Origin of the sequence: Streptococcus cristatus, from assembly GCF_003943465.1 — a bacterium.
Classification (GTDB): Bacteria; Bacillota; Bacilli; order Lactobacillales; family Streptococcaceae; genus Streptococcus; species Streptococcus cristatus_C.
Genome location: NZ_RJPR01000002.1, coordinates 230,686 through 346,028 on the forward strand (window position 1 = coordinate 230,686; position 115,343 = coordinate 346,028).

Here is a 115,343-nt window from a genome sequence, read left to right on the forward strand (position 1 = left end):
GGCTGACCTCCACACCTCTAAGAATCTGGTCAATAATCCGCTGAACCATAACATAGGTCTTACCAGAGCCAGCCGAAGCCGAAACAAGAATATTCTGACCAGAAGAGTAGATGGCTTGGATCTGCTCTGGTGTACGCTTTTGTGGCTTGTCAGAGGCAGCTTCCTCAGCCTGCTTGACTAGGATATCCTGCTCTTTTAAAAAGGGAATCCGTCTCATTTATCCAACTCCTCCTTGATTTTTTCTAGCCAGGCTTGACGCAGCTTCTCGCCTGTTGGCCGTTTTTCGTACTGCTCTAGATTTAACTTGGTCAGCTGTCTAGCCTGCCCCAGATGGAGATTGGCTTCAAAGCCTGTAATGGCCTTAAACTGGTCCACGTAAGGGGCAATACTGCGGCCATTTTCTGTATAAGGATTGATGGCAAATCGACCGGCTAAAATGCCTTCTGCTGCTTGCTGATAGAGATAGGCATTGTAGGCCAAAATCACTTCTAATTCTTCCTTGGTCAACAGATTAACCTTGCTTTTCTCATAGTTAGTGCCCAAGTCCTTGGCTTGGTCAGCCAGAAAGAGGCCTTTGTAAACCTGACTTTTCATGACCTGTTTCACAGCCTCGTCCAGTGCCTTGGTGTCCTTGAGGCTGGCTAGGGGCTCCGTCATCTGTAGGTACATGGCACCGAAAATTCCCTTGTCTTCCTGGTATTCTGGCATTTCTCGGATAGCTGCTAGGTAGGTCGGCAACTGAGAATTAAGCCTATTAAAGAACTTTTCAAAGCTAAATTTGGTATCGCCCGACTTGTAATCCACAACTCCCAGACTCCCCGTCTCCGTCAAACGATCAATCCGGTCCACCTTGCCGCTCACCTGAAGAGCTCTGCCATTGTCCAAAAGTAAGAAAGGTCGATCATCCCGACCAAAGTCAGTCTCCTCACCAATGACCTCCAGCCCATCCGACTGAGCCAAGATACGGCCAGTAGCCCGAGCCGTGTCCAATAACAATCGACGGGCAAACTGGGTCTCGCCATTTTCTCCATAGACCGTTTCAAACTCAGCCTCCCAGCTAGTCTCCTCCATAGCCCGCTGCAAGCGAGTGTCGAAATCCTGCTCCAAGTGCTCCTGCATAACCTTTTCAAAGATTCGGTGGAGGAAAATCCCGTGACTGCGCGCATCCGGCTGAATGGTCCACTCCTCCTGTAGTCGCAGGACATACTTAAGGAAATAGGCATACTGGTTTTTAAAATATTCATTGAGAGCGGAGGCTGATAGTCTCAAAGGCTGCTCTGAAGGATACAGAGCCTGAAGGGTTTCCGACTTGAGAGGCTCCGTTTTCAACTCCTTGCTGATCTGGGGAATAGAAATCCCTTCAGCTGCCAACTTCTTACGCAAGACTCGAATGGCCACTGCCCAAAAGGTCTGCTCCTCCAGTGTCCATTCGCGGTCGATATCCTCCTGATAGAGGTCAATCACGCGCGCCAACAGAGCCCGATAAGTCCCAATATCGTCGCTACTAGCCTGTGGTAGCTTGCTGATGATGGGTAGAGAAATAGGCGCTATTTCCAGCTCCGTCAAATAGGAAGACATGGCATCTTCTACTTCGTTGATTAAGACAGGGGCAGACAGGACCAAATCTTCTGTCGCTGAATTGAGTAAAGATAGGGCGGCAAAGCGGTTTTTCTTGAGATTTTCACTGCTAGCTATCTGCAACTCGGCCTCGTCCCCCGTTGCTTGGTTTAAGGCCTGACGTTCCTCATCACTAAGCAGACTTTTATTTTGCGCTAACTTGGGCAAGCGCTCCTGCGTCAATCCGATAGCATAGACATAAGGCGCAGCCATGGGCTCAATCAAATCGTAGGATTGAACTGTCACCACGTCCACTGTTGCTGGTACAACTCGGTACTTGGCCAGGAGCATGCCAGACAGAATCAGAGCCAGAAAATCATCGATCTTGAGCTTGCTACCATCAAACACCTGAGCAAGTTGCTCTAGAACATGGCAAAAGGTCTTCCAGACTTCCTCCTGCCGCTCCACTTCCTGCTGGCTTGCATCTTCCAACAGACCAGTCAGATTGGTATCCAAGCGAACTTCTTTGATAAAGTTGGTAAATTTAGCCAAGAGACCAGTCGCTGTCTGACTGCGAGATTTGAAAAAGTCTAATAGAGGCGTGATAAGACTCCGACGCATGACATTGAGCCGCTTCAGGTCAAATTTCTCCTGACGGTTGATGGTGAAATCTCTCCCCAGCTTGGCTGCTCCTTTAATTTCCGCAAAGCGAAGGTACTGTTCAAAACTATCCAGCTCCTCCTGACGCAAGCCGCCATACAGGCCGGTTTTTAAAAGATTGAGTAAATCTTCTGTCTGAAAATTATAGCGTTTCAGCCGTTCCAGTGACTCTAAAAATTGGACCAAAGGATGTTGAGCCATAGACTCAGACCGCCCCAAATAAAAGGGAATCTGATATTGGTCAAAGATGGTCTTCAGCTGGAGCTGGTAGGCCTCCACATCACCCAAAAGCAGTCGGATATCCTTGTAGCGAGCGCCATCATGGAGCCGCTGACGAATGGACTTGGCCACATACTCTAGTTCTTCTTTTTGATTACGAACTGACCAAATTTCTAAGTGAGAGCGGTCATCTTCGGTCAATTCCACATGGGTTTCAGAAAAATCATAGCGACTCTCTAAAATCTTAGAAATCTTGCCAAAGGCATCATCAGACTGAGTCGAATCTCCCGCTAGATACTCTGGCTTGACCTCATAAGTTTGAGCCAGCTTGAGCAGAAAATCCACACTAGCCTGATAAAGATTACCCTCGCGAAAGGCTGTCCGGTAGGCTTTTTGGCTAGCATAAACGCCAATGACAATCTCCACTCCCTTGCGATGTAGCAAATCTACTAGATATTCCTCTTCTGCTGAGAAGCGGGTAAAGCCGTCGATAACCAGTGCAAGATTAGCCAATTCCCCATCCAAATCTCCAGCTAGAATATGCTGGGCAAAAATTGTGAGTTTAGAGGTCGCATCATAATTTCCCGCCTGAAGAGCAGCAGAAAAGGCTGTGAAAATCTTGAGTAAATCCTCGCGCTTCTCTGGCTCTTCTAGATAATTCAAATCCGCAAAAGTCATCTGAGCTGTCTGAAGCTCATGATAAAGGTCTAGCAGTTGCTGGATAAATTGTGCATCTTTCTTGATCCGCCCATAAACCTTTAGTTCTCGATCATCCATTTCCGATAAAATCCGATAAAATAGCATACCTAGACCAATGTCGTCCAAGGGCTGTCCATCTTGAACATCATTAAGGACAAAATAACGAGCCATCTGAGCAAAACGTGTCACCGTAATAGCAAAGGAAGCGTGATTTTCTAATGCCTCCAAAACTGCTCGCTCCTTTTCAAAAGAAAGCGAGTTGGGTGCTATATAAAAGACCCGCTTGCCGGCCGCTGCTAAGTCCTGAGCTTGCTTAGCCAAATGCGCCGTCAAAGGACTGCGGATATCCGTATAAAGTAATTTCATACCGTCTCTTTTCAACAACAAAATATAGAATTATTATATCATGTTTGCGAGAAAAAGGCTTTCTCTAAAAGAAAAAGCCCCGCCGAAGCGAGACTTTTCGTGTCTGATTTTATAATTGTTATCTGGGAACGAAATCGAATTAAGCTTCGATTTCAGTAACCATACCTGAACCAACAGTACGTCCACCTTCACGGATAGAGAAAGTAGTACCTTGTTCAACGGCGATTGGGTGGATCAACTCAACGTCGATAGTTACGTTATCACCAGGCATTACCATTTCAGTACCTGCTGGAAGTTCGATTGAACCTGTAACGTCAGTTGTACGGAAGTAGAACTGTGGACGGTAGTTGTTGAAGAATGGAGTGTGACGTCCACCTTCTTCTTTAGTAAGGATGTAAACTTCACCCTTGAATTTAGTATGTGGGTTGATTGAACCTGGTTTAGCGATAACTTGACCACGTTCGATCTCATCACGTTGGATACCACGAAGAAGTACACCTACGTTGTCCCCTGCAAGACCTTCGTCAAGCTGTTTACGGAACATTTCAACACCAGTAACAACTGCTTTTTGGATTTCTTCTTTGATACCAACGATTTCGATTTCATCGTTGACACGAACAGTACCACGGTCGATACGTCCTGAAGCAACTGTACCACGACCAGTGATTGAGAATACGTCTTCGACTGGAAGAAGAAGAGGCTTGTCAGTATCACGTTCTGGTTCTGGGATGTACTCATCAACAGTGTTCATCAATTCCATGATGATGTCTTCGTACTTAGTATCACCTTCAAGAGCTTTAAGAGCTGAACCTTGGATAACTGGAAGATCGTCACCTGGGAAGTCGTATTCTGACAAGAGGTCACGGATTTCCATTTCAACCAATTCAAGCAATTCTTCGTCATCAACCAAGTCGATCTTGTTCATGAAGACGATAAGGTGTTTAACACCAACCTGACGTGAAAGAAGGATGTGCTCACGAGTTTGTGGCATTGGTCCATCAGTTGAAGCTACTACAAGGATAGCTCCGTCCATTTGAGCGGCACCAGTGATCATGTTTTTAACGTAGTCCGCGTGTCCTGGAGCGTCGATGTGAGCGTAGTGACGTTTTTCAGTTTCGTACTCAACGTGCGCAGTGTTGATAGTGATACCGCGTTCGCGTTCTTCTGGAGCAGCATCGATAGACGCATAGTCTTTTGGTTGGTTAACTGATGAAGGCAAGCGACGTGCCAATACAGTTGTGATAGCTGCTGTCAAAGTAGTTTTACCGTGGTCAACGTGTCCGATAGTACCAATGTTAACGTGTGGTTTACTACGATCGTATTTTTCTTTTGCCATTTGAGTAAAAGCCTCCAATAAAATATATTTTATAGATAGACAGTAGGCAATACAGTCTAACTTTCCTTACTATTTTATCAAATTTTACTGAAAATGCAAGCCTTTTACACATTTTTTGTCAATTATTCCTTATCGAGCTTATAGTAAGGCTGATTGGGAACGGAAGCACCGATACTCGAAGCATAAATCCACTCTTTTCCTTCTAATTGAGTGAAATTTTCAGCTTTTCCTGTCAAGATGACACCGGAGAAAGTTAATTGATCCCGATTTTCTGCTTCACGAATATCTAGCTGACTAAATTTATTGAGATAGGACTGCACATCATTGTACGTGTTGTACCCACTAACACTTGGGAAAAGATTTTTATCGGCCTTTTTCAGATAATCCAAGAAAGTCTGCTGCTCTTTCTTAGCCTCTTTTGCCTTCTTTCTAACATCTGAATCATAAGTAAAGAGAAGACTAGCGTTAGCTCCGTAAGTCGTCTTAGGATCAGTGCGCAATGCCCCAGTATTGTCAACATCTTCTGACTGACTGCCAATCCAGTACCAGTTGATTTTGAGATTGTTCGGTATCATCTGCTGGATTTCCTTATAGGTATAAGCTTTATCAAAAGTCAAAGCTACTTCCACCAATTGATTCGGCATTTCTTTGACAGAAGCAAGTTCTTGAGGGATTCGTTTTGTATCTATTGTTCCTTTAGCATTAATATTGTAGAAGACCGGATATTTTTGACGCAGGGTTCGCGTATAGGTTCCTGAGAGAGACAAATAAGTCCCTTCCGCAGTCGGATCTCTAAAAGCACCTATGAGTGAATAGTTTCCCTCATAGGAAGGATAAGCTACCTTCACTCCATCTAAATCCTTGAAACGATCAGAATGTAAGGTTCCTGAAAACAAAGAATTTTGAGTGTAGTAAAGACTGTCATAGTCAACATTAGGATAGGCGATTTCCGACATAACTTCGTACTCTTTCTGCAAATTTCGACCATTACTCGAGGCTAATTCTATCAATCCCTTTCCTAGTAAAAGCAATAAAGCTAAGGAGACAAGACTACTGATGGCAACTGTCTTCCAAAGTCGTTTCCTTTTACTTTTCTTTGCTAAAATTTCAAATGTTTCCATTTTTATATCCTTTCTTTTCCAATTTATGGCGGAGCTTGATTCGGCTACGCATGAGTTGTACTTTCACTTTACTTACAGAATACGACATAATATGAGCGATTTCCTTTACTGTGAAATTTTGAAAATAATAAAGATCTAAAAGCATTGCTTCCTTGGTAGGGAGCTCTTCTATCGTCATCCTTAACAGCTCATAATAGTCGTTTTCAAATGGTTGAATCACATCTTGTTTAAAAAATTCCTTTTGCAAAATTTCTAGATAATGCTGATCGCGCCTATAGCGATCGATATAGCGGCGGATAGAAACCCGATACATCCAAGCACGCATCTTCTCTGCTGGGATGACCAGATCAGTCTCTAACATTTTGACAAAAACATCCTGTACCACATCTTCTGCCTCAGCCTTAGAAGCTCCTGACTTTTGCAAGTAGAAAACAATCTCTCGGGCAAAGCCAATCAAGATGTTTTCATATTCATCCAGTTTGATAATCTCACCTCCCCACATCTTCTCTTAAAATCTCTCATTATTTGCACTTCTTTAAAAAGAATAACAAAAAAGCCTTTCTATCCCAAATCTCACAGCTGCTACTTCTCATTTGAAACTGCTTTTCTCTATGCAATACTTTTCTATTCTTCCCCCTTTCTACTAGTATAACGAATAGGAAATCATTTTGGTTACAAAAGTTTAAAAGACGACAAAAAACCCCAGATAGATTGAAACTATCTAGGGTCGATATCTTATAGAATTTATTGAGAGATTGACTCTGAGTTGTTGATTTGTTCAGAAGCAGTTCCCAGAGCCTGTTCTGCAGTTTCAGCTTGAGACTGATGAGCTTCTACTGAATGAACTGATTCAGCTGGTTCTGAAACTGATGCTGAGAATGCTGATTGAGTTGACTCTTGAGTTTGGGCTTGGCTAGCAGCAAACGGTTGAGTTGGCTGGTTTACTTGATTTTGCCCAAAAGGTTGCTGTGGCTGACCAAATTCTGGATTCTGAACGGGTGCTTGTTGCTGAGCAAATGGTTGCTCTTGGCTAGCAGGCTGACTAAACTGTTGGTTTTGAGCTGGCTGTTGAACTTGACCAAATTGTTGGTTTTGTGTCGGCTGTTGTTGTCCTTGGAATCCAGGCTGAACAAACTGTTGGTTTTGAACTGGTTGTTGAGCTTGACCAAATTGCTGACCTTGGAATCCTTGTTGACCATAAGGAGCCCCTTTAACTGGCTGAGCTGGTTTGCTAGCTTGGCAAAGCAAGACAATCAGAGCAATACCACATGGCAGAGAAACCAAAGCAGCTAAAATATTCAAAACTGGAATGAGAGAAGCTATTGATGGCCCTACTCCCAGAAAAATAAATGCCCAGTGGAAGCCAGCGTCGCGAAGACGACGAACTGTGATAGCAAGATGGGGAACGATCGTTGCAAGTCCATAGATGGCAAGCAAGAACATGATGAACACAGCTAAACCAGCGCCAGCCATCGCTCCAGATAGATCAGGTTCATAATCGTACAATCCCGCATAATAAATTTCACTAAAAAGTGGAATAAGGAAGCCGAAAAGGGCAATCAACGAAAATGGTAGAGTAATCAAAAAATTACATAGGACAACCCACCAGTAATCCGAACGGCTTGAACGACCACTAAAGTCTGCATAACGAGTCCAAAATTTTTTATAAGCAGAAAACATAGAAATCTCCTTTAAATTTTTATTAACAGGGTTCATTGTATCATAATTTTAGCTCGAAATCAAGGTAAGTTAATCTTGGCTCACTCTCAGAGCAAGGAAACAGGGGTTACTTTACCGTTTCGATTTCCCATGAACCCCAGCCGCTGAAGCGAATAGCTCCTTGTTCATCTGTCCGAAAAATCTGTGTCTGAATGTTCTTAAATCTGTCCAGAGTTTCCTGATGAGGATGCTTGTAGCGGTTATTCTTACCTGCAGAGATGAGGGCAATTTTGGGCTGAAGCTGATGTAAAAATTCTGGGCTAGAGGATCCTTTAGAACCGTGGTGTCCTGCTTTTAAGACATCCACCTTGAGTTGCGGAAAACGCCGCATCAAGGTAGCTTCGCCTTTCTCCTCTAAGTCTCCCGTAAACAAAAAGCTGGTTCCAAAAAATTGCCCATACAAGACGACAGAATCATCATTGCTACCGTCACCCGTCTCCTCAGGATAGAGAACTTGCAAAGCTCCATCAAAAATTGGAAGGCTATCTCCTACTTCTACCGCATGAACTCCCGTCTGCATCCGCTCCAATTTCTCCACAAAATCCGACTGGGTCAAACTTCCCTTAGATACGTAAATTTCCTTTATAGAAAAATGCTTGGCCACCTCCAGCATATCACCCATATGATCCGTATCGGTATGTGTACTTAAATTGATACAAAGTCATACCNTCGAAAAATTAAGTATTTATCAGTACAGAGAATCCCTAATAATTTCCATATATTCAGTAGGATTTAGTTTGTTACTTATAAATTGTCTCCTTGGGTTAAAGTCAATATTGGGTTGTTTAAAATAAAAGTTGTCTAATTTCGATAAATCAATATTCATTGAATTAAAAAATTTATTATATTCAATATAAGTTTTATGCTCTTTTGAGGGAACACTCTTATTTTTGTACACATCATTATACTCAGGTTTTAAATAATTTATTAGTTTAGCCTCAACCAAGTTTATTAATGATGCATCTGAGATTTTTAATTTAAATTCCTTACTCTTGGGCTCATATATATCCTCAATCTTAGCATTTGATGTCTCTGGTGTTGTCAGAGTAGTCCACATAACATTTTCACCAATTGAAAAACTCACGACCCTTACATCTACATCTTTTTTATAATCATGGCAATCAGCTAAAATTCTTTGAAGAGTCTTGTGGCTCGCTAAACGCTTCCCTGTATTACGAGATTCAGTCCTACCTTTAGCTTGCCCTATATAAAGAATTTCAGAGACAATCTGATTACCATTTTTGATAATAGAATCTAATATTAAATCCAGAATTTGATATGTAACGCCATTAATTATCACACATCTATTATCTAGACTTTTATCAAAACTTACTATATTTTCTTCATCTTCCCAAATTAACTCAAGTGCTTCATCAGCAGTTTTTACCTTGACTATTAATTCATTTTCTTTGGTTTCATTTTTTGTAACAGAGTCAACATAAAATTTTTCAAATCCAAAAATCATATACAGATGATGACTTTCAGGGATATTATCATCATATAAATCACTACTTTGAAGTAGCAATAAGTCCTTAATTTCTACACTTGAAAACACACCTAAATAGTTACCTAAATCCAAATCCATTTGAATTCCTCTTTATCTATCAAATTACACTAATTATACCAAAAAAGAGGTTACAATCTCAATGAACTGTAACCTCACCATTTTTAAAGATAAATTCAATATTTCTATTTTCCTTAATAATGATCCTCTCTACCGCAGTTTCCCAAAGTAAATCATCAAACTCTGTAACTAAACACTCTTGAGATTTCAGTGTTTTTAGAAAAGCCTGAAGTTCTTTATTGCGTTTAGCCTTATCAAGATGTTCCTTTTCTACCGACTCAAGTTCAACAATCAAAGCATCATACCTATCAACCAAGTTCCTATACTTTTCTTGATAGACATCTTGGTTTTGTGGCATCACAGCATTATCCGTGACTAATTTAGAAATCATCTGGCTGACAACCTCAACTTCAGTCTCCAATTCTTTCATTCGTTGCTCTAAATCAGCTGTTCCACTAATTTCAAGCAACGTTTCAAGATTACTGATAATTTCATCCTTATTACTGATAACCTTATTGATTGCTGAAACGAACCAATCCTTAATTTCATCTTCAGTAACATGAGGAGTAGTACACTTCTTTTCGCCCTTGTACTTCTCATTACATTGGTAGATAACCCTTCGATATTTTGATGTGGAGTGCCAGACCTTGCTACCGAAGTAATGCCCACAATCCCCACATACCAGCTTTGAACTAAATAGTGTAGTACTCCCCTTACCCTTTTCTTTCCTATCTAGTGATGCTTGAACTGCATCAAACGTTTCTTTATCTACAATGGCTTCATGGTTATTTTCTACATAATACTGTGGTAACTCTCCCTTGTTAATGTTCTTCTTTTTGGATAGAAAATCAATTGTGTAGGTTTTCTGAAGGAGGGCATCACCCTTGTACTTCTCATTCCTTAACATCCGTTTGATGGTCACAGAACTCCAATGATTCTTACCACTAGGTGAGAGGATACCTTGTTGTGTCAAGTCTTTTGCAATGCTATAGGGAGTTTTACCAAGCAATGCCTGTTGGAAAATGTAGCGGACAGTCTTAGCTTCTTCCTGATTAACAACAATCTCACCATTCTCGCCCTTTTCAAAGCCCATGACGTTGGTATAGGGAAAATGTACCTTTCCTTCCGCAAACTGTTTCCTCAAGCCCCAAGTGACGTTCTCTGAGATGCTACGGCTTTCTTCTTGGGCCAAGCTAGACATGATGGTAATCAACAGCTCACCCTTTGAATCTAGAGTCCAGATATTCTCTTTCTCAAAGTAGATTTCAACTCCGACTTCCTTCAACTTACGAACTGTTGTCAATGAATCAACTGTATTTCTTGCAAACCGACTAACTGACTTGGTAATAATGAGGTCAATTTTGCCAGCCAAGGCATCCTCAATCATGCTCTTAAAACCCACTCGCAGTTTAGTATTAGTGCCACTAATACCTTCATCCGAGTACATTTTAACAAACTCCCAATCGCTTCGAGTTGAAATGTATTCTGCATAATACCTCATCTGAGATTCATAGCTGGTTGTTTGGTCTTCATGATCAGTTGATACCCTCGCATAACCTGCTACACGACGTTTCTTAGGTAGCGAAATGCTAGCTAACTCTGAGTTCCTAGGCGCATTTGCTTCAATAGTTATGACGTTTTTCATAAGAAGTGCTCCTTTCTAACCTTCAGTTCATATTTTCTACCTTTTATAGGAAAGACGGTAATTAAACCTACTGATGAGTCATAAATAACCTTCTTGATATTTTCGGTAACCCAATTTTTATCTGGTTTAAATCCAATTTTATCTTCAAATGTAGCTAATATCCGTTTTTCAGATAGAGTCTTACTAGGACAAGAGGATGTTCCGAACCTGTCTCTAGTGCGGCAACAGTATCTGATGGTTCGGTGTACCTTTTTGGAGTCTACTCTAGTAATCATTATTTTTCCACAATGGCTACACTCGATTAACTCTCTAAAAGTACCTTTGTGCATATGGCTTTCCTGATACATTACCTTGTACCGACGTTCTTTTTCTTGTAGTACCACATCAAAATAAGACTTTGAAACAATGGCTTCATGAGCATCCTCTACAATATACTTATTCTTTTGCCCATTATTTCGTTTAGGATTTCGTGAAAAAGGTTCTCGGTAAGTCTTCTGTAATACCAAACGTCCAAAGTATGCTTCCTGCTTAAAGAACTCTCGGACACTAGAGACTGTGAAGGGATTTCCCAGTCGTGTCAAGACTCCTTGCTCATTTAACTTTTTAGTAATCATTGGGGCATTATCTCCGTCCAAGAACCATTGAAACACCTGTCGTACAACCTTTGCTTCATCAGGCTCAATGACATAATTCTCACCATTCCAACGGTAGCCATAGATATCTTGAGGTGTATGAGGTTGACCCTGTTCAAACTTTTTCTTAATCTGCCATCTTAAGTTTTCACTGATGTTATGCGATTCTTCTTGAGCGACAGAAGCTAGGAGAGTTAACATCAACTCGCCTTCGGAACTTAGGCTATCTATCCCTTCTTTTTCAAAGGTAATTCCTATGTTCTTTTGTCTAAGTACACGCACTGTAGACAATAGGTCAACGGTGTTTCTACCGAACCTTGCAATGGATTTAGTTAAAATTCTATCAATTTTTCCATCATCACATGCCTTTAACAAATCTTGTAACCCTTGACGGTTACTTTGTTCTTTACCGCTGATGCCTTCATCATAATAAACGCCAACCAATTCCCAGTCTGGATGAGACTGAATTAATCTACTATAATAGCTGACTTGAGTGGATAACGAATGATGTAGGCGACTATCAGATACCCTCGCATATGCTGCTACACGCAACTTAGGTTTTTGCGGTGTCATCATCGGTTGAATTCGTCTAACTATTCTCAATTTGATACACTCCTTTCGCTACTATATATCACTCTAAAGGCCTCATTTATCAAGTCTTTAGGTCGATAATCTACTAATAAATGGTTGATATTTTTCAAGCATCTTTTCCTTAAATTGCTGATGAACTTCCTCACTAATAATCCTAGATTTTAGGAGTCTATCAGCCTGTATAATGGTCAGTTGGTAAGTCATCTCATCTTGTAATTTGTCATTAGTCATAATAGCCCTCCTACCTTACTAAGTAAGGCTGAGGGCATTTTTTCCGCTTTTTAGGCAAAAAAATAAGCCTGACAGAAAATACATTCCACCAGGCTTACCATAAGTTACTGTTTAATAGCCTTTTCCAAGGCTTGCACTGAAGCAACTAATTTCTCATCGTCAAACTTTTGTGACTCTAAGAATCGGTTGAAATCATCATCATCTAAGGTCAAATGTGCTGCACCAGCTGATTGCAACTGAACAACTGTATCAATGTGACCAATCCCAAAGACAGCACCATTGACCACTGCCACATAACCTTGTTTCCCACTTTTTGATCGTACGACAAAATTTTTCATATCCTCATCCTCCGAAGTTTCTACTTTCTTTGTGCTAGTTGCTACCTCATAAGGCAGTCTAAACCAGCCAACCATATAACCAACCAATCCACCACTATGGCGATCCACTAATCGCCCATCAGAATACCACTTTCGTGACACACGTCGAGTGTAGCCACCACCGCCAACTTCCAGTTGATCGTTGATCCCATTACGGTTACTATCCAAATAACCATCGACATTTTGTTCCACACCTTCAAGTCCAGTACCATCAGAATCCGCTAAACAAACACCGATGTGACCAAAACTGTGACTCGGTACACGAATCACGTAAATGTCACCCGCCTGTGGGTTAACCCCTACGGCATCATAGGTGACCTGAAAACCATTGGCTTTTGCCTTATCAAGGCAGTCAATAGCATTGGTGTAAGCCATATTCTTCCCTGTTTCCTCCTGAACGATTTTGTCAATTAGAGCCACACATTGCCCACCATAAGGATTGGTAGGCACCGTTACTTTGGTATTGACTTTCGAGAGGGCATTGGCAACAACCTTTTCTTTACTTGTCATTCTCATCCTCCTTATCTTCGTTTAACTGACGTAAGACTTGTTTAATACGATTAGGCACTGGCAATCCAATACGAGTCGCATTTTCCAAGATGGACAGTCCTTCATTACTGAAGTAGAAAAAGATAACAGCTGTTCGAACTGCCCCACCTTGTTTTAAGACATGTTGGTCAATCATGTGGGCAACAGCCACCAAACAGATAATCATGGCTTTTTTGAAAATCCCTTTTTTACCGATAGAACTGGAGAGGTTCTTCTCAACAATGGCTGCCATAATCCCTGTCACATAGTCAATCAACATAAAAATCAAAAGGCCATAAAGAAAGCCATCGATTTCTCCAAAAATAGAACCGATGACCCCACCGATTCCTGAAAACACTAACTTATTTGTTGAAACTGCTAGATGCATATTGTCTCCTTTAAGCGGTACGTCGCCACCGATAAACTGTAATATAGGGTTGTAAATTGTTATGAGCCTGTCCACCACCAGAATTGCCTGTATTATTCCCTTGAGGATATAATGAGGCACCGCCGTCTGAAGAGTAATCTCGACGTATAGCCTGGTTTCCTGAATTGGCAGAAACATATTGTGGGTGCGAGTGCACTGGCATTTCATTGATTGTTAAAGTATGGGTTTTGCTGCCACCTGTTTTTGAAACAGTATTAAATTCGCTTTCTGTCTCAGATACACCAACCAAAACATGCCCATTCCCAAATCGCTCCCACTTCCCTCCCATAAAGGTGGAAGGATTGGCATAACTTGTTGATTCATAAATCGTTCCAACAGGATAAAAGATATCAATTAGCTTTTTATTTCGCATGATGATGTCTCCATCAAAATAAGAAGGCTGACTACCATCCACATCAAGAACCCCTCGTGTCCATGCTTTTCCTATCCCCATCCCTGTCGGAGATAAGCCATAAACCACCTTTTCAGGACCAACCGTAAACTCAAAATCCGTTTCATAGAATAAATCTCGCAAATGACCAATGATGGTATAAGATTTGGTTTGGTCATAAGAGCCATTTAGTGTAGCTTGAAAATTCTCTTTGGTATGTTCCGTTGTCGTACTCCAGTTAGCGGCTCCACCTACATTCGTTGTCTTCGTACCAGTTGATAAATCAAGAATATCCCACGTCATAGTGGCTCGATTCTTCTGACTATTGCCTACAATGAGTGGTGCAATTTTTACTTTTCGAATCACATTTAATTGATTCATGGCAGTTCCGACTCGAACTGAAGTAAAGGATAGAATGGGTTTAAAATATTCAAGTAGAGAAATCTCGACTTCCTTTCTCGGACTTTGTCTTCCTCTTGAATCCGTCACAAAAGCAGAGATTTTGGCACGACCAACATGGTTAATACCTCCTACTCCGCCATTTTGTGCAGTAGCTACATTCTGGAGTTGTATCCAGCTATTTCCTTCAAATTTAAACACTTCCGCTCGATAACCACTAGCTGGAATAGTTGATCCATAAATTCCTGTAGCACCATTAAAGGTAACCTTGGGATTTGACTCCAATGAAACAAAGGTATTGCCTGTAATGGCATTTTGAGCAATCGTATTTAAATCCGATAAACTGATAGAGGATAGACTGGGAACCACCGAGCTCGGAAGTTGAAGAGTCACTTGAATCCGAGACTCACCGATGACCTTTCCTCCATAAATGGTTTGTACTAAAATTGTGCCAATACCAGAGGTCGCATTGGGGATTTGAGGAGCTAATTTTGCAACTTCTGGTGTCCAACTACAAGAAGTGGTTGCACCAGTTGCGACCACTCCACTCAAACTACCAAATTGCCAAGTAACCTTGTGTGTAAAATCCCCACTTGCTCTCGTAATAGAAATGGTAATTGGAGAACCCATCATATTCCCAGAAACACTAGCTGTTGAGGACCGTGGAATATCTCGTAATCGTAACGATTGATAACCGGTATTAAGAGTTCCTGGTGACCATCCACCACTTCCTGAAAAGGTCGCAGAAAAACCAATGGTCTTTTGACCATTGGAATTGTGAGCGATGGTGATGGTTTTATCAATGAGATGAAGAGAAGAGTTCATGCTGTACATATCTGGTCTACCACTCCAAGAAAGAGTTTGACCATCTATGGAAACACTGGCACTACAGTTATACATCCCAAAGGTTGTTTGGCCATTTCGTAGCCACAATTGAACACGTACAGTTGAGGTATTATTGGCGGTGCTAGTTCCTGTTTCTTCTACCCTAAGTAGAAGATTGTACCCTCGGTCATTATTACTGCCATAATCTGCCATAGTCTTTCCTTTCTAAGTCTTGCTGTCGATGAAGCGACAAACTAAATGTTTGGGGTTATGCCTTGCAGCTTCTAAACGATAATATCCAACTTGTAGCGTTTCAACAAAAACCCCATGGTGGATTTTAATCACACCAGAAGTAACGGTCATGACCGCATTCCCTGCTGATTTAATCATCATTCCTTGTGGGGTTAATTCGATAAACTCAGAATTATCTTTCTTACCAATGATGACACCATTATCACCTGCTCGCAGATAAGTGTTCACAAATTGTAAAAGCAAGGCATTACTTTTCAAATCAGCTTCAATAGCTGCGATGCGCTGTGTGTTTGCGACAAAATCCTGATTGAATTTGGTGAGTGTTTCCTTGTTACTCTTTTCAAATTCCTTATAGGTCTTGAGCCAATCAGAAACTTCACTGGCAAGTGCCCTCGCTTCCATATCCACTCGAATCGACTCCGTCTTCTCCGTTAGGATATCCAATTGTTGCTTCATAAAACTTTGATCTGCTTTCCCATCAATTTGCTTCATCAAATCTGCTAAGGATGGACCTGGAGTGGTTGCCACATTGCCATCTTCAAGTTGGACATTTCGTAGCCAAACCACATCACCTTGTACCCATGTTCCAGATGATAAAGTAAAGACAAAAGAATAAGCTACGTTACTTGAAACCTTCCAACTTGAAACCACTCGTTCCCAATTGGTGGTAAGTTGAATCGATTTTGTTCCACCTAATTCAGAGCCAATCATCATGGACACCGCTCTTGAAGTTTTCATATCAACCGCAAAGGTCATGGTCTGTCCAATGCATGTCCGCAAGTCAAAAAAGTCTCGCTTGAATCCACCACTTCCAGACTTGGTACAAGTCATTTTAATCGAGATGTCACTGACAGATGTACTATCTTCTACGATTTCTTTTCGCCATTCTGACTGAAGATTAGTGAAACTTGTTTCTCGCATGGCATAGTCATCAATGTAATTTCGCCCACCTAAAACAGTCCCCTCAAAGAAAGAAGACCAAGTATAATCACTCGGGTTCGTTGAAGGTGTAGCAGTTGGTCGATTAACTGCCAAACCCAAATAGCGTTTCCCCTTAGGTGAAGAGGAAATCCCCTCGCCTTTATCACTATCCGCATACATCTTCCATGTATACAAGGTTTGACCGATATCTCCCTTATTTCCATAAACACCAATAACGACTGGTGTCGTCAACGTTTCATTTCCGTCAGTGAAAACAGTTCGTTTGTAATTCCAAAGATATTTACTGGTATCCGTTAAAACAGGAATGGTTTTTGACCAACCACTCGTTGATGTGAGGACTCCTGTTTTTTGATTACTCACCAAATAGTATTCTTCGATTTGGGAAATGCTGATGCCTCTGTCTCCTTTTGGACCTGGAGTGAGTGACAGTTTAGAAAGTTGACTCTTGGTAGCTAGTTCTTCGCCTCTCACTTTTAAGAGTGGTGTATCAATTGAAATATTCCCATTGGAGTCCAATGAAAATACTGGCTTGTGACTTCCAGGAATAACAACCTTGTTGGCATTGACTTCTATCGCATTTAAATACTCAGTCAACACCTGATGAGAAACCAAACGACGCATCCAAGCAGAATTAGACACGGTTAGTTCATCTATCTTTGCTTTTTGAATAGCCGCAAAGCGAATTTCTGCCGCCTCTGAGGATAAATAGTCAACTGCTGCTTGATTACCACTTCGAACAGCTTCAGCTTTTGCTCGCTCAATCCCATCTTCTACATCCTTGCTTACTCGACTCATATTGGAATCAAGTACAAGACTGAGATTGGCTCGCTCCCTTTCAATCTGACGTTGAACCTTTCCATCATTGAGAGTTAAAAGCTCATTTGCGACAGATGAAATGGGATTCCCTGACACCCCTTGTCCACCAAACGAGACCGTATCGTCAAATGAGATGGATATGATTTTCTCTGTTAAAGCATTAAAGCGATAAGCAACTACTTTTTTGACCACATCAACTTGGTGAAGTCTACTTTTTAGAGTCACCTCGTCCCCCAACTGCACCTCTTGTCCATCCAGTTCAAAGGCTTCAATCTCAATCACTTCTGAAACCTGATCTAAATGGTCATTGCTAAATTTTGCCATCGCCCATTGTCTCAATTCTTCCTCGGTATGGAGATTATTGTTCTCATACTCCGCCTCATGCACATAAGGATATTGATGAATGAGAGGACTCTCCACCATAACCGAAAGAGTTTTCTCTTCCTTTTCACCTTCTGGCTTAAAAGTTGAGGACGCATAAATGCGAGTGACAATAGACTGACTAGAACGAGTACGATCAAACTTTTCTAAGTTATGATGCGTTGAAATGGCCACCCCACGATTCTTTCCTCGATGTTCTTTGATGGTGAATAAAAAGTTATCGCGAACCAACTCTCCCTCCCAAGTTCCTACAATGGAATGTTTCCCATCCATCAACACTTTGTAAAGTGTAGCTGTCTCTGTCGTATTAAACGACCTTTTCTTTGTAATATCACTATCAAAAGAAAAGCGAGCTATATCTCTTTTAGCTTTTGAAATCAATTGTCCAAGGGCACTTTGGCAGGTCACATTTTGATTCGAAACTGGTAGAATAGAGCGACGCATGATATCATCCGTAATATGTTGGCAAGTCACACGAACCCTATCGTTTTCTTCAATTGGTTTCTTAATCCGAAAGAGTTGTTTATTGGCATAGGGAACTGGACATAGTATCAATTTATCTGTCACTAACTCTTTATAAATGCCTGAATCCGTAATCGGATAATCAAATTGAAGCGTAAAATCACCATTCAACGTTTCTTCAACTTCCGCGCTCAAGGTTTCATGAAGGGGAAGTCCGTTCCATTTTGGAGTTTTAGTTTGTCCATCTAATAAGAATAACATCAAGCCCACCCCCATAATATTTCAATGTGAAGACTGGTAATTCCAGTACCAAGCACCACACCAACTTTCTTGTCTTTTTGATTGGCATCGAGTGTGATAAAATCTCCTGACCAATGAACCAACTCTCCACTTTCTGTCAAAAAACTTGGATGATGTGGGTCATTATCCATAACCAAAGTTTTGTTTAGTTGCTCCAAACCAATAACTTGTTCACCGATGGTGAAACTTGTCTCTCCAGTCGATTTACCTGAAACAGTAATCTTAGGATAAGACAGAGCTGAACCAAGCAAGGGAATTGTCCCATTCTTCGTTAAGGTATACTCACTAACATCATTAAAATATCGAGTAGGATGACAAAGGAAAGTGACCTCTAGGGTGAATACTCCTAAATTATCTTGAACAATATCAAAGCTATCTACCTTATAACACCAGTACCTTGTGGTTTTCATGCGCTCACTTTCAAGCCAAAACCCTTCACGAGTTAAAAGAGCAGAAAATTCATTAATCTGTTCTTCAGTTGCAGCAATAAGGTGAATACGATAAGCTTTCTCAATCACTTTTCGGTGCTTATTGGTCAAAACCAATCCACCACTCAAACCGTCATGTTCTTGCAGTTGGCTTTTAGAAGTCGGAATATGAAAACTTGGTCTATCTTCCACGAGTATCTTGTAAGGGAATGAGGCAGTTGATAAACCATCTATGATTAATGCATTATGTTGGATCACAACCTCACCCCTCTCAATGATTGTATTCGAGTTAACTCGTCATGAATTCTTTCTGCTACTTGATTGGCTAGTCGTTTGATATCGGCTTCTTCTCTTATCACTACATCTGTAATGGAAACATTGATGACATTGCCACCAGTTCCCATGGTTGATGCGATTTCTTCACCGATTGCCGCAAGATTCTGTTTGGTTAAAGGCAAGACAGCCTCTTTCCCAGCTTCACCACCAACCATCAATTGATTTCCATTCATGCCAAAGGCTGTCGGTTTCGTTAGAATCCCACCCTTGGCATACCAAGCAATCGAAATCTTAGGCAAACCGCCCTTTAACCAATCAAGTGGATTGGCAGAACCACTCACAGAAAAGTGAGGTAACGGAATATGTGGCCATGAAATCTTAAAGTTAAACAGATTCTTGATGGCATTAATGGCAGAAGATACAACATTTTTTGCACCATTGATGGCATTTGAGATAGAATTCTTGATACCATTCCAGACACTTGAAACAGTGGAGCTAATACCACTGAGAATACTAGAAATGGTCTGTTGAATGCCAGACCAGCCACTGGATACAAAAGAAACAATTGAAGAAATCACTGACGTGATGACGGATTTTATCGTGTTCCAAATAGAAGACACGATTCCAGAAATAGCGGTTAAAACATTACTAATGGTGTCTTTAATTCCATTCCAGGTATTGGAAATAAACTGACCTATGGCAGACAATATCGTCGTCACAATTTGTTGAATAGCTTGCCAAACTCTCTGAAGAACTCCCTTGATCGTCTCCCATGCGCCAGACCAGTCACCAGTTATGACCTGCATAATAGCTTTGATGATTCCTAAAACAACATTGATAGCTGTTTCGACAACTGTTTTGATGATGTCCCAAGCCGTGGTGATGATTAACTGAATATTTGCCCAAGCAGCTTCAAGATAGGGGCCAATCAAAGACATGACCGTCTGAATAACTGTAGAAATGGCATTCCAGACCGTTTCAACTGCTACTTGTATAAGGGCTTGATTTTCTGTCCACCAAGTGGTAAGAGTTCCCCAGATCGTCATGATAAAGGTACTAATCTCTTGAAGAATAACTGAAATAAAAGCATAGATGGCATTCCAGATTTCAATGACTGCTGTCCGAAAGCCTTCATTGTTTTGCCACAGTTCTTGAATCCCAACGACTAATAGGGCAATCACTGCTATGATGCCTAGAACTGTTCCAACAATCGGAGCTGCTGCAACGACCAATCCGCCAATGGTCGTTCCCATGGCGACTGCTGCCGCTTGAAGGGCTAAGAGTCCAGGTAACAACAGACCGACAACTGTAATTAAACCACCCATAATGACAATAAAGGTCTGAATGGGACTAGGTAAGTTGCTGAACCAATTGGCGACAGCTTGTAGTAATTGAGCCAATAATTCTAAGACTGGTGCTAGAGCTTCAGCTAAAACACCACCAACCTCTGCCATGGCAGCTTTAGCAGTATTTTGTGCAATCGTAAATTTATCAATCGGATCAAGTGTTGCTTCATAAGTTGACGTCACAACTCCTAAAGCATTCTTAGCAGTCCCTGATAAATCATTAAATGAAAAAGCACCACGCTTAATGGCATCGACCATTCGTGGCGCAGCTTTTGAACCAAAAACTTCTGAAGCGAGTGTCAGACTCTCTGTCTCATTTGTTGAATTCTTAATTTGTTCAACAGTTTTTGCCAGACCATCTTGTAAGGTTAAGCCATCCTTGGCATAATTAACAGCCGCTTTAGATAAAGTAGAAAGTGCAGCACTTGAATCGACACCAGCTTTTTCAAAGCGTCCCATTAAGGCGACACCCTCGTCAAAGGATAACCCAAGTGACTTAATTTGAGGAGCACCAGATACGACCTTACTCATTAGATCCTGAACACCAACCCCAGTTTGTTGGGAAGTAAAAGTGACCGTATCAAGTACCATGGCGAGGTCTTTAGACTCAAGACCATAGGCTTCAATGGCCTGTTTGGCAGAAATAGCCGATTGCGTCACATCCGAACCATTGATTTCAGAATACTTAATCAGTAATGCTGAAGCCTGTGATAAAGCATCTCCTGTTAAGCCAAACTGAGTATTTAATTCCCCAACCGCACTACCTGCTGTCGCAAAGTCTGTAGGAATGGAAGTGGCGAGTTCAGTCGCAATATCTTGCATCCCTTCAAGTGCCTTTCCACTAGCACCAGTCTTGGTGATGATGATATCCATTCCTTCATCAACTTCACGAAAAGCTTCAAGAGATTGTTGCCCAAATTCGATTAACTTTTGAGAGAGTTCACCCAATCGGTCTCCAAACTCCATAAGGATATCTGCTTTTAATAAACCATTGGTTTGTTCAAGGCTTGCTGCAGATTGTTGGGAGGCATTGGAAAGCCCCTCCATTTCCTGTTGGAGATTGTTATAGGCTGTCTTAGTATCGTTGAGTGTTTTCTCAAGCCGATTGGCTTCGACAGAATTCTCGCCATATTCTGATTTGGTTAGTTCTAACTGACGTTCTAAATTCGCAATTTGACGCTCAACGAGTTCAGACTGACTAGCAATTCTTCTTTGTGCTAAGGCTAATTTTTCAGACTCTGAAGCATTTGAACCAAGCTGACTCTCTTGCAAACGAAAGGTGGAATTGAGTTTCTCACTCTCTGATGCTAATTGGGCCTGTTCAGCTTCTAAACTGTTTAATTTCGACCGGTTGCTTTCAACTGTGTTTCCGTGAGAATCAAGCGCTCGATTAACTCCTTCAAGTTTTGTTTCATAGCTTTTTAGGACATTTTGTGTTGTCTCAACTTCACGTTGGAATGCTCGATATTGTTCTGCACCAATATCCCCACGTTGGAATTGCGCTTCAACTTGACTTTGTGCCTGACGTAAGGTTTCTAATTTTTCTTTCGTGGTCGCAATCTGTTTTGAAAGCACCTCTTGCTTTTGAGTAAGGAGAGTGACATTGCCAGTATCAAATTTCAGTGCTTTATCAATTTGTTTCAGCTCTTTAGTGGATTCCGCTGATTCTTTATTTATTCCCTTCAAGGCTCGTTGTAAAGGTTGGGTGTCACCACCAATCTCAATCGTAATGCCTTTGATGTTACCAGCCATAGTTCTCCCTCCTTTCTCTAAAAGTTATCAAAATCAGCTTGGGTTGCTCGTCTAGTTTGTGGTTTGTCAGAACGCAAGGCGACATAATCCGTCTGATAATCCAGTGCCATCCCAATAGAGATGTGTTTTAAATCATCCATAGATAGTCCAGTTTCCTTGCAACAGGACAAGTAGCTTTCTACCGTGAAGATTTCTTCACTCGCTTCATCGGTTTCATCGACTTTTTTCGAGTCGACATTCCTTGATTTAACATCTCCATCAAGACTGGACCAATCTCCTGAATCGGTAACTCCTCCATCTCCATAAAGAAAACATCAAATGCTTTCACCCGTGGATTGGCTGATTTGGCAAATACCCAAAATAGTCGATGAAAGAAGGTCATATCGAAATCAGAAAGAATGGAGACATCCATATTTTGTGCGGTTAGCTCCTCTCCTTCTTCTAACTGATTAAGTTGGTCTAAAATAGACTTGGCATTAATCATTTGAAAGAGGTCTTGAAAGTAATCTTTACCGAATTGTTCTTTATAGGCAATCGGCGTGTAAGCATTACTTGCTAGTGGGTAAACTTTCCCACAAATCGTCACCTGTTTTCTCATGTACGACTACCTCCACTTGCGACAGTTGGCTCATATACAGACTTAAACCAATTTTTCTTCACTGTTTCGGGGGTCTCTTCTGTTGTCCGACGACGAACCACCTGATCAAGTGGACGTGGACTGGCTGTGAATTTCAATTCCACTTCATTGATATCACTACCATTCTTGGTTTTTGAGCCTACTGTTGGTCGAGAGGCATAACAGTAATAGAGGACATGAAGTGTCTCCTTCTTATCCCCTTCAAAACGGAACATTAATGCGAAGTTTTTCCGAGTTGCATTGGATGATTCCGTAATCACCTTATTGGTATCATCTAGTGTTTCTCCTAACACTCGAGTTAAGAACTCTTGTGTTAAAAGGGCAACCTTCAAAGTTCCACTATAACCATCATTAGACTCAGTCGTATAAAAGTTGATATTATCCGCTTTGTAGGAACCTGAATCTCCTGTTGCTTCAAGGGTCAACTCTGCAGCACCTCTTAATCGTTCAACATTCCCATAGGTTAAGGCTCCGTCACTCCCTTCCGTTGTGACTTCTGCCCAGTGGACATCTTGTAGACCAAACGTGACTTTATTTTTTTCAGCCATATGTTCTCCTTCTTAAAATGCAAAATGAAAAGCAACCTGATAAAGTTGCTCGGTATCAATATAAGTTTCAACCTTGTCAAAAAACAAATGTTGTTCCGTCAGAAAAGTTTCAATCTTCCCTTCAACGTCGAGGTCTTTCTTCCTTGTGTAAAGTTCAAGAATGAATTGCGCGCCCTTATGGTAAACCTGATTGTCTGCCCCAAAGTTTTCTGATTGCGGACTATAATAAACCATAAAAGGCGGACTTGGACTGTGACCTTCTTCGAAGTGATGATAAGCAATCGGAAGATGTAAGGCTTTTAGCTGTTTAAAAAACTCCTTTTCACTCATAAGTTACCTCGAATCTTCTTCTCCAAAGCTTGAACTGCTTTTTGTTCAACGGGGCCAATATGAGGACGCCCGGAAACTCGACCACCATTTTGTTTGGCATAGCCATTCTCAAGTAGATGAGTTAGGCCTGGTGTCCGATTATGAATCGTTTTCGTTTTACCAGTGGACGTGCTACTCGTTTCCTTTGAAGTCCACCCTCTCACATAGCGACCACTCCGCTTGGGCGATGTAGATTTTAGAGTCGCAATCGCCTCGTCCGTTACATCATCGACTGCTTCAACTACCGTCTCTGTTGTTTGATGCAAGTATTCCTCTAGCTCCTTTTCAATAGCCCTACTCAGTTCATCAGCTCTCATGGCTCTTCCTCCACTCGACATTTGACCATTTTCTTTTCAAAAAAGACATGGTCAATTGAAAGAATATTAAACGATTTCCCTTGAAAGATGAGTTGTGTATTGGTGGTATCAAGTGAGGCGACTTCTGAATCATATCTAAGAGTGACTATCAGCTGAAGTTTTCGTTTCGTTTGACCCACTTCAAATATCTCATCACTATTTGCTTGATTCACACTAGCCCATCGTGAAAATAAATTAGTAAACTGACTTGTTTCGTTACCAATATCATCTTGAGTAATCACACGTTTCTTGAAAAGAACTCGCTGGTTTAAAGGTGCAATTTTCATTTAAAACACCTCTTTTCGCAAACCACCTAACAGATGATAGAGCGTCTCTTTCAAATCATGATGGTTAGCCTCTTCTCGATGCTCGAAAAGATAAGCTACCGCATAGAGCATTGCGGAGCGAATAAGCGGTGTATCCACCAACTCATCCACTCGCAATACGTCTTTGCAGAGTTCTTCACTAGTTGCAATCAAGACTTTTATCAAATTATCTTCCCCAGAAGTATCAACTCGTAGATAGATTTTAGCTTCTAAAAGCGTAAGCATATCTTACCCTTTCATGGTGAGCACTTTGACAGCTTCAGGAAGAACCAATTTCCCATCCACACGTTGGCTACCCAAGAATCCAACTTGACCACTAGTCGCATACAACTCGTTCAGACGTTTGAAGGAACGCCCTTGACGGTCACTAATCCAATAGTGGGAGAAATCCCCAAAAGCAAGAACTTTTTGCCCAGAAGCAATTTCTGGGGCATAGCTTGACGTATAGTATGGTCGATTCAAAATCATATCTGGTACTCCTGCTTGAACAGATGGTTGCCAGATGTAATTTCCGTTGTTGTCCTTCAACTTACGCAGAGCCTTGATAGTAGAATCATTGAGAATCCAAACGGAATTCTTACGGTAAGGTGACTTGAGAGAATGATAAAGGTCCATCACATCATCAAAGGTGATGTTGGCACCTGTTGAAGTAACCCCTTCAGTAACTGTGGTAAAGACACCAGTTGGTTTACCAGAACCATCACCAATCAAGAAGGCTTCTTCTTCCTTAGACCCAATGCGTCGAGCAAACTCTTCTGCCATATAGGATTCAAGGTCAAAGACAGAGTCATGAATCAACTCCTCTGAAATCTTGATAGCTGTCCCAACCTTGTAAGCACCAAGAGTCACTTGGCCAAAGGTTTCTTCACTCTCTGGGTAAGTACCATTTTCATCCATCCACGCAGCCGTACCATGACCTGTCACCACTGGAATCTTGCGCTCACCATTTGAGGTCTTGATAATGGTTGCCAAACGACGGAAGAAGTTCTCCTCTTCAAGAGCCTTAATCAAGCGGTTCTCGTATTCATCAGGTACCAAGTAACCACCTTGACCATCATTCCCAATGTTCAAGGTATTATTAACGTCAAAGAAATTCTTTTGACGCACATTTTTCCAGAATGATTGGTTGTAAACAGTTGAAGCCGTACCTGTCTTCTCATCACCACCAGCATCAGTTCGTGGTTGAGAGACAATAGCCGCGCTAGTTGCTTGTGACAGTTCACGCTCAATACGTTCTTGGCGTTCCAAACGGTCAATCTCTTTTCCAAGGTCAACCACTTCTTGTTCCAACTTATCGTAGTGTTCACTATCTTCCTGTGAAATCATGCCCTTTTCATCACGACATGAATCTAAGAAGTTCTTGGCTTTATCCCAAACCTTGGCACGTTTTTCTCGTAGTTCTAAAATTTTGTCCATAGTATAAATGTCCTCCTAGGGTTTTAATAACTGTAGTCGTTTTTCCAAGGTGCTTACTGCAACCTTGGGTTTATCTATCAACTGTTCACACTTGGCGACCACTTGATTGGTTACTGTCTGCATTGAAAATGCATAGGCATCTTGTGACTCATCATTGTCATGAGTGCCATCGAAGATAATCTGATCCGCAAAACCTAACTCAACTGCTTTCTTTGCATTGAGCCAAGTCTCTCCATCCATGAGGTTTGAGAGTTTCTGACGACTTAGAGATGTCTTAATCTCATAAGCGTTGATAATCGACTCCTTCACTTCATTTAGAAGCTGAATAGCTTTTTCCATCTCACGTTTGTCACCACTCGCAAAAGTGGCCGGATTATGAATCATCATCATAGAGACTGGACTCATGTTTACAATTGTTCCAGCCATGGCAATGACAGATGCTGCACTAGCCGCAATGCCATCAATGTTTACGGTGACTGCTCCTTTATAATCCATTAACATGTTATAAATCTGAGCCGCCGCAAAGACATCTCCACCCGGGCTATTAATCCAAAGTGTGATATCTCCTTGTTCTGAAAGCAGTTCATCTTTAAAGAGTTGAGGAGTTACCTCATCCCCAAACCAAGATTCACTGGCAATCACACCATTTAAAAAGAGGGTTCGTTCCCCCTCATTTTTGGCCCAATTCCAAAATTTATGCATCTTTGATAAAACCTCCTGCGTCTTCTAACTTGGTCATGTTGCCATTGACCAAGTAAAGGTCACCACCTTCTTCTTTTGAAAGTGGGTTCATGTCCTCTAAGCGTCTAATATCATTTGTTGACAACCAACCATTTTGACGGCCTATGGCATAGCCATTCATCCGACTCTGGTAGTCCCCTCTTAACAAACCGTCCACATTGAACTTGATAAAGTAGGTCTTCTTCTCATCAGGTAAAAGCAGAGCTTTTTGAAAGGCTTGTTCAAATCGAACTACCCAAGGATCTAGCGTGTACTTCACAAACTCCAAGGACTGTTGTTCTATATTTGAAAAGGAAGATTTCTCCAAGTCACCGACCATATGAGGTGGTATCCGATAGAGTCTTGCAATTTCATTGATTTGAAACTTACGTGTCTCTAAGAACTGGGCTTCATTGGGTGGAATCCCAATAGTCTTATAGATCATGCCTTCTTCAAGGACAGCAACCTTATGGCTATTGTTTGTGCCTTGATAGACTTGATTCCACGACTCTCTAACCTTACTGGGGTCTTTGAGAATACCGGGATGTTCCAAAACACCTCCGGGATTCGCACCGTTCGCAAAGAATGATGCACCATACTCTTCAGTCGCCAAGGTCATACCAACGGCATTTTTTGCCATAGCAATCGGTGAGTAGCCAATTAAACCATCAAAGCCAAGGCCAGGAACATGTAAAACCTCACTTTTTTTGAGAATGATATTTCCTTTATCTTTGAAGTTCGGGTTGTCCTCTTCACTACGTTGATAAACATAGTAGAGTTCACCCTTATCATCACGCTTGACGGTCATCCTATCTGGCAACAAGGGATACAAGGCTAAGACCTGCCCTCTTCCATCACGAATAATCTGGGCATAAGCATTGCCCCAAATCAATAGATGACTCATGAGTGTCTCACGAAAGACAAAGGATGTCATGTCTGGATTTGGTTCATCATGAAGTAGGTAATAGAGCTGATGATTAACATCTTGTTCCTTGCCTTCATCCGTATGCTTGTAAACATGAATGGGGAGACTGGCAATCGCCTCAGCTAAAATTCGCACACAGGCATAGACTGCAGTGGTTTGAAGAGCTGTCATTTCATTGACATTCTTCCCTGATGTGGTTCGTCCAAAGAGGTACGAAAAATCCGACCCCTCATACGAGTTGGTCGGTTTGTCTCTTGCCCTCTTTAAGCCTATCAATTCTAAGATTCCCATAGAGCCTCCTTCTAAAAACTCAAAATTCCTCGCTGGTCGTAAATACTACCATCATCACCTTTATGACGGATACAACGGTCTAGTCCCATAATGAGAGCTACAATCCCATCAATCTTATCGACTGACTTCTCTTTGTCTGGCTTGATGTTACCAGCTGGATCTTGCCTCATGACCACATTTTGAGCCATCCATTTCAAAACTGGATGACCAGCGTGTGTGACCCTGCCCTCCATCATGAGTTTGTATAATTCCTTAGATGGTGGTGACATATCTTTATATCCCTGACCAAATGGCACTACAGTTAAGCCCATATCCTCCAAGTTTTGAACCATCTGTGTCGCATTCCAACGGTCGTAAGCAATTTCTTTGATGTTAAACTTAGTAGATAAGTCTTCGATAAAACGCTCAATAAAGCCATAATGTACCACATTCCCTTCGGTTGTTTTGAGATAGCCTTGACGTTCCCAAACATCATAAAGAACATGGTCACGTCGACATCTCAAAGGTAGCGTGTCTTCTGGCAACCAAAAGTAGGGCAACACAATGTAAGATTCATCCTCAGTCCGTGGTGGAAACACTAAAACAAAGGCAGTAATGTCAGACGTACTTGATAAGTCAAGCCCTGCATAACACTCTCGACCAAGCAGACTACTTTCAACTATCGGTCTATTTCCTTTGTCATAGACATGTTCCGCAATCCACGTCACCGTGGAACTTGTCCACATATTCAAACGGAGTTGCTTAAAAACATTTTCTTCAGCTGGATTGTCGATGGCATTTCGATAGGCTTCACGCACACGGTCAATCTGAATGGTGTGACCCAATGATGGATTTGCCTTATACCAATTTTCTTCATCCTGCCAATCCTCATCATTAGCTAGGCCATAAACAACTGGGTAGAACGTTTCATCTTTCTTTCGTCCAGACAAGATATCTAGTGCCTTCGTATGAAGTTCATAACAGATAGAGTTCTTATCTGTACCTGCGGTAGTGATGATAAAAAATAGTGGTTGTTCACGCGCATCACCAGAACCTTTGGTAAGAACATCATAGAGATGGCGGTTGGGTTGAGCATGGATTTCATCAAAGACAAGACCTGACACATTAAGTCCGTGCTTTGTCCCAGTCTCCGCAGATAGCACTTGATAAAAACCTGCATTATTGTAATTAACAATGCGTTTGGTTGCTCCCATGATTTTGGATCGCTTGTTTAATGGGTTTGACATCCCTACCATTTGCTTGGCCACATCAAATACAATGGAGGCTTGGTTTCTATCACAAGCAGCACCGTAAACTTCAGCACTTGCTTCACCATCCGCATATAACAGATAGAGGGCAATGGCAGCCGCAAGCTCACTCTTACCATTTTTCTTTGGAATCTCTACATAAGCGGAGAGAAACTGTCTGTTTCCATCCTCTTTCACAATTCCAAATAAGTCACGAATAATCTGTTCCTGCCATGGTAAAAGTAAAAAGTGCTTACCTGCCCACTTCCCTTTGGTGTGTTTAAGATTTTGGATAAAGGCTACCGCCCTATCCGCTTTCTTCTCATCGTAGTGTGAGGTAGGCAACATAAAAGGACTTGGTTTATAGTGATAAGTCATCCTATACCTCCCTCAATAGACTTTCCATTTCATCTTGTTCTCCATCACTACTATCAGCCTGTATTCGACTTCTTGCAGAAGGGGTTAGACCAAACTGCTCGGAGAACTTGAGCATGATTTTCATGTTGGTTTGAGCAATGGAAACTTGTGGAACCTGCTGGAGGTAGCCGTTCGGTGTTTTGATAATAGAGCCATGTTTCGTTAGGAACTCTTCTGCCTCTTTCCATCTAGCGTACGCTTGACAGTATCCTGCAAAAGCCGTCATATCCATATCTGTCAAAAGACCCATGGACTCGAGCACCTTGCTCATGCGTTTCCATTCTTTCTTGGCATCCTCTTCTAACCACGATGGGCATCGAGGAGCTTTCTTAGTTGGTTTAGGTTCTTTATGGTTGAGAGGACGCTTACCTAAGTTACCTTCAAGAACTTTTAAACCAGTTGGTTTTGGTTTACGTCCACGCTGTGCCAGGTCGCTCACCTCCTATCTTCCATTTTTCTGACACGCAAAAAGGCCTCTTGCGAGACCCTTTCGGTTTATTGTAATTGTTCAAAAGCCCATTTTACTGCATGCCCAAATCTTGAAATGTTTCTTCAGCTTCAATGATTCTGTCAAACTTTCTTTCAAAGTTATCAAAGTCTTCTAGGCTATCTATGGTTTCATAGATATGAAGTCCAACCCCTTTGTATCCATTGAAAGCTACAATCACCCAATCTATGTAAGGGATGATACTTGAGGTTGTTCCATAGTTTGAAACATTTTTTCAAGTGTTGTGGATGTTGACATTTTTTGTTCTCCTCTTCTTTTGTTGTGAACATATTACCTCTAAAGGAGTTTAATAGCCAGTTATAAGCTCACTATTATCAATTATAATCTGCTATTATTTCTTTAAAAACTTCCCTATCCAAAGCATTCATTGCATCTAATGAGACCCCACGATGGTAAGCATACACAAGATGACCGTCACGTTTCAAGGTCAAATGAGCAATCTATTCACCATTGATATAACTTGGGTCAGTTGAAGATTCTCTGAGCAAATCGCAGACATAATGTCTCTCACCTCTATCAATGACTACCAACTCCCACATAGCCTTATTCCACCTTTACTATCCTATCAACTCCATAGACGACACTCAGCCCACTACCATTATCCCAATGAACTAAAACTGAAGCTAAGTCGTCATGTCCATAGACAGTACCTAGCGTTCCAATAGGTGGTGGAAATGGATCATCCATTTCAAGTAGTTTAACTCGACAGCCTACAGGGTATAAACATTCAACTCTTTCTTTTGCACCGTTATTCATTGTGAAGCCTCCTTCTTTTTGGTAGCTGTATATTACCATTAGTACCAAACACTATCCAGTAATCATCTAAGATTTAAGCAAGAAAGAATAGCCTTTCCAATCGCATAAACAACGGTAACTGTTACACCATTACCTGCTTGTTTGTAGAGTTGGGCATCAGAGTTTACGGCTTGAGCTTTCTCAAAGAGGTCATCCGTGAAACCTTGAAGTCTAAAACACTCACGAGGTGTTAATCGTCTGATTTTAACCATTCGACCATTCCAGACCACCACACCCATTTGACCACTGCAAGAGAGGTTATGAGCAATGCCCTTACCTACTCTTGCTCGTTTCGTTGGAGATGCTGGATAAGATAAATCAACAGAGTCACCAAGTTCTGCCACTTGATACCCTTGCTTTGTACCGTTCCTTACTTTAATTCCTTCTACAACTCCGTGTCTGTCTTGAGAAGTTAAGGTAAACATAGGCTCACCTTTCTCTTTTAATCGACGACCATTTTGACGTTTGTTCACTCGGTCTGGAGTTAGAATAGGTTGTACTTCCATCACACCAGAGTTCATGGCTGTCCTCTTGGTAGAACCTGCTGTGTAACGAGCAGTGATGCACCGTGCTTGGTCTGTTACCTTTGGTTTGGTTGTAGATTGGTCAATCAAGTAAAGCCCTGTCTTTGCCCCAACACCGCCACCAGTGCCAACTAAAGTTGTAGAAATACCGTCCGTATCATAGACACGATAGGACTGCATACCTCCTACAAGTTGCTTAAGATTGCCACTGCTTTCTGGCTGGAGAGGTAATACTTGTCGTCTACCTCTGCTTCTAAGATGTCCGATAGTGTAGACACGTTCTCGGTTTTGGGGAACTCCGTAATCTTTGGAATTGAACACTTGCCATTCAAGGTCGTACCCTGCTTCGTCCAGTTCAAGGAGATAGTCGAGGAAATCGACTCCTCTGCGACTTGATAAAAGTCCCTTAACATTCTCAAGGATGAGCCACTCGGGCTTATCTTCTTCACTTTGGCTCTTGAGGAGGTCAACGAGTGTAAAAAAGAGTCCACTTCTTTCAGCTCGTAGTCCAGCTCGCTTTCCTGCGATAGACACATTTTGGCAAGGACTTCCCGCAGTCCATATATCTGCTTTTGGAATGTCATTTGGCTTAAGTTTTGTAATATCATCTGAATACCATTCTCCTTCCGTATCATACATGGCTTGGTAACTTCTAACCGCAAATTTATCCTTTTCACAATAACCAATGCAGGTCATCCCAGCCAGCTCAAGTCCACGTCTAAAACCACCAATACCTGCGAAGAAATCAATGAAGGTTAACTGATTCATACTGACACCTCAACTAAATCCGCATACTTGATTTCTTTCCCATCTCGCATAACCTTGATTGATTGGTCACCAGTCGCTTCAAAGTAACGTTTCACAATCACGTCCACAAACTTCTCATCCAATTCAATACCATAACAAATCCGACCTGTTTCTTCACAAGCGATCAAGGTTGACCCACTTCCAAGGAATGGATCAAGGACGACTGTTCCACGCATGGATGAGTTTTGAATGGGATAGGCCATCAATTGAATTGGTTTCATGGTTGGGTGCTCTTTGCTTAACTTAGGACGGTCGTATTCCCAAATGGTAGTTTGTTTGCGGTCAGAAAACCATTGGTGTTTCCCTTTGTTCTTCCAACCAAAGAGACAAGGCTCATGTTGCCACTGATAAGGGCTGCGACCAAGAACAAGTGAGTTCTTTTTCCAGATGCAGCATCCACTCAAGTAAAAGCCTGCATCTTTGAACGCTTTACGGAAGTTATACCCTTCCGTATCAGCATGAAAAACATAGATAGAGGCATCGGACTCCATGTTCTGTTCAACATTAACGAACATAGCAAATAAGAACTTATAGAAGTCAGAGTCACTCATATTGTCGTTCTTAATTTTACCTGCTGTCTCTTCCACATTGACGTTATAAGGTGGGTCTGTCAAAACTAAGTTAGCTTTCTTATCCCCCATCAATGTGATGTAAGTTTCTGGCAAGGTAGAGTCGCCACAAATGACTTGATGTTTTCCTAAGTACCAAATGTCACCTTGTTTAGCAACAGTTGGTTTCTTGAGTTCTTCATCCACATCAAAGTCATCCTCATTGACTTCCTTGTTATGGACCTTAGAAAAAAGCTGGTCAATTTCTGGGAATTCAAAACCAGTTAGGTCTGTATCAAAGTCAGCTTCTTGTAAGTCCAACATCAAATCCGCAAGCAACTCTTCATTCCAGCTACCAGTGATTTTATTTAGGGCAACGTTCAGTGCCTTAACCTTATTCTCATCTTCAATATGGACTTGAACGCACTGTACTTCTTTAAAGCCCAAGTCCTTCAAGACCGTCAGTCGTTGATGACCACCAATGATAGTCATATCATAGTTGACAATAATAGGTTCGACATAACCAAACTCTTGAATCGACCGTTTGATTTTTTCGTATTCCTTGTCGCCCTTTTTGAGAGCCTTCCTTGGGTTATAACTAGCTGAATTAAGTTGGTCAACTGTTAATGTTAACCATGTCATACTTTCTTTCGTCATCATGTCCTCCGTGGTGTTCTTGCGCAGGTTCTGCTACAAAATTTTCTTCTAGGGCTACCATAAGCTGTGAAGGTCTTACCGCACAGTTCACAAACATGGCTATCCGCTTTTTCAGGATGTTGCGTCACCCAATTCTTACGACGGCAACTGTCTGAGCAGAATTGTTTCGTTCTCCCTTTACGAGGTTGCTCAATGGGTTTCAAACATTCTTTGCACAATTGTCCATTTCTTTGTCCGTCAGAAATCATAGCCACTACTGCCTGACCATAACCCTTTAGATGAGGGTTAGTACTGCAGTAGCGTTTGACTGCCGTCAGACTGAGGTCAAGCAAGTTTGCGATTTTGCGATAGCCCAGACCCTCGTTTCTCATTTTCCACACTTGTTTTGCTTTAAAATCGTTCATTTTAACCTCTTTTAGTTAGCTTTTATCCCAGTTTTTGGGTAAAAATAAACGACAAGATTTAATGAAAAACCTTGTCGTAGATAATGTTTGGGGTCAGTAAAAATCTATTTTTGTGTACCCCCTTTTGAATTTTGCGATTTTTCACGTTTGAGGGGGCGTCGGTCTTAGTCTCCCAAGGGTTTAGAGATTTCATCCCCCCTCCCCCAAAGGGTTAAAAATTAGATACTTTTGTAACGAAACTCCAAGACTAAAATCGATACGTATACTCCACATATCGGTCAGTCGTCTTGGTCTTCCTATCATGACAAGACTTACAAAGTGCTTGCCAGTTGGTTTGATTCCAAAAGAGGTCTTGGTCACCTCGGTGGGGTGTGATATGGTCAACCACTGTTGCCTTGGTCAATCGACCTTTGACTTTGCATTGAACACAAAGTGGTTGAACTTTTAAGTAACGAAGTCGTGCTTTATTCCATTGGGCATTGTATCCTTTGGCTTTGGTTGACTTGGTATCCAGTTGGTAGTTTGCTTTATAGTTGTCACAATACTTGTGACCATAAGGTACTAGGTTAGGACAACCATTTTGTTTACAAGGTGTGCTTGGTCTTCTTGGCATCTTACTTCTCCCAAGGAAGATAGGCTTTTGTGAAATGCCCAAAGCAAGATGTTTTGGTGTAGTCTACATTCAAGAGATGAAGTTCCTTAATGATACCTTGTGGGGTCAAGTCGTAGCGTTCACGAATCATTCCTTCCAGTTGTGTTGAGGTGTAGCGACTGGTTCCAAAGGTTTCTACATATACCGACACAGGTTCTGCAACTCCAATGGCATAGGCTAATTGTACTTCACATCGTTTCGCATACCCTTCTCGAACAATATCCTTAGCAATCTTTCGTGCCATGTATGCTGCTGAGCGGTCAACCTTGCTTGGGTCTTTTCCAGAGAAAGCACCGCCACCATGATGTGCAAAACCACCATAGGTATCGGCCACAATTTTTCGACCAGTAACTCCTGCATCCGCAAACGAACCACCAAGAACAAAACGTCCGGTCGGATTGACTAGAACTTTGAAATCTAGATTCTGACGGTAACGAAGTGCTACTGACATCATAGCTTCAGTCACAATTCGTTTCACTTTGGCAAGGTTGGCTATTTCAGTATGTTGGATGGAAACTAAAAAGGTATCAATCCGTTTCTTCTCATAGTCGTAGGATACCTGTGCTTTCGCATCCTTTCCAAGTAAGGGGTGACCAAGCGACATCAGTTTCTCAAGGACTCGGGTTGCTAGAACATAAGGAAGTGGCAGGTACTCAGGTGTTTCGTCTGTCGCATAACCAAACATCATTCCTTGATCACCAGCACCTCCATTATCTACTCCTTGTGCAATATCTGAGCTTTGGAGTCCAAGTAGGTTAGTTACCCGAACATTTTTCATACCAAGTGGCTCGACAACCTGACGAACAATGTTCTCGAGATTAAAGTAATGTCTAGTTGAAATTTCACCAGCTACCACAACTTGGTTATCCTTGATTAAAGTCTCAACTGCCACTCGACTTGATTTGTCATACTTTAGACACTCCGTCAAAATGGCATCTGAAATCTGATCACAGATTTTATCTGGGTGTCCAACTGAAACTTGTTCACTAGAAATAATCATAATTCCTCCACGCAAAAAGCCCAACCTTTATGAGGCTAGGCTTTACTTTATTTTACTGATTTTTGGCCTGCTTCGTAGGCTCTCTCCAATGCTCTTTTGATACCCCATACCGAAACATCGTAGAAGTCAAGATTGTCGCTCCAACGTTTTTCCAAGGTTTCTACAAAAAGTTCTTCTTTTGCAATTTCTGTTAAAAGGGCATTGAGTTTTTCTTGTTGACGCTTTGTCATGGTATTGTTCTCCTCTTCTTTTGTTGTGTACATATTAACTCTAAAAAGGAGATATATCCAGTCATTTCTGCATAAATTTAAAGATATTTTAAACAGTTAAAACCATCAAAACCGCCTCAAGAATGGCTTCACGTTCTTCTGTTTCAGGATAGAGTTCCCATCCTCTGTCGTAAGAAACGATTGTTTCTTCAGCTACTTCAATATCTAATTTGAAAATACATCCAAGGTCAATTCCAACTTCTGAAGGTTGGGGACTAACCTTGGCAATGTAATCCACTTTTTGTCCCTGATAATCAATCCGTCCGTCAGTCCACATGGTTATTCTCCTTTGGTTTTTCTAGGTTTATATTACCCTATCAGCCAAAGAATATCCAGTCATTTGAGGGAGATTTTTATCTTTTTTGACATCTTAAGTATATCACATGTCTAGGTTGAAAATCAGTACTAAACCAGTACAAATTTAGTGCTAATTTAGTACCAATTTAGTGCACTCAACCATCACTAGATAGGGATGTGATAATCTTCCACCTTAAGTTCAAGACTTTTTGAAGTCCAACGATAACACTTGCGTAATTGTTTTAGAATCTTACGCCTACGATAAGCAAGTGTTGAATGACTGATTTCATAAATCTCTTCTAGTTCAGTCCAACTCTTGCCTAAGTAAATTAAATCCTTGGATAATGGCTTCAAATCCTCAGGTATTAGCTCCATAACGAACTCAAAGTAGTAAAGATCCATTTTTAAGCAGTAGTAGGTATTAAGCAAACTACTGAGGTACTCTTGATTTTCTTGTTCTTGTTTTTCTCTAAAACTAAGAGAAATCAGCTCACTACGACCATGGTTTTTACTTTTCTTGACCTTTTCATGCTCTGACTTCTCAAATACCAGTGACTGAATCACACTATTCTCTGAGATAGGTCGATAGTTGAGCAATTTCTCCTGAACTAAATGTAACTTCATTTTCATGTCACGATAGTTTTTAGCTATATATTCCACCTTATCCATCTGTTCCTCCTACTTGTGCTTTAACAGCTTCAATCAGCCGTTCTTGTTGTGCATCTTTGTTTCCTAGTGCCTTGAGGATTTCCTCATCAATCGTTCCTTCAGTCACAATGTGTTGAATAACAACTGTCTCAGCCTCCTGGCCTTGACGCCAAAGTCGTGCATTGGTTTGTTGGTATAATTCCAAAGACCACGTTAATCCAAACCAGACCAAGTGGTGACCACCTTTTTGGAGGTTCAACCCATGACCTGCTCCAGCTGGATGAATTAAGCCAACTGGTACATTGCCCTTATTCCATTCACGAATATCTTCTTCTGTTTTCAACACCCGACTCGTTACCTTGAGTTTTTCTAAACGACCCGTAATCCGAGCCAAGTCATGTTTGAACCAATAGGCAACTAAGACAGGTTCTCCATTTGCGGATTCGAGGATATCTTCAAGGGCATCTAGTTTTTGTTCATGAAGTGGCACAACCGTATGATCATCAGAATATACAGCTCCATTGGATAACTGAACTAACTTGTTCATTAGGCTTGCAGCATTTGCGGCAGTTACTTCTAATCCGTCTAACTCTGACAAGACATACTCTTTCTTAAACTGAATGTATTTTTCTTTTTCCTTTTCTGACATACGCACCAGTTTCTTAGTTGAAATTAATTCGGGCATATCCAGATAATCTAGGGCTTTCATAGAAATGGTAATATCACTAATCTTGTCTTGAATTTGACACTCCGCATAATCCATGGGGATGTATTCATAGACAATGTTTCCATTGCGACGACCTTCTTCAAAGTAGCGACTACGAAACTCACCGATGAAGCGACCAAGACGTTCTCCTCCGTCAATGACTTTAAACTCTGCGAACAAGTCCATCAGTCCATTCGAGCTTGGTGTTCCTGTTAGTCCAACCACTCGCTTCATGTAAGGTCGCATAGTCATGAAGGCTTTGAAACGCTTGGACTGCCATGACTTGAAAGAACTCAATTCATCAATTACAACCATGTCCCACTTGAAATACGGACTGCATTGTTCCACCAGCCAAGGTAGGTTTTCACGATTTACGATATAGATATCCGCATCTTTCTGAAGGGCTACTTTTCGTTGCTTGGGAGTACCAACTATTTTCGAATACCGTAAGTTACGCAACTCAGACCATTGCTCAATCTCGTCACTCCAGACAGTATTTGCGACTCGCAGTGGGGCAATAACCAAAACCTTAGTAACCTCAAATCGGTCAAACATCAGCTCATTTACTGCAGACAAGGTTGTAGCCGTCTTCCCCATCCCCATGTCTAGGATGACTGCTGCATAAGGGTGACCTATGATGAAGTCCTTAGCGACTACCTGATAGTTATGTAATGTCAATTTCATCTAACACTTCTCCAATCATCTCAATGCGGTCAATGACATAAACCTTAAAGCCTAACCGCTCGAACAGTTTATGTCTTGACACTTGTAACTTCCTTGGCTTCTGGTCGGGAGCCTTTACTTCCACCAAGCCAAACTTGCCCTTGGGTAAAAACACCAAACGATCTGGAACACCAGAAAAAGAGGGCGATACCCATTTAGGACAAATACCTCCTCGAGCTTTCACAGACTTCACCAAAGCTTGCTCAACGTACTTTTCTCTCATCGTTCTAAATCCTTTCGTCAAATTGAAGTGTGTAGGTCTAGTGCAGTCATTTCCAAAACTCCTCTTATAGGCTTTTTTTATAGTAATTTTTGCTTATAGGATAGTTTTAGAAAAGACCATAATAGACCTACACAAAATCAAAAAATGTCACTCATGCTGGTCGTTTTAATCATCTATCTGAAACCTCATTCAAAATAAGTTCCAACCTTTCAGTCAACGACTTACACACCTAAAATAATCAAATACCTCTATTGTGGAGATCTGTTGACTAAAAATGCTGGTCATTAATCTAAGAAATCATAACCATCCTCTACCAATTTCAAACCAAGAATGTGGTTCCCTTTACTTGTCCGTTTTCGTTTAAACCCTGCCTGCTCAAGTGCAGAATAAAAATCGGTTGTACTGCGTGTATACTCCATGTTTTTGGCGCAATAGGCACGATACTGACTGTATAGTTCTCCTGATTTTTCTGACAACTGGTCGCCAACTTGACAACAGTCACCAAGGAAGTGTCCTAACCAATCATTTGCTTCACGATAGGCTTTGACGGAAGATGAAACGGCAGTTGGTACATTTGTTTTGAAGTTCGCTTTGATGGCTTTTTCTGCACCTTCGATAATCCAAGACATGATGGCTGGTGCTGCATTGTCATACAAATGGTCCGCAAAGTTTTTGATGTCAGAGCGACCAGTTATTTTGGCATTAAAGGGAATAACAACCAAACGTCGCCAAGTTCCATCATCGTTCGCCCCTACTTTAGGCAGATGGTTGGTGTAAAGAACTAGCGTGTGTGAGGGCACGAAGTGGAATGGATCCTTGTACTTCTTCTCTGCTTGAATCTCATCAGTTGAAGTAATCTGCTTCACAACGGCTGTATTGAGTCGCATACCCTCAGCCATCTCAGAAGCAATGACCAGTCGTTTCCCTTTAAGCTCAGCAAGCTCAGGACTGACATTTCGCTTGTTTGACATAGTTAAGGCATCCGCAGATAATTTACCTGAATAGCTACCTAGCACACGAGCAATGGTATTCCAAAAAGTAGACTTGCCGTTCGCTCCGCCTCCGTAGGCAATAATCATGTGTTCCTGATAGACCTTACCGATAGCTGCCATACCAATAATTTCTTGAACATAATCAATTAATTCTTGGTCATTACAGAAAAAGGTAGCTAAAGTTTCCTGCCATAATCCCATTCCCTGATCACTAGGGGAGACTGCGGTAATTTTTGTTATGTAATCTTCAGGATTGTGTTCTTGTTGCCCATTTATTCCCTTTCGTAAATCATAGGTAGCCTCTGGGGTATTGAGTAATAAGTCATCACTATCTAATTCTGACAATTCTACTGAAAGAATTGGTTTAGCTGTATTATAGACAGCCATCAAATTCTTATAGTCACGATGTTTCATAACAAATTTATGAAACTCTTTAGCTGCAAGATAAGCTTTTAAATATTTCAATTGAAGTGGAGTTTCGACTGCATTTTCTAGACGCTTTCCTCCAGCCTTTATGGTTAATTCATCAATACCTGAAGACTGAAGTTGCTTATCCGCAGATTCCAAGAGTGCAATCGCTTCAGCAAGTTGCTCATCAGTAAAGTGTACAACTGCACCTAGTGCCAACTGCTTATTCTCACGCCAGTGAGTTCCGTCATAGTAAAGATAGTCAGTTGCGTTGGTGTAGGCCAGCTTATTAGCATATTCTCTAGCAAGCACACCAGCCTCGCCTACATCTGAGTAATCATCTGGTTTTAAAGTTTCTCGATTGAAAGCATCGGGAGCCACATAACTTTTTGATGTTTTTATAGTTCTGTTGTAGAATCGGACCGCGCTCCCCCAAATGGTATCTAACTCAGCTTTGTCAAGTGGCGGTACACATTTCTGTGCCTGCTCATCAAAACCATCCCTAGCTTCTTGGGTCACGCCTAACCGTTTGAGAATTTTCGCAGCAAAAACTGACATCGTTGAATTACGACTCCCTTGCTGGATTGGTCCACTTGGAGGAGTATAGAAGTCTGCATCGAAATCTTCCTCATCTTCAATAGAAACAACTTGAAACAAATCTTCATCAATAGTTAGCCATGAATCATGCCATATAACCTGTGCATTTGGATTTCCAAAGAAGAATCGTGCCGCATCCTTGGCATGATCATCAAAAAACTTGTATTGATTACAGAGTTCTTCCTTCATTGCTACATAGATGTCTTTATCTGTTACCTCATTAATTTGGAAGTAGATATGAAACTTGGGTCTAGGTGCTTTTCCTGCCTTAGTCTGCATGTGACTACGGCTCGTCACCAAAGCGAAGTTATAATCCGCAAAGACGTCTTTAAGGAATTCTTCGGTAAGCCATTCATCAGGATTTTCTGTGTGATCATTATCAATATCCATGACTAACACATCTGACTTGATAAAGTTGGCATTGGAGCGAGTATTTTGGACAAAAAGACCTGCCACATGGTCGAATTGAGCTACGTTTTGTAAGATAGCTTTATCAGTGATAGTTACCATATTTGGATAGACCGTAGTTGTTTGTATTCCTGTCTGTCCAGAATGAGATAGGGTAAATTTCATTTGATATGCCTCCGTCTTTAGTTTTTAAATTAGGAAACTTGCTTCCTACCTTACTAAGTAAGAAACAGAGATGATTTTCCGCACTTCCGAAATTTTTTTAGAAAAGTAAAAGTTTCCTATTAAATGCACAGGAAACTTTTTTATGTTCAAAAAATTATAGTGAGAAGCGGAAAAACACCTCTTAGATCTACTTAGTAAGATGTAAGGGATAAAAATATTCCTTACAAAACGGAAAAATCATTCGAAACCTTACTTAGTAAGATAGGAGGACCAAATATGGTAAACGAACCATACATCGAACCTGATGATGATGTAGCAGATACTCTCATCGCCATCAGCGTCATCTCAAAACTACTCGCTAGAAAAATTATGGAGGAAGAAAACAATGAGCAAAATGAAAGAACTGAATAGACTGATTCATGATATGGAAGAAACCGCAAAGTACTACCTTCGCTTGGTGGATGAGTTCAAGAAACTCCTCACTACTGAGGATGAAACAGCACCTAAATCAAATCCACCAAAAAATGAACCACAAAAGGAAATTCAATTGGAGGATGTCCGTGCTGTACTTGCCACGAAAGCAAAAGATGGCTATAAGGAAGACGTCCGTGCTCTTCTAAATGCTTACGGTGCTTCTTCACTCTCAGTACTTGACCCAAAACACTTTGCGGCAGTACTTGAAGAAGCTGGAGGAATTGGTAATGACTAACCACGCCATTCTATCCGCATCTGCATCACATCGTTGGTTGAATTGCCCACCGTCTGCTCGTCTCACCGAAGATCTGCCAGACACAACATCTGATTTTGCTATCGAAGGTTCGGATGCTCACGAGTTGTGTGCTTATCTAGTCGAGAAAGCCTTGGGTAGGAATGCGCGTGATCCAACTGAAGATTTAACATTCTACAACGATGAGATGCAGGAATGTGCAGAAGAATATCGCAACTATGTCATGGAACAAGTCGAGAAAGCTAGAGGTTACTCTCGTGACCCTACAGTTCTTATAGAACAACGACTGGATTTTTCTAAGTGGGTACCTGAAGGCTTTGGAACTGGAGATTGCATCATCGTGGCAGACGGACGTCTTCAGGTTATTGATTATAAACATGGACTTGGTGTTCAGGTTGATGCAGACCACAACCCTCAAATGATGTGTTATGCACTTGGAGCACTTGAGATGTTTGATGGACTTTATAATTTCGATAACGTTACCATGACAATCTTTCAACCACGAAAACATAACATTTCTACCTTTAAGATAGAAAAGACTGAGCTGCTTGAATGGGCTGAAAATGTACTCACTCCAAAAGCTGAACTTGCATTCAAGGGTGAGGGGGAGATGCAATCTGGTAAACACTGCCAATTCTGTAAACTCAAGAATGTCTGTCGCAAACGTGCTGAGGATAATTTGGCACTAGCCAAGATGGAGTTTGCGGATCCAGCTTCCCTTGACAACGAGGACATTGCAGAGATTTTGCCTAAACTAGACCTGTTGATTTCATGGGCAAACGACATCAAAGCTTATGCTTTAAATCAAGCAACAGATGGACATCCTATCCCAGGATACAAACTGGTTGAAGGTCGCTCTGTTCGTAAATTCTCAGATGAGTCAGCCGTTAGCCAAGCAGTGATTGAAGCAGGCTATGACCCTTATGAGAAGAAACTGCTCACTATCACTGCCATGACTAAGTTACTTGGCAAGAAAACTTTTAATGACCTGCTTGGTGGTCTTATCATAAAACCAAGTGGAAAACCGACACTCGTTCCTATTGACGATAGCCGTCAAGAGATGAACCTAGCAAAAAATGAATTTAAAGAGGAATAACTATATGACAACCAAAGTAATAACAGGACCAAACACTCGCTTCAGCTACTTAAATGCCAACGAGCCAAAATCTATAAATGGTAGCACTCCCAAGTACAGTGCCTCACTCATCATCCCAAAAGAGGATACTGCCACCATTAACAAAATCAAGGCTGCTATTGAGCAAGCATATAAAGAAGGTGAGTCAAAGCTCAAAGGCAATGGCAAATCAGTACCTGCATTATCTACTCTGAAAACTCCCCTACGAGATGGTGACCTTGAACGCCCTGATGATGAAGCATACAAAAATGCCTACTTCGTAAATGCCAACTCGCCACACAAACCTGGTGTGGTTGATGGCAACCGCCAAGAAATTATCGATACGTCTGAGCTATACTCAGGTATCTATGGTCGTGCTTCTATCACCTTCTACGCATTTAATTCCAATGGCAATAAAGGGATTGCTTGCGGTTTGAATAACTTGCAAAAATTGCGTGATGGTGAACCCCTCGGAGGACGCACTCGTGCCGAAGATGATTTTGCGACAGAAGACGATGATGACTTTTTGAACTAGAAATGGAGAATTTGGTAGATGATGTATACGATTTTAACTTGTACAATTATGGGTCTCTGGGTGCTTATCGGTCTATACTTCGGGTATATGACCATTAGAGATGACATTCGAAATGAAGTGGAACGAAAGGCAAAGCAAAACAAAGAAAAACTTAGCCAAACACCACTCAGTCGAAAAAACAAATAGAACTTTAGGTGGCAGTACTTCTGTCACCTTTTTCAGAAAGGACAAACTATGCCGATTAAAGAACTTAGCATCGACATTGAAACCTATTGCGAAATTGACCTACGAAAATCTGGTGTCTATCGCTATGCGGAAGATGACAGTTTTGAACTCCTTTTAATTGCAGTTTCTGTCGATAATGGACCAGTGACTGTTTACGACTTTAATAAAGAGAAGTTACCACAAGATATTCTTGAAGCTTTAGTAGAAGATAGAGTCATCAAATGGGCATTCAACGCTTCATTTGAGCGAATTTGCCTATCCAACTGGCTCAAGAAACATCATCCTGAATTCTTATCAGATGGATTTCTCTCCCCAGTTTCGTGGCGATGTAGCATGATTTGGTCCGCCTATTTAGGACTTCCACTCTCCCTTGAAGGAGTTGGAACAGTTCTCAAACTCAAAGACCAAAAGATGAGAGAGGGGGCTGACCTTATTCGCTACTTCTGCTTGCCTTGTAAGCCAACCAAAGTCAATGGGGGACGAATTCGTAACTTTCCTCATCACGCACCTAACAAGTGGTCTACATTTATCGACTACAACAGACGTGATGTTGAGGTCGAATTGGCCATCAAGGAACGGGTGAAAAACTTCCCAGTACCTAGCTTTGTTTGGAATGAGTACCACCAGGATCAGATTATCAACGACCGCGGTATTGGCATAGATGTTGACTTTGTAAAAGCTGCTTTAAAAATAGACGGAGAGAGCAAAGCCAAAATTCAAGCAGAGTTAAAAACATTAACGGGTCTTGAAAAACCCAACTCTGTTCTGCAGATGATTAGTTGGTTGCGAGAACACGGAGTAGCAACAGATTCTCTAGACAAAAAAGCTGTGAAAGAATTACTCAAAACGGTTGATGAAACAACTGCTCAAGTTCTCAAACTTCGTCAGCAAGCTGCCAAATCAAGTGTCTCCAAATACCAGGCTATGATGAACTGTGTTTGTAAAGACGGTCGAGCAAGAGGAATGTTTCAATTTTTCGGGGCTAATCGTACAGGTCGTTGGGCTGGTCGCTTGGTACAACTTCAGAATTTACCACAGAACCATCTTCCTGACCTAAAGGAAGCTAGAGAACTTTTCAGAACAGGTGACTTAGAATCTACTGAGCTACTCTACGACACACAAGATACCTTATCTCAACTTATCCGAACAGCCTTTGTCCCTAGTAAAGGAAAGAAATTCATTGTTTGCGACTTTTCAGCTATCGAAGCTCGTGTACTCTCCCACCTGGCAGGAGAGAGATGGCGCAGTAAAGTATTTGAACAAGGGAAAGACATCTACTGTATGTCCGCTTCTCAGATGTTTGGAGTACCAGTTGAAAAACATGGACAAAATTCTGAACTCAGGCAAAAAGGAAAAATTGCAGAGCTTGCTTGCGGCTATGGTGGTTCAGTCGGTGCATTGAAAGCCATGGGAGCACTTGATATGGGACTATCAGAGGAAGAACTCCAACCACTTGTTAACTCATGGCGACAAGCAAATCCGAATATCGTTCTCTATTGGTGGGATGTCGATAATGCTGTAAAGACTGCTGTAAAGGAACTACTTCCAACATCTACTCAAAATATTCAATTTGAAGTCAAAAGTGGTATATTGTTCATCACCCTTCCTTCTGGTCGCAAACTAGCGTATATCAAACCAAGAATTGGCGAGAACCAGTTCGGTGGAGAGTCCGTCACTTACGAAGGAACTGGAACTGCCAAACGTTGGGAGAGGTTAGAAAGCTACGGTCCAAAATTTGTAGAGAACATTGTTCAAGCTATCAGTAGAGACATACTTGCGTTCTCTATGAAGCAACTAAATGATTTCAAGATTGTAGGCCATGTCCACGATGAAGTAATAATCGAATGTCCAATTGAACAAAAACTTGATGAAGTTGCATCATTAATGGGGATAGCACCTGACTGGTTGTCTGATATTAATCTTAGGGCTGATGGATATGAATGCTTTTTCTATCAAAAAGACTAGCAAAAAATCGCCACCTCGTAATTGAGATGGCGATTCTGTTATTTATTAAATTTGTTGTAAAGCTCTAACCCTTCTTTCTGAGTATTTTTTACTTTCTTATATCCAGCAGATTTCTGTACTCCTAGTTTTTCAAAGATTTCCTTATTCTCGTAACCATCAAATAACATTTCCAAAATATCTGGTGCTTGAAAATTTGATTCTGCAAGTTTTGCTTTCAAAAACTCAAACTGATCCATGAATAGATAAAGCTCAATGTCATCATCTATCATTGGTAAATCTTGTTTCTCTGTGAATGCTTCCCAAGATGAAATCTTAGGAGCATTTTTACTTGGCTTACGATAATCTTTAAGATAATCATTAACTGAGTTATTGTACCACCAGACCATCTGTTCATAGTCCTCTTCTGCGACTGGAACAAAGGCAGTTAGTATTGGAATACCCATAATACGACATTGACGAAACGTACCACGTAGCAAACCTGAATGGCGTGAATCCATGTAATAATCCTGCACGAACATGGGTGCTAGTACTTCACTTTCAGTTGGTTGTACTCCAGTTGATGAAGATTGAGTTTGGCAGTAGTTGAAAAAGTTGACATTGATTGTCATGATAAATTGGCTTCCCAGTTAATACCGAAAGCACACATGACAAATCAAGGCATGCAAAAAATATTCTTGACCGCATAGTTACTTTCCTCTATGTTATCGGTCAGCCAATTTCACAAGCTGAAAAAAGTAATCAATACCAAAACATCTGAAATTATGGTCGTCGTCACGACTCCGTTTTTGTAATGATAATCGTTTAGAGATATCTCATCTCTTAGTTAAATTGTAATAGAAAATAATCCGTAATTGAAGTTCACGATTAAAACGATTACTATTTAATATCGTTATTGTTTTTTTGTCTATTTTAGGTTAAAATTACATTATTATAATCCGGAAAGTAATCTATATATGGAAAGTAAATTTACATTCAAAAATAAGATTGAAAAGTATTCATTAACAGACACTTTTGATCCGAACTCTGGTCAGGAGATTCTTACATTATATTGCTCACACATGCCTAAACCTGATTATGCAAAGTATAATTTTGATAGCTTAACGGGTCTTGTTACAAGTAATGTAGACTCAAAAAAAAATAATCCGTTTGGTGAGTTCTTGTCCATTAACAAAAGTACCTTTATAGATTATTTAAATAAATATGGATTTTTATTTGATTGGGAAAGTAGTGAAAATTATGATAGCATTGAGTTTAATTACATTCTTGAATTTCAAAGCAGACTTAAACTTCTTTTATCAATTTTTAACAATATCGCCAAATCGATTGAATACAAAGAATTATTATTAAGTACATTCTTATTAATTGGTAAGCCACAGTTAGAGCTAAATCTTGGAAAAAGTAAATTCATATTCCCCTCTTTGTTTCCATTTCATGTGCTTCGCAATTCAATACCAGAAAAAAACTTAAGTGATATGACAACCAGGCATACCTCTTCAACTGGTAAAATAACGACGTACATAAAGGTAGAGAATAAATTTTCCGAAAACGGATACACATGTGATTTAGATTTTTTATATTATCAAGACATAATTGAAAATTTACAATACGATGATTTTATAAAAGATATTTTTTATCTGTATGTAAACAAGCCTGCAAATCTTGAACCTATAACAGCACACATTATTGACTTCATATATTTGTTTTTCAGTAAAGTTGGTATTTGCGACATTTCAAATACGAATTTAAAATTTGAAGATGAAGACTTATCAAATTTTATGAAATCAAGTGAATTGAAAAATGCACTATTAATCTTGTCAAAGGAAATACTTGCACTGGAAATTAATAGAGGATTAGCTAAAGTCCAACCTAAAATAAATTTAGATACTTTACTACCTGATTGGAATTTACCAGATTTAATTTCAGCATTTTACTTCACTTTATTTTACTCAAATCCTAAAATTGCCATGTATAAAATTTGCGAGAATATAGGATGTAACACCCCATTTTATGTCCAAAGGTCAAATACAATAAAAAAATATTGCTCTGAAAGTTGTAAGAACGCTTCTTCTCAGAGAAGATATAGAAATAAACAAAAAGACTTTCAGTGAAAATTATCACTGAAAGTCTTATTACATATTTGCTAATTTTTCATCAACCTTCTCGGAGATTAAATCGGATAATTCTTGGATATACTGAGTCCGATTTCTAGCAGAATTATGTACCAAAGTTTTTACATCGACTAAAATACCTTGAACTCGCTCATAAGTTTTATCCTGACCCTTCCACTCACCAAGAGCTTCTCCGATATACTGATACATTCCATCTGTTTGAAAAATTTCGTGACTCTTTGAAAATGGCATTAAGAATGCATTATAAACTTTTGAATTCTGTCCATGTAATTTTTTAAGCAAATCTTGATTTGCCACATACTCACCATATGTAATTTGCTTATTAATACTTGTAGAAGGAGGCAAATCTTTCATTAAGTTAGTTTGACCAAACTTGTAATATTTTGCATCTAATACAAAAACATTGTCATTATGAACCATAATAGTATCCGGTTCTAATGCATACCCTTTTGAAGTTTTTGTCTCAAAAACTAAATCCCATTTTGTTCTAGGAAAATATGAAGTTTTATTGGCAATTCCATATGTATAATCTATAAGATTTTCCCAGATATATTGGAAATTATTAGTTCCAAAATAAAACTTATCAGGTTCCTCTTGCCTATCCTTATAATTAAGTATGTCAATCATACTTTGGAAAAGTCTTCTCTCCATATCATTAAAAGTTGTAGCCATCTTTTTTTTGATTATAGACTCAAACTGAGATCTATTATAATTAATACGAGCTTTTTCAGGTTGAGGAAGCTGATACAGCCATCCCATATTTAGAAAAGCTTCATATACACAGAATTTGTTTATTTCCGTTAAAAGAGTAATATCAGTATCACTTTGCTTCTTAGATTCCATTTTCAAAAATTTAAATCCATTTCCTTGAACAACTGGTTGAACACGTTTTATAGTTCTCGCCCAATTAATTCGGCCACCCAAAGTTTGAATATAGTACTCTTCAGTCTCCTTGTAATATGTACCACGATTAATAAAATCATGTATAACAAATGTATAAGCCTCCATAGGAAAGTTTAACGTTTTTAGAGCTTGATTCACGTTTACAGTTCTTAGGCGAGACTCTTCATCATTATGAGCTTGTAAGACGGAAACAAGGGCAATTATGTCTCTTCTTGCTGTTTCTACATCTTTTGCAATCTCAAACCCTAATGGAAAATTTACAGTAACTTCTTGTACACCTTCTATTATCTCAGCTTTAATACCAACAAACGTATCACCTTCCATATTTGTTGCAACACGACACATATCCAGTAAGGATTTATTCGGTACTGTCAACATCTTCTTCTCCTGTGTCGTTGTTATTATCTATTAAAGTTGCTTCCTTAAGATTTTCTAACTCCTCTTTGATATCTTTGGCGAAAACATCAAAACGCCCATTTTCAGGATTATCATTATCCGTGAATCGCTTAATAATTGCCTCTAAACTTGGATACAAAGCAACATCAAAGATATCTTCACGATTAAACTTGAAGGCATCATCCCAAAGATATTTCAAAACTTTTTCTGCAAAGCGTTTATTTTTTTTATTGAATTCATTACCGGAATCACCTGCTGGTACTTGATGTATCCGTTCAATATTCAATACATTACCAGAAATAAAATATGCTCCCATTCGCTTATCTTCTGAAGTTAGAGTCTGGCTACTAGTCTCAAGAATTTTTTTATTGATAACTTTGTTGAATACTTTCCAAGAATATTGTGTATCAGCAATAAAATAATTCCCATATTCCGATAAATCAACATCATTTTCAATCATTTCCATTGTCCATCGACGTTGAAATGCTGTATCAAGAGTGAATACATTTTGGTCTGCGGTATTCATTGTTGCAAGTAACGATAAGTTAGAAGGGATTTTAATTTGATGAGACTTATCACCATAAATTTCCGTAGCAAGTATTGAATTGTTAATACCGTAGACGCTTTCACCGCTAGCACTTCTATCCAATAATTGAAAGATTTCTCCAAATATTCCGGGAGCATTGCCTCGATTTAACTCCTCAATTACAAGATAATAGTGTTCACTAGGGTTATCAATTGCCTTTTTCACAATTCTTGTAAAAGGTCCAGGTGAAAAAAGATAGGTAATATCTCCATTTTCTTTTACAGTAGGCATTATTTGTCCGACAAAGTCAGTATTCATATAGTCCGGATGAAAGACTAATCGCTCCATTCTATTTTCATCATTGCAATATTCGGTAGCAATTTTAAAACTTTTTCCAGACCCAGGAACCCCATAGAGAAGAATATTATCACCCACAAGGTTCGTATTGTCATAATTGGTAGTAACTACACTTCGGCTGTCCATTTCAACAAGTTCAAAGTACTTATTTACATCACTTAAATCAAAATCTGCATCAACGAGATACTTTACAATTATTGCTACATGTTCAGAAGAAGCATTAATTAACTTTAATAAAGCTAAAATTGGTGATATAAAACTATCCCCCCTGTGGATTTCCTTCCCGCCATGCCACCAATGATAATCGGTAACAAATTTCTTTAGAAATAACGTATCAGTTTCAGTAAGATCTACTGAGATAGTATCAAATAAATTTTCATCTAATTCACCATTTCTAGCTGTTTGGCAAAATTCTTTAAAATCATCGCCCGATAGTGTGTCCAACAGGATTGATTTATATTTAAGGAATTCTTTATAATATGGCGCTGCAATAAAAGCAAGATAAAACCACTGATTCGGAATTATAATAAACTTACTATTAGTGTGATATTTTGAATTATACTGTTCAAAATAAATTTCATCACCTAACATATCAATATGTTTTTTATAATTCTCTTTAAATTCAGTAGAGAGAATTACCTCAGTGTCATTTTTTGATAGAAATTCCGATGCTATTCTGCTTTGCTCATCAAAAATAACTCCTAAATCCTTTAGCATAATTAGGCCTCCTAAATTGACTAATATCATAAAATGTGTTAAAGTGTCAATTATAGGACAATTTGACCTTTGATAGACACATTTTAGAAAGTAATAGAAAATTGACTACTACCAATATTTTATCAAAAAAAACTACAATTGCAGAAAATCTTTCGGGAAATGATATAAAATATCTACGAAAAAAATATAATCTCACTCAAAAAGAATTAGCAGATGCACTCGGTCTTCAAAAATTTGGAGATAGAACCATTAGACGTTGGGAAGCAGAAGAAACGCATCCTTCAAAACTTGAACAGTCCAGTATTCAGTCTTTTTTTAATTCTCTAAAGAATCCGCCTTTTATTATTAGTGAAAATCTTCCGTTCAAAATGATCGATCTTTTTGCTGGAATAGGTGGAACTAGATTAGGTTTCCAATTAACAAATGAAGTAGAAACTGTATTTACAAGTGAATGGGATAAATTTGCTCAAAAAACATACATTACTAATTTTGGAGACACTCCAGAAGGTGACATCACTCAGATTGATGAAAATACTATACCAGATCATGATATACTCGTTGCTGGTTTTCCTTGTCAAGCTTTCTCCCAAGCAGGTAAACGTCTAGGATTTGAAGATACTCGTGGAACTTTATTTTTTGACGTTGCTAGAATAATAAAAGCTAAACGTCCAAAAGCTTTTTTACTTGAAAATGTCAAAAACCTAAAGACACATGATAAAGGTAAGACATACAAGATAATCATTTCAACTCTTGAGAATTTAGGATATAGTACATCAACTGTACTTTTTAAGGCCAGAGATTTTGGTGTACCACAAAATAGAGAAAGGATTTATATAGTTGGATTTGATAAGACTTGTGTAAATAATTTTAGTGAATTCCGTTTCCCTGAACCGTTTCATTTAGAAACTAAACTAGGAAATATTCTACAAACTGATGTTGATGAAAAGTATACTATCTCCGATAAACTCTGGGAAGGACACCAAAGAAGGAAAGCTGAACATAAAACAAAAGGAAATGGATTCGGCTACTCACTATTTAATGCTGATAGTCCATATACAAATACACTTTCTGCTCGATACTACAAAGATGGAAGTGAAATATTAATAGAACAAAAAGGTAAAAACCCACGTAAAATTACTCCACGAGAAGCTGCTAGACTCCAAGGTTTCCCTGAAGAGTTTATAATTCCGGTTTCTGATACACAAGCCTACAAACAATTTGGAAATTCTGTCTGTGTACCAACAATTCATGAAATTGCTAAACAAATACTAGCCGTCCTAAAAAAATAGTTAATATATAAAGTCTATCAATTGAATTGATAGACTTTTTTAATTCTAGTTGCAAAATATAAATATTCTGATATAATTTTGTTGAGTTATAACTAGACAAAAAGGAGGGGAACATGTTTTCTCACGGAAGATTAAAACAACGAAGACTTGAAATAAAGTTATCACAGACTGCAATCGCTAATCAATTAAATGTTCATCGTTCCGCTTACCATAATTGGGAAAACGGAAGAAACACACCTAATCAAAAAAACCTCACCGCTCTCGCTGCTATTCTTGATGTACCAGTCACTTATTTTGAATCTGAATACAATATCGTAAATAACTATCTTCAGTTATCTCCCGATAACCAGCTAAAGGCAGAGGAGTATGTTGAGGAACTTCTTCTTTCCCAACAAACTTCAAACGTCATTCCTCTCTTCTCAGTCCAAGTGCTATCAGATATCCAACTCTCAGCTGGTCTTGGAGAAGGATTCTTTGACGAGTTTGAAACTGAAACAATCTACTCTGATGAGGAACAATACGGTTACGACATTGCTGCTTGGATTGAGGGAGATTCTATGGAGCCTGTATATAAGAGTGGAGAAGTCGCACTAATTCGTTCAAACGGTTTCGACTATGATGGTGCAGTCTATGCATTATCATGGAATGACTCAGTCTATATCAAAAAACTCTACCGTGATGAGGATGGATTTAGAATGGTATCCTTGAATAAGGACTATCCAGAGAAGTTCATCCCTTACGAGGATGAACCTAGAATTGTTGGTCTAGTTGTAGGTCACTTTATGCCTGTCGAGGGAGTATAGTCATGAAGCTAAAGGATATTTTAGAACTTGGGACGTATGGTTTCAATCCGAACTGTAAAGTTGAAATATTCTGTATGGACAACTTTGAAGAGCGGCTAGAGAATGAAGGATTCGATGAAATTCTTATTCCTCAAAATGATGATGCAAAAATCTATCCTTACGCTTTTTTGATAGAGGATTCTATTTTGATTGCTATGACCGAGGTGGATGACGATATCAATGAATGTTAAAGAAATGATTTACATCAAAGACGAACGTATTATCTTCACCCCTGACAAATTTGAATACGACATCACTGACTACATCGGAGAACTTATCGAAGAGCTAGAGAAACTAAAAAGGAGATAATCCTATGGGCTATATCGACTATTCTATTGAACCTCAAAGTGACATAGCCTTCCTCGATATGAAGTCCTTCTACGCTTCTGTAGAATGTGTGGATAGAGGTTTACATCCACTCTACACATCACTGTGCGTCATGAGCCGTGCAGACAACTCGGCAGGATTGATTCTCGCTTCTTCTCCAATGTTTAAAAAAGTATTCGGTAAAGCAAATGTAGGTCGTTCCTACGACTTGCCATTTGATATAAACACTCGAAAATTCAGCTATCAGAATGCGTGGAAACAAGGTCTTGAGGTAACACCGAAGTATAAATCTTTCATCGAACACTGGGCAAAGCGTACACTCATCGTTCCTCCGCGAATGGACAGATATATTGAGAAGAATCTAGAGATTCAGCATATATTTCAAGACTATGCTGCTCCAGATGACATTCTCCCCTATTCAATCGATGAAGGCTTTATTGACCTTACTAGCTCACTTTCTTACTTTATTTCTGATAAGTCAATGTCAAGGAAAGATAAGTTAGATAATGTTTCGGCTATGATTCAGAGAGATATTTACAGTAAAACAGGTATTATCTCAACTGTTGGAATGAGTAATTCCAATCCTCTTCTAGCTAAACTAGCTCTAGATAATGAAGCTAAAAAAACTGCTACAATGAGAGCGAACTGGTCATACGAAGATGTAGAAACCAAGGTATGGGCCATTCCAAAACTAACAGACTTTTGGGGGATTGGTAGTAAAACCGAGATTCATTTACAAAAACTTGGTATTCATTCAATCAAAGAACTAGCCAACTTCAATCCTGATATTCTCAAAAAAGAATTCGGCAAAGTTGGTGTTCAGCTATGGTTTCACGCAAACGGTGTTGATGAGAGCAACGTCCATGAACCCTATAAACCAAAATCACGAGGATTGGGTAACTCACAAGTACTTCCTAGAGATTACAGAACCCAAAGAGAAATTGAAATCGTATTAGCTGAAATGGCTGACCAGGTTGCTAACCGTCTTCGCTCGGCACATAAAAAAGCTACTGTCGTTTCTATTCATATTGGCTATTCTAGAACTGAGATGAAAAAATCAATTAATGCTCAGAAAAAAATTGACCCAGCAAATCTTCCAAAAACAATGGTTGGTCATGTACTTGAATTATTCCGAAAGAAATACACCTCTGGTGCAGTGAGGCAAATCGGTGTGTCTTATGGTGGCTTTGTAGATGAAAACTTTACTCTACTGTCACTTTTTGATGATGTAGAACAAATTGAAAAAGAAAATAGACTTCAGACAGCAATTGATGTTGTCAGAGAACAGTTTGGCTTTTTAGCTATTCAAAAAGGAACCGTCCTAACCGAAGGTTCCAGAAATATTGAACGTAGTAAACTTATCGGCGGTCATTCCGCTGGTGGATTGGAGGGATTAAAATGATTGATCGTTCATACTTGCCATTTCAGTCAGCAAGAGAGTACCAGGATACTAAGATGCAAAAATGGATGGGCTTTTTCCTATCTGAGCATACATCAGCACTCACTGACGATGCAAACAAAGTAACGTATATGTCAGATTTGTCACTGGAGAAGAAATTATTACTCCTCAGTCAGGTGTATGCTGGGCAACTGAACACGCGCATTCATGTTGTTAAAAAAAACAATCAAGTTTCCTATACTGGAACAATACCAAGTCTGACCAAAGATTTCATTTTGATAAAAACTACAACAGGTCACATTAATTTGAAATTGAAAGACATTGTTAGTATTGAACTTGTAGAGGAGGTGCTCTATGAATCAGCTTGAATTTCAGCGTAATCACCTGCAAATGGACTATTACAGCGAGAGCTACCAAGATTTTGAACGTGACTTCTACCGCTACTCCAACATGAATATTCCATTGACCTTCCTGACCGATGATATCCTCAAAACAATGGCGACTTCACGTAAGAATTACTTTGTCCTCAATAAGGAAAAGTCCAGAGATAACCGCGATCACTTCTTCATATTTGAAGTAAGAACCTTAGAAGAGAATCCACTAATCTATCATTATACATATAAGAAAACTACAACATATTTAGCAGAAAAATAGGAGCAGTTCGATTTACTGTTCCTATTTTTAATCTTCATAAAATCTCAAGTCTTTATACTCTTTAACAATGGAGTCGCCAGCCAGAACAGACTATACTGACCAGCGACTACCTAAAATTTAATGTTTCAGCTTAATTTTCTTATCTCTAATTTCATAAACTACATCAGCTACATTTTCGAGTAATCGTTTATCGTGGGTGATAAACACGATAGTTCCGGTGTACTCCTTCATTAGTATTTCCAAAGCCTCTAAACTTGGTATGTCAAGGAAGTTACTGGGTTCATCCATTATTAGGATGTTATATCTACCCATGAGCATTTTAGCAAGCAACAATTTTATAATTTCTCCACCGCTTAAAACAGATAAGCTTTTTCCAATATCGTTCTGTTTGAACCCCATAGATGCTAGCACAGAACGAATTTCTGATATATTGTAATCACAATCCTTCTGCATAAACTCCATAACATTCTGATTACTGTTGTACTTGTAACCATTCTGTGCAAAGTAACCTATTTTTGCCTTAGGTGAAATAGAAATTCCTTCTTCATGGTTTAAGATCATTTGGATTAAAGTTGTTTTTCCGGTTCCATTACCACCCGTTAATGCCACTTTTGCTCCTAGCGGAATTTGAAAAGATGCATTTTCAAACAGTGCCTTATCCCCAAATACTTTATTAATTTCCGCACCGACTATAGGGTATGGATTATGGAGCTCCAATGCTTTACTTTGCCTGAAACGAATTCTGCGAATGCCTTCCGGAGCTTCTACTTTTCCTAATGCCGCAATCCTGTTCTCTAGGGATTTAGCGGCATTATGCATCTTTTTTTCCTTACTTCCTATTGATTTTTGATGAGCTAAACGCCCTCCGCCTTCAGTACTTTTTTTCTTTGAAGAACCTTTTGCCTTCTGTTCTATTTTACGAGCCTGTTTTCGCTTTTCCTCCGCAGCCCTTTCCAATCGAGCACGTTCCGCAATAAATTGTTCGTATTCTGCAGCTTGTCTCTTACGTTCTTCCTCTTTCTGACGAAGATAATCAGAATAGTTTCCCCAATACTCAGTGATTTTGCCATCTTTCAGTTCCCATATTTTATCTACTATTTCATCAAGAAAATAGCGGTCATGGCTAATAACTAACAGTGCACCTGTAAAATATTTTAGCTGTCCTATTAGAAAATCAATTCCTTCACGGTCTAAATGGCTCGTAGGTTCATCCGCTAAAATACCATGAACCTGTGCCGATAAGGCCTGTGCTATTTTAAGCCTTGTTTCTTCACCACCGCTCATGGTCTGTATATTTAATTGCTCAACACCTAGCTTGCCTACAAGCGCAAAATCTTTTTCCTCCTGCAGAGTTACTTCGTCCAACTGGGGAATATAGGCAAGTTCACCCAGATGATTCATTTTACATCCTGGGGGAATTAATTCTCCTAAAAGTACCTTGAATAAAGTGCTTTTTCCTGCACCATTTGCTCCTACTAAACCAATACGGTCATAATCATATACTTCTAATTCATTTATATCTAAAACATCGTGTCCTTTGAATTCCACACTAATGTCTTTTGCTTTTAATATTAATTCCATAACATTTCCTCCTGTCTATAATCGCATGCTTTCATTTGCTTGTACGCAGGAAAAACCCTGCGATTTTAGCAGGAAGAATTACATGAAAATAAGATACATAAATATCCCTCCAATATTGTTTATTTTAAATCTAATTTTCTAATCTCATTTATCATTGGGCAAACTATTGCAATGCAAATAATTAAAGTACCTGATAGTAAAAACCAATGATTTACACCGATTCTATCAGCAAAGAGTGCAGAAAGAATTAATCCAATTGGCATAGCAAGAGACATGATACTTCCAGTTAAAGAAAATACACGTCCTAAATATTCAGGCTTAATTTTCTCCTGAAAAAGAGCTGTTTGCACACCGCTGTAAAACGGAACAGAAAGCCCCATTATTGCACAGCAGACTACAAAAATGAAAAATCCACTTTGGGGAAGTAATCCTGAAATGGTTAAGCTTATCCCCATCATAAAAATGGATGCCGTTATTAATAAGATTCGCTTTTGGTAATTCCCAAATAACCCTAATAATAGACCCCCTATCAACATTCCAGATGCAAAGGAAATTTCCGTAATAGAAATATGCACAGGTGTTCCATTAAAGTAATCCATGCTAATTAAAGGGAATAGTGCATTAATTGGCATATAAACAAACATATATAATGTTCCAACGAGTAATAAAGCAAATAATCCTTTATTTTGCCGTAGTACAGCCATTCCTTCTTTCATTTCTCTTATGAAATTTGGGTCCAAACTTTGCACGCGATCACCCAGCTTAGGAATACGTACAATTGCTACCGTAATAGATGCAATCACAGCACCCAATACATCGATGGCAATAATAGCATTTAGTTCCCAAACGGAGTATAAGAGTGCTGCAACCGCCGGACTAACAATATAGCTTATAGACTGCAAAGACTGACTATAGCCTGCACATTTCGTAAGCTGTTCTTCTGGTACTAAAAATGGCGTAACCGCATTGAGAGCCGGGGTGTGAAAAGCTGTTCCAATGCTACGGATAAACAATACTATCATAACCATCCAGACAGGTAGCTCCATATAGAATGCAACAATAGTAAGCACCGAACCAGCTGCTGCGATAATTAAATCAGCACCAATCATTATCTTCTTCCTATCATGACGATCCACTAGCACACCAATTGCAGGTCCAAAGACCGCATAGGGTAAAAAACCTAATAGTGAAGCCATAGACAAGACCATCGCGGATCCAGTTTTTTCTGTAAGGTAAAAAATAATCGCCATTTGCAAGATGGCACTAGTGATTAATGATACTGCTTGCCCTGCCCATATTGTATAAAACTTAAGTTTCCAATTGTTGTATTTTTCCATTTATATTATCTCCTGCATATTATTTTGCTTAAATTTCTATTTTGAATAGCATTATAGGCAATAAAAAAATGCAGGCCTAAATCCACAATGTGGCTTTTGGTCTGCATACATACAATTTGGAAACATTCATATTAAAGACATAGTTAAATAAAGGTATAGTTAAATAAAGGTATAGTTAAATAACCAATATCCTCACCGTAACTAATGAATGCTCAATATCGTATAAATAAGCACAACAAAAAAGCCTATCATCGGGTATAGATTCTGCTTTTCTTATTGCCAGCTTATCTTAAACGCATTGAGGCTGTCATAGTTTCGGTTCCTCCTAAATTCTTATTTGGATTATCATATATTTTAACATAATAAGTCATTTTAAGCAACTTATAAATTAAAAAAATCCATTAAAAACCGCCAAAGGGGGTTAGCCCTTAAATTGCGGTTAATATTCTATATCTCTTCGTCAATCTCAATCCCTGACTTGAATTCAACGGTGAGCTTATCTTCATATAATTTTTTTACTAGCATTTAGAATTCGGTTGATTGTACGATCGCTATAGTCCTCATTAGCTGCTGAGGGATTCATACATATAGCCACGAGTGGATTCGTTCCTAAGCATCCCAGTAGGAATCTACGGTAGGCATTATATTTTTCAGGAATACATAGATTAGGTCTTCTCCCAAAGGATAGGCTAGTCTGACTTTTGTAACTTTATCGTTCATAGAGTTACCTCCTACAGTATATTTTAACATGAACCCCCTTGCAAGGATATGAAAATGGCAGGAATACAATAGTTGTACTCCTACCAATAATTTTTATCTTCGTTCCTTACTATCTATTGTCGTTTTTACGAAAATCAGATAGTTCATCAAAGTCCTTCAATTCAAAAACAAAAGCTTTATCTTCAGGAATGTGAATCCCCTCTACTCTATAACGCTTATCAGATTTCCATTCACTCATGATTGTTAAGAGTGTTTCTTTTAAAGTTTTATGACCTACCTGAACAATACCTTTTTGCTCCCCAACAGGTTTTGAAAAAGAAAATACTCCCCTAGTTTTTGCACGACAAACTTGTATACCCATTACCTTTGTATCCTTATTAAAGGCAACCAGTACATGTGCTGGGTATTCTAAAGCTTGGACAATTCCTTTACTAAATGTAACAAAGTTCTTGTTCACCGTCATGCTATAATCTGATGAGTAACGTTCAACATTAACAACTTCAAGATTAAAATCTTTAAAACGCATAATTTACCTCTTTCTTATTTAAAAACTTCGTGAATGTCTTCCGATTTCCAACTAGGATCAAGTACAACAAAATCCCTCAACTTACCAGATTTGAGTTTCTTGATGTAGAGTTTAGGTACAAATATCTCAGAAGTAGATTTCGATTTTCTTCTAGGTTGCTTGAGTAATTCTTGTACTAAATCCCATCTTGATTCTGGTATGATAGAGGGAATTCCATTTTTTAATCGATATTTTGGCTTTTCACCATTATTTTTCCGTGTTTTATGACTAAAACAATCAACAGTATATGTCTTCTGCATGATGATTTCGCCTTTATATTTCTCGTTTCTGAGAATATTATAAACAGCTAAACTTGTCCAACGCTCCAAACCAGTAACTGTTGGTATATGATTGGTCATTAAAGTAGAGGCAATCTCACTTGCAGTCATACCTTCGATGTACGAATCATATATTAGGCGAACAATTTTTGCTTCTGTCTCATCTATCACTACTCGACCATACTGGTCTTTCGTATACCCAAGAAGGTTATGGGTAGGAATCATTGGTATCCCTCTTTTAAAGCGTTCAATGACAGACCATGTAATTGACGCACTTTTTTGTTCACTCTCACCTTGAGCTACTATGGCCATAATACCAAGAATGAATTCACTATTCGTATCAAGTGTATTCAAATTTATATCTTCGATATATATTCCAACTGGAGGGGATAGTGCCTTCAACTCTCGGTAAATACTAATGAAATCTAGCTGATTACGAGCAAACCTGCTAACACTCTTAACGATTATCAAGTCAATCTTCCCACATCTACAATCATGAAGCATCTGTTGGAATTGTTCACGTCGTTTGATTGATGTTCCTGATGCACCTTGGTCAGCATAGATTCCAGCCATTATCCAATCAGGATTACTATTGATTCTTTCAGTATAGGTTTGTTTTTGAAGTTCAAAACTACCTGACTGAGATTCGTCAAAAGTACTTACTCGACAATATGCAGCAACACGTAACTTCTTAGTTTTAACATCAGTGAACTCTCGCTTTGCAGGAATAATTTCAACAGTTCTCTCAGATACAAATGCATCTCGAATTTTCTTCTGTTGACGGGTAATTTTAGAATTCCGTCTTACCATTGGTTTTACCTCCTTTCTAGAAATCTACATAATAATTATATATATTAACTACGTTTTTCTAAATTAGAAGATAAAAAATGACCTAACCAAAAATCAGGCCATTTATACTTATAAATAGATTTTGAATTTTATGCCAAACTGGTACGAAAGAATGATTCCGCCCATCTAGAGTCTATGTAATATGTGTTAGTTTCTAGGTCTTCAACATCAGCAAGGTAGTACTCATATTGTTCTTGAGAAAAGTCGAGAGATGCTACTGCAATCTGGTTATTAATAAACATAAATTGATAGTTTTCATGTCCAACCTTGGTGAAAACCATATGTTCATAGTTAAACTGAATATCACCATCCTCAAGAGGACTATTCATATACTTCATAAGCTCAATTGCTCTATCATCATACCCTACTGAAACAATCTGTACCTTCTCAACGAAAGACTCTATATCCGAAACTACTCGAATTCTATACTCACTGAGATTGACACCCTCTGAAATCAAAGAGCATATTTGCATTGAAAGTACATCAACATTACCATCTGCACAATACTGAATAATTGTTTTTTGTTCTTCATCTACTACGACTGTTGGGTAATCAATTAGCACCTTGTGGTTACAGTTATGGCAAGTAAACTTAAAGAAATCCCAGTCTAAAATAGCAGAAATAATCTCAGGAGTCTTCGCCGCATAAACCCTATCAAATCTTTCAAATGTACTTTGTTTTCCACAATTGCTGCAGCTTGTTCTTGTTAAAAAAATTGTTGTCATTCTAATTTTCCTCTTCATCATTATTAAGTAAGCAACTTGCTCTCACTTATTATATTCGCAATGCAAAATAAATTTTGGAATTTTTTTCAAAAAAAAGTTAAATTGTATTGTATCAATTTCAGAACTCACACTTCCGTGTGGGTCAAAACCAGCACATCCAAGCGGCTCACTCCCCGACTTTTCAGATAGGGAATCAAGGTCTTTTCTGCATTTGTCGAAGAAACCCGCTTCTGCCATGCTTCTTTCTTGCCAATTTCAACCCGACCACCCACATCAATCAGAACAGATTTCCCCCGCCAATCACGTAAGAAAATGCTATCTCCCTGCCCAATATCAATAACTGTAATTTCATTTTGAAAGGGATGCTTAGTGAGGAAAAATAGCAGAGCAAGAACCAAGCTAAGTAAGGTCACAACTTTCTTCTGTCTGCGAAAATCATAGAGCATGCCTAGAGTGACAAGCAGACCTAGCATCATCCAGATAGATGGCTGACCAAAAACCACTGGCCGTGAGGAAATAGACGCCGTCCAACGGATTAGCCCTTCCAACAGTTCAAATAAGACATTGACCTGAGTGATTTTCAAAAGAGGTGATAGGGCAAAAATAAAGGTCAGGGCTGGAAGCATAAAAAGATCAAAAACAACTGAGAATAGAAAGGTCAGCAGAATAGACCAAGGCTGAAACTCTGAAAAATAGAAAATCAGAATCGGTAGAATTCCCAGTGAAATGGTCAGACTTTCTGCCAGCACCTTTCTTATAGGAGGTAAATGCTCAAAATCCATGATAGAGATGACAAAAGCATAGGCGCAGGAAAGAACGCCACCCGTCGTCAAGAGAAAATTTGGCATGAAAATGGCTAAGAGCATGATTGTCAAAGCAAAGTTGTCTAGCTTAGTCACACCAAACTGCGAGAGCAGCTTTTGTACTAAACTCCTCACGACTGACACTGAAAAGCCCGTCAAACCCGCATAAATGAAGGAAAAAGGGAGCTGTATCCAATCAACAATTTCTCTTTTCAAACCAGATTTGAGGAGAATCCTGCGAAAACCATCCATGAAATAGCCGACCTGCATCCCAGATAGGGCAAAGAGATGGATAATCCCCAGACTGGAATAAAGTTCATTCATCTCAGCAAAATCTGTGTCCAAATCGCCAAACAAGAGTCCAGTCATATAATGGTTCATGGGACTAGGAAAGTTTTCTTTGATGTAAACTAAGGCTTTTCTCCGCCAAACCGACAGCCAGTCCCAAGGATTAAGACTGCTAAATTGCTGAGTAGACTTGATTTGATTGATTTTCAAAATCCTGTAAATCCCCTGCGTTTTCAGATAAGCTCGATAGTCAAAACCTGAAAAATTGCGCTGGTCTTCTGCTAAACTGAGTTCTCCATCAATCTTCACAAGGAGTTGATCGCTCAGCTTTTGAAAAGCTTGTTTTTCCTTTTCTGACTGGATTTTATAAAAAGCCTGATAGGTTCGACCATTGGAATAACCACGAAAAGAAATCGAATCGCCATTGACTTTAATTGTATCTGGCTTGATCACAATGGCAGATATGGTTTTCGGTTCATCTTGAAAGGCTTGATTAGCCATTTCTCTCCGAAATAGGAAGAATCCTGCAAAGAGACTCAAGAACACCAAAACAAGTAGACTATTCTTCATCGGATAAAGCCAAAAGAGTCGAACAAGGAGAACTGCTAAACCTAGATAGGCTGGTAGACTACTAGTGTAAATCGCAAAGTAGGTCAGCACCAGCAAAAGACAAAAATAGATGGGTTTGATGGGAAATTTATTTATCCACTGTGACATAGTCTTTTAACTTTTCTAAGGTTTTTGCACCGATTCCTGAAACATTTTTCAGCTCATCTACTGACTTAAACTTGCCATTGGCTTCCCGATAAGAGATGATATCTTGCGCTTTCTTTTGACCGATTCCTGAAACTGTCTGAAGTTCAGCTTCGGTCGCCGTATTAAGATTGACCAAGCCAGACTTCCCTTTCTCTGTTCCCCCATTTCCAGCTGGCGTCTGACTAGTTTGCGTCACATCTGCTCCTTCCTCACCGACTTTAGCTACATAGACAACTGCCTCATCTGTTAATTTTTGAGCCTGGTTGATGGATTTTGACTCAGCATCCGGCAGTAAACCACCTGCTTTTTGTAGAGCATCGTGCACACGCGCTCCTGCCTGCAACTGATAAACTCCTGGATTTTTGACAGCTCCTTTGACATCAACGGTTACTTCTTTCTCAGATTCCTCTGAATCCATATCTTTTTCTGAATCGATTTTTTCTTGATTCGCACTTCTTTTTTCTGCATTGGTTTCAGATGAAGCTGATGTAACCACTCCCTGAGCCAGTGCACTGACTTGATTCTGTGGCTGAGCATTGCCCTTCAGCAAGAAAAAGCCAGCCAAGACGACTCCTATCAAAGAAATCCCAACAAAAATCTTGTATTCCTTTAATTTTTCAACTATTTCTTCAAACATAATTTTTCTCCTTTATCTTTATATTCGTAAAAGAAAAGGGAAAATATAAAAATCTGAAACAAAGTTCCAAATATAAATAAGAAAAAACTAAAACAGCCTTTAGATAAAAATCTAAAAGCAGTTAGCATTATTTTCTATGCTTATCTGGATCCCAGACAAAGCTTGCAAGGAAACTAAAAATGAAGGTCAGAATACCAATCAAAGCGGCTGGAATAAAGGCCAGTGCTCTTAAAATCCGCCAGAAGATATTTGGTTTTTTACCTGTCTGATAAGGCGCCACTTCTGCATCCAAGCGGTCAAACTCCGCCTGAATCCGACGAGCCACTTCTTCCACTCCTTCATCGTTCATCTTTTTGATATCAGAAATATCAATTGGATTGCCGAAGTTCATGTCCACGCGCTCCCCAGCTGCCAAGCCTTTGAGGCTCATGGGACCAGCATAGACAACTGGCATGATCCGAACCTTAGCCATCTTAGCAATCACTGCTACTCCTCCCTTGACATCCGTAGAATGGCGGCTGCCGCTTGGGAACATAATCAGGGAACGATTGCTCTTTTTCAGCATATTGACAGGGTACTTGATCGCTGACGGACCAGGATTTTCCCGGTCGATAGGAAAGGCACCACACATGCGAATCCACCAGCCGAACACCCGATTTTCAAAGAGCTGTTTCTTGGCCATGAAAATGAACTGCTTGGGCTTGGTCGCAAAAGCCATGTAAACAGGATCCCACCAGGTCCGGTGAGGGGCAACCAAGATATAATTTTCATCTTTTGAAGGAATCTTCTCTTTATTATGGTAATGGGCATTGCCATTCAAAGCCCAGAGGATAAAAATTACCAATCCTCGCAAATAGGTATAAAACATAAACTCTCCTTATTTCAAACTGTGATTGTACTTGAAATTTATTACATCCTTTCCCATTATACCTTATACCCTTATAGTCTGCAATATTTTTCCAAACTTTGGCTGTAACAGCTGATTCTGATAGCCATTTCCTTAAAAAAATGGTATTATTAATCTCATGAACAAGAAAGAATTAATCGGTTTAAACCAAACCCAAGTAGATGAAAAGATTTCGCAGGGCTTGACCAACGATTTTACAAGTGACACCAGCACCAGTAACTGGCAAATCGTTAAGCGGAATGTTTTCACCCTTTTTAATGCCCTTAACTTTGTTATTGCTCTAGCCTTGGTCTCTGTCCAAGCCTGGAGCAATCTGGTCTTCTTCGCAGTCATCAGCTTTAACGCCGTCACTGGTATTATTACGGAGCTGCGGGCCAAACACATGATTGACAAGCTCAATCTGGTCAGCCGAGAGCTGGTCACAGTCATCCGTGACGGCCAGGAAGTCAAAATTCAGCCAGAAGAAATTGTGCTGGGCGACCTGATTAAGCTGTCAGCCGGCGAGCAAATTCCCAGTGATGCTCGTGTAGTAGAGGGTGTTGCAGAGGCCAATGAAGCTATGCTGACAGGTGAGAGTGATTTGGTTCTCAAGGAAAAAGGCGCTGAGCTGCTGTCTGGTAGCTTTCTGGCTAGTGGGCAGATCTATGCTGAGGTGCATCATGTCGGTGCAGACAACTATGCTAACAAGCTCATGACTGAAGCTAAAACCCTCAAACCTATCAACTCGCGCATTCTATACAATCTTGCGAAAATTTCCCGCTTTACCGGAAAAATCATCATTCCTTTCGGATTGGCTCTCTTCTTTGAAGCCCTAATGATAAAGGGATTGCCTGTCAAAAACTCTGTCATTACCAGCTCGACAGCTCTTTTGGGTATGCTGCCTAAGGGAATCGCCCTGCTGACAGTCACTTCACTCCTGACAGCTGTCATCAAGCTCGGCATGCGCAAGGTGCTTGTTCAGGAAATGTATTCTGTTGAGACCTTAGCTCGGGTGGATACTCTCTGCCTGGACAAGACCGGGACAATTACCCAAGGTAAGATGACTGTTGAAGCCTTGCATAGTCTGTCAGATAAGTTTTCTGATGAGACCGTCGGTCAAATCTTAGCAGCCTACATCCAAACCAGCGAGGATAATAACCCAACAGCCCAGGCTATCCGCAAGGGCTACGGCCACCTGGAACACACCTATACTAGCGACAATGTCATCCCATTTTCTAGTGACCGAAAATGGGGCGCTATGCATTTATCCAGTGTCGGAACCATTTTTCTGGGAGCGCCCGAAATGCTGCTGGACAGCAATCCTGCAGCGGTTGGAGAGGCCCAAAAACGCGGATCGCGGGTTTTGGTGCTAGCTCACAGCGACCAAGTGCTAGACAAACACAGTATCCAACTGCCTGAAGATATGATCGCTTTAGCTGTTCTGGAAATCACTGACCCTATTCGGGAGGGAGCGGCTGAGACCTTGGACTACCTACGCTCTCAGGATGTTGATCTAAAAATCATCTCTGGTGACAATCCTGTGACCGTTTCCCATATCGCGAGCCAGGCTGGATTTGCCAACTACGACAGCTACATCGACTGCTCTAAAATCAGCGATCAAGAACTGGTTGAGCAAGCAGAAGAAACAGCCATCTTCGGCCGAGTTTCTCCTCATCAGAAGAAGCTGCTCATCCAAACTCTTAAGGCCGCTGGTCGAACAACAGCTATGACGGGAGATGGTGTTAATGATATCTTAGCCTTGCGTGAAGCAGACTGCTCCATCGTCATGGCAGAGGGCGACCCCGCAACTCGGCAAATTGCTAACTTGGTTCTTCTGAACTCCGACTTTAATGATGTCCCTGAGATTCTTTTTGAAGGCCGCCGGGTCGTTAACAATATCGGCCGGATTGCTCCGATTTTCTTCATCAAGACCATTTATTCCTTTATACTGGCTATTATCTGTATCGCCAGTATTCTGCTAGGCAAGCCAGAATATCTATTGATTTTCCCATTCATCCCGATTCAAATCACCTTGATTGACCAGTTTGTCGAAGGTTTCCCACCCTTTGTCCTCACCTTTGAACGCAATATTAAGCCGGTTGAAAAGCACTTCCTCAAACGCTCCCTGCAGCTAGCTCTGCCAAGTTCCCTCATGATTATCTTCAGCGTGCTATTTGTCCGTATCTGGGGCAGCAGCCATGGCTGGAGCGACATTGAAATGGCAACACTGACCTACTACTTACTAGGCAGCATCAGCTTCCTGTCCGTCATCCGGGCCTGCCTACCACTCAACCTCTGGCGCGCTCTTCTGATCATTTTTTCAGTCGCAGGCTTCTATCTATCCGCCTTTGTTCTGCAACACCTTTTGGAAATTGCAACGCTGACAGCCGCAACCTTGCCAGTCTATCTGATTCTCATGGTTTTCTTTATCGGAATTTTCATCGCTTGTACTATCAAGCAAAAATATGAATTCAACTAAAATTCGCACCTGACTGTTTCTGTCAGGTGTTTTTTCCTATAAAATTTCTCTTTCTTCTTTGGAATAGCACCTAATCATGCTATAATGTTGGTATGACAGAAACAAAATTAAAAGACGGAGAAAGAGTCAACCAACTCTTTTCCACTGATATAAAAATCATTCAAAATAGCGAGGTTTTTAGCTATTCAGTCGATAGTGTCCTGCTTTCTCGCTTTCCAAAATTACCCAAACGAGGGCTCATCGTCGATCTCTGCGCTGGAAACGGGGCTGTTGGTCTCTTTGCTAGCACACGGACTCAGGCCCAGATTCTAGCGGTGGAAATTCAGGAACGTTTGGCAGATATGGCCCAGCGTTCCATTGAATTAAATCACCTTACTCAACAGATGCAGGTCATCCATGACGACTTGAAAAATCTAGGCGCCCATATATCTGGCAGTAAGGTTGACATCATTCTCTGCAATCCTCCCTATTTCAAGGTAGATGAACATTCCAATCTTAACGGCAGTGAGCATTATCTGCTAGCGCGTCACGAAGTTGCTACCAATTTAGAAGAAATTTGCACGATTGCCCAGCGAGTCCTCAAGTCTAACGGTCGTCTAGCTATGGTTCATCGGCCAGATCGCTTTTTAGATATTTTAGAAACCATGAAAAACCATAATCTAGCGCCCAAGCGCATCCAGTTTGTCTATCCCAAGCAGGGGAGAGAAGCCAATATGCTCTTAATTGAAGCTATTAAAGATGGTTCACCGGACGGCCTGAAAATCCTCCCGCCCCTCTTTATCCACGAGCAAGATGGCAGCTATACACCAGAAATTCAAGAGATTTACTATGGAAAATAAAGCCTATATGTACGTCCTTGAATGCGGAGATGGCTCCCTCTACACAGGCTATACAACTGATGTAGAAGCTCGTCTCAAAACACATCAGGCTGGAAAAGGAGCCAAGTACACCCGCGCCCGATTGCCCGTCACGCTTATCTATCAAGAAGAATACCCCGACAAATCTGCAGCCATGTCGGCTGAAGCCCTCTTCAAAAAAAAGAAACGAGCTGAAAAACTAGCTTATATAGAAGAAAAACGTAGTAAGTCCTAAAAATTACTACGTTTTTTGAATTCTAAAATCAAGATTAGAGGCGTTCCTTCCAAGAAGTCGCAGTCTGTTGAAGAACCTTGTTGAGCTCATCAATGTTTTCAAATCCAGTTGTACGAAGCCATTCACGAGCTGCTGCTTCACCGTCTTTGATGTAAGCTTCAACTGATCCAGCCCAAGTTGCACGGCCGCAAAGAACTCCGTTGAAGTTTGCGCCTGATTCGTGGGCAAAGACGAGTGTTTCTTGGAAGAGTTTGGCTGATACACCCGCACTCAAGTAGATATATGGCAAGTTAGTCGCTTCATCTTGCTCTTTGAAGAAGGCTGCTGCTTCTTCACGTGTATGCACGATTTCACCATCGCCAAAGCCTTCAACGTATTTGACGTTGACTGGAACTTCCACTTTCAAAACATCGATGTTGAAGCGTGGGTCTGAGAAGACCTTCATGGCACCGATAACCTTGTGTGGTTTTACTTTTGCGTATTCTGCAGAACCTGCGTCAGCGATTTTTTCATCGTAAGCCAAAATTTCAAGGAAGAATGGAATGTCTTCTGCCACACATTCAGAGCCGATGCGTTCAATGTAGGCTTGTTTTTGTTGGTTGAGTTCGTCAGAGCTGTCTACGTCATAGTAAAGCAAGAACTTAACAGCGTCTGCGCCTTGTTCCTTGATGCGTTTGGCAGACCAAACATCCAAGCAGTCTGGCAAGCGTTTGGTGCTAGTTGTGTCATAACCTGTTTTCTCATAAGCAAGGAGAAGCCCTGCATTTGGCGCAAGTGCTTTTGTAGCTGGAAGTCCATACTCTGGGTCGAGAAGCATAGATGAAGCGTATTTAGTCAATTCATCTGCTACCAAGACTTTGAGTTCTTCCATTTGAGCCACTGTTGGCTCTTCTGTTTGGTATTGAGCCATGAGGCGTTTCAAAGCACCACGTTGGTCAAAGGCAAGAGCTGAGATGATGCCGTTCTCGTCAGAGAGTTTTTCCAAATATTTGCGTTTTTGTTCTGTTAAAGCCATTTTATACCTCTTTTACTATTAATTGATCATATAGAGCTTGATAGTTGGCCATATTGACATGACCTGTCATTTTTTCTTGAGCGTTGAGCATACCAAGGACATTGGCCTTGATGAGGAGTTCTGCATCCGATTCCTTATGAAGAAGTCCTGAGGAAATTCCTGCCACAGTAGAATCTCCAGATCCGACAGGATTGACTACCTGAATTTTTGGAATATCTACCTTGTAGAAAGTATCACCATGTTTAGCAAAAGCACCATTGGCACCAAGTGAAACGATAATCCACTCAATACCTATAAATAACGGTTCTTGAAGAACTTCTTTTAATTCATCCAAATCTTCTGAAACTTCTTTCCCAAGAAGCTGAGACAATTCTTCGTTATTTGGTTTAATAACTGTTGGTTTGTGGGGTGATTCAAGAACCGCCTGAAGGGCAGCACCTGAGCAGTCTAGAACAACTGGTTTTCCTGCTTGATTAGAAAGTTCTACCAAGCTTGCATAGTAGTCAACTGGAAGGCCTGCTGGCAGACTACCAGAGATAGCCACTACTTCCACAGTGTCAAGGAGATTCTCGAAATGAGCCAAGAAATCTTGACCTTCTTTTTCAAGAATTTCAGGTCCTTTTTCAAGAATTTCTGTTTGGTTGTCTCCGTGTAGAATAGCGATACAGTTACGAGTTTCTCCTTGAATTGTGAAGAAATGTTTACTGACCTTATCATCGATATGTTCTACCAAAAACTCACCAAGTTTACCACCGACCAAACCAGTAGCAGCAACAGAATCACCAAATTCTGAAAGAACTCGTGTAACATTGAGACCTTTACCACCAGCTGTCTTGGTCACGTCCACCACACGGTTGACAGTGTCAATTTTTAATTCATCCAAGGGATAGGAAATATCAATGGATGGATTCATTGTGACTGTTAAAATCATGCGTCACCTCTTAGTCGTGGTACTCACCGCGATCCCATTTTTCAAGGAATTCTGTAAAGAAGTTTGCATCTGCTTGATGAGCATTGTGACTTTCAACGTGCTCAATTTTCGCAATCAATTTTTTATTTTCTTCTGATGGTTTGTATTCAGCATTGATGAAAGCTTCAATGATATCACACATGAGCAATTCACCAGTGATTTTACCACCAAAACCAATAACGTTGGCGTTCAATTGTTCTTTTGCATAAAGAGCTGTTGTCATATCACGAACCAAGGCAGAACGGACACCAGGAACTTTATTTACAGCATTATTGATACCAACACCAGTACCACAGATACATACCCCAAGATCAGCTTGACCGCTTGTAACGGCTTCACCAACTTTTTTACCAAAGATTGGGTAGTGAGTACGTGTGTGGTCATAGGTACCAAAGTCGATGACTTCATATCCTTTTGATTTCAAAAATTCTGAAACCGCCATTTTTTCATCTGTTACGATGTGGTCACATCCAATTGCAATTCTCATTAGTTATTCCCTCCGATTAATTATATAAATCTCATATCATTTATCCTTACTCAAGAAAAATCAAGATTAGCTTAGGAAGCGAGCTGCGAGCATAACTGAAGTTAGCTAAAGGGAGCTGACGACAGATTATCTTGATTTTTGAAGAGTATTAGCACATTTTGTTCAACATATCGACCCGAATCTGGTGACGACCGCCGTCGTATTTACCATTAACAAAACCTTTAGCAATATTTTTCGCCAATTTATCACCAACGACTTCTGCACCCATAGTGATCATACGTGAGTTGTTGTGGCCACGAGTCATATAAGCTGAACGTTCATCAGATACTTCTGCGGCAACCATTCCTTTAATCTTAGTTGCAACCATGAACGGACCAGCACCATAGGCATCAATCACGATACCAAGGTTTTGTTCTTCTTTGTTTACTTCTGCAGCAACAGCAAGAGTCACATCGACAAAGTCTTGACCTTCAGCCGTAACATCCACTACGTGGAAGTTTTCTTTTTCCAAGAAGTCTTTCACAACTTCTTTCAATCTCAAACCTGCAGCATCTGCACCAATGATAATAGACATATTAAGTCCTCCTTTAATTTTCTATATAATGAACTAAAATGTTTTAAAACATTAAACGTTATTTGATTCACAAGTTTATAATACAACATTTTATGTTTACTGTCAACATTATATGTTTGTTTTTAAACATTTTTAAAATTTTCTTTAAAAAATAGTAATATCAAATCCAATTTCTTCTTTTTCTCCTGCTGGGAGTAGACGGACGTTTTTCTTGCTTTCTAAATAATCACCCTCTTCTAACGAGGTCGACAAACCTGACCAAGGTTCCAAGGCTATAAATGGCCCTTTGTTAATAGTTGACCAGATAATTAGATTTGGAAATTCTTGAAAATCTAAACGTAACCCTTTATCATGATTCCGAGAACGAAGAGCAACGGTCCGTGATTTTAGCTCATCAAGGGTCACTGCATCTTTATCAAAGATGGCATAGTCCAAATTTAGTTCTTTTTGATGATCTAGGAAACTTGTACGTTCCAGAAAGTTCAACATACCAGTTTCAGGATAAGAGAGAGGAACACTGCAGGTTTCTTCCTGTTCAAACTCCAAATAGTAATCCTCATAATTTTCATCATCAAATAAAGGGCAGTTAAATCCCGGATGACCTCCGATGAAGTACGGCATAGCGCCACTATCTCCACGATTTTCTACGATATACTGGGTACGAAGCTTCTTGCCAGTTAAGCTATAGCGAATCGATAAGCAGAAATGATAGGGATAGTTCTGAAACATCTCCTCTGTGTCCTCAATAGCAAAAGTCACACTCGTATCCGTTTGTTCTACTAATTCAAATTCTTTCTTGCGAACGAGCCCATGCCGAGGAATGACTCCACTTGCTTCTTGACCATCTTTTAATACATAGTGAGCGGTGTCATTGCGCAAACTCCCACAAATGGGGAAAAGTACTGGAGCTTGACCACTCCAATAGGTCGCATCACCCTGCCAGAGGTATTCTACACCATCCTTATCCTTGATTGAAGAAAGCGCTCCTCCCAATTTCTCAAACTGCACTGTCAATTCATCATTTGCTAGCGTAATCACCATCCAAATCTCCTCTCTACTTCAGAGAAAAAGGCAGGCTTCTGACTTCTCTCTGCTTAGTATTCATCACATAGGAAAAGCTAGATTATCAACATTCCCATTTGGAAATGGACAATCTAGCTTCCCTAGTCTTACAATATTTAACAATAGTTAACGGATATTATTTCGCTTTTGCTGCATATTCTGCATTCCGTTTGATCATTTGCTTTCTGTACCAAGCAAAGATTCCAATATAAGCACCAAGGAAGACAATAGCACCAATGATAGCTTTAATATCACCTGTAGTAGTATTACCAATAGTCCAGCCCAAGAGTTTTTCGATTGGTCCTTCAAGTGTTGAGTGAGTGATCAATTGAGACTGGCTAACTCCTTCAGGGAAGGCACCTACGCCTTTAGCAAGTTCTGTTGCAAACGGTGCAATCAGGGTACCTGAAAGAAGGAAGAGTGGTAACAAGAGTGTTCCAAAGACAATCATACGAAGCAATTTACCACGAGTAACAACCAGAAGGGCAGGTGTCACACCCATGGCGATGATACCAGCCAATGGCAAGATACCGTTTCCTACATTAGAAAGCAGAACTGCTTCAATCAGCATGATTGGGGCAAGTACGTTAGCGCAGGCCCAAATTTCTGCACGACCAGCGATAAATGGCCAGTCAAGACCGATGTTGAATTTACGTCCTTGTAGACGTTTTGTTGCTACGTTAGTAATACCTTGTGAAAGTGGTTCAACGGCTGCGATAAACCATGATCCGATAAGTGAGAAGAGCTCCAAGCAGACACCGGCAGTCAAACCGAGAGACAACCATCCTTTAATAACCAATTGCCATGTGTTGCCATCTTCTACACCTGCTACTGGGTGCGGAGTGCCCATGATACCGATAACTACACCGAGAAGGAAACCGATGAAGAATTTAGATCCCCAGAAACCGATTTTCTTATTCAAAGCGGCAGCATCGAAGTCATATTTATCCAACCCAGGGAAGAACTTGTCAAAAATCTTATCCAAAACCATGATAACAGGGTTCATCATGTAGTTCATGTGAGTTGAAGTCATTGGTGATGAACTTGGTGCATTCAACAAATCATCAAAAGTTGGTTTCATCAAGTCAGAGTTGATAATCTTCAAGACACCAACCAAGACAACTGCTAAAGTTGCAATCAAGAGTGACACAGCAGGACTTACATGGCTCTTATCTGCATACCATTTGATGAGCAAGCCAGTGATTGACAAGTGCCAAATATCAAAGATATCCACATCCAATGTATCTGTTTTCTTTATAGCTAACATCACAACATTGACAATGAGCATGATGAGCAAGAAGTACAAGGTCCATGGAGAACCCCAAGTGATAGTTGCAAGCGGTGCCCAACCAACGTCAGTGATGTTCAACTGAATACCAGTGTTTTCAACGAATTTAGCAAGTGAAGCTGAGAAAGCTCCGTTAAGCATACCGATGATGGCACCGATACCAGTAAGAGCGATGGCAAGTTTGATACCACCTTCAAGCGCTTTGGAGAATTTCACTCCAAAAAGTAAAGCCAATACTGTCAAGATGATCAGCATGATGATAGGACCACCCATATCTAAGATGGGTTTAAAAATCTTATTGGCTAGGTCAATAATGACATCCATAATAATTCCTCCCTTTTTTTGTTATATGAATGTTAACAAGATAAAGAATAGATTAACTTAGTCCGTGCTCTTTAATTGCTGCTTCAATATTGTCAAACACTGGAGCGCTCATTGCAGGAATACGGAACAAGATTGGTCCAGCTTCGATAACTGGGATTCCTGGTTCAAAACCAAGATCTGTTGCAGCGATTGGCGTGAAGATATCATAACCTTGCATTAGATCTTCATTGACATCCTTAACCATCACGGCATCACAATGTACATCATAACCGCGGTTTGACAACTCTTCCTCAAGAGCACTCTTGATTTGGTGACTTGAGTTTACCCCTGCTCCGCAGGCTGCTAAAATTTTAATCATAATAAAATCCTCCGATTTATTTATTTAATAACTTTTGAAATATATTGGAACAACTCTTCTTTTGAGTTCAAAGAAGCTAAACCAGCTAGATTTCCTTCGCTAGTGAAGAAATCCATTAACTGTGCTAAGATATTGGTCTGGCTTGAGCTAGAGTTGTTGATAATAAAGAACAAGAGAGACACTTCAACGGTTTGCGTAGGAGAAATCATATTGTGGAAGGTTACAGGCTGATCTAGCTTAACGACTACCACATTTTCAGTCAGATTATGCGCAATATCCGTATGAGGTATGGCAACATTCGGCAATTCCTTGCCTAAAAATTCCATATCCAATCCAGTTGGAAACGCCTTTTCTCTTTCAAGTAAAGCGTTTCGATAAGAAGAAGTTACAACTTCTCTTTCTTCTAACAAATCAGCTACTTGATGAAAAAGATCTTCTTGATTTTCTGCATGTAAACAAAACACTAGATTTTCATCAAATAATTGGGCAAGCGCCATTTTATCATCTCTCCTTTTGTTTCTTTTTGTTCGTTTAATTAATTATATCATTATGTGATAGCGCTGTCAATAGTTTGTTTTGTTATTTTTTGTTTATTTGTCTAATAACTTAAATTTTTAATGTTCATATGAAGATAGAACATTTCGTCATTCTGAATTGTTAAGGAATAACATGAGTCATAAAAATATCCTTAGCAAGTCTAAGTTGATATACAAGAACTTTTCGTCCACTGTAAAATACAATTATTCATCTGCAATAAGAAATAAAAGCTACGAAATTCGCAGCTTTTAGAATCTTAAATTAACATTCATGACAACGCGATCAAATCAGAGAACCTTGGTGTAAGAACTATATTTTGCTCTCACTTTCGGAGAGATATGGTCATCCGTTACAATTGCGTCAATATTGTCCAAACGGTAAAAACTATAGAAAGAATAGCTATCAAATTTGCTATTATCTGCAACAATGTATTTTTCAATTGCATTGTTGAGAATAATGGCATTTCCATTCCCCTCTTCTTCATTGGCAGTCGTCACATTGTGGCCGTCAATTCCGTTCACTCCAATAAAGGCCTTTGATACCTTGATTTCTCGTAAAAGTTTATTGGCAAACTGCCCCACAAAAGTCTGGGTCTTGACCCGATAGCGTCCTCCAATCAAAATCAAATCAAAATTAGGATAATCCTTCAACTTTTCGAAAATAGGGAGTGAATTGGTTACAATACTGATATTTTTCCCCTCTAAATAATCGCCTATAAAATCCGTTGTAGTACCTGATCCGATAAAAACTGTGTCCCCTTCAGCAATCAAATCAGCACATTTCTTAGCAATCAGCTTCTTTTCTTCGATATTTAACATCGTTTTTTCAGAATGCGAAGCTTCATTCAAGCTATCTTTCACCTTTTTATGAGCCCCACCATGCACCCGAATCAAAAGTCCTTGCTTCTCAAGATCAATCAAATCTCGCCGAATGGTCATATCTGTTACATTCAGCAATTCCTTCAGGTTCTTTACAGACACAACTCCCGTCTGGTCCAGCTCTTGTAAGATCACTTTATGACGACTTTCCTTCATGTACAATCCTCCTTGTTGTTGATGTCTAGAGACGTCTCATCAAAGTTTCCCCTTTGATTCTTAGGTTCCTTGGACACCTCAAATCACTTTAATGTCCATGCACCATTGCTTATATCATTATACTACAATTTTTTCATATAAACAAAAAAATGTATACTTTTTTTCAAAAAAATAGATTATTGTTTGTTTATGCGTTTTCATTGTGCTGTTTTCAAACAAATATTGAAAGATAATCAAATTATTTTCAATAGAAAAATCCGATATCAGCTGACATCGGATTTTCTGTTTATTTATCGCCTTTATTACGGATAACAAAGCCGGTTTTCTTTTCGCTGGAAGTGCGTTGTGGGCGTTTATTTCCTCTGCTTTCGAAGTCGCGACTGTTCTTGTTTGACTTACGTTTAAAGTCACGGCGGCCACCCTCTCGATCTTCACGTCCGCCACGGCGATCACGGCCTTGGTCGCCTCGACGGCCGTTGCCACGACCACTCTTACCTTTTCCACCAAAACCGCCACCAGATGCTTTAAATGGCAATGGTTTTTCACGGGCAATTTCTACTTCAGGAAGGGCATCTGGATCCTGCACCGTCAAGCTGAGGATATACATAGCCAGCTCTTCTGGGCTGAATTCTGCTGCCAGCTTGCGGGCATCCTTACTGAATTTCTCAAAGTTAGAACGGATGCTTTCGTCCGCAAAATCGCGTTCAATCTTCTTAAGGGCAACTCTTTTCTTAGCTTGGAAAGCTTCTTCCGCAGTCGCTGGCTTAAGGCCTTTCATACGCTTCTTGGTCAGATTTTCGATAATCTGCAGATAACCCATTTCATTTGGCGCTACGAACGTGATAGACTGACCTGACTTACCAGCACGACCAGTCCGACCAATCCGGTGAACATAGCTTTCTGGATCCTGCGGAATGTCGTAGTTGTAGACGTGGGTCACACCAGAAATGTCCAATCCACGCGCGGCCACATCTGTCGCCACCAAGACATCCAGATTGCCGTTTTTAAAGTCGCGTAGAACGCGAAGGCGCTTGCCTTGGTCCAAATCGCCATGGATACCCTCTGCTCGGAAACCGCGGATTTTCAGGCCACGAGTCAGCTCATCCACCCGGCGCTTGGTCCGGCCAAAGACGATTGACAGCTCTGGCTGCTCCACATCCATCAGGCGGGTCATGGTATCAAATTTTTCATTTTCCTTGACACGGATATAATACTGATCTACCAGCTCTGTCGTCAACTCTTTAGCAGCAATCTTGACATGCTCAGGCTCCTTCATAAACTTGACACCGATACGCTTGATAGCATCCGGCATGGTCGCTGAAAAGAGCAAGGTCTGACGCTCTTCTGGCACACGGGAAATGATAGACTCAATATCTTCCAAAAAGCCCATGTTAAGCATTTCATCCGCTTCGTCCAAGATTAAGGTTTCAATCTGATTCAGCTTAAGCGCCTTGCGTTTGATCAAATCCAAAAGACGACCAGGTGTTCCTACGACGATATGAGCACCAGACTTGAGGGCCTTGATTTGCTTTTCGATGCTGGAGCCACCGTAGACAGAACGCACCTTGACACCCTTGCTGCGGCCAAAACGGAACAGCTCTTCCTGACTCTGAACAGCCAATTCACGGGTTGGAGCGATAATCAAAGCCTGCACAGCAGGATTATCTGTATCAATCTTCTCCAGAGTTGGGAAGCCAAAGGCCGCTGTCTTTCCTGTCCCTGTCTGGGCCTGACCAATAACATCCTTACCTGCCATAGCAAGTGGAATTGTCTGCTCTTGAATAGGGCTTGCTTCTACAAAGCCAGCTTTTTCAATCTCTGCTAGTAATTCAGCAGATAAATGTAATTCATTAAATTTCAATGTTCTTCTTCTTTCTAAAGGCGGTGCGAAGCCACCTTATAAGGCTTTTGATACTCAACTATCGAAACATACCAAGTGCTTTTCTCTTGCTAAATCTCGATTTTTTGAGAGTATTCGCTCTTCTCTTCATAAATATGGTCTCTCAAGTCTAGGCACTAAAAAAGCGCCGACTCGGTCGCTAGTTCCCACTGAATAGAAAAACTGTATTTCTGCAACTAATCTAGTATACCACAAAAGCACCTAAAAAGATAGGACTTGGCTGTAAAATATTTTATTAGAGATTCTTTTGTAAAAAATGAAAACTTGAAAATTATTTTCAAAAATAATATAATCTATAAAGAAGAAAGGAGACAGGTATGAATAAATTTTTACGAGTGACTTTCATTTTACTGATCATAGCTATGCTGGGCGCAGCTATGATCCAGATTTTCCAGCCCCAGCTATTGGGAAATGAGTCCATCTACTGCCTAGCTCCCTACTGGCAGCGGGAAATAGGTTTCTGGAATCTGGCTATTCTGCCTTTAGTCATTGCCACCAACATGAAGTATGATTGGTTTTATCTGCGTATGACCTTGCTAGCACTGATTCTGGGCGGGCTGGGCTTTGGCACCAACCATCTGCTAGGCTATCTGGAAAAGGCGAATCAAGCCAACCTACTGGGCTGGATTGAAAATTACCTACTCGTCTGCTGCTGGATCATCGGTTGGGTATTAGAATCTAGAAAAGAGAAAAAGTGATATAGAGAGTATCCATTATTAACCAATAATATAACGATAATCCATAATTATCATCTTTACACTATTGGTTCTTTGACTCCTTATTAACTGTGGTCGATTGAAAAGTCAAAAATCTGGAGAGGATAATAAGGATCTTCTCTTTTTTGATATGCAAAATGATAATATTCTTATTTTGAAGTTTTTATAATTACAAAATAAAAAAAACTCTAGAACAAAAAACAAACCGATAGAATGGATCTATCGGTTTTTGAATACTATGAAATAAATTAACGTACTGTACGGATACGCATTGTGTTTGTACGAACCGCTTCGCCAAGTGGTACACCTGCAACGATAACGATATCGTCACCAGACTCAACAAGACCTGCTTCAACTGCTTTACGTTCAGCAATTTCGAACATATCATCAGTTGATGAAGGTGCTTCTGTCAACATTGGGATAACACCCCAGTTCAACATCAAGCCACGTTCTGTCAATTCATCGAATGTCAATGCCAAGATATCAGCATTTGGACGGTATTTAGAGATTAAACGAGCAGTGTGACCAGTCTTAGTCAAAGTAACAATCAATTTGATATTCATTGAGTTTGTAGCATCTTTAACAGCTGAAGCCATAACTTCTGTCTTAGAGTTACGTTCGAAAGTATCTGAGTTCAAACGTCCGTATTCGTTAAGAAGAGTTTGAGCGTTCTTATCGATTGTAGCCATTGTAGTTACTGACTCAAGTGGGTATTTACCGTTTGCAGACTCACCTGAAAGCATTGTAGCGTCAGTTCCATCGATAACAGCGTTAAATACGTCTGATACTTCTGAACGAGTTGCACGTGGTTTTTCAGTCATTGTTTCAAGCATGTTTGTTGCTGTGATAACAACTTTACCAGCTGCATTGACTTTAGTAATGATCATTTTTTGGTAAACTGGAACCATTTCGAATGGTACTTCGATACCCATGTCACCACGAGCGATCATGATACCATCAGCAGCTTCAATGATTTCATCCAAGTTGTCGATACCTTGTTGGTTTTCGATTTTTGCAAACAATTGAACGTGACCGTTACCAGTTTCTTCACAGATTGCACGAACTTCGTCGACGTCTTTTGCAGTACGTACGAATGAAATCGCAATAAAGTTGATACCTTGTTCAAGACCGAAACGGATATCATCGTTATCGCGCTCAGCAAGTGCTGGAAAAGGAATTTTAGTGTTTGGGATGTTTACACCTTTCTGCTTAGCAATGATACCGTCATTTTCAACGACTACTTCAAATTCACGAGTTGCATCGTCTTTTGCGAAAACACGAAGACCAAGTTTACCATCGTCAACCAATACTTGGTGACCAACTTCCACATCATCGTAGATATCAAGGGCACCAGCAACGTTCAAAGCAATCACTTCACGAGTTGATTTGATTCCTTGTTTAGTTGCAACGCGGATCTTTTCACCAGTTTTGTATGAATACTCTTTTGCGTCACCTTCGAACAATTCTGTACGGATTTCTGGACCTTTAGTGTCAAGAAGGAAACCAACTTTTTTACCAGCGATTTCTTCCGCACGTTTAACAGTTGCCATACGCTCACCTTGTTCTTGGTGGTCACCGTGTGAGAAGTTGAAACGGAAAGTGTTTGCTCCTGCTTCAATTAATTTTGCAATATTTTGAGCTGAAGCTTCAACGTCCAGTTTTTCACCCCAGTATCCGTCTTCACCGAATTTTTTACCGCCACGGATTTCTACCGCAGGACCTAAAGTTGCAACGATTTTTACGCGTTTGTTCATGATATTAAGAAACTCCTTCTACTATTTGGGGATTTCACCCCTGATTGACCAATTAAATATTAATGCTGCGATTGAGCTCTGCTAAGCCGATATCAGCTTTATGTGGATTGTTGACAACGATTTTGCCGTCTGCAGTCAGGCTAAAGAGTGCGCCTTCTTCAGCAGTTCCCAAGATTGGGCTTTCCACCATTTTTTCATTACGGATACCTACGGCAACACCACCGATACCTTCTTTAAGTAGTTTAACGGCATGCGCTCCCATACGAGAAGCCAATACACGGTCGCGAGCAGTTGGTGAACCACCACGTTGGATGTGACCAAGTTCAGTCACACGGAGATCGCTAGTATCACCAGCTTCTTTCAGCTTTTTACCAAACTCATCTGCTGACATAACACCTTCAGCAAGAACAATGATATTATGCTTCTTACCTTTTTCATAGCCACGTTTGATGCTGGCAACGATATCTTCAATCTTGAAGCCTTCTTCAGGAATGATAATTTCATCTGCACCTGTAGCAATACCTGCCCACAGTGCGATATCTCCAGCGTTACGTCCCATTACTTCAACAACGAAAGTACGACGGTGACTGGATGATGTATCACGGATCTTGTCGATCGCATCCATTGCAGTTGTAACAGCAGTATCAAAACCGATAGTGAAATCTGTTCCGACAATGTCATTGTCAATAGTTCCAGGTACACCAACAGCTGGGAAGCCATGCTCTGTTAAGCGCATCGCACCATGGTAAGAACCATCTCCACCGATAACAACTACACCTTCAATACCGTGTTTCTTCAGTTGTTCGATTCCCTTTAATTGCCCTTCAAGTTTTGCAAACTCAGGGTAGCGTGCTGAATGAAGGAAAGTTCCTCCACGAGAAATAATGTCTCCAACTGAAGTCGCATCAAGTGGATAAATATCACCAGCAACCATTCCAGCGTAGCCGCCATAAATCCCATAAACTTCCATTCCTTCGGAAATTGCTTTACGAACGACTGCACGAATAGCAGCATTCATACCAGGGGCATCTCCACCACTGGTCAAAACAGCAATACGTTTCATTTCGTAATGTGCTCCTTTATCTTTTTAACATTCTTATAGATTATACCACAATCAGAATAAAAATTCTCTTATTTTCCTGATTTTTTACCGAAAAACCGTTTTCATGCTGTAATTTTCTAGTTCAGCTTGAAGTTGGTCTGATTTTTGAACTTGAAAGCCTGATGCAGGAACCGTTTTCTTGTCATTCTCATAGCGTAGCACCACGGGAATATCCCCAGGGTATCGCTGCAGGATCTCCGCAATATGCCTGTCGTGACTAGAGTCAGCCAATTGGATCCAAAAGCGTTCTGAGCTTGCTTTCTCCACCTCTGCTAGAACCATCTGTAGTCGGCCATCCCTCTCCTGAATTTTTCCAGTCAGATAGTAATAGCCTTTTTCTTGGATTAGTTGAGCAAAGCGGCGATAAACTTCAGGGAATAAAGTAACATCTAACTTTTTCTTGGTATCCGTCACTTGCATAAAGGCCATGTTTTCACCATTTTTTGTGCGAATAACCTTGATAGACTGGACTTCAACTAGAATGGTCGCCTTACTATTTTCCGCCAACTCTTCAATCCAGACAAAAGAACGATCGGCTTTCTTGGCTAGGCTAATGAGCGGGTGATCACTAAGGCCAATTCCAATCAAGGCTTGCTCCTGCTCAAACTTTTCTGCAGCAGTAAAATCCTCGGCATCCGTCCATGAATAGCTAGTATCAGCAAATAAACTCCCCAACTCATCCGCAAAGATAAAAAGATTCGGTAGATTGAGTAAAATCTTCTGCCGATTGGGCTCAAAAACATCAAAGAGCCCCAATTGCACCAAAGGACTTAAAAGCGGCAATTTATGATAACTCTGAGGCAAGCGTAAAATGAAATCTTCCACACTGCTAAAGGGATTTTTTTGACGCTCTTCTATGATCCAGAAAGCAAAATCCCTTGGCAAGCCCTTGATATTTTTCAGGCCAAGATAGATTTTCCGCTCCTGAAACTTATCTTTATAGGGAATGTTGTGGATGGTCAATGGAGCCAGTTCGAAGCCAAATCCAAGTGCATCCGTGATATAGTCCGAGCTCGAGTAGTTTAGCATAACATCAAAGAAGATGTCTGGATAGTGAGCCTTGAAATAGGCCAACTGAAAAGCTAGAGCCGAGTAAGCATAGGCATGACTGCGGTTGAAGCCATAACCGGCAAATTTCTCCATGACCGCAAAGACTTCCTTGGCTTTAGTCTCTGAGTGCCCCAATTTGACAGCTCCCCTAACGAATTCTTCCTCCATTTTATGCATTTCAGCAGCATTTTTCTTGCCCATTGCTCGCCGTAAAATATCGGCCTTCCCCAGACTAAAGCCACCAAAGCGCTGGGCGACCTGCATGACCTGCTCTTGGTAAAGCATGATACCATAGGTTGGTGCCAAGATATCCTCCAAGCTCTGATCAATCATCTCCACGCGCTCGCGACCATGCTTGCGCTTAACAAAGTTATCAATATAATCACTTGCTCCAGGACGATTGAGAGAGGTGGTAGCTACTACTTCTTCAAACTTTACAGGTTGGACTCTTTTCAAAAGACTGATGGCACCCGCTTGTTCAAACTGGAAAATACCCTTGGTATTGCCCGCTGCAAAGAGGCGTAGAGTTTCCTCGTCCTCCAAGTCAATGCGAGCAATATCAATATCAACTCCGTATTTGTCTAGAGCCGCTTCTTTCATCCGCTGGACAAAGGTTAAATTGCGCAGGCCCAGAAAGTCCATCTTAAGCAGTCCATTACTTTCCACACCGTGGGCATCGTACTGGGTGAGATACATATCCTCCCCGTATTTTAAGGGGATTTGATTGGTCAAATCATCGTCACTCATGACGACACCTGCCGCATGGATTGAGGTCTGGCGCGGATTTCCTTCGATTTTCTTGGCAATTTCAAAGGCCTTCTGATATTCTAGCTTACTATTGATAATCTGACGAAAGGCTATATTTCGCTCATAAGCAGTGGTTAAGTTGTCTCGAAAGCCAATTTTTTTGGTCATATTGGTCAGCTCGTACTCTGGCAAACCAAAGCGCTTAAAGACATCTCGGATGGCCTGCTTAGCCCCAAAGGTTGAGTAGGTCACAATCTGGGCTGCATGCATGCTACCATAACGATCTCGGACATAGCGGATAAACTCCGGTCGATACACATCGGGAATATCAATATCAATATCGGGCATGGTATAGCGCTCTAGATTTAGGAAACGTTCAAACAGCAGATTCTTTTCTACGGGATCAATGCCTGTAATTTCCAAAGCATAGGCTACTAAACTGCCAACTGCAGAGCCACGTCCCATCCCCATGTAATAACCTTGACTGCGGCCAAAGCGCAGCAAATCCCAGACAATAAGGAAATAATCATCAAAGCCCATCTGATGAATGACATCCAGTTCCTGATCCAGCCTTGCTTGATAGACTTCACCTGCAAGTCCTCGCTTGGCTAATCCTGCCTCAGCTAACTCCCGCAGCTCCTCTACAGCAGGACGCTCAGGATTGAAGCGCGGAAGCTTCAACTCGGTGTTGATTTCATAGTGAACATCAGCTATCAATTGTTCCAAATTGGGCAAACTCTCTGGAAAGTTTTCAGCGAAAACTTCCTCTAAAGATTCTGGCGCTAATAAAAACTCATGGCTCGACAGATGACCGACCTCTCGCAAGCTGATATTGCCCCGAATCGCCCTCAACATCTGCAAGGTTTCCAAGTCTCCCTGCTCAAAATAACGAACCGTATGTAAGGGCAGGACTGACCTAGTCAATTCCTGCCTAGGCGTATCTGGAAAGACCCCAACATAAAAGTCTAAACCAAGATCTAGTTGATCCACGCCCTCAAAAATTGGCACAATCAGAGCCAGCCCCTTAAAAAGATGTTGAAAGTCTTCCCAATTTTGACGATTCATCATTTTCAAAGTCGAAATCTTCATCAAATTGCGATAGCCCTGACTATCCAAAGCCAAGAGTCTCAAATTGAGAGGATTTCCATCTTTATAAATTTCCATCTCTAGACCTAGCAAGGGCTGAAGTCCTGTCGCTTTTGCCTCCTCTAGAAAATGATAAGCCCCATAAAGATTGTCCACATCCATCATACCCAGACTTTTGTAGCCCAAGTCCTTGGCCCGTTGAACATATTTTTTGATAGAGACTAAACTATCCATAAAGCTATAAACAGTCTTGGTATCTAGTTGTGTAATCACAAAATTCTCCTTGATACAGCTACGATAAATGATGCCTACTAATAAAAAGAAGACAGAAAAAATGCGTTTCCACTTCTTTATTTTTACATTTTATCTGAAAATCTATGCCAAATCTTGGCTAACTCCTGACCTCTTCATTCCTATCAGTTAAGCATATTGGACAAGCAATGATTTTCAACATTCCTGCTTCTATTATACCTAAATTTCTGTAAAGAAGAAACTCAGAGTCTCTTATATTCGGCGACCGTGTTTAACTAAAATAAAAAACGAGACAGAACTAAATTCTTTCAAAATTTAATTCTGTCCCATCCCGAATCAATTTTATTATTTACGAGTTGATTTGCGTTCATTGATCGTATGAGCTAGGAGGACTTCACGCTCTTCCAACTCTTCTTTATGCATAATCTTCGTCAGCATCCGCATACTAATCGCACCGATGTCATACAGAGGTTGTCCGATAGTAGACAGATTAGGGCGAGTAAAGCGAGCAATTTGCGAATCATCGCTAGTAATGATTTCAAAGTCTTCAGGAATACGAACACCTCGATCAGCCAAACCATTAAGCAAACCTGCTGCCAACTCATCTCCGGTCACAAAAGCCGCCGTTGCCTTTGAAGCAATCAGACGTTCAGCTAGATGATAACCATCATCGTAGCTATACTTAGACTCGAAGACTAAGCCTTCGCTGTATGAAATTTTCTTGCCCTTCAGAGCTTCTTTGTAGCCAGACAAACGGATTTTACCATTGATATCATCTACCAAAGGACCGCTGACAAAAGCAATTTTCTTGTTGCGCTTAGCCAATAGTTCCACAGCATCAACCGTTGCCTGTCTATAATCAATATTGACACTTGGTAACTGATGTTCTACATCCACCGTGCCCGCTAGAACCACTGGTGTCCGTGAACGTGAAAACTCTGAGCGAATTTTCTCTGTCAGATGGTAACCCATAAAAATAATACCATCTACTTGCTTAGAGAAAAGGGTATTAACAACCGAAACTTCCTTGTCATCATCTTCATCGCTGTTTGCCAGGACGATATTGTACTTATACATTTCAGCAATATCATCAATCCCTTTGGCTAAAGTAGAGAAGTAACTATTCGTGATATTAGGAATTACAACACCAACAGTGGTCGTCTTTTTGCTGGCCAAACCACGGGCAACTGCATTAGGACGATAGTCAAGACGTTCAATTACTTCTAGTACTTTTTTTCGTGTATTTTCTTTTACATTCTTGTTACCATTTACAACTCGGCTGACTGTCGCCATTGAAACTCCCGCTTCACGGGCGACATCATAAATGGTTACTGTGTCGTCTGTGTTCATATAGTTTCCTTTCTTTTGTTGAAAATATCGTTTTCATTTTTCTACACTTATCATTGTATCACTAATTGTAAACACTTTCAAGTATTTTAGCGCACAGATATGAAAACTTTTTCATTTTTTATTTACACGAATCGCAGGAAATAGGTTATGGACTCAAAATGGTTTAAACTCAATAAAAAATCGGCTCAGAAGCCGATTTTCTATTAAGTTCTTTTAAAGCTCCTTGTGCATCAACCAGAATTTCGTAGCCCTGTCGCAATTCCATTGATGGTAATGTGGATCAAACGTTCTTGTTCTGGTGAAAGTTCTCCTCGGCGCTGACGCTTGATCAGCTCAAGCTGGATATAATTCAAAACATTGAAATAAGGCATCCGATAGTTCAAACTATCCTTGAGATAGGCATTTTCTGCTAAGAGCTCGTCATGGCCTTCAATCGCTAAGATAACATCCTTCGTTAGCTGCCATTCGTCTAGGATTGTATTGAAAATATCGCGTACATTTTGGTCTTCACAAAGTTGCGCATATTCAAAGGCAATATTCATATTGGATTTGGATAGCACCATATCGACATTTGATAGGAGGGACTGGAAGAATGGCCATCTCTGATACATAAATTGAAGGAAGGCAAGATTCTTTTCAGGATCTTCATCGATAAACTCTTTGAAGCTAGAGCCAACACCATACCAACCAGGGAACATAACCCGACTTTGAGACCATGAGAAGACCCAAGGAATGGCTCTCAGACCGCCAATTTCAGTGATCGTTTTACGGGCCGCTGGACGAGAACCGATATTAAAGCTAGAAATAGCCTTAATAGGACTAGACTCAAAGAAATAGTCGTAGAAACGTTCGTCGCCAAAGACTAGATCGCGATAGATTTGGTAGCTTCGATCGACCACTCGATCCATCACTCTCTCGTATTCATTGGTCGTATTACTATCACTCTTCTTATAGCTTATCATGCGGTTAATAGCCGCAGATACGAGCATTTCCAGATTATAGTAAGCAGCGTCCTTATTACCATATTTATTGCCGATAACCTCACCCTGCTCTGTCAGGCGGATACGATCATTGATACTTCGCAATGGTTGTGAAGTGATTGCCTCATAAGTTGGGCCACCGCCACGACCGACAGTTCCTCCACGACCATGGAAGAAGGTAATCTTGACGCCAAACTTATCACCGATAGCTGTCAGTTGTTGTTGAGCCTTGTAAAGTGTCCAACATGATGATAAATAGCCACCGTCCTTGTTACTGTCTGAGTAGCCCAGCATGATTTCTTGGTAGTTGTTTTTAGAAGCGATCCATTTTTGAGCAATTGGCAGAGATAGATATTTCTCCATAGTATCGCAGGAGTTATCCAAGTCCTCAATCGTTTCAAACAGAGGAACAATCTGCACACGCGCACCTTCTTCATCGATCAAGCCGACTTCCTTGAGCATAATTGCCAACTCTAGCAGATCTGATACGCTAGTCGAATGAGAAATAATATTTTGCTTGATAACATCTTCGCCAATCGCATCCTTAAGCTGACGAGCCGTCTTGAAAATCTCCAATTCTTTTTGTAGAAGTTCAGATTTAGGTGCATGAGTGGCTGACAGGATCCGTGGATCCTCCAGAAGCTGCTTGAGGAGAACTTGGCATTTTTCTTCCTCTGACAAGCTGCTGTAATCTTTTACGATATTAGCAGAAGCCAAGAGCTCCGCCACACAAGCCTCATGGACACTGGAATCCTGACGCATGTCAATGCTGGCCAAGAAGAAACCAAAAATGTCAACTGCTTGTAGCAATTCAGTAAGTTCTCCGGTCACCAGAGCTTGTCCATTGTGCTCCAGCAAAGAATCACGAATAACTAGAAGATCTTCCTTAAACTCTTGCGCATCTTTGTAAGATGGAAGTTGTTCTTTTCGTAATTCATCTAAACTACCACTAAGTTTAGACTGGATATAATTTGGAATGATTTCTCTACCATTATGGCTGACCGAGGTAGCAGCATTTGCATGCAGGACTGCTTCAGCTTTATCAGCCAAACAATGCCCTTCACCGGAGAAATTACCTTCTTTCAGATAAAGTAAGGTCTGAATCAACTTGGACTGAATGTAATGAAAAGCACGGCGATAAGGCTCATTTTCCCGATAAACAGACTTGTCGCTTGACAAAGCTGCCATCTTGGCTACAGCTTCACTTGTTTTTGAAAGATTAGTAGATAGGGAGAAGTTACGATAGAGCGTATAAACCTTGTCAATGTAGTAATTCAGAATAACTTCGCTCTGTACCGTCGCAGACAATTTCAGAGTTTCAGCGGTTACAAATGGATTTCCATCACGGTCACCACCAATCCACATTCCCATGGTGATTGGTTTAGGATTTTCCAAATGGATTCCTTTTTCTTCTGCTAAGCGTTTATACTCTAGCATCAGGTTCGTGATTGCTTGAAGAAAAGAACTGTTATAGTATTCCATAACGTTAGTAATTTCATTGGTAACCTTAAGTTTCTTTTCCCGAATCATGTCGGTCTGCATCATCAGCTCGATATAGCGACGGAGATTGGCTAACCATTTCTTTTCGTTCACCAGACCAGCTTTAACATCACGATGCTGGCGCAACAGTGTGTGAATATGATTGGTCAAATCCAACATGGTCTTGCGCTGAACCTGAGTCGGATGAGCAGTCAAAACAGGAACAACATTTAGATTTTCCAAAATTTCCTGCGCATTTTCACGTGTTGAAACCAAATCAATTGTCGTAGAAAGCTTACCAAGGTAGTCTTGATCGATATTATTTTGATGATTGATCTCATAAGCCAAGTCAACATCTTCAGAAATATTGATGAGCAGAGGTAAAATAGCAAAATAGCGTGAGATATAGACCATATCATCCGTGGATAATTCTTCTACTACTGCTTTCAGCTCTTGGTATTTAGATTGAACTGCTAGTTCTTCAATCATGGAGATTTTAGCAAAAGTGTCAGGACTGAGAATATCCCGGGTAATATCTACCAACAAGTCCGTTAAAATAGAAACTTCTTCTCGAATCATTTCTTTATTGCTATAATTTTCTAATTTTGTAAATGACATTATTTACACCTTTCTATTGTTGAAGAGCTAACATACAAGAAGATCTTTTAGGATTGACTTACTTCTAGTTCCTGATACATGGCGTTTCGTCGCTCATTAGCATCAATATTTAAAACAAAGGCAATGGCAACTGATAGAACCAATAAACTATTTCCCCCCTGAGATAAGAATGGGAAGGTTACACCGGTTGAAGGAATCAAGCCCGAAATACCACCAATATTGACAAAGGTTTGCATCAGAATCATACCGCCAATTCCCAAAGCCATCATAGAATTAAATGGATCCTTGGCTCTTGTACCTACGAGAATAATTCGTAAAATCAAGAAAAAGAGCAGGGCTAAAATTAAAGTAGCTCCAAAGAATCCGACTTCCTCAATAACAATCGAGAAAACAAAGTCTGTATGAGCCTCTGGTAGATAACCTCGTTTTTCAATGGAGTTTCCTAAACCTAAGCCAAACCAACCACCATTACTCATGGCATAGTAAGAATTGGCCAACTGGTGACCTGAGCCAGACAAATCGTCGAAAGGGTTGAAAAAAGCACTAAAACGCTTTGCAACATATCCAAAAACAGGAACTTGCTCAACACGCTTGACACCTATCAACCAAATACTCGCTAAAACTGCTGCCGACCCTCCTACAACAGCACCAAGCATGGTCGAGAACCATCTGTAAGCAATTCCGCTGGTGGAAATTACAATCAAAACTGTTAAGAGCAAAATGGTCGCATTTCCTAAGTCGGGCATGATAACCACAAGACCAATCAAGAAAGTAACAATAACCCGCCAATCCGTAACGGCACGCGGAATCAACTGATTAAAGGTGATTGCTTGATAATCATATACTTCTATTTGCTCTTGTTTCTTAGAAAACTGTAGGGCCAAATACCAGACCAAAATAATCTTCAGGTATTCTGCCGGCTGAGCAGTAACTGGGCCGATTTTGAGCCAACCGTGTGCCCCATTGATCGTTCCTGTGATAAAGCGTGAGAGTAAAAGCAGAATAATTTCAGCTATGATAACAAACGTAATCACTCCTGGCCTCTTCAGAAAATCCAGCTTCATTCGGTAAATAATCCCAATCATCACCAAGCTGAAGAGCCAAAAACCTGCTTGAGTGGCGACCATTCGAAAACTATTGAGCCCATTTTGAATGAGGATGGGGCTCGTCGTGGAATAAACGACAATCAAGCCAATGCCAGATAACAGCATGTACGGAATCAAAATTGAGTAATTCAATAAATGCTTTTTGTCAATTTTCATATTTCACCATTTAATTTCTAAAATTCAACCTTCATTATACCACCTTTTGACTCGAAAAAAAAGCATTAGGATAGCTTCAAAAGATTTTTGCTTATTTATCGCCTCAAAAATTCTATTATTTCAAATTGTTTTATCTTCTATTGCAATCAGATTACATTTTCGTATTTCGCTGGGAATATGGATAAATACTTTGCTTTTCTATTTATTTTACGTTACAATGAAACAGTATGAGAAAAAGGATTAAACCGCTTGCACTCTTGCTATTTTTTGCTTGCTTTATTCTATACATTGTCATAAGCAAACACCATCTTGATGTGCAAATTAAACAAGCCCAAACAAAAAAAACTCAAGTCAGTCAGGTGACAACCAAGAAAAAAAAGGAGGAAACTCCTTCAGACGAACCTGAGGAAGAATTGCTTAATAAGCCTATCGTTGACCTTTCTGGTTGGCAATTGCCCAGCGAAATAGACTATGATACCTTATCAACAAATATTTCTGGTGCTATCATTCGCGTGCATAGTGGAGCTCAAGCAAAAAAAGAAAATGTTGCCACTCATTTAAATGGACTTGACAAATCATTTGCTACCCATATTCAAGAGTTTCAAAAACGGGGGATTCCTGTGGCTGTGTATGCTTATATAGCAGCAGGCAATATCAAAGAAATGGAAAAAGAAGCTGAAAGCTTCTACAAGGCATCTTCGAAATATAAACCTACCTTTTACTGGCTTGATGTTGAAGAAAAGACTATGGGCGACATGAACGCAGGAATTGAGGCTTTTCGTGCCAAGCTTGAAAGTCTTGGAGCTCAAAATATTGGTATCTACATCGGTACCTATTTCATGGAAGAGCACAGTATCTCAACTGAGAAATTTACTGCCGTTTGGATTCCAACTTATGGCTATAATGACGGCTACTATAACGCTGCTCCAAATACTGAACAGCCCTATGACCTACATCAATACACCTCAGAAGGTAAATTGGAAGGTTTCCCACATAACTTAGACCTCAATCAGCTCTCTCCCGTACAGGATAAAAAAGAGACTTACAAGAAATTATTTTCAACACCAAAATAAAAAGGATGCAAGATATTGTTAGGAAATCTTGTATCTTTTTTCTCTGTACAAGATATTTTTCTTGCTTTTTTCAGAAAAGTGTGTAGCTTTATGGTACAATAGTCTAATGAAAAAACTTGTAGGGAGATATTATGATTTCATGGATTGCTAGAGTTTTAAAAGGGATGATTATCGCGCTTGGCTTCATTCTGCCTGGTGTGTCTGGCGGTGTATTAGCCGCGATTTTGGGGATTTATGAGCGAATGATTCGCTTTTTAGCCCATATCAAAGAAAATTTTGTCGAGAATGTTCTCTACTTCACTCCTGTAGCTATTGGGATGGTTTTAGGGATCGCAGCCTTCTCCTATCCGGTCAATCTCTTGCTGGATAATTACAAGGTTATCGTTCTCTGGGGCTTTGCTGGAGCAATCATCGGTACCATTCCCAGCCTGATCAAAGAATCCGTCAAGGAATCCGACAGAGATCGAGCTGATACTGTTACCTTCTGGCTTAGTTTTATTTTGTCGGGCGTCTTCCTCTATTCACTAAATGGAATGGTGGGAACACTGCCAGCTAACTTCTTATCCTTTGTTTTAGCAGGTGCTCTTATCGCCTTAGGAATCCTGATCCCAGGACTTAGTCCTTCAAATCTGCTATTGATTCTAGGGCTCTATACTCCCATGCTGACAGGATTTAAACGTCTGGATTTATTTGGCACCTTCCTGCCAATCGGCATCGGTGGCGCTCTGGCTCTGATTCTCTTTTCAAAAGCCATGGATTACATTTTAAAACATTATCATTCCCGCGTTTACCATTTTATCATTGGCATTGTATTGTCCAGCACCTTGCTCATTGTCCTCCCTCAAAGCGGCAACAATGAGAGCATTAGTTATGCAGGCGTATCCATTTTCACACTCGTTCTTGCCGCCTTTTTCTTTGGACTAGGCATCTGGCTAGGAATTTGGATGTCCCAACTAGAAGAGAAATATAAATAATGGCTAAAAAGACAAAACTCAAAAAAACATTGGTCGAGCAAATTTTAAACAAGGCAAAAATCGAACACCAAGGTTTGCAGATTAATGCTTTAGATGATAGCCTGACAGAGGAATTTGACCGCTCGCAAATTTATAAAACACTGGCTTTAAACGGAGATAAAACAGGAACAGTCATTGGCATCCTGCCTATCACCGAACATCTGTCGGAAAAGAAATTAGCAAAAATTTCAGGCAATAAAAAAGTCAGCATGATTCCGCAGAAAGATTTAGAAAAAACGACTGGTTACATCCATGGCGCTAATAATCCTGTCGGCATTCGCCAAAAACACTCCTTCCCCATTTTCATCGACCAAACAGCTCTGAGTCGCGAAAGTATTATTGTTTCTGCTGGTGAAGTCGGCCGTAGCATCCAGATCAAGGCTCAGGATTTGGCTGACTTTGTTCAAGCACAGTTTGCGGACTTGAAAGAGGACTAAGTTTTTAGCTTCAAAAGGAAAAAGGATCTTGATATGAAATTGTATTTTATCCGACATGGAAAAACCGAATGGAATCTAGAAATGCGTTTCCAAGGAGCCAGCGGAGATTCTCCACTGCTGGCGACATCCATTGACGAGCTCAAGCGTTTGGGCAAGCATTTATCAGAAGTTCAATTCGATAAAATCTACTCTAGCGATTTGCCTCGCGCTTACCATTCTGCAGAAATTATCCAAAGTGAAAATCAGTATCAAACCGACATTGTTTCGACTCCTGAACTAAGAGAGTGGGCTCTTGGAAAACTAGAAGGAGCCAAAATTGCTACTGTAGAAGCCACTTATCCTCAGCAGATGTGGGCTTTTCGCCACGATCTATCCCAGTTTGATCACCAACTATTTGATGCAGAATCCGTCGCTCAAACCACCAATCGGACAATTGCCTTCGTGAAGTCTCTCAAAGGGAAAGGTTATCAAAATGTCTTGATTGTCGGACATGGGGCCAACCTAACTGCCAGCATTCGTCGCCTGCTCGGTTACGAAACATCTTTGCTCCGTAAGGACGGAGGCTTGGCCAATGCTAGCGTCACCATTTTGGAAACAGACGACTTTGACTCTTTCAAGTTACTTGCTTGGAACAACTTAGATTACATGCGAACAGATGAAACTGCGAATCTTTAAACATCGCAGTTTTTCTATTTTTATCGATAATTATTGCTGAATTTCCTTTTATTTTGTGATAGAATAGAAGGGAAAGCCTTAGGAGGAAGAAAATGACTACTGAACATATTGAAGAACTAAATGACCAGCAGATTATTCGCCGTGAAAAAATGGCCGCGCTGGCTGAGCAAGGAATTGATCCTTTCGGAAAACGTTTTGAACGTACTGCAAATTCTGCTCAACTTAAAGAAAAATACAACGACAAATCCAAAGAAGAATTACATGAATTGAACGAAACAGCAACTATTGCTGGTCGTTTGATGACCAAACGTGGAAAAGGGAAAGTCGGCTTCGCCCACATCCAAGACCGTGAAGGCCAAATCCAGATTTACGTTCGTAAGGACGAAGTTGGTGAAGAAAACTATGAGATTTTCAAAAAAGCTGACTTGGGTGACTTCTTGGGAATTGAAGGTGATGTGATGCGCACAGATATGGGAGAACTCTCTATCAAAGCAACGCATATTACTCACCTTTCAAAAGCTTTGCGTCCCCTTCCAGAGAAATTCCACGGTTTGACTGACGTAGAAACTATCTACCGTAAACGTTATTTGGACTTGATTTCCAACCGTGAAAGCTTTGAGCGCTTTGTCACTCGTTCAAAAATTATCTCAGAAATTCGTCGCTATCTTGATGGTCAAGGCTTCCTTGAAGTTGAAACACCTGTTCTCCACAACGAAGCAGGCGGTGCTGCTGCTCGTCCATTCATTACTCACCACAATGCTCAAAACATTGACATGGTACTGCGGATTGCAACTGAGCTTCACTTGAAACGTCTCATCGTCGGTGGTATGGAACGCGTTTATGAAATTGGCCGTATTTTCCGTAACGAAGGTATGGACGCCACTCACAACCCTGAGTTCACATCCATCGAAGTTTACCAAGCCTATGCGGACTTCCAAGATATCATGGACTTGACAGAAGGCATTATCCAACATGCTGCCATTTCTGTAAAAGGAGATGGACCAGTCAACTACCAAGGTACTGAGATCAAGATCAACGAGCCATTTAAACGTGTTCATATGGTAGATGCCATCAAGGAAATCACTGGCGTAGACTTCTGGCAAGATATGAGCTTTGAAGAAGCTGCTGCCTTGGCTAAGGAAAAGAAAGTGCCGCTTGAAAAGCACTTCACTGAAGTAGGCCATGTCATCAATGCTTTCTTTGAAGAATTTGTTGAAGAGACCTTGATTCAGCCAACCTTTGTCTACGGTCATCCCGTTGCTGTGTCACCTCTGGCTAAGAAAAACCCAGAAGACCCACGCTTCACAGACCGCTTTGAGCTCTTCATCATGACCAAAGAATATGCTAATGCCTTCACTGAGTTGAACGATCCAATCGATCAATTATCTCGTTTTGAAGCACAGGCAAAAGCTAAAGAACTTGGCGATGACGAAGCAACTGGCATCGACTATGATTACGTTGAAGCCTTGGAATACGGTATGCCACCAACTGGAGGCCTCGGAATCGGTATCGACCGGCTCGTAATGTTGCTCACAGATGTGACTACGATTCGTGATGTATTGCTCTTCCCAACAATGAAGTAATCTCAAACTTACAAAATTTTAAAAAAAACAAATCCCGCTGGAATTCCATCGGGATTTTTCACATGACAAAAAGTCTGGTCTCCCAGACTTTTGCTAACATTATTCATATCTCAGCGCTTCAATCGGATCTAGTTTAGAGGCTTTATTAGCTGGCAAGATACCAAAGACAATACCAACCATGGCTGAGAAGACAAGGCTTCCAACTGCTGCAGTGACAGAGACAACTGGTGGGCCTCCAAATACGTTTTCAGGCACGACTGCAGCTAGCAGAGCATTGATCCCGTAGGCAAGGCTAAGCCCAAGCAGGCCACCGATAAGGGTCAAAACCATGGATTCAATCAAGAACTGTGTGAGAATATTTCCACGCGTTGCTCCAAGAGCTTTTCGTAAACCAATTTCCCGTGTCCGCTCTGTAACGGATACCAACATAATATTCATCACACCGATACCACCAACAAAGAGGGAAATTCCTGCAATAGCTCCGATAACACCGGTCATAGTTCCTGTGATTTGATTGTACTGCTCCAGCAAGGTATCCATATTTAGGATTTGATATTCTCCTTGACGAGCTCCTGAAAGAGCTGTCAATTCTTTGGCCGCTTCTACACCAACTTCGTTGATACGATCCACTTCTGGCACATAGATATAGACAGTTGAGATTTCATCTGTATGAAATTCAGATGCCACCTGTGTATTCGCCATCAAGGCGCTACCCGAGCTCATACTCATGCTCTGACCAGCATTGGGATCCTTATAGATACCAACAACCCGATAGTTACTATCACCGACTGAAACTATTTTATTCAGGGCTTCCGCACTACTTCCAAACAGGCTGGTTGCCACTGTTTCATCAATCATCATCACATTAGAAAAACTTTGATAGTCACTAGGCAAGAGAGTTCGTCCAGCTAAAATCTCATATTTTCTAATTTTAAAGAATGTAGCATTCACGCCCGTAATGTTGACCTTATCAGACTTCTTGTTCTGATAAGAAAAGTCAGCTGTTGAACCATTGGTCACATAATAGCCCTTGACGCCGTCAATTTTTAATAGTTCCTTGACCCAAGACTCTTGGACAACAGGTGGTTCCTCTAGTATCTCACTATCTGCATCTTGACCTCCATTGACCTCCATCAAATTAACTCCCATCGTATAATTATTTTTAGTGGGAGAATAAAGCAAGCTCACATACTTCTGTTCTTTTGTGATGCTCTTGGTAACTCCCTGTTGCATTCCATTTCCCAGTGCCAAGATGACGACAACAGACGCAACCCCGATGATAATCCCAATCATGGTCAGAAAAGCCCTCATCTTATGCCCAAGAATGGAACTAATGGCAAATTTAAAATTTTGCATTAATCACGTTCCTCCTTCTCAGCGCTATCTGAAGAGATAAGTCCATCACGAATGACAATCTGGCGCTTAGCATAGGCAGCAATTTCAGGTTCGTGAGTAACCATGATAATTGTTTTTCCTTCAGCGTTCAACTCCGTCAAGAGTTCCATAATTTGCTCGCCAGTTTTGGTATCGAGGGCTCCTGTCGGCTCGTCGGCAAGAATAATCGAAGGATTGTTTACCAAGGCACGCGCAATGGCAACACGTTGCTTCTGTCCCCCAGACAACTCTGACGGCAAGTGAGTCATACGAGTACCCAAATCTACTTTTTCTAAATACTGCTTAGCTAGATTTTTTCGACTTCCTTGTGACACCCCCGCATAAATCAACGGGAGTTCTACATTTTGAAGGGCATTTAATTTAGATAAGAGGAAAAATTGCTGAAAAACGAAGCCGATTTGATTATTTCGAACCTTGGCTAACTTCTTATCACCCAAGTTTGCAACATCTTCATTTTCTAAAAAATACTCGCCAGTAGACGGGCGATCCAACATCCCGATAATATTCATCAGGGTGGACTTCCCGGAACCAGACGGCCCCATGATAGCCACAAACTCGCCCTCTTCAACTGTCAAATTGATATTTTTTAAGACTTTAAGTTCTTGATCACCATTCCGATAGGTTTTATTAATATTTCGTAGATCAATGAGTTTTTTCATCCGCTTTCACCTCTTGACCATCTTTCAAGCTATCTGTTGGATTGGTGATAACTTTACTGTCTTTTGTCAAACCAGATGAGATTTCTTGATTTTCAGCATCAGCATTCCCTAAGGTTACTTCCACTTTCTTTGCTTTACCTTTTTCGACAGTCCAAACGTAGTTCTTGTCTCCGTCTGAAATGATACTGCTTGCTGGTACAAGAATCCCTTTTGTATTGTTTTTCACTTCAACGCTGACAGAGAAACCTTGCTTCAAATCACCAATTTCACTTGTAATATCGACTGTAAATGGATATTTTGCAGAGGAAGCCGCGCCACCTGTATTGGTTGATGAAGCTTGCTGCCCATCCTTAGGATAGTTGGAAATATAGCTAATTTTACCTGTCCATTTTTTGTCAGGATATACTTTAGAAGTAATGCTTACTTCTTGTCCAACTGACAAATTAGCCAGATTGTACTCAGAGAGTTCTCCCTTGATTTGAAGACTGCCGTTGCTGACAATGTGCACCAAGGTTTGGTTAGTTCCTGTTGTGGATTTGGATACATCGCGATTTACTTCTACTACTGTTCCCTCAACAGTGCTTGTAACAGTCGCTGCATTCAACAAAGCTTGCGCCTTGTTCATATTGTCCACAGCGTCTGAACGTGCATCACGCAAATCAGCCAGTTGAGAATCGACGGTACGTTGAGCAGAAGCAAGGGACTTACTATCCGTCTCTTCATCGCCAGTTTTTTCTACTGTCGCCCCATTAGTCTGTAAGTCATTAATCTGACGGTCAGCCTTATTGACAGCACGAACTGCTGCATCATAATTTGCTTGAGCTTCTGCACTCTTATATTGAACAAGTGCTTGTCCTACAGCTACTTGGTCGCCAACATTGACTAGGACGGACTCCAAGTCGCCCTTGGTAGCATCATAATAAACATATTGCTCTGAGTTAGCCGTTACGGTCCCCGTCAACAGGACAGATGAGGCTATGCTACCTTCTTTTGCCTGCTGCACAATTGGTGCAACTTCCTTAGGTTCTGTTGTAGAACTAAGATTGCTCAGGACTATTGCAGAAATTGCTCCCAATACAACTACAACAGCAACTCCGATAATACTAAATAGCTGCCATTTTTTCAGCTTTTTCATCTTTTTTCCTCCTCTTGATGAAAACCATTTTTCTTTTATACTACATTATATCATAAGCCTAACATATTGTGATAGGAAAAGGGATAAAATCCCTAAAAGGCCATTTTTCCTCTATAAACGCTGTAAAATCTCTAGATCATAGCAGATTTTTGCATTCATTTTCTAAAAAAGGTACAATTACTTCATATTGATTAAAGGAGCTTCTATCTAACTATGAAAGAATTCGATATTATTGCAATTGGCGGTGGTAGCGGGGGTATTGCTACCATGAATCGCGCTGGTGAGCATGGCGCTAAAGCAGCTGTCATTGAAGAAAAGAAATTAGGGGGAACCTGTGTCAATGTCGGTTGTGTCCCTAAAAAAATCATGTGGTACGGTGCTCAGATTGCCGAGGCTATCCAACACTACGGACCAGACTATGGCTTTACTTCAGAAAATCAGCGCTTTGACTTTGCTACCTTACGAAAGAATCGGGAAGCCTACATTGACCGCGCTCGCTCATCCTATGATGGCAGCTTCAAACGCAACGGCGTTGAACTGATCGAAGGTCGCGCTCATTTCGTTGACAAGCATACAGTCGAAGTCAATGGAGAATTGATTCGCGCCAAACACATCGTAATTGCAACAGGTGCTCATGCAGCCATTCCTCAGATTCCCGGTGCCGAATACGGCGAGACTTCTGATGATGTCTTTGCTTGGGAAGAGCTTCCCAAGTCTGTTGCTGTCGTCGGAGCAGGCTATATCGCAGTGGAGCTTGCTGGTGTCCTCCATACTCTAGGTGTCAAGACGGATCTCTTTGTCCGCCGCGACCGTCCTCTCCGCAATTTCGATAGCTATCTGATTGACGAATTGGTATCTGAAATGGAAAAATCTGGTCCTAGTCTTCATGCTCACAAGATACCCGAACGAGTGGAAAAACTTCCTGATGGTCAGCTACAACTCTACTTCCAAGACGGTAGTAGCCATATTGCTGAGCGGATCATCTGGGCCATTGGCCGCAAGCCAAATGTCCAAGGTCTCAATCTTGATGCTGCAGGGGTTACCCTAAATGACCGAGGCTTCATCGCTGTGGATGAATACCAAAATACTGTCGTACCTGGCATCTATGCCTTGGGCGATGTGACGGGCGAAAAAGAGCTGACACCAGTAGCAATTAAGGCTGGACGCACCCTGTCTGAACGCCTCTTTAACGGCAAGACAGATGCCAAGATGGATTACTCCACTATTCCGACTGTCGTCTTCTCCCACCCCGCTATTGGCACAGTAGGGCTGACGGAGGAAGAAGCTATTCGAGATTATGGTGCTGAGCAAATTCATGTCTACACCTCTAGCTTCACATCCATGTACTCAGCTGTCACCCAGCACCGCCAACAGGCTCGCTTCAAGCTTATCACTGCGGGTCACGATGAAAAGGTTGTCGGCCTCCATGGCATTGGCTATGGCGTAGATGAGATGATTCAAGGCTTCGCTGTTGCTATTAAGATGGGAGCTACCAAAGCTGATTTCGACGCCACCGTAGCCATCCACCCAACTGGCTCCGAAGAATTTGTCACCATGCGCTAAAAGTTTCTTCTTTCGTCTTTCTAAAGCTCATTATTATCATAAAATAAAGAATAATGGGCAACCATAACTTATCCTTTCATTTTCGATTTTTATCTTACATTTTTGTAAGAAAGAAGTCTTATACCATTTGAATAGACCTAGTCACACTATCTGGATTTATTCTTTGACTTCTTACTTTATTTTAAAGCATAAGATTCAATTATCATTCAAGAAATTCTAAATTATTTCTAAAATTGAGGAAGATTTATTTAAAGGATCTTCCTCTTTTTTATTTAGTTGGCTCACTTCTTCTGGACAAGCTTCTAAATTGTAATTTTTGAAGATAGTCTTATTTTCTTGAAATATTTATAACTTCCCAACCATCTTTTACCCTTTCTGCTATTCAAGAAACCGTATTTTTGATATGATAGTAAGAAATACTAAGAGAAAGGGGATTGGAAATGAGCAAAACTAAAAAATTACTAGCAGCTCTAGGAATCATTTTCTTTAATATTTTTGGCTTAATCGCCTTTATCTTCCTCCTCATTCGGAGTCGCAAAAAGCGAAAATAAACAAACAACTGTCTAGTCTGATATGAAAAGACTTGACTTTTTTTTATTTTGATTTAAAATAGTTACCATAATTTTAAAAAGAGGTTTACTNTTATGAACAAAAACAAAGCTTTTCTTCTTGCCCTCCCAGCTATCGGCGCTGCTTTTCTGGCTGTACTCTCCCAGCTTAGTTTCTCTATTGGGACCATTCCCATTACGCTACAGACCTTTGCCGTGGGTTTGATTGCAACCATTTTTAAAACCCGCGAAGCTGTCTTGTCTGTTCTGCTTTATCTGCTGCTAGGAGCTATTGGTCTGCCGGTATTTGCTGGAGGAAGCGGTGGATTTCAGGCTCTATTTGGGCCAAGTGCGGGCTATCTTTGGGCCTATCTGCTCTTTGCATCGGTCACTTCTAGTTTGACAAATAAGGATAGCAAGTTTTACACGATCTTTTTGGCTAATCTGCTCGGAGATGCATTGGTTTTTGTCGGTGGCGTAATCGGACTTCATTTTCTGGCTAATATGGAATTTTCTAAAGCCATTGCCGTTGGAGTCACACCTTTCATTCTTCCTGATCTTTTAAAAATTGTCGCAATCACTCTCATCAGCATTCCTATTTTTAAGAGTCTGAAATTCCATCCCTATTTTTCAGATAAATAGAAAAAACGGATAGAGTTTTCTCTATCCGTTTTTAAATGCATCCAAAAGAACTTGAAATTCTTCATTAGAAAGGGTGATTCCCTTGCCCATCTTGCTGTGGTCTGGACTCCAAGTTCGAATATCGTACTTGGCTGGCGCACCGTTAAAACTTACGCGGTTGAGTTCTTTGGTCCAGCCTTTTTCATTTTCCGATAAAACGAGCAATTTTTCCTCGATTTCAAATTTAAAATCTGCCATACTTTACCTCTTTTCTACTTTCTAACTCATTATTCGTAAAAGATTTTACTTTTTTTATTAATTTATTATATAATATATTGTAACAAGTTATGGAGATTTTAGCTATGAAAAAATATCTCGAAATGATTTTACAAAAGACTAATGAGTTTATCAACTACAAAAAGACAGATAAGGAAGAGGACGACAAGAGTCACATCCTGCAGACCATTGACTTGGCTCTACGGAAAAATTCTGGTGTCCATGTTATTTTTCTGGATAAGAATTTTACTGGCGATATTGTCAAATATGACCGTGACCGCCAACAGTTGATTGTCAAGAATTTCAAAAAAAGTATGACAACCATCATCCGTGTGCCTGATATCCAGCGTATCAGTCTGGTCCCTAATAATATCCGTGAAGCTCAAAAGAAAGATATTCGGCCCGAAAGTCGCAAATCCAAAAAATAACTCTTCAAATCAAAAGCGATTTGAAGAGTTTTATTTTTTAAAAGCAATAGCAGAATTTTTAGAACAAGGACTTCCGTTATCAATTCGTATCCACCAGTAGGCAAGGCCTACTTGATGAGCACATTGCTCCAGCTTTCGCGCCTGATTAAGCCCGAACAGTCACACTAGTGCCATCTTCTTTATACAAATTGATTAAACCTTCCTTGCGGGCACGGACCATGTCACCAGGTTGGACTGGTTGCGGAACTGTAATCGTCAGTAATTCCATTGGGTTTGGCGCACGGTCAATCTTATTCCCTTTTTCATCATGGAGGTCAGTAATATAGGTTTCAAAATGGCGGAAACCAGGTCCATAGAATTCCACCTGATCGCCTTCATGGATAACATTCCGTTGGCGAATGGTCGCAGTTTGTGTAGCCTCATCATAAGCAACTACTTCTGCTACAAATTTGTATTCTGGAATCTTACGACGAGCTCCGAAAAGCTGCTCATTCTCAGTTGGCGTATGATAGTAGAAACCAGTTGCCAGCTCACGTTGGGCTACTTTCCACATTTCATCTACTAGATCTTGCTTAATAGCTTCAAACTTTTCTGGGCTTTCCAAATAGGCGTCCACAGCTGCTTTGTAGCAATTGGTCACCGTAGAAACGTAGTGAATAGACTTCATCCGACCTTCGATTTTCAAGCTATCGACACCATTTTCAATCATATCAGGAATCCGGTCAATCATGGACATATCAACAGCTGACATAGAAAATTCTTCTGGAATTTCCCCCTTCAAACTCTTGCGTTCTTGTCCGAAAGGCATGTCATACAAATCGTATTTCCAACGACAAGATTGCGAGCAACCGCCACGATTTGCGTCGCGCATGCTCATATGATTGGAAAGGGTACAACGGCCAGAGTAAGAAATACACATCGCTCCATGAACGAAGGCTTCGATTTCTACATCGGTACGCTTGCGAATCTCAGCTAGCTCGGCCATGGAAACCTCACGTGCCAAAACAACCCGGGTCAAACCAAGATTTTTCCAAAACTCTAGCGTTTCATAGTTGGTAGCACTAGCCTGAGTTGACAAGTGAATCTCCAAACCAGGTGCTTCAGAAGCTGCAATCGCAATCAAGGCTGGGTCAGAAACAATAACGGCCGCAATCCCGATGTCTCGCAAACGACGGAACCATTCTCCAGCACCTGCTTCATTTCCTTCGTGCATGACCATATTGGCCGCTACATAGACCTTGGCATCATGCTCAGCCGCAAATTGGACACCTTCTTCCATTTGCTCAAAAGTGAAGTTTCCCGCACGGCTGCGCAAACCATAGGCTTGGCCACCAATAAAAACAGCATCTGCCCCATAGCGAACAGCTACTTTTAACTTTTCTAACGTACCAGCTGGTGAAAGCACCTCTGGACGTTTTAATTTTTTTGTCATCTTTTCTCCTATTTGCAATATAAAAGTATTGATGTTTAACCCTATCTATTTTATAGCAATTTACCGCTAAAAGCAAGATGAAGCCTAGTTTTTTGACAATTCTAATCTTCTATCCTCATCCCCTTACTAAGTATTCTAGGATATAGGTTTATTGTCTTAGAAAGAGGAAAAAAGCCAGAAGTCTTAAACTTCTAGCTTTTCTTTCAAAATTTATTCTTCCTCCTTCTTCTTATTAAATTGTTTGTATCCGAAGAAGCCAGCAATTAGCACAACCAATACGCCGATGACAATCCAAGTAGTTTGACTTGAGCTATCTTTCTTCGTATCGCTAGCTTTATCCGCTGATTTTCCTTTTTCTGCTTCTGCTAGGAGGTTCGCTTTGTTATAGCCTGTATAGACAAGATCTGCATCTTTACCTTTTTCCTTCTTAATCTTTTCTTCCATCTCTGCTTCGACTGCTTTGATTTCCTTAAAGATTTTTTCTGAGCGTTCTAAGGCTTCCTTCGTCACTTCTGGTCCAGCGGCTTTGGCTTGTTCATCTGTGTAGTTTGCATATTTGGCGTCGCGTTCGGTTTGTTCTTTATCCCATTCAGCTTCTTTTGCTTTCCATTTTTCTTGGATACTGTTACCAAAGATTTCTGGATATTTCATAACCATTTGGTCAATATGCCAAACAGTCCAATACCAAGATTTTCCGTCATATTTAGTAGAACGGTTCTTGAAAGCTTCGTAAGTATCTTCTACATTACCATAGAATGGTACATATGGTGTGTTGCGACTTTGTGCCAGACCCAGCCACATAACACCACCAAAGGCATTTGGTAGGTTTGGTTTGATTTGATAAACGTGGGCGTCGATTACGTTTTCGTTACCTAGCGCATATTTGTAAACATTGCCATCGATCTTCTTACCGACTTCAACTAAGTCATCTGCTTTATATTCTGGCAAGTGTTCAAAACGATTTCTTTGTTCAGCGATCACATCATGAACTGTGTATTTCTTATTTGGATCAGTTGGTTCGCGCAAGAGATCAAAAGCTTCATCGTCATAATTTACTTTTGCTTGTGGATCCATCCACTTGATACCTGCGTAGGTCCGAGAACGGTTACGTTCCATATATTTATCAGGTCCATAAGATTTAGCAATCATAAAGTTGCCATCTTTGTCGGTCTTATAGTTGTCTGCTTTTTTAGCTACTTCTTCCACATCTTTAGAAGCAATGACATTTTCCTTATCGTTCAAGTCAACGTGACCAAGATAGTAAGTGTTCGCAAAGACAGCATACTTATTCGTTGGGAACTTGATAGCTACGTATTGGTGACCAGACAGGATTTCCATGTACCACAGCTCATTCTTATCTGCTGCAACGATGATATTTCCTTCTGCTGACCCTTTTTCATCTAGAACTTTCGCAACTGTCTCAATAACTTCACGTGCTGTTTTTGCACGAGGCAAAGCCAGGTCAACTAATGATGCTTCTGGAAGACCATCTTTTACAAGTGGGTCTTCTTTTAACACTTTGTCATTTGGTGTTGCTGAAACGGTCGCTGTCATAGCTACACCAAGTTCATTAAAGCCATGCGCAGCGAAGTTTCCGTTACTTCCGTTGTCACGATCAGAGTCGTAGACAGCTGTGTATTTCATTTCATTCGCCAAATGCGGATAGGTAAAGCCATTTGACTCATCTTCTATCTTATCGCCATCTTTATAGGTCTTAGCTGGCACAACTACATAGTTTTGATTGTGCCGACCACCGTCAGGGGCGTATGGATAGTCCTCTGTCCGACCAAATAGAGTAGAGCCATCTGCTGTCAGGTCTTTACCGACAATAAAAGCAGAACACGCTTGTGCCACATGAACAGGCAAAAGAGCAACTAACATTGCAAGGAACATTAGTCTGAGCAGTATTTTCTTCATAGTCTATCTCCTTTTGACTATCTGCGGGGCTGGAATCAACTCCCAGTCTAAACAACATAAACCGTAATACCTTAACATTCCTATTTTAGTATACTCTCTTTCTAATTTTTTTGCAAGCGTTTACATAAAATTGTGTATATTTTTTATCTAATCTATATTTCCTCTACTTTTTTCTCAAATCAGAGCTGATAAACAAAAAAATAGCCCCATCTTATTTAGAGGAAAGGCTATTATTTTTTGTCTTATCAGAAAACATCCTGCTATAAAATCTTTATAAGCAATTCACTAGAGATTGTATCAGAGGCGACCTGAGCTTTAAAGGATTTATCTCACTTTTTTAGCTAACATCGTCGCAAAGCGGAGCTGAATTCGATTGCCGTTTTCATCACGGCGATGGAGGTGGCCAGGATTTTCATTGTACTTGACCAGCTCCCAGTCTTTATAATACTCGGCAAGCTCCCCTTCCTTAAAAGTAAAAGGAAAGGGAACAGAGCAAGGGAAATCCTCTGTATCTATAGCACAGACGATGAGATTGTAGCCACCAAGCGCTGTATGCTCTTGCATATTGCGGATAATATCTGGAATCCGCTCCGCCTGCAAGAACATCAGAACAACGGTAGAGACGATCAAATCATAAGTCTGGGTCAAACTAGCTGAGTTGATATCGTAAGTCCCCACTGGCAGATCCAAATCTTCCTGCTCGACAATGCTCCGTAGGATCTCCAAGGCTAGCTCATTCTGATCTACGGCTGTTACTTCAAAGCCCTGCTTAGCTAGAAAGAGAGCATTGCGACCTTGACCACAGCCTAGATCTAAGGCCCGTCCTGGTCGGACCGTCTGCATGGCTTCCAAAACCTCTGAGTGCACTGGATTGCTGCCGTATTTCTTGGGGAAGTAATCCTCAGGCCGACAGTAAAACTCCAAATACCACTCCAAATCATCTGTCAAAGCTTCAACCCGATGCCAAGCTTGGGGCTGGGCAAAAGGATTGTCCTGACCAGCTTCAAAGATGTGCTCAGCCAGCTCCTCACCTTCCTCTGACATTTCAACAAACTTAAGGCATCCCTTGAGAACAGTGATTTTGCCCCAAGTTCCCTCTTTGGTATTGTGCTTGTTCTTGACCAGTTCGGGCATGGTCTCAGCCGTCCACACTGGCATACGTTTATAAGCTAGCAATTTTTCTGTCATAAAAAATCCTTTCTCTGAAAGCCAAATTTCAAAATTTTAACTGTCTTTATCATACTCGAAAAAGCCAGACTTGACAAGCGCTAGGGTATTCAAGGTGTCACTAACAAAAAAGCAAGAAATGATTCAGTAGTCAATTCTTGCTCATATCATACATTAAGTTTTATTTTATAAAGTATATCTCTGCATCTTATACAATAAAGATCTTTCATCTTGTATTGAAGTTCTTCATCTGTCTTGCGATGTCGCGGTTTTGCTCGCGGCGTTTGATGGACTCGCGCTTGTCGCAAGAGTTATTTGTCAGTAGTTTTATCGTTTTCCTGTAGACTCTAGTTTTCTTTTTGTGGATGGTTTTCGATCCATTGCTTGAAATCACTAAAAGATCGAATCTGTGTTTTCTCTCCAGTTGTTTCATCTGTGGCATAAAGTTCCATTACATCCTGACCTTCGGGCGCAAACCAATGAATTAAATCATTAAACCATTCTTCTTCATTATACTGATTAGGACGGAAATAAATTTTATTGCCTTCTTTTATATTTGTCCCAATTTCTGGATAAAGTTTTGCAAAATTAGTACCTGAAAGTTCTAAATTACCTTTATCATAAGAAGCTACTAAGTAACCTGGTCCATATCCTAAGTGATAATTTGATGTTGAAGAACTAATCTGACTCTCTATACCTCCTTTTTTCCAATTGGTAGNCATAGGCGAAGAAGCCTCCACAGGAAAAATTGTGATATCCTCTTTACTTAAAAATTCATTGAACTCATTTTCTGACATCTTCTTTTCGATTTTTCCCGTATCCAACGACAGAATTACGTATATAGTTTTTTCTATCTTACCGCCTTCGTTCGAATACATGCTAAAAGATAAATACTCTTTTCCATCCTTTGAGAACTGCTCCTGAATCTGCTTGAGCCTATATGTATTCTCTCGTCCTAACAAACTATAGATATCGACTTCTTTGCTAGTTATTTTGGTGGAATCGTGTAAATCATAAATCTTGATTTTGAAATATTCCTCTTTATTTACTTTAGATGAACTTACACTGTCATATTCATCCAAACTGTTGTATTTAAAATCCGTTATATAATTTTGACTATAGCGAAAAGAATCATTTTCTTTACTGCCAACCAAAACATATTTATCTTTATTAAATAGCTGTATTCCTTCAACACAATATTCACTCTTAGCATATTCTTTCTTCTTCCCACCTAGAAAAAAAGTCAGTGAAGCCACGGAAGTCAGAATCAAACAGAATATAAATATGAATAGCTTTTTATTGAGTTTCATTTGCTTACCACCACTTTTTAATTCATCTAGCCATTTATTTTGATAGTCCTCGGAGTCAATCCACTTTTTCATCAATCATTCACCAAAAGTGGTCATCCTCAAACCTCATCCTTTCCATTATAGCATAAATCAAAAGTCAGAATTGAATACTAAAAAAGACCGGTCGCCCAGTCTTTTAATGTCATTAGTCATCTTCCCCTGTGGCTACTATTCACTTCTTTGCCCAGCTCAATCATTTTGATGAGACTCTTTCCACTTTAAAAAATCTTCATAAGAATTAATAGGTGTTACTTCACTAGTTTCCTTATCAGTTATAGAAAGAGAAAGCTTATCTTGCCCTACTGGAGCAAACCAGTGCATTAGTGTATCATACCATTCCTCTGGGCTAATATTGCCTCGACGAGTGTAAATCTTTCCTTCACCAGAATTCATTTTTTTTACAATCTCAGGGTATCGTTTCGAGATATTTATATCATCAGGTATTTTACTTCCTTTGACTGAACCAGGACCTATACCTTGAAAGCCCGAAGCAAGATTGTATGAGTCAGTAAGGTGATCCCACAAGCCAGAAGTGATGGATACTTCATCGAATTGTAATTTAGATTCAACAAATTCTTTTGAATAATCAATTATCTCCTCAGTATCCACATTAAAGAGGATTTCTTTAATTCTCGGTGAGCTGTTTTCTTTTATTAGCCTAATGTAAATATAATCCTGCCCTTGAATGTTTAGAATATCGCCAGATAAGTCAACCCCTAACGAAGGATCATAATGTCGAACAATTTCAAAAATATCCAGTCTTTTCTTAAACTTCTTCGTCTTTAGATCATAGACATTAATAAAGTAATACTCTCCTTCATTCTGATGACTATCAGCTCGATTTTCCTCACTATAATCGAACTGCCAATCATCCAAATAAAAATTATTTTGTCCAACTTTTAATGCATTAAATCCCTGTTTCGGGGTCTTACTTGTCACATACACAAGCTTTTCATCTTCTATTTGCTCAAAACTAAGATCGTCAAGATCTAGCGTATATTCTCCCCTGAAACGCTCCTCTTCTATTGGCGATTGGTGATGAAGGAACAGAGCTCCAAGTAAAGCCGTAAGAAGAATAATGAAAAAGATACTTTTTTTCGATTTTATAACTTTCATTCCTTAACCTCAAGTATTTTACTGAAGAATTCATTGCATATTTATATATTCTATCTGTCTGTAAGATAGCTTCCGAATTACATTCCTCATCCTTTCCATTATAGCATAAATCAAAAATTAGAGTTGAATGCTAAAAAAGACCAGTCGCCCAGTCTTTCATCTTGTATTAAAGTTCTTCATCTGTCTTGCAATGTCGCGGTTTTGCTCGCGGCGTTTGATGGATTCGCGCTTGTCATAGTCGTGCTTCCCTTTGGCTAAGCCCAGGAGCAGCTTGGCATAACCGTCCTTGAGATAGACCTTGAGCGGCACCAGCGTCATTCCGGTTCCCTTGGTCTCCTGCTCCAGCTTTTGGATCTGCTTCTTATGCAGCAGCAGCTTTCTGCGGCGCTCAGGCTCTTGGTTCCAAATATTGCCCTCTTCATAAGGAGCGATATGGACATTGCTGAGCCAGGCCTCACCGTTCTTGATCTGGGCAAAGCCGTCTTTGAGATTGATACGGGCAGCACGGACACTCTTGATTTCCGTCCCGGTCAGCACCATGCCGGCCTCGATGGTGTCTACGATGGTGTAGTCGTGTCTGGCCTTTTTATTTTGCGCGACGACCTTTCCTTCTCCCTTTGCCATGCTTGGCTCCTTTCTTGACTAGTTCCTTGTAAAATGCCTTCTGGCTCTTGCCTTTCTTGGACTTCTTATCTTTCTTATCTCTGTGGCCTTTTTCTTTGGAAGAATGGCTGCGCTTGTCATCCTCACGGCGTCTCTTCCTGCCAGACTTGCCTCTGCTACTCTTGCTAGTCTTTTCTACCAGGTCAAATTCACTAGGCAGGTATTCAAAGTCAATCTCGCCCGTAGCCTTATCCGCTCGAACCAGCTTGATGCGAATCTGCTGACCGACTTTAAAGACCACGCCAGACTTTTCTCCTTGCAGGGTCATCGTCCGCTCATTGTAGCTGTAAAACTCTGGCAGGTTAGTGACATGAATCAAGCCTTCGACCGTATTGGGCAGTTCGACGAAGAGACCAAACTTAACCACGCTTGAAACCACGCCGTCAAACTCTTCCCCAACAAATTCTTCCATGTACTCAGCCTTCTTCATGGCTTCGACTTCACGCTCGGCCTCGATAGCCCGACGCTCTCGGCTGGAAGACTGACTGGCAATCTCTGGAATTACCTGCTCAAAATGCTCTGCTATTTCTTTAGACTTGCCATAATCCCGCACCATCCGGTGAACCAGAAGGTCCGGATAGCGGCGAATCGGACTGGTGAAATGCGTATAAAACTCCGCTGCCAGACCATAATGTCCGTGATTGTGCTCAGAGTAGCGAGCCTGCTGCATGGAGCGCAGAAGCATCATGGACAGGACATCCTCATAAGGCTGGTCTTTGACCGCCTCCATAATATCCTGCAGAGCCTGCTGACTCATAGAGCTAGCCGTCCCGTATATCCGAATCCCAAAGCTAGAGGCGTAGTCGATAAACTTCTGCACCTTCTCCGCTTTTGGTTCCTCGTGAATCCGATAGATGAAGGGCAGATTTAGCTTAGCAAAATGCTCAGCCACCGTCTCATTAGCCACTAGCATAAAGGATTCAATCATGCGCTCGGCAATTCCCCGCTGACGCAGGACAATATCCACTGGCCGGCCTTCCTTGTTGACGATGATTTTAGCTTCATTGGTGTCAAAGTTAAGCGCACCGCGTTTAAAGCGCATGCTTTCCAGAATCTCATGCAGACGAACCATACTGTCAATACTAGGCACAATGGCCTTGAACTGCGCAGCCTTTTCCTGATCTCCTGCGATGATGTCGTTGACATCGCTGTAGGTCATGCGGAAGGTCGTTTTAATGACAGACTGGGTGATGGTATGCTTGACCACGCGCCCCTTGGCATCAATCTCCATGATAGCTGACTGGGTCAGCCGGTCCACATTGGGATTGAGAGAGCAGATACCGTTGGACAGGCGCTCCGGCAGCATAGGCACCACGCGGTCTGTCACATAGACTGAAGTCGCCCGATTGAGGGCTTCCTTGTCCAGCTCAGAGCCTTCTTTGACATAGTAGGATACATCTGCGATGTGGACGCCCAGCTCAAAATTACCATTTTTCAAGCGCTTGATATGGACCGCATCGTCCAAGTCCTTGGCATCCGCTCCATCAATGGTAAAGGTAATCTCTTCGCGTAGGTCCAAACGGCCTTCCAAATCACTCTCTGAAGGTGCATCCGGAACGCGTTCAGCCTCTTCCAAGACCTTTTCTGGAAACTCGGAGACAATATCCATGGACTCCAGCACTTCCAGTACATCAATACCTGGATCATTAACATGACCAACTACATCAAGGAGGCTAGCCACAAAGAAATCATGTTTCTTGGTTGGGTATTTGTCAATAGCGACCTTGAGTACCTCTGTGCCATCTAAAACCATGGCTGGTTTTTTAACATAAATAGGCTGGCGGATTTTCTGATTTTTCGAGCGGATATAGCCGGCATACTTGGGCTTTTCCTCATCCAACACCAACTGGCCAACAGCTGATGTCAGGCTATGCTCCAAAATATCAATAATCTTAGCTTCAGCTGACGTTCCCTTGATACGATCTGCCACCTTGGTAATGACTACTTCCACCGTATCGCCATCAATGGCATGATTGACATCATTACGGCTGATAAAAAGATCATCCTCTTCTTCATTCAAGGTGACAAAGCCAAAGCCATTTTTGTGGGCATGAAAAACACCCTTGAGCGTCAGACGCTCCTGCTTTTTCTTCTCATAAAGCTCAATCCGCCCCTCATCATCAAAGCGAATCTGATGCTTTCTTTCCATTTGGGAGATCATCTTGACCAAGGCACTAAAGTCCTTGGAAGACTCTTTCCCCAAAGCAGCCGCCAGCTCATTCACGCTAGCCTGCTGCTTTTTTTTAAAATATTCTATAATTTCTTCTTTCATACTTTCTTTCTATACTATGAGGGACTCTTGTTATTGCCCCTTTTAAACTTTAAAAAAAGGCCAAGACAAAGTCAGAGCCCATTTTATTTACTAGATAATACTGCCAATATCAAGGCAATCAGCAACCAGACAAAGATCAAAAATCCTGTCAGACGCTGCATCACAGCTTCAAATCCCCGTGCTTTTGACCGCTCAAAAAGGTCGTTGGCACTCGAATCAAACACGTTACTAGATTGGTTTTTAGTTGGTTGCATGAAAATAGCAATGACAATAAAACCTGATAAAATGACTAAAATCGTTAATAATAGGCTATACATAAATAAAACTCCTTAAGATCCTTTCTATTTTACCATAAAATCTACTTAGATTCAAGATGTAAGGTTACTTTTCTTTCCTTGGGGCAGTACTTCAATACCTCAATCTTATCAGGATGAGTCTTACTATTCTTACTGGTCAGATAATTCTGACTGCCGCAACTGGAGCATTTCAAATGAATTTTAACGCGCACTAGATTTCCTTCTTTTTCAATAAATTTCCAAAACAAAAAAGGTTGATAAGGAGACTCAGTCCCACTAAGCCTGCTGTAGCATAAAAGACTGAATGATAGCCTGCTGTCGCTGCAATAGCCGATCCTGACATGGGACCAATGACACCACCCAGATAAAAGAAAATCTGGTTGTAGCTAAAGATTCGGGAAATCCCAAACTTAGGCGTGATTTTGCTCAATAGAGCATTGACCCCCGGCACCAAGGCTCCAGTCCCTAAACCAAACAAGAAGCGGTAAAAACCGAGTTGGAGCGAAGAGCCTGCATGAGCACAGAGCAGGTAAATGATAATGGAATAAAACTGAGCTAAAACGAGCAAACGATGATTGCCCATCCGATCCCCCATCCGACCTAAAATACTTGAGCTCAGCATACTAGACAGTCCCATACTCGAAACAATCAGGCCAGATACAAAAATTAAATTGTCCGTTTGGCCTAACTCCCGAATATAAAGGGAAAGAATCGGACCAATAGACTGGGCTGCAAACTGGATAACAAAGCTAGTCAGAAAAAGAGTTAGCAAGAGCTTGGGATATCTAATCTGACGAATTAGTTCTCCAAATCCAATCTCCTCTTCCTTGGTGATTGGCCTAAAATCTTCTCGGATAAAAGCAGCCGTCATCAGGGTCGCAATCAGAAAGAAAAAGCCAATCAGTAGAAAGACATTGCGGATACCAAAAACTTCAGCAATCACTCCACCAATTAAGGGCCCCATGAGATTGCCAGCGACGACACCAGTTGCCAAAGTTCCCAGCGCATAACCCGTCTTTTCCTTAGGAACCTGACTGGCAATCAAGGCTGTGCTGTTGGGCACATAGCCCGCAAAAACACCGTTGAGAAAGCGTAAGACCAAGAGCCAAAAAATATTAGGCACAAAGGCAATGCCACCCATGGTAAAGACCATAGCCGTAGCTGCCCGAATCATCATAGGTTTACGACCATAGCGGTCAGCCAGACTGCCCCAGACAGGGGATAAAAAGGCTGCCGAAACAGCCGAAAGAGCAATGCCAAGACCAGCATAATACTCCACCTCATGACCACGCGCTCCTAGCTGCTCCACAAAAAGGGGCATAAAAGGAGTGACTAGAGAAATGCTGGCACCTGTCAGGAAGTTCCCAAACCAGGCGATTTTCAGATTATGTTTCCAATTTACTTGTATCGTGATAGAATCATCTTCTTTCTAATTTCTGCAAAGCATCGCGAATCTGCTGTCGAGTTCCCTCAAGCGATCCATTATTATCAATCAGCACATCTGCCCTCTTTCGCTTTTCTTGGAGAGATAGCTGAGCTGCTATGCGTTTTTCTGCCTCTTCCTGACTGAGAGCATTTCGAGCCATAAGGCGGCTGAGCTGAGTTTCCTCCGTCACATCCACCAGCCAGATTTGGTCAAACCAGTCTTCATATTGTAACTCAAACAGTAAGGGAAGATCCATGAAAAAGACAGCTTCTGTCTCTGCTAGTAGGTCACGCCTGTGAGCCAGTTCCTCTCGGATAATCTCGTTCTGAAGCTGGCTAGACTGCGCCAAGAGGTCTGGATTCCCAAAAATCATGGCTCCCAGCTTGGGTCGATCCAAGCGACCATCTTCCTGTAAGATAGCTGAGCCAAAAGTAGATAAAAGAGCTTGATAAAGTCGTCCACCTGGCTCCTGCAGCTCATGCACCACTTGATCCGCATCGATGACTTGGTGGCCCTGCTGCCGCAAAAACTCTGTCACTGTTGACTTACCCGAAGCAATGCCGCCGGTGATACCAATAATTCTTGCCACTACAGCTACCTCGCTTTTTGACAATGAGGGCAGAGATGAGTACCGCGCCCGCCTAGCTTGATTTTCTCAATGGGACTGCCACATCTAGCACAAGGCTGACCAGTCTTTCCATAGACCTGCAGAAAATCCTGCATCGTGCCATCTTCACCCAAAGCATTGCGGTAAGTCCGAATGGTCGAGCCTCTCTTTTCAATCCCAAGCTGCAAAACTTCTATAATCTGCTCACGCAGCCGCCTCACTTCAGCAGGCTTTAGACTATCTGCTGGCCTGGCCGGATGAATCCGCGCCCGCCAAAGGGCCTCATCTACATAGATATTGCCCAGACCAACAACCAAGGTCTGCTCCAGCAAATAGGGTTTGATAGGCTTCTTGGAACGACTCAAAGCTGCTGCAAAAGGCGCCAAAAGAAAGTCCTCATCTGTCGGCTCAGGACCAAGCTTTCTGTCAGCAAAATAGGCCTCTAGCTGTTCCTTTCTCAATAGCTCCATGGTCCCAAACTTGCGGACATCCTCATAAACAAGCGTTCCACCATCCGTCATCTCGAAAAAGACATGAGCATGCTTGCGCTCAGGCACCTCTTCAGGATAAAAAAGATACTTGCCTTCCATTCGCAGATGGGAAACCAGCACCCCGCCTGTCAGGTAAAAGAGCAAATACTTGCCCCGACGCCCAATCTTTTCAATGGTCTGACCTGGCAAGTCATGGACAAAGCTATCCACTCCCGTTCCAATCATCTTGGTATAGCGGACCTGCACCTGCCCAATCGTCTTGCCAACAACCAGACGCTCCAAACCGCGCCGAACCGTTTCCACTTCAGGTAATTCAGGCATAAAGCTCCTTTCTTATTCTTTCACATCTCAAAGCCCCATAGCAAAGCTGTCCGAAAAATACTCATCCAGCATCAGAAGGTGTTTATCCGATACATTTTCCAGCTCTGCTATTTCTTCTTTAGAAAAGAAGCCTAAACGCAAAGTTTCCTCATTGTGAAAATTGGAAATATCAACATTCTCCAGTGCCTGCAACTCATACAGAAAGACAACCGTCTGCACTTTGTCACCATTAGGATAAGATTCATCAAAATTAGTGTAAACATTCAGCAAGCGCTTGGCTTCAACAGAAATGCCTGTCTCTTCGTAAAACTCACGCACGGCTGCTTGCAGAGAAGTCTCCCCGAGCTCCATAGCTCCTCCAGGAATCGCCCATGTTTTCTTATCACCCCGTAACTGCAGAAGCACTCGACCACCCTCGTCTGCCAGAATTCCACCAGCAAAATTCAGGATAACCTTATCATGCCCCACCTTGGAGCGAATATAGGAAATGTAGTCTTTGTTCATTCAATTTTCCTATCTACGATTCAATCAATAATCAGAAATGAAAAATTCTCGCTCTTTTAATATTCCTTCTCATTATAACCAAAGTCCGCCAAATCCAGCTTCTTGTCCCGCCAGTTTTTCTTGACCTTGACCCAGGTTTCGAGGAAAACCTTGTCCCCCAGCATGAGCTCGATATCGCGTCGAGCCATGGAGCCGATTTTCTTGAGCATAGACCCACCTTTACCGATGATAATGCCTTTTTGGCTGTCTCGCTCGACCATGATCGTCGCTCGGATATGGACCTTGTCCGTCTCCTCGTCTCGCTTCATACTATCAACAACTACCGCGACTGAGTGGGGAATCTCTTCACGAGTCAGGTGTAGAACCTTCTCGCGAATCATTTCTGAAACCAAGAAGCGCTCTGGATGGTCGGTAATCTGATCTTCTGGGAAATATTGGAAACCTTCCTCCAGATTTTCACTAAGGATATCAATCAGACGAGAAACATTGTTACCCTGCAAGGCTGAAATTGGCACGATTTCTTTGA

At 40.8% G+C, this 115,343-nt stretch carries 109 protein-coding genes and 5 pseudogenes (2 of these 114 only partly in view); 25 read left to right on the forward strand and 89 right to left on the reverse strand.

Features of this window, described 5'->3' with window-relative positions; translation table 11 throughout:
• The 42 genes and pseudogenes from addA to D8793_RS03850 all read right to left on the reverse strand — a co-directional run.
• Nucleotides 1–217: the start of a helicase-exonuclease AddAB subunit AddA gene (gene addA, locus D8793_RS03655; protein WP_125370617.1), read on the reverse strand. 3,455 nt of this gene lie to the left of the window's left edge; only the first 217 of its 3,672 coding nucleotides appear in the window; it begins with the start codon at nt 215–217; the stop codon falls past the left edge of the window.
• A complete protein-coding gene (gene rexB / locus D8793_RS03660) occupies nt 214–3,501 on the reverse strand; it encodes an ATP-dependent nuclease subunit B (RefSeq protein ID WP_125370618.1) in 3,288 nt (1,095 codons plus the stop codon). The genes addA and rexB overlap by 4 nt, the downstream gene beginning before the upstream one ends.
• Before the next feature lie 139 nt (nt 3,502–3,640).
• Complete coding sequence (gene tuf, locus D8793_RS03665) at nt 3,641–4,837, reverse strand: elongation factor Tu (protein WP_005590656.1); 1,197 nt, start codon at nt 4,835–4,837, stop codon at nt 3,641–3,643.
• A 122-nt stretch (nt 4,838–4,959) separates the two neighbouring features.
• Nucleotides 4,960–5,958, reverse strand: coding sequence for an anti sigma factor C-terminal domain-containing protein (locus tag D8793_RS03670; protein ID WP_125370619.1), 999 nt, complete (start codon nt 5,956–5,958; stop codon nt 4,960–4,962).
• Entirely contained in the window at nt 5,945–6,415 is a 471-nt protein-coding gene (locus D8793_RS03675; protein WP_185760999.1) for an RNA polymerase sigma factor, read from the reverse strand. The genes D8793_RS03670 and D8793_RS03675 overlap by 14 nt, the downstream gene beginning before the upstream one ends.
• 287 nt (nt 6,416–6,702) lie before the next feature.
• The gene (locus tag D8793_RS03680) at nt 6,703–7,638 is read right to left on the reverse strand and encodes a DUF805 domain-containing protein (RefSeq protein WP_125370621.1); all 936 of its coding nucleotides are present in this window, start codon (nt 7,636–7,638) and stop codon (nt 6,703–6,705) included.
• A gap of 106 nt (nt 7,639–7,744) precedes the next feature.
• Nucleotides 7,745–8,320 (reverse strand): annotated as a pseudogene (locus D8793_RS03685) (ComEC/Rec2 family competence protein); the annotation flags it as partial.
• Nucleotides 8,321–8,365: 45 nt separating this feature from the next.
• A complete protein-coding gene (locus tag D8793_RS03690; protein WP_061600614.1) occupies nt 8,366–9,262 on the reverse strand; it encodes a hypothetical protein in 897 nt (298 codons plus the stop codon).
• Between the two features lie 58 nt (nt 9,263–9,320).
• A complete protein-coding gene (locus D8793_RS03695) occupies nt 9,321–10,886 on the reverse strand; it encodes a recombinase family protein (protein ID WP_125370622.1) in 1,566 nt (521 codons plus the stop codon).
• A complete protein-coding gene (locus tag D8793_RS03700) occupies nt 10,883–12,094 on the reverse strand; it encodes a recombinase family protein (RefSeq protein WP_228380115.1) in 1,212 nt (403 codons plus the stop codon). Before D8793_RS03700 ends, D8793_RS03695 begins: the two co-directional genes overlap by 4 nt.
• Before the next feature lie 84 nt (nt 12,095–12,178).
• The gene (locus D8793_RS11865; RefSeq protein WP_181965701.1) at nt 12,179–12,340 is read right to left on the reverse strand and encodes an SHOCT domain-containing protein; all 162 of its coding nucleotides are present in this window, start codon (nt 12,338–12,340) and stop codon (nt 12,179–12,181) included.
• 392 nt (nt 12,341–12,732) lie between these two features.
• Nucleotides 12,733–13,206, reverse strand: a pseudogene (locus D8793_RS12115) (CHAP domain-containing protein); the annotation flags it as partial.
• A 10-nt stretch (nt 13,207–13,216) separates the two neighbouring features.
• The gene (locus D8793_RS03710) at nt 13,217–13,633 is read right to left on the reverse strand and encodes a phage holin family protein (protein ID WP_117508628.1); all 417 of its coding nucleotides are present in this window, start codon (nt 13,631–13,633) and stop codon (nt 13,217–13,219) included.
• A gap of 10 nt (nt 13,634–13,643) precedes the next feature.
• Nucleotides 13,644–15,500 (reverse strand): DUF859 family phage minor structural protein, encoded by a 1,857-nt coding sequence (locus D8793_RS03715; protein ID WP_117508627.1) that lies wholly within the window; start codon nt 15,498–15,500, stop codon nt 13,644–13,646.
• 12 nt (nt 15,501–15,512) lie between these two features.
• Complete coding sequence (locus D8793_RS03720) at nt 15,513–18,401, reverse strand: phage tail spike protein (protein ID WP_117508626.1); 2,889 nt, start codon at nt 18,399–18,401, stop codon at nt 15,513–15,515.
• Entirely contained in the window at nt 18,401–19,126 is a 726-nt protein-coding gene (locus D8793_RS03725; protein WP_061600625.1) for a hypothetical protein, read from the reverse strand. The genes D8793_RS03720 and D8793_RS03725 overlap by 1 nt, the downstream gene beginning before the upstream one ends.
• Nucleotides 19,123–22,242, reverse strand: coding sequence for a phage tail tape measure protein (locus D8793_RS03730; protein ID WP_125370623.1), 3,120 nt, complete (start codon nt 22,240–22,242; stop codon nt 19,123–19,125). The genes D8793_RS03725 and D8793_RS03730 overlap by 4 nt, the downstream gene beginning before the upstream one ends.
• 17 nt (nt 22,243–22,259) lie before the next feature.
• Nucleotides 22,260–22,382 (reverse strand): hypothetical protein, encoded by a 123-nt coding sequence (locus tag D8793_RS12120; protein ID WP_032462748.1) that lies wholly within the window; start codon nt 22,380–22,382, stop codon nt 22,260–22,262.
• Nucleotides 22,383–22,420: 38 nt separating this feature from the next.
• Nucleotides 22,421–22,840, reverse strand: coding sequence for a hypothetical protein (locus tag D8793_RS03735; protein WP_011184680.1), 420 nt, complete (start codon nt 22,838–22,840; stop codon nt 22,421–22,423).
• Nucleotides 22,837–23,427 (reverse strand): major tail protein, encoded by a 591-nt coding sequence (locus D8793_RS03740; protein ID WP_011184681.1) that lies wholly within the window; start codon nt 23,425–23,427, stop codon nt 22,837–22,839. Before D8793_RS03740 ends, D8793_RS03735 begins: the two co-directional genes overlap by 4 nt.
• A 12-nt stretch (nt 23,428–23,439) precedes the next feature.
• Nucleotides 23,440–23,757 carry a hypothetical protein gene (locus D8793_RS03745; protein WP_011184682.1) on the reverse strand — a complete coding sequence of 106 codons (318 nt, stop codon included), beginning with the start codon at nt 23,755–23,757 and terminating at the stop codon, nt 23,440–23,442.
• Nucleotides 23,754–24,113: an HK97 gp10 family phage protein gene (locus tag D8793_RS03750; RefSeq protein WP_032462749.1), complete on the reverse strand. Its 360-nt coding sequence runs from the start codon at nt 24,111–24,113 to the stop codon at nt 23,754–23,756. Before D8793_RS03750 ends, D8793_RS03745 begins: the two co-directional genes overlap by 4 nt.
• Nucleotides 24,110–24,439 carry a phage head closure protein gene (locus D8793_RS03755; RefSeq protein ID WP_011184684.1) on the reverse strand — a complete coding sequence of 110 codons (330 nt, stop codon included), beginning with the start codon at nt 24,437–24,439 and terminating at the stop codon, nt 24,110–24,112. The genes D8793_RS03750 and D8793_RS03755 overlap by 4 nt, the downstream gene beginning before the upstream one ends.
• Nucleotides 24,440–24,703, reverse strand: a complete 264-nt coding sequence (locus tag D8793_RS03760; protein WP_125370624.1) for a head-tail connector protein — start codon at nt 24,701–24,703, stop codon at nt 24,440–24,442.
• A gap of 3 nt (nt 24,704–24,706) precedes the next feature.
• The gene (locus tag D8793_RS03765; RefSeq protein WP_011184686.1) at nt 24,707–25,894 is read right to left on the reverse strand and encodes a phage major capsid protein; all 1,188 of its coding nucleotides are present in this window, start codon (nt 25,892–25,894) and stop codon (nt 24,707–24,709) included.
• Nucleotides 25,895–25,909: 15 nt separating this feature from the next.
• Nucleotides 25,910–26,596, reverse strand: a complete 687-nt coding sequence (locus D8793_RS03770; RefSeq protein WP_011184687.1) for a head maturation protease, ClpP-related — start codon at nt 26,594–26,596, stop codon at nt 25,910–25,912.
• Nucleotides 26,589–27,830, reverse strand: coding sequence for a phage portal protein (locus D8793_RS03775; RefSeq protein WP_011184688.1), 1,242 nt, complete (start codon nt 27,828–27,830; stop codon nt 26,589–26,591). The genes D8793_RS03770 and D8793_RS03775 overlap by 8 nt, the downstream gene beginning before the upstream one ends.
• An 11-nt stretch (nt 27,831–27,841) precedes the next feature.
• Nucleotides 27,842–29,434: a terminase large subunit gene (locus D8793_RS03780; RefSeq protein ID WP_032462751.1), complete on the reverse strand. Its 1,593-nt coding sequence runs from the start codon at nt 29,432–29,434 to the stop codon at nt 27,842–27,844.
• Between the two features lies 1 nt (nt 29,435).
• Nucleotides 29,436–29,903 carry a phage terminase small subunit P27 family gene (locus D8793_RS03785; RefSeq protein ID WP_032462765.1) on the reverse strand — a complete coding sequence of 156 codons (468 nt, stop codon included), beginning with the start codon at nt 29,901–29,903 and terminating at the stop codon, nt 29,436–29,438.
• A gap of 65 nt (nt 29,904–29,968) precedes the next feature.
• Nucleotides 29,969–30,218, reverse strand: a pseudogene (locus tag D8793_RS03790) (Nmad4 family putative nucleotide modification protein).
• A gap of 306 nt (nt 30,219–30,524) precedes the next feature.
• Nucleotides 30,525–30,737, reverse strand: coding sequence for a DUF4314 domain-containing protein (locus tag D8793_RS03795; protein ID WP_032462752.1), 213 nt, complete (start codon nt 30,735–30,737; stop codon nt 30,525–30,527).
• Nucleotides 30,738–30,799: 62 nt separating this feature from the next.
• A complete protein-coding gene (locus D8793_RS03800; RefSeq protein ID WP_011184691.1) occupies nt 30,800–32,068 on the reverse strand; it encodes a DNA cytosine methyltransferase in 1,269 nt (422 codons plus the stop codon).
• The gene (locus D8793_RS03805) at nt 32,065–33,297 is read right to left on the reverse strand and encodes a site-specific DNA-methyltransferase (RefSeq protein ID WP_011184692.1); all 1,233 of its coding nucleotides are present in this window, start codon (nt 33,295–33,297) and stop codon (nt 32,065–32,067) included. The genes D8793_RS03800 and D8793_RS03805 overlap by 4 nt, the downstream gene beginning before the upstream one ends.
• A gap of 14 nt (nt 33,298–33,311) precedes the next feature.
• Complete coding sequence (locus tag D8793_RS03810; protein WP_011184693.1) at nt 33,312–33,716, reverse strand: Zinc-finger protein; 405 nt, start codon at nt 33,714–33,716, stop codon at nt 33,312–33,314.
• 247 nt (nt 33,717–33,963) lie between these two features.
• Nucleotides 33,964–34,329 (reverse strand): HNH endonuclease, encoded by a 366-nt coding sequence (locus D8793_RS03815; RefSeq protein WP_125370625.1) that lies wholly within the window; start codon nt 34,327–34,329, stop codon nt 33,964–33,966.
• Nucleotide 34,330: 1 nt separating this feature from the next.
• Nucleotides 34,331–35,368, reverse strand: a complete 1,038-nt coding sequence (gene metK, locus D8793_RS03820) for a methionine adenosyltransferase (protein WP_032462755.1) — start codon at nt 35,366–35,368, stop codon at nt 34,331–34,333.
• A gap of 47 nt (nt 35,369–35,415) precedes the next feature.
• Nucleotides 35,416–35,598, reverse strand: a complete 183-nt coding sequence (locus D8793_RS03825) for a DUF6900 domain-containing protein (RefSeq protein WP_024388637.1) — start codon at nt 35,596–35,598, stop codon at nt 35,416–35,418.
• A gap of 88 nt (nt 35,599–35,686) precedes the next feature.
• On the reverse strand, nt 35,687–35,914 hold the full coding sequence (locus D8793_RS03830) for a DUF7678 domain-containing protein (RefSeq protein ID WP_032462756.1): 228 nt from the start codon (nt 35,912–35,914) through the stop codon (nt 35,687–35,689).
• 185 nt (nt 35,915–36,099) lie between these two features.
• Nucleotides 36,100–36,603: a hypothetical protein gene (locus D8793_RS03835; RefSeq protein WP_011184696.1), complete on the reverse strand. Its 504-nt coding sequence runs from the start codon at nt 36,601–36,603 to the stop codon at nt 36,100–36,102.
• Nucleotides 36,596–37,972, reverse strand: coding sequence for an SNF2-related protein (locus D8793_RS03840; RefSeq protein WP_011184697.1), 1,377 nt, complete (start codon nt 37,970–37,972; stop codon nt 36,596–36,598). The genes D8793_RS03835 and D8793_RS03840 overlap by 8 nt, the downstream gene beginning before the upstream one ends.
• Nucleotides 37,953–38,234, reverse strand: coding sequence for a VRR-NUC domain-containing protein (locus D8793_RS03845; RefSeq protein ID WP_003084768.1), 282 nt, complete (start codon nt 38,232–38,234; stop codon nt 37,953–37,955). The genes D8793_RS03840 and D8793_RS03845 overlap by 20 nt, the downstream gene beginning before the upstream one ends.
• Nucleotides 38,235–38,518: 284 nt before the next feature.
• Nucleotides 38,519–40,804, reverse strand: coding sequence for a phage/plasmid primase, P4 family (locus D8793_RS03850; protein WP_011184699.1), 2,286 nt, complete (start codon nt 40,802–40,804; stop codon nt 38,519–38,521).
• A 276-nt stretch (nt 40,805–41,080) separates the two neighbouring features.
• On the opposite strand from D8793_RS03850, the gene D8793_RS12125 reads away from it, so the two are divergent.
• The 5 genes from D8793_RS12125 (at nt 41,081) to D8793_RS03870 (ending at nt 45,370) form a co-directional block, all read left to right on the forward strand.
• Nucleotides 41,081–41,215 carry a hypothetical protein gene (locus tag D8793_RS12125; RefSeq protein ID WP_003053585.1) on the forward strand — a complete coding sequence of 45 codons (135 nt, stop codon included), beginning with the start codon at nt 41,081–41,083 and terminating at the stop codon, nt 41,213–41,215.
• Nucleotides 41,190–41,513 (forward strand): hypothetical protein, encoded by a 324-nt coding sequence (locus D8793_RS03855; RefSeq protein WP_011184700.1) that lies wholly within the window; start codon nt 41,190–41,192, stop codon nt 41,511–41,513. The genes D8793_RS12125 and D8793_RS03855 overlap by 26 nt, the downstream gene beginning before the upstream one ends.
• Nucleotides 41,506–42,627 (forward strand): DUF2800 domain-containing protein, encoded by a 1,122-nt coding sequence (locus D8793_RS03860; protein WP_032462757.1) that lies wholly within the window; start codon nt 41,506–41,508, stop codon nt 42,625–42,627. The genes D8793_RS03855 and D8793_RS03860 overlap by 8 nt, the downstream gene beginning before the upstream one ends.
• A gap of 4 nt (nt 42,628–42,631) precedes the next feature.
• Nucleotides 42,632–43,180, forward strand: a complete 549-nt coding sequence (locus tag D8793_RS03865) for a DUF2815 family protein (protein WP_032462758.1) — start codon at nt 42,632–42,634, stop codon at nt 43,178–43,180.
• Between the two features lie 234 nt (nt 43,181–43,414).
• Nucleotides 43,415–45,370 carry a DNA polymerase gene (locus tag D8793_RS03870; RefSeq protein WP_032462759.1) on the forward strand — a complete coding sequence of 652 codons (1,956 nt, stop codon included), beginning with the start codon at nt 43,415–43,417 and terminating at the stop codon, nt 45,368–45,370.
• A 38-nt stretch (nt 45,371–45,408) separates the two neighbouring features.
• Here the strand turns inward: D8793_RS03870 and D8793_RS03875 are convergent, their stop codons facing one another.
• Nucleotides 45,409–45,978 carry a hypothetical protein gene (locus D8793_RS03875; protein ID WP_011184704.1) on the reverse strand — a complete coding sequence of 190 codons (570 nt, stop codon included), beginning with the start codon at nt 45,976–45,978 and terminating at the stop codon, nt 45,409–45,411.
• Nucleotides 45,979–46,323: 345 nt separating this feature from the next.
• On the opposite strand from D8793_RS03875, the gene D8793_RS03880 reads away from it, so the two are divergent.
• On the forward strand, nt 46,324–47,478 hold the full coding sequence (locus D8793_RS03880; protein ID WP_011184705.1) for a hypothetical protein: 1,155 nt from the start codon (nt 46,324–46,326) through the stop codon (nt 47,476–47,478).
• A gap of 21 nt (nt 47,479–47,499) precedes the next feature.
• Here the strand turns inward: D8793_RS03880 and D8793_RS03885 are convergent, their stop codons facing one another.
• Nucleotides 47,500–48,780, reverse strand: a complete 1,281-nt coding sequence (locus D8793_RS03885; RefSeq protein ID WP_024399309.1) for an LlaJI family restriction endonuclease — start codon at nt 48,778–48,780, stop codon at nt 47,500–47,502.
• Nucleotides 48,761–50,398, reverse strand: coding sequence for an AAA family ATPase (locus D8793_RS12130; protein WP_227876854.1), 1,638 nt, complete (start codon nt 50,396–50,398; stop codon nt 48,761–48,763). Before D8793_RS12130 ends, D8793_RS03885 begins: the two co-directional genes overlap by 20 nt.
• A 101-nt stretch (nt 50,399–50,499) precedes the next feature.
• Here D8793_RS12130 and D8793_RS03895 point away from each other — a divergent pair, with 101 nt between their 5' ends.
• The 7 genes from D8793_RS03895 to D8793_RS03920 all read left to right on the forward strand — a co-directional run bounded on the left by D8793_RS03895 (nt 50,500) and on the right by D8793_RS03920 (nt 54,909).
• Nucleotides 50,500–51,687, forward strand: a complete 1,188-nt coding sequence (locus D8793_RS03895; protein ID WP_032462768.1) for a DNA cytosine methyltransferase — start codon at nt 50,500–50,502, stop codon at nt 51,685–51,687.
• A 113-nt stretch (nt 51,688–51,800) separates the two neighbouring features.
• Nucleotides 51,801–52,490 carry a LexA family transcriptional regulator gene (locus D8793_RS03900; protein WP_011184709.1) on the forward strand — a complete coding sequence of 230 codons (690 nt, stop codon included), beginning with the start codon at nt 51,801–51,803 and terminating at the stop codon, nt 52,488–52,490.
• A gap of 2 nt (nt 52,491–52,492) precedes the next feature.
• Nucleotides 52,493–52,720, forward strand: a complete 228-nt coding sequence (locus tag D8793_RS03905; protein ID WP_032462760.1) for a hypothetical protein — start codon at nt 52,493–52,495, stop codon at nt 52,718–52,720.
• On the forward strand, nt 52,710–52,838 hold the full coding sequence (locus D8793_RS12135) for a hypothetical protein (RefSeq protein ID WP_014636309.1): 129 nt from the start codon (nt 52,710–52,712) through the stop codon (nt 52,836–52,838). Before D8793_RS03905 ends, D8793_RS12135 begins: the two co-directional genes overlap by 11 nt.
• A 4-nt stretch (nt 52,839–52,842) precedes the next feature.
• On the forward strand, nt 52,843–54,258 hold the full coding sequence (locus D8793_RS03910; protein WP_011184710.1) for a Y-family DNA polymerase: 1,416 nt from the start codon (nt 52,843–52,845) through the stop codon (nt 54,256–54,258).
• Nucleotides 54,255–54,623: a hypothetical protein gene (locus D8793_RS03915; protein ID WP_000567223.1), complete on the forward strand. Its 369-nt coding sequence runs from the start codon at nt 54,255–54,257 to the stop codon at nt 54,621–54,623. Before D8793_RS03910 ends, D8793_RS03915 begins: the two co-directional genes overlap by 4 nt.
• Complete coding sequence (locus D8793_RS03920; protein ID WP_001072466.1) at nt 54,610–54,909, forward strand: DUF5960 family protein; 300 nt, start codon at nt 54,610–54,612, stop codon at nt 54,907–54,909. Before D8793_RS03915 ends, D8793_RS03920 begins: the two co-directional genes overlap by 14 nt.
• Nucleotides 54,910–55,026: 117 nt before the next feature.
• On the opposite strand, the gene msr(D) is transcribed toward D8793_RS03920, so the two are convergent.
• The 9 genes and pseudogenes from msr(D) to D8793_RS03965 form a co-directional block, all read right to left on the reverse strand.
• The gene (msr(D), locus tag D8793_RS03925) at nt 55,027–56,490 is read right to left on the reverse strand and encodes an ABC-F type ribosomal protection protein Msr(D) (protein ID WP_000420317.1); all 1,464 of its coding nucleotides are present in this window, start codon (nt 56,488–56,490) and stop codon (nt 55,027–55,029) included.
• A 119-nt stretch (nt 56,491–56,609) separates the two neighbouring features.
• On the reverse strand, nt 56,610–57,827 hold the full coding sequence (mef(A), locus tag D8793_RS03930) for a macrolide efflux MFS transporter Mef(A) (protein ID WP_125370627.1): 1,218 nt from the start codon (nt 57,825–57,827) through the stop codon (nt 56,610–56,612).
• Between the two features lie 502 nt (nt 57,828–58,329).
• A complete protein-coding gene (locus D8793_RS12390; protein WP_231840583.1) occupies nt 58,330–58,410 on the reverse strand; it encodes a DUF1643 domain-containing protein in 81 nt (26 codons plus the stop codon).
• A gap of 246 nt (nt 58,411–58,656) precedes the next feature.
• On the reverse strand, nt 58,657–59,073 hold the full coding sequence (locus D8793_RS03940; protein ID WP_125370628.1) for a hypothetical protein: 417 nt from the start codon (nt 59,071–59,073) through the stop codon (nt 58,657–58,659).
• Between the two features lie 14 nt (nt 59,074–59,087).
• Nucleotides 59,088–60,200, reverse strand: coding sequence for a recombinase family protein (locus D8793_RS03945; RefSeq protein WP_001842570.1), 1,113 nt, complete (start codon nt 60,198–60,200; stop codon nt 59,088–59,090).
• Between the two features lie 128 nt (nt 60,201–60,328).
• On the reverse strand, nt 60,329–60,964 hold the full coding sequence (locus D8793_RS03950) for a CpXC domain-containing protein (RefSeq protein WP_000207454.1): 636 nt from the start codon (nt 60,962–60,964) through the stop codon (nt 60,329–60,331).
• A gap of 131 nt (nt 60,965–61,095) precedes the next feature.
• Nucleotides 61,096–62,772: pseudogene (locus tag D8793_RS03955) on the reverse strand (ComEC/Rec2 family competence protein); the annotation flags it as partial.
• Entirely contained in the window at nt 62,753–63,448 is a 696-nt protein-coding gene (locus D8793_RS03960) for a helix-hairpin-helix domain-containing protein (protein WP_125370629.1), read from the reverse strand. The pseudogene D8793_RS03955 and the gene D8793_RS03960, both read right to left, overlap by 20 nt.
• A gap of 127 nt (nt 63,449–63,575) precedes the next feature.
• Nucleotides 63,576–64,316, reverse strand: a complete 741-nt coding sequence (locus D8793_RS03965) for a lysophospholipid acyltransferase family protein (RefSeq protein WP_125370630.1) — start codon at nt 64,314–64,316, stop codon at nt 63,576–63,578.
• A 157-nt stretch (nt 64,317–64,473) separates the two neighbouring features.
• On the opposite strand from D8793_RS03965, the gene D8793_RS03970 reads away from it, so the two are divergent.
• The 3 genes from D8793_RS03970 to D8793_RS03980 all read left to right on the forward strand — a co-directional run bounded on the left by D8793_RS03970 (nt 64,474) and on the right by D8793_RS03980 (nt 67,905).
• Nucleotides 64,474–66,813 carry a cation-translocating P-type ATPase gene (locus D8793_RS03970; protein WP_125370631.1) on the forward strand — a complete coding sequence of 780 codons (2,340 nt, stop codon included), beginning with the start codon at nt 64,474–64,476 and terminating at the stop codon, nt 66,811–66,813.
• 92 nt (nt 66,814–66,905) lie between these two features.
• Nucleotides 66,906–67,652, forward strand: a complete 747-nt coding sequence (locus tag D8793_RS03975; RefSeq protein ID WP_061909566.1) for a tRNA1(Val) (adenine(37)-N6)-methyltransferase — start codon at nt 66,906–66,908, stop codon at nt 67,650–67,652.
• Nucleotides 67,642–67,905, forward strand: coding sequence for a GIY-YIG nuclease family protein (locus D8793_RS03980; protein WP_125370632.1), 264 nt, complete (start codon nt 67,642–67,644; stop codon nt 67,903–67,905). Before D8793_RS03975 ends, D8793_RS03980 begins: the two co-directional genes overlap by 11 nt.
• A gap of 34 nt (nt 67,906–67,939) precedes the next feature.
• On the opposite strand, the gene lacD is transcribed toward D8793_RS03980, so the two are convergent.
• The 10 genes from lacD to cshA form a co-directional block, all read right to left on the reverse strand.
• Nucleotides 67,940–68,920: a tagatose-bisphosphate aldolase gene (lacD, locus tag D8793_RS03985; RefSeq protein ID WP_125370633.1), complete on the reverse strand. Its 981-nt coding sequence runs from the start codon at nt 68,918–68,920 to the stop codon at nt 67,940–67,942.
• Between the two features lies 1 nt (nt 68,921).
• Nucleotides 68,922–69,851 carry a tagatose-6-phosphate kinase gene (locus tag D8793_RS03990; protein ID WP_125370634.1) on the reverse strand — a complete coding sequence of 310 codons (930 nt, stop codon included), beginning with the start codon at nt 69,849–69,851 and terminating at the stop codon, nt 68,922–68,924.
• 10 nt (nt 69,852–69,861) lie between these two features.
• Nucleotides 69,862–70,377, reverse strand: a complete 516-nt coding sequence (gene lacB / locus D8793_RS03995; protein ID WP_125370635.1) for a galactose-6-phosphate isomerase subunit LacB — start codon at nt 70,375–70,377, stop codon at nt 69,862–69,864.
• 148 nt (nt 70,378–70,525) lie between these two features.
• Complete coding sequence (gene lacA, locus D8793_RS04000) at nt 70,526–70,951, reverse strand: galactose-6-phosphate isomerase subunit LacA (RefSeq protein ID WP_125370636.1); 426 nt, start codon at nt 70,949–70,951, stop codon at nt 70,526–70,528.
• A 144-nt stretch (nt 70,952–71,095) separates the two neighbouring features.
• A complete protein-coding gene (locus D8793_RS04005; protein ID WP_125370637.1) occupies nt 71,096–71,992 on the reverse strand; it encodes an aldose 1-epimerase family protein in 897 nt (298 codons plus the stop codon).
• 157 nt (nt 71,993–72,149) lie between these two features.
• Entirely contained in the window at nt 72,150–73,625 is a 1,476-nt protein-coding gene (locus tag D8793_RS04010) for a PTS galactitol transporter subunit IIC (RefSeq protein WP_125370638.1), read from the reverse strand.
• A 52-nt stretch (nt 73,626–73,677) separates the two neighbouring features.
• Complete coding sequence (locus D8793_RS04015; protein ID WP_005590672.1) at nt 73,678–73,983, reverse strand: PTS sugar transporter subunit IIB; 306 nt, start codon at nt 73,981–73,983, stop codon at nt 73,678–73,680.
• A gap of 20 nt (nt 73,984–74,003) precedes the next feature.
• Complete coding sequence (locus D8793_RS04020; RefSeq protein ID WP_125370639.1) at nt 74,004–74,480, reverse strand: PTS sugar transporter subunit IIA; 477 nt, start codon at nt 74,478–74,480, stop codon at nt 74,004–74,006.
• 327 nt (nt 74,481–74,807) lie between these two features.
• Nucleotides 74,808–75,554 (reverse strand): DeoR/GlpR family DNA-binding transcription regulator, encoded by a 747-nt coding sequence (locus tag D8793_RS04025; RefSeq protein ID WP_005590674.1) that lies wholly within the window; start codon nt 75,552–75,554, stop codon nt 74,808–74,810.
• A 286-nt stretch (nt 75,555–75,840) separates the two neighbouring features.
• The gene (gene cshA / locus D8793_RS04030) at nt 75,841–77,415 is read right to left on the reverse strand and encodes a degradosome RNA helicase CshA (RefSeq protein ID WP_125370640.1); all 1,575 of its coding nucleotides are present in this window, start codon (nt 77,413–77,415) and stop codon (nt 75,841–75,843) included.
• Between the two features lie 356 nt (nt 77,416–77,771).
• Between cshA and D8793_RS04040 the strand changes: the two genes are divergently transcribed.
• Complete coding sequence (locus D8793_RS04040; protein WP_125370641.1) at nt 77,772–78,152, forward strand: hypothetical protein; 381 nt, start codon at nt 77,772–77,774, stop codon at nt 78,150–78,152.
• Nucleotides 78,153–78,418: 266 nt separating this feature from the next.
• Here D8793_RS04040 and pyk read toward each other — a convergent pair whose 3' ends face one another.
• From pyk to ftsW, 6 genes are all read right to left on the reverse strand, one after another.
• Entirely contained in the window at nt 78,419–79,924 is a 1,506-nt protein-coding gene (pyk, locus tag D8793_RS04045) for a pyruvate kinase (RefSeq protein ID WP_048763629.1), read from the reverse strand.
• Between the two features lie 52 nt (nt 79,925–79,976).
• On the reverse strand, nt 79,977–80,987 hold the full coding sequence (pfkA, locus tag D8793_RS04050; RefSeq protein ID WP_005590682.1) for a 6-phosphofructokinase: 1,011 nt from the start codon (nt 80,985–80,987) through the stop codon (nt 79,977–79,979).
• An 84-nt stretch (nt 80,988–81,071) separates the two neighbouring features.
• Nucleotides 81,072–84,182, reverse strand: a complete 3,111-nt coding sequence (locus D8793_RS04055; protein ID WP_125383770.1) for a DNA polymerase III subunit alpha — start codon at nt 84,180–84,182, stop codon at nt 81,072–81,074.
• A 324-nt stretch (nt 84,183–84,506) separates the two neighbouring features.
• Nucleotides 84,507–85,511, reverse strand: a complete 1,005-nt coding sequence (gene ccpA, locus D8793_RS04060; RefSeq protein WP_125370643.1) for a catabolite control protein A — start codon at nt 85,509–85,511, stop codon at nt 84,507–84,509.
• Nucleotides 85,512–85,741: 230 nt separating this feature from the next.
• A complete protein-coding gene (ppc, locus tag D8793_RS04065; RefSeq protein ID WP_125370644.1) occupies nt 85,742–88,588 on the reverse strand; it encodes a phosphoenolpyruvate carboxylase in 2,847 nt (948 codons plus the stop codon).
• A gap of 47 nt (nt 88,589–88,635) precedes the next feature.
• Nucleotides 88,636–89,850, reverse strand: coding sequence for a cell division peptidoglycan polymerase FtsW (gene ftsW, locus D8793_RS04070; RefSeq protein ID WP_125370645.1), 1,215 nt, complete (start codon nt 89,848–89,850; stop codon nt 88,636–88,638).
• A gap of 227 nt (nt 89,851–90,077) precedes the next feature.
• Between ftsW and D8793_RS04075 the strand changes: the two genes are divergently transcribed.
• The 5 genes from D8793_RS04075 to lysS all read left to right on the forward strand — a co-directional run bounded on the left by D8793_RS04075 (nt 90,078) and on the right by lysS (nt 94,631).
• Nucleotides 90,078–90,923 (forward strand): glycoside hydrolase family 25 protein, encoded by an 846-nt coding sequence (locus tag D8793_RS04075; RefSeq protein WP_125370646.1) that lies wholly within the window; start codon nt 90,078–90,080, stop codon nt 90,921–90,923.
• Nucleotides 90,924–91,054: 131 nt separating this feature from the next.
• Nucleotides 91,055–91,897, forward strand: coding sequence for a DUF368 domain-containing protein (locus tag D8793_RS04080; RefSeq protein ID WP_125370647.1), 843 nt, complete (start codon nt 91,055–91,057; stop codon nt 91,895–91,897).
• Nucleotides 91,897–92,373 (forward strand): aminoacyl-tRNA deacylase, encoded by a 477-nt coding sequence (locus D8793_RS04085; protein WP_005590691.1) that lies wholly within the window; start codon nt 91,897–91,899, stop codon nt 92,371–92,373. Before D8793_RS04080 ends, D8793_RS04085 begins: the two co-directional genes overlap by 1 nt.
• 33 nt (nt 92,374–92,406) lie before the next feature.
• Nucleotides 92,407–93,048, forward strand: a complete 642-nt coding sequence (locus D8793_RS04090; protein ID WP_125370648.1) for a histidine phosphatase family protein — start codon at nt 92,407–92,409, stop codon at nt 93,046–93,048.
• 92 nt (nt 93,049–93,140) lie between these two features.
• Complete coding sequence (gene lysS / locus D8793_RS04095) at nt 93,141–94,631, forward strand: lysine--tRNA ligase (RefSeq protein WP_125370649.1); 1,491 nt, start codon at nt 93,141–93,143, stop codon at nt 94,629–94,631.
• Nucleotides 94,632–94,730: 99 nt separating this feature from the next.
• On the opposite strand, the gene D8793_RS04100 is transcribed toward lysS, so the two are convergent.
• Genes D8793_RS04100 through D8793_RS04110 form a run of 3 tightly spaced genes read right to left on the reverse strand, consistent with a single transcriptional unit; the run spans nt 94,731 to nt 97,820 of the window.
• Nucleotides 94,731–95,987 carry an ABC transporter permease gene (locus tag D8793_RS04100; RefSeq protein ID WP_125370650.1) on the reverse strand — a complete coding sequence of 419 codons (1,257 nt, stop codon included), beginning with the start codon at nt 95,985–95,987 and terminating at the stop codon, nt 94,731–94,733.
• Nucleotides 95,987–96,685, reverse strand: a complete 699-nt coding sequence (locus D8793_RS04105; RefSeq protein WP_061909609.1) for an ABC transporter ATP-binding protein — start codon at nt 96,683–96,685, stop codon at nt 95,987–95,989. The genes D8793_RS04100 and D8793_RS04105 overlap by 1 nt, the downstream gene beginning before the upstream one ends.
• Nucleotides 96,669–97,820 (reverse strand): efflux RND transporter periplasmic adaptor subunit, encoded by a 1,152-nt coding sequence (locus D8793_RS04110; protein ID WP_125370651.1) that lies wholly within the window; start codon nt 97,818–97,820, stop codon nt 96,669–96,671. The genes D8793_RS04105 and D8793_RS04110 overlap by 17 nt, the downstream gene beginning before the upstream one ends.
• A gap of 213 nt (nt 97,821–98,033) precedes the next feature.
• Here D8793_RS04110 and gorA point away from each other — a divergent pair, with 213 nt between their 5' ends.
• Both gorA and D8793_RS04120 read left to right on the forward strand, forming a co-directional pair.
• The gene (gene gorA, locus D8793_RS04115) at nt 98,034–99,383 is read left to right on the forward strand and encodes a glutathione-disulfide reductase (protein ID WP_125370652.1); all 1,350 of its coding nucleotides are present in this window, start codon (nt 98,034–98,036) and stop codon (nt 99,381–99,383) included.
• A gap of 644 nt (nt 99,384–100,027) precedes the next feature.
• The gene (locus D8793_RS04120) at nt 100,028–100,573 is read left to right on the forward strand and encodes a biotin transporter BioY (RefSeq protein ID WP_125370653.1); all 546 of its coding nucleotides are present in this window, start codon (nt 100,028–100,030) and stop codon (nt 100,571–100,573) included.
• A 21-nt stretch (nt 100,574–100,594) separates the two neighbouring features.
• Here D8793_RS04120 and D8793_RS04125 read toward each other — a convergent pair whose 3' ends face one another.
• Nucleotides 100,595–100,810, reverse strand: a complete 216-nt coding sequence (locus D8793_RS04125; RefSeq protein ID WP_005590703.1) for a YdbC family protein — start codon at nt 100,808–100,810, stop codon at nt 100,595–100,597.
• A gap of 89 nt (nt 100,811–100,899) precedes the next feature.
• Here D8793_RS04125 and D8793_RS04130 point away from each other — a divergent pair, with 89 nt between their 5' ends.
• A complete protein-coding gene (locus D8793_RS04130; protein ID WP_125370654.1) occupies nt 100,900–101,256 on the forward strand; it encodes a hypothetical protein in 357 nt (118 codons plus the stop codon).
• A gap of 145 nt (nt 101,257–101,401) precedes the next feature.
• Here the strand turns inward: D8793_RS04130 and D8793_RS04135 are convergent, their stop codons facing one another.
• The 15 genes and pseudogenes from D8793_RS04135 to era form a co-directional block, all read right to left on the reverse strand.
• Complete coding sequence (locus D8793_RS04135; RefSeq protein WP_125370655.1) at nt 101,402–102,688, reverse strand: peptidase U32 family protein; 1,287 nt, start codon at nt 102,686–102,688, stop codon at nt 101,402–101,404.
• A 210-nt stretch (nt 102,689–102,898) separates the two neighbouring features.
• Complete coding sequence (locus D8793_RS04140) at nt 102,899–104,605, reverse strand: C69 family dipeptidase (RefSeq protein ID WP_125370656.1); 1,707 nt, start codon at nt 104,603–104,605, stop codon at nt 102,899–102,901.
• Between the two features lie 324 nt (nt 104,606–104,929).
• The gene (gene tehB / locus D8793_RS04145; protein WP_125370657.1) at nt 104,930–105,793 is read right to left on the reverse strand and encodes an SAM-dependent methyltransferase TehB; all 864 of its coding nucleotides are present in this window, start codon (nt 105,791–105,793) and stop codon (nt 104,930–104,932) included.
• A gap of 205 nt (nt 105,794–105,998) precedes the next feature.
• Nucleotides 105,999–106,076 (reverse strand): annotated as a pseudogene (locus tag D8793_RS04150) (SsrA-binding protein); the annotation flags it as partial.
• Between the two features lie 43 nt (nt 106,077–106,119).
• On the reverse strand, nt 106,120–107,082 hold the full coding sequence (locus D8793_RS04155; RefSeq protein ID WP_125386871.1) for a hypothetical protein: 963 nt from the start codon (nt 107,080–107,082) through the stop codon (nt 106,120–106,122).
• A gap of 228 nt (nt 107,083–107,310) precedes the next feature.
• Nucleotides 107,311–108,237 carry a hypothetical protein gene (locus tag D8793_RS04165; protein ID WP_125370658.1) on the reverse strand — a complete coding sequence of 309 codons (927 nt, stop codon included), beginning with the start codon at nt 108,235–108,237 and terminating at the stop codon, nt 107,311–107,313.
• Between the two features lie 156 nt (nt 108,238–108,393).
• Nucleotides 108,394–108,861: an SsrA-binding protein SmpB gene (gene smpB, locus D8793_RS04170; RefSeq protein WP_002894882.1), complete on the reverse strand. Its 468-nt coding sequence runs from the start codon at nt 108,859–108,861 to the stop codon at nt 108,394–108,396.
• On the reverse strand, nt 108,824–111,172 hold the full coding sequence (gene rnr, locus D8793_RS04175; RefSeq protein WP_125370659.1) for a ribonuclease R: 2,349 nt from the start codon (nt 111,170–111,172) through the stop codon (nt 108,824–108,826). Before rnr ends, smpB begins: the two co-directional genes overlap by 38 nt.
• An 83-nt stretch (nt 111,173–111,255) precedes the next feature.
• A complete protein-coding gene (gene secG / locus D8793_RS04180; RefSeq protein ID WP_005590722.1) occupies nt 111,256–111,489 on the reverse strand; it encodes a preprotein translocase subunit SecG in 234 nt (77 codons plus the stop codon).
• A 41-nt stretch (nt 111,490–111,530) separates the two neighbouring features.
• A complete protein-coding gene (gene rpmG / locus D8793_RS04185) occupies nt 111,531–111,680 on the reverse strand; it encodes a 50S ribosomal protein L33 (RefSeq protein ID WP_005590723.1) in 150 nt (49 codons plus the stop codon).
• Nucleotides 111,680–112,876: a multidrug efflux MFS transporter gene (locus tag D8793_RS04190; RefSeq protein ID WP_376739343.1), complete on the reverse strand. Its 1,197-nt coding sequence runs from the start codon at nt 112,874–112,876 to the stop codon at nt 111,680–111,682. The genes rpmG and D8793_RS04190 overlap by 1 nt, the downstream gene beginning before the upstream one ends.
• A 10-nt stretch (nt 112,877–112,886) precedes the next feature.
• On the reverse strand, nt 112,887–113,483 hold the full coding sequence (gene coaE / locus D8793_RS04195; protein WP_125370660.1) for a dephospho-CoA kinase: 597 nt from the start codon (nt 113,481–113,483) through the stop codon (nt 112,887–112,889).
• A 5-nt stretch (nt 113,484–113,488) separates the two neighbouring features.
• Nucleotides 113,489–114,313 carry a DNA-formamidopyrimidine glycosylase gene (gene mutM, locus D8793_RS04200; protein ID WP_125370661.1) on the reverse strand — a complete coding sequence of 275 codons (825 nt, stop codon included), beginning with the start codon at nt 114,311–114,313 and terminating at the stop codon, nt 113,489–113,491.
• Nucleotides 114,314–114,340: 27 nt separating this feature from the next.
• Nucleotides 114,341–114,817: an NUDIX hydrolase gene (locus tag D8793_RS04205; protein ID WP_125370662.1), complete on the reverse strand. Its 477-nt coding sequence runs from the start codon at nt 114,815–114,817 to the stop codon at nt 114,341–114,343.
• A gap of 56 nt (nt 114,818–114,873) precedes the next feature.
• Nucleotides 114,874–115,343, reverse strand: the 3' portion of a protein-coding gene (era, locus tag D8793_RS04210) for a GTPase Era (protein WP_048791656.1). Its footprint extends 430 nt past the window's final position; only the last 470 of its 900 coding nucleotides appear in the window; its start codon lies off the right edge, out of view; the stop codon is at nt 114,874–114,876.

Coding starts and splice junctions, on each gene's coding strand:
- rexB (WP_125370618.1), bottom strand. CDS start 3,501: ATGAAATTACTTTATACGGATATCCGCAGTCCTTTGACGGCGCATTTG.
- tuf (WP_005590656.1), bottom strand. CDS start 4,837: ATGGCAAAAGAAAAATACGATCGTAGTAAACCACACGTTAACATTGGT.
- D8793_RS03670 (WP_125370619.1), bottom strand. CDS start 5,958: ATGGAAACATTTGAAATTTTAGCAAAGAAAAGTAAAAGGAAACGACTT.
- D8793_RS03680 (WP_125370621.1), bottom strand. CDS start 7,638: ATGTTTTCTGCTTATAAAAAATTTTGGACTCGTTATGCAGACTTTAGT.
- D8793_RS03690 (WP_061600614.1), bottom strand. CDS start 9,262: ATGGATTTGGATTTAGGTAACTATTTAGGTGTGTTTTCAAGTGTAGAA.
- D8793_RS03695 (WP_125370622.1), bottom strand. CDS start 10,886: ATGAAAAACGTCATAACTATTGAAGCAAATGCGCCTAGGAACTCAGAG.
- D8793_RS03700 (WP_228380115.1), bottom strand. CDS start 12,094: ATGATGACACCGCAAAAACCTAAGTTGCGTGTAGCAGCATATGCGAGG.
- D8793_RS11865 (WP_181965701.1), bottom strand. CDS start 12,340: ATGACTAATGACAAATTACAAGATGAGATGACTTACCAACTGACCATT.
- D8793_RS03710 (WP_117508628.1), bottom strand. CDS start 13,633: ATGCATCTAGCAGTTTCAACAAATAAGTTAGTGTTTTCAGGAATCGGT.
- D8793_RS03715 (WP_117508627.1), bottom strand. CDS start 15,500: ATGGCAGATTATGGCAGTAATAATGACCGAGGGTACAATCTTCTACTT.
- D8793_RS03720 (WP_117508626.1), bottom strand. CDS start 18,401: ATGTTATTCTTATTAGATGGACAAACTAAAACTCCAAAATGGAACGGA.
- D8793_RS03730 (WP_125370623.1), bottom strand. CDS start 22,242: ATGGCTGGTAACATCAAAGGCATTACGATTGAGATTGGTGGTGACACC.
- D8793_RS12120 (WP_032462748.1), bottom strand. CDS start 22,382: ATGGATGATTTAAAACACATCTCTATTGGGATGGCACTGGATTATCAG.
- D8793_RS03735 (WP_011184680.1), bottom strand. CDS start 22,840: ATGAGAAAACAGGTGACGATTTGTGGGAAAGTTTACCCACTAGCAAGT.
- D8793_RS03740 (WP_011184681.1), bottom strand. CDS start 23,427: ATGGCTGAAAAAAATAAAGTCACGTTTGGTCTACAAGATGTCCACTGG.
- D8793_RS03745 (WP_011184682.1), bottom strand. CDS start 23,757: ATGAGTGAAAAGGAGTTTTTTAAACAGCTAAAAGCCTTACATCTTCCG.
- D8793_RS03750 (WP_032462749.1), bottom strand. CDS start 24,113: ATGAGAGCTGATGAACTGAGTAGGGCTATTGAAAAGGAGCTAGAGGAA.
- D8793_RS03755 (WP_011184684.1), bottom strand. CDS start 24,439: ATGAAAATTGCACCTTTAAACCAGCGAGTTCTTTTCAAGAAACGTGTG.
- D8793_RS03760 (WP_125370624.1), bottom strand. CDS start 24,703: ATGCTTACGCTTTTAGAAGCTAAAATCTATCTACGAGTTGATACTTCT.
- D8793_RS03765 (WP_011184686.1), bottom strand. CDS start 25,894: ATGGACAAAATTTTAGAACTACGAGAAAAACGTGCCAAGGTTTGGGAT.
- D8793_RS03770 (WP_011184687.1), bottom strand. CDS start 26,596: ATGCATAAATTTTGGAATTGGGCCAAAAATGAGGGGGAACGAACCCTC.
- D8793_RS03775 (WP_011184688.1), bottom strand. CDS start 27,830: ATGGGAATCTTAGAATTGATAGGCTTAAAGAGGGCAAGAGACAAACCG.
- D8793_RS03780 (WP_032462751.1), bottom strand. CDS start 29,434: ATGACTTATCACTATAAACCAAGTCCTTTTATGTTGCCTACCTCACAC.
- D8793_RS03795 (WP_032462752.1), bottom strand. CDS start 30,737: ATGAATAACGGTGCAAAAGAAAGAGTTGAATGTTTATACCCTGTAGGC.
- D8793_RS03800 (WP_011184691.1), bottom strand. CDS start 32,068: ATGAATCAGTTAACCTTCATTGATTTCTTCGCAGGTATTGGTGGTTTT.
- D8793_RS03805 (WP_011184692.1), bottom strand. CDS start 33,297: ATGACATGGTTAACATTAACAGTTGACCAACTTAATTCAGCTAGTTAT.
- D8793_RS03810 (WP_011184693.1), bottom strand. CDS start 33,716: ATGAACGATTTTAAAGCAAAACAAGTGTGGAAAATGAGAAACGAGGGT.
- D8793_RS03815 (WP_125370625.1), bottom strand. CDS start 34,329: ATGCCAAGAAGACCAAGCACACCTTGTAAACAAAATGGTTGTCCTAAC.
- metK (WP_032462755.1), bottom strand. CDS start 35,368: ATGATTATTTCTAGTGAACAAGTTTCAGTTGGACACCCAGATAAAATC.
- D8793_RS03825 (WP_024388637.1), bottom strand. CDS start 35,598: ATGACAAAGCGTCAACAAGAAAAACTCAATGCCCTTTTAACAGAAATT.
- D8793_RS03830 (WP_032462756.1), bottom strand. CDS start 35,914: ATGTGGACTGACGGACGGATTGATTATCAGGGACAAAAAGTGGATTAC.
- D8793_RS03835 (WP_011184696.1), bottom strand. CDS start 36,603: ATGGATAAGGTGGAATATATAGCTAAAAACTATCGTGACATGAAAATG.
- D8793_RS03840 (WP_011184697.1), bottom strand. CDS start 37,972: ATGAAATTGACATTACATAACTATCAGGTAGTCGCTAAGGACTTCATC.
- D8793_RS03845 (WP_003084768.1), bottom strand. CDS start 38,234: ATGAGAGAAAAGTACGTTGAGCAAGCTTTGGTGAAGTCTGTGAAAGCT.
- D8793_RS03850 (WP_011184699.1), bottom strand. CDS start 40,804: ATGAAATTTACCCTATCTCATTCTGGACAGACAGGAATACAAACAACT.
- D8793_RS12125 (WP_003053585.1), top strand. CDS start 41,081: ATGGTAAACGAACCATACATCGAACCTGATGATGATGTAGCAGATACT.
- D8793_RS03855 (WP_011184700.1), top strand. CDS start 41,190: ATGAGCAAAATGAAAGAACTGAATAGACTGATTCATGATATGGAAGAA.
- D8793_RS03860 (WP_032462757.1), top strand. CDS start 41,506: ATGACTAACCACGCCATTCTATCCGCATCTGCATCACATCGTTGGTTG.
- D8793_RS03865 (WP_032462758.1), top strand. CDS start 42,632: ATGACAACCAAAGTAATAACAGGACCAAACACTCGCTTCAGCTACTTA.
- D8793_RS03870 (WP_032462759.1), top strand. CDS start 43,415: ATGCCGATTAAAGAACTTAGCATCGACATTGAAACCTATTGCGAAATT.
- D8793_RS03875 (WP_011184704.1), bottom strand. CDS start 45,978: ATGACAATCAATGTCAACTTTTTCAACTACTGCCAAACTCAATCTTCA.
- D8793_RS03880 (WP_011184705.1), top strand. CDS start 46,324: ATGGAAAGTAAATTTACATTCAAAAATAAGATTGAAAAGTATTCATTA.
- D8793_RS03885 (WP_024399309.1), bottom strand. CDS start 48,780: ATGTTGACAGTACCGAATAAATCCTTACTGGATATGTGTCGTGTTGCA.
- D8793_RS12130 (WP_227876854.1), bottom strand. CDS start 50,398: ATGCTAAAGGATTTAGGAGTTATTTTTGATGAGCAAAGCAGAATAGCA.
- D8793_RS03900 (WP_011184709.1), top strand. CDS start 51,801: ATGTTTTCTCACGGAAGATTAAAACAACGAAGACTTGAAATAAAGTTA.
- D8793_RS03905 (WP_032462760.1), top strand. CDS start 52,493: ATGAAGCTAAAGGATATTTTAGAACTTGGGACGTATGGTTTCAATCCG.
- D8793_RS12135 (WP_014636309.1), top strand. CDS start 52,710: ATGAATGTTAAAGAAATGATTTACATCAAAGACGAACGTATTATCTTC.
- D8793_RS03910 (WP_011184710.1), top strand. CDS start 52,843: ATGGGCTATATCGACTATTCTATTGAACCTCAAAGTGACATAGCCTTC.
- D8793_RS03915 (WP_000567223.1), top strand. CDS start 54,255: ATGATTGATCGTTCATACTTGCCATTTCAGTCAGCAAGAGAGTACCAG.
- D8793_RS03920 (WP_001072466.1), top strand. CDS start 54,610: ATGAATCAGCTTGAATTTCAGCGTAATCACCTGCAAATGGACTATTAC.
- D8793_RS12390 (WP_231840583.1), bottom strand. CDS start 58,410: ATGAATCCCTCAGCAGCTAATGAGGACTATAGCGATCGTACAATCAAC.
- D8793_RS03940 (WP_125370628.1), bottom strand. CDS start 59,073: ATGCGTTTTAAAGATTTTAATCTTGAAGTTGTTAATGTTGAACGTTAC.
- D8793_RS03945 (WP_001842570.1), bottom strand. CDS start 60,200: ATGGTAAGACGGAATTCTAAAATTACCCGTCAACAGAAGAAAATTCGA.
- D8793_RS03950 (WP_000207454.1), bottom strand. CDS start 60,964: ATGACAACAATTTTTTTAACAAGAACAAGCTGCAGCAATTGTGGAAAA.
- D8793_RS03960 (WP_125370629.1), bottom strand. CDS start 63,448: ATGTTTGAAGAAATAGTTGAAAAATTAAAGGAATACAAGATTTTTGTT.
- D8793_RS03965 (WP_125370630.1), bottom strand. CDS start 64,316: ATGTTTTATACCTATTTGCGAGGATTGGTAATTTTTATCCTCTGGGCT.
- D8793_RS03970 (WP_125370631.1), top strand. CDS start 64,474: ATGAACAAGAAAGAATTAATCGGTTTAAACCAAACCCAAGTAGATGAA.
- D8793_RS03975 (WP_061909566.1), top strand. CDS start 66,906: ATGACAGAAACAAAATTAAAAGACGGAGAAAGAGTCAACCAACTCTTT.
- D8793_RS03980 (WP_125370632.1), top strand. CDS start 67,642: ATGGAAAATAAAGCCTATATGTACGTCCTTGAATGCGGAGATGGCTCC.
- lacD (WP_125370633.1), bottom strand. CDS start 68,920: ATGGCTTTAACAGAACAAAAACGCAAATATTTGGAAAAACTCTCTGAC.
- D8793_RS03990 (WP_125370634.1), bottom strand. CDS start 69,851: ATGATTTTAACAGTCACAATGAATCCATCCATTGATATTTCCTATCCC.
- lacB (WP_125370635.1), bottom strand. CDS start 70,377: ATGAGAATTGCAATTGGATGTGACCACATCGTAACAGATGAAAAAATG.
- lacA (WP_125370636.1), bottom strand. CDS start 70,951: ATGTCTATTATCATTGGTGCAGATGCTGCAGGTTTGAGATTGAAAGAA.
- D8793_RS04005 (WP_125370637.1), bottom strand. CDS start 71,992: ATGGTGATTACGCTAGCAAATGATGAATTGACAGTGCAGTTTGAGAAA.
- D8793_RS04010 (WP_125370638.1), bottom strand. CDS start 73,625: ATGGATGTCATTATTGACCTAGCCAATAAGATTTTTAAACCCATCTTA.
- D8793_RS04015 (WP_005590672.1), bottom strand. CDS start 73,983: ATGATTAAAATTTTAGCAGCCTGCGGAGCAGGGGTAAACTCAAGTCAC.
- D8793_RS04020 (WP_125370639.1), bottom strand. CDS start 74,480: ATGGCGCTTGCCCAATTATTTGATGAAAATCTAGTGTTTTGTTTACAT.
- D8793_RS04025 (WP_005590674.1), bottom strand. CDS start 75,554: ATGAAGGAAAGTCGTCATAAAGTGATCTTACAAGAGCTGGACCAGACG.
- D8793_RS04040 (WP_125370641.1), top strand. CDS start 77,772: ATGAATAAATTTTTACGAGTGACTTTCATTTTACTGATCATAGCTATG.
- pyk (WP_048763629.1), bottom strand. CDS start 79,924: ATGAACAAACGCGTAAAAATCGTTGCAACTTTAGGTCCTGCGGTAGAA.
- pfkA (WP_005590682.1), bottom strand. CDS start 80,987: ATGAAACGTATTGCTGTTTTGACCAGTGGTGGAGATGCCCCTGGTATG.
- ccpA (WP_125370643.1), bottom strand. CDS start 85,511: ATGAACACAGACGACACAGTAACCATTTATGATGTCGCCCGTGAAGCG.
- ppc (WP_125370644.1), bottom strand. CDS start 88,588: ATGTCATTTACAAAATTAGAAAATTATAGCAATAAAGAAATGATTCGA.
- ftsW (WP_125370645.1), bottom strand. CDS start 89,850: ATGAAAATTGACAAAAAGCATTTATTGAATTACTCAATTTTGATTCCG.
- D8793_RS04075 (WP_125370646.1), top strand. CDS start 90,078: ATGAGAAAAAGGATTAAACCGCTTGCACTCTTGCTATTTTTTGCTTGC.
- D8793_RS04080 (WP_125370647.1), top strand. CDS start 91,055: ATGATTTCATGGATTGCTAGAGTTTTAAAAGGGATGATTATCGCGCTT.
- D8793_RS04085 (WP_005590691.1), top strand. CDS start 91,897: ATGGCTAAAAAGACAAAACTCAAAAAAACATTGGTCGAGCAAATTTTA.
- D8793_RS04090 (WP_125370648.1), top strand. CDS start 92,407: ATGAAATTGTATTTTATCCGACATGGAAAAACCGAATGGAATCTAGAA.
- lysS (WP_125370649.1), top strand. CDS start 93,141: ATGACTACTGAACATATTGAAGAACTAAATGACCAGCAGATTATTCGC.
- D8793_RS04100 (WP_125370650.1), bottom strand. CDS start 95,987: ATGCAAAATTTTAAATTTGCCATTAGTTCCATTCTTGGGCATAAGATG.
- D8793_RS04105 (WP_061909609.1), bottom strand. CDS start 96,685: ATGAAAAAACTCATTGATCTACGAAATATTAATAAAACCTATCGGAAT.
- D8793_RS04110 (WP_125370651.1), bottom strand. CDS start 97,820: ATGAAAAAGCTGAAAAAATGGCAGCTATTTAGTATTATCGGAGTTGCT.
- gorA (WP_125370652.1), top strand. CDS start 98,034: ATGAAAGAATTCGATATTATTGCAATTGGCGGTGGTAGCGGGGGTATT.
- D8793_RS04120 (WP_125370653.1), top strand. CDS start 100,028: ATGAACAAAAACAAAGCTTTTCTTCTTGCCCTCCCAGCTATCGGCGCT.
- D8793_RS04125 (WP_005590703.1), bottom strand. CDS start 100,810: ATGGCAGATTTTAAATTTGAAATCGAGGAAAAATTGCTCGTTTTATCG.
- D8793_RS04130 (WP_125370654.1), top strand. CDS start 100,900: ATGGAGATTTTAGCTATGAAAAAATATCTCGAAATGATTTTACAAAAG.
- D8793_RS04135 (WP_125370655.1), bottom strand. CDS start 102,688: ATGACAAAAAAATTAAAACGTCCAGAGGTGCTTTCACCAGCTGGTACG.
- D8793_RS04140 (WP_125370656.1), bottom strand. CDS start 104,605: ATGAAGAAAATACTGCTCAGACTAATGTTCCTTGCAATGTTAGTTGCT.
- tehB (WP_125370657.1), bottom strand. CDS start 105,793: ATGACAGAAAAATTGCTAGCTTATAAACGTATGCCAGTGTGGACGGCT.
- D8793_RS04165 (WP_125370658.1), bottom strand. CDS start 108,237: ATGAAAGTTATAAAATCGAAAAAAAGTATCTTTTTCATTATTCTTCTT.
- smpB (WP_002894882.1), bottom strand. CDS start 108,861: ATGGCAAAGGGAGAAGGAAAGGTCGTCGCGCAAAATAAAAAGGCCAGA.
- rnr (WP_125370659.1), bottom strand. CDS start 111,172: ATGAAAGAAGAAATTATAGAATATTTTAAAAAAAAGCAGCAGGCTAGC.
- secG (WP_005590722.1), bottom strand. CDS start 111,489: ATGTATAGCCTATTATTAACGATTTTAGTCATTTTATCAGGTTTTATT.
- mutM (WP_125370661.1), bottom strand. CDS start 114,313: ATGCCTGAATTACCTGAAGTGGAAACGGTTCGGCGCGGTTTGGAGCGT.
- D8793_RS04205 (WP_125370662.1), bottom strand. CDS start 114,817: ATGAACAAAGACTACATTTCCTATATTCGCTCCAAGGTGGGGCATGAT.